This window comes from Micromonospora sp. NPDC048894 (assembly GCF_040649765.1).
In the GTDB taxonomy this organism is placed as follows: Bacteria; Actinomycetota; Actinomycetes; order Mycobacteriales; family Micromonosporaceae; genus Micromonospora; species Micromonospora antibiotica.
In genome coordinates, this window is record NZ_JBEZFY010000001.1 from 1 (window position 1) to 114,917 (window position 114,917).

Consider the following 114,917-nt stretch of genomic DNA (forward strand, 5'->3'; position numbering starts at 1 on the left):
CGAAGGCACGAAACCAGTCAGGCGAAGGGTCACACCTGCTACTGCCGACCATCAGCTCACCACTGATGAACCGACCCCGCCATGCTCACAGTCAGGCGAGCAGGACGGCCAGCCAGGCACCGGTGAGCAGGGCCGGGCCGAACGGCAGGGCGGTGTCCCGGCGTACCCGGCGGGCGGCCAGCAGCGCCAGCACCAGCAGCCCCTGGAGCAGGTGCGGCAGGAGCAGGCCGAGCCAGAGGGTAGGCCAGCCCAGCCAGCCCAGCGGCAGCCCGAGCACCGCCGCCAGCTTCACGTCACCGAAGCCGAGCCGGGAGCGGGGCAGCAGCGCCAGCACGACGTACAGCAGGAGGGAGAGGGCGGCCCCGGCGAGCGCGAGCGCCAGACGACCGGGCGTGCCGGTGACGACGGCCGCGACGGTCAACGCGGTGCCGCCGCCGAGCGCGGCCGCGCCGACCAGCGGGTCGGGCAGGCGGAGGCTGGTCAGGTCCGCCACCGCCAGCACCAGACCCACGGCGGCGACCAGCAGGAACGCCGGCAGTGCCGGCTCCGGCCACCGTGCGGCGGCCAACCCACCGAGGACCACCGCCCCCACCACCGCGATCCCCACCGGCGCTGGAACCGAGGCCACGGCCGGCGCTGGAGCCGGCGCGCAGTCGGGCGCTGGAGCCGGCGCCCCGACCGGCGCTGGAACCGAGGCCACGGCCGGCGCTGGAGTCGGGTGCATGGCCGGCGGGGTGCGGGGTGGGAAGGAGCGGGCGATCCGAGGTGCGGCGAGGCCGGCCAGGACGCCGAGCATCGCGGTTACGGTCACCGGGCCGACGGGCACGGCCCTCGACGTTACCGCCGGGACGGTACGGCGGCTGCCCCGTCACCCGCCGGCCGGCGGGCCCGCTCCGTGGTCACCACCAGCGCCACGCCGGCCACGATCACCGCACCGCCGAGCAGCACCTGACCGGTGATCGGCTCAGCCACCAGCAACGCGCCGAGCGCCACCGCCACCACCGGGTTCACGTAGGCGTAGGTGGAGACCAGCGAGATGGGCGCATGGGCCAGCAACCAGACGTACGCGGTGAAGGCGACCAACGACCCGGCCACCAGCAGGTACGCCAGGGCGAACCAGGAACGGGTCGTCACCTGCGCCGGGGAGAACCCGCGCAGTTCACCCCGGGTCACGGACAGCACGACGAGCGCCACCGCCCCGGCGACCATCTCGTAGACGGTGGCGACGAACGGGTCAGCGGGCATCCGCAACCGGTTGGACAGGAACGACCCCACCGACCAGCAGGTGGCCGCCGCGACCACGGTCAACGCACCGACCAGCGGCACCGTCCCCGTCCCGCCCCGGGGGAGCACCAGCAGCACCAGCCCGAGAAAGCCCACCGTCACCCCGGCGAACGTCCACCCCGGCGGGCGGTCCCCGGTGACCGTACGCAGCAGCACCACCAGCAGCGGGACGGTGGCCACCAGCAGCGCGGCGATGCCCGACGGCACCGCCACGCCGGCCGGGCCCGACTCGGCGAGCACCACCAGGCCGTTGCCGCCGGCCAGCAGCAGCACCCCGACCAGCGCGGCCGAGCCGAGTTGCCGCCGGTCGACCCGCAACGCACCCGCGCCCCGCCGCAGCCGCAGGACCACCGCCAGCACCAACGCGGCACCACCGAAGCGGGCGGCAGCCGAGCCGAGCGGCGGCATCGACTCCACCACGACCCGGATACCGAGGTAGGTGGAACCCCACAGCACGTAGACCAGGATGAGTGCGGTCCAGATCAGCGCTGGTCGGGCGGGTGTCGCGGCCGAGGAAGGTGAGGTCATCGCGGGACCACGCTACGGTGACCACGTCGGTGGCGTCCTTCCGGACGACCGGCATCTCGGCACGCGGGAGGGCGGGCATGGCGAACTACGGACCACCGGGCGGTTCCCCGGACCCGTGGGGTGGGCGACGCCCGGACGACCGTTGGGGCCAGCCCGCCCCGGAGCAGCCCCACCCCGCAACCGTGCCGACCCAGCCGACGGGTGGACAGCAGCCCCACCATCCGGCGTACGACCAGTTCCAGTCGGAGCCGTACGGGCCGGCAGGGCAGTTTCCGGCGGGCGGACCGGTGGCCTACCCGGGCAACCCCGGGTCGGGGCGCGGCCGGGGTCCGCTGATCGCGGTGCTGGTTGTGCTCGCCGTGCTGACCGTCAGCGGTGGCACCCTGTGGTACCTGCTGAGCGACGACGAGCCGACGAACACCGGTGCGGCGCTGCCGACGGCACCGGTGGTGCCGGACGCGGCCACTGCCGAACCGGGCGGGTCGACCACCGCCACCCCCGCACCCGCCGCCTCGGCCGACCCGCGCTTCGTCAAGGCTGGGCAGTGCGTCCGCAACGAGGGTCCGGCCGGCGGCAAGCCCAAGCTACTGATCACCGAGTGCGCCCCGAGAACGTACGAGGTCTTACGTCGTTTCGACGGGGCGACCAGTGGTGAAAGGGACGCCGAGGCGAAGTGCGGCAAGGTGGAGGGCTACACCAACTGGTACTTCTTCGACAGCGAGCTGGACACCCTCGACTTCGTCCTCTGCCTGAAGCAGCGCTGAGCCCACCCCTGGGGGAGAGATTGTCAACCTTCGGCCCACCCGACTCCGGCCGCCCCGACGAGGAACAACGTCCCTCGAACAGCGACCCGGAGCCACCCACCGCGCCCCTCGCGCACCCCGACCCCGAACCAGCGACGAAGCCCATCTTCCGCGCCGAGCCGGAGCCACCCACCGTGAGAATTCCGTCGGAGGCGGAACCACCGACGGCACCGATCCCGGGCGGATCGGACGAGCAGCCGACGGCACCCCTCACCCGCAACCAGGACGAGCAGCCGACGGCACCGATCTCCCCGGCGGCTCCACACGCCGCCGAGGAACCGGTGACCGCCGTCAACTCGCCGGCTGCCCCGCATCCGGCTGACGAGACGCCGACCGCGCCGATCTCCGCGCCTGCCCCGGGCGCTGCCGAGGAACCGGTGACCGCACCCCTCCGGGGTGACGCGGACGACCAACCGACCGCCCCGCTCTCCGCCGGGCCGACCGGACCCGATACCGGCCCGGACGAGCCGCCGACCACACCGATCCGCCCGGAGGACGTCGAGCCACCGACCACACCGATCCGCCGGGAGGACGTCGAGCCACCGACCGTGCCGGTGTCACGGGAGGCGGGCGAGCCGGCCACGGCACCCATTCCGAGTGCGGAAGAACCGCCCACCGCACCAATGGCCGCGTCCTCGCCGGAGCCGCCGACGGCACCGATCTCGGCCGCCGCGCCCGAACCGCCGACCACACGACTCTCAGCCACCACGCCCGAACCCCCGACCACACCACTCTCGACCACCACGCCCGAACCGCCGACCGCACCACTCTCGGCCACCACGCCGGAACCGCCGACCGCACCCTTCGCCGCCGAACCGCCGACCGCCCCGATCTCCACGCCACCTGAGCCGCCGACCACCCGGCTGCCGGTGTCGGGAGCCGGGCAGCCGGCCACCACGCCGATGCCCGCAGCGGGCGGCGGATACTCGCCGACCACCCAGATGCCCGCAGCGGGCGGGTACTCGCCGACCACCCAGATGCCGGCAGCGGGGGCTGACTACCCGACGCCGTCTTCCGGAACGGGCTACCCACCTCCGTCCTCGGGGGCGGGTTATCCTCCGCCGGACACCTATCTCCCGCCGACCGGCACGCCGGTGCCGTCCTCGGGGGCCGGCTACCCGCCGCCGGGGCCCTTCCCGCCCGCCGGGCCGACCGCCGCACCGGCGGCCGGCGCGTTCAGCGCACCGGCGTCACCACCACCGGCCAGCTACCCCGCCCAGTCCCCACCGCCCCCGGCACCCAGCTACCCGGGGCCGGCCGCACCGTCATCCGGCTTCCCGGGGGCAGCCGCACCATCGTCCGGCTTCCCGGGGGCAGCCGCACCATCGTCCGGCTTCCCAGGACCGGCCGCACCATCGTCCGGCTTCCCAGGACCGGCCGCACCATCGTCCGGCTTCCCAGGACCGGCCGCACCGCCGCCCGGCTTCCCGGGGCAGCCCACGCCACCGGGATATCCGGGGCAGGGTTTCCCGCCTCCGGCGGCACCGCCGGCAAAGGGTCGGGGCGGTCGGATCGCGCTCATCATCGGGCTGGTGGTGGTCCTGCTGCTGTGCCCGTGCCTCGTGGTGGGTGGCTGGTTCCTCCTGGCGTCGGGTGACAGCGACGATCCGGCTCCGGAGGCGGTCGCGTCCGCCTCGCCGACGGAGAACGGGCCGACCGGGAACGCACCGACGGAGCCGACCGTCGAGCCGACCACGGCCGAGCCGACCCCGACGCCGACCCGGGCGGAGCAGATCGTCCGGGGCGACTGCGTGGTCAACGACGGTACGGCCAGTGACGCCGACCTGCGCAAGGTGCCGTGCGGTCCGAACACCTACGAGGTGCTGCTGCGGATTCCGGCGTCCACCAACGGGGACCGGTGTAAGTCGCTGGCCCCGGAGTCGAACGCCAACTACGTGCACGACAACTCGGTGGACCTCTTCGATTACGTACTCTGCCTGCGCAAACGCAGCTGAACAGGGAAATATGGGGCTGTCTAGCATCAACGCTAGACAGCCCCATATTCGTGTCGAGAGGGTCGCCGGCACCCCCGTCGCCTCCACCACGGGACCTGCCCGGACCCGGTGGGCGACACGCCGGTAGCCCCGTCTACGCATCTCTAGTCCGCAGGCTAGACCGCCCGATACTGTGCGATGCGTGGATCCGGTCCGCAACCCGTACGCCCCGGGCGCCGGTCAGCGCCCGCCCGAGCTCGCCGGGCGGGGGCGGGAGCTGGACGTCTTCGACGTGGTGCTGGAACGGATCGCCCGGGGACGCCCCGAGCGCAGCCTGATGCTCACCGGCCTGCGCGGCGTCGGCAAGACCGTCCTGCTCAACACCCTGCGCTCCCAGGCGATCAACCAGCTCTGGGGCACCGGCAAGATCGAGGCCCGACCGGAGCAGTCGCTGCGTCGACCGATCGCCGCCGCGCTGCACATGGCGGTCCGCGAACTCGCCCCCCGGCACCGGGCACCGGAGCGGATCGACGCCTTCCTCGGCGTACTCAAGGCGTTTGCGCAGCGCAGCGCACCGACCACCGGGCGGGCCGGTGCGGCCCCCCGGTTGCGTGACCGGTGGCAGCCCGGCATCGACGTGCCGGCCAGCAGCGGCCGGGCCGACTCCGGGGACATCGAGATCGACCTGGTGGAGTTGCTCACCGACGCGGCGGCGGTCGCCGGGGACGTGGGCACCGGTATCGCCGTCTTCATCGACGAGATGCAGGATCTCGGTGCGGAGGACGTGTCGGCGCTCTGTGCGGCCTGCCACGAGTTGTCCCAGCTCGGCGCACCCTTGATCGTGGTCGGCGCGGGCCTGCCGCACCTGCCGGCGGTGCTCAGCGCCGCCAAGTCGTACTCGGAGCGGCTCTTCCGTTACCTGCGGATCGACCGGCTGGACCGGATCGCCGCCGACCAGGCACTGTGCGCGCCGGCCGGGCGGGAACAGGTGGAGTACGAGCAGAAGGCCCTCGACCTGCTCTACGAGTCGTCCGGCGGCTACCCGTACTTCGTCCAGGCGTACGGGAAGGCGACCTGGGACCATGCGCCCCGCTCCCCGATCACCGACGCGGACGTCCGGGTCGCCGCCCCGGAGGCGGAGGCGGAGCTGGCGGTCGGTTTCTTCGGTTCCCGGTTCGAGCGGGCCACCCCTGCCGAACGCGAGTACATGCGGGCGATGGCGACCCTGTCCCAGGTGGCGGGCGAGGCTGACGGCGGTGGTCGGGACGACATGGACGCCGCCGTGCCGACCGCCGAGATCGCCCGTGCGCTGGGCCGCAAGCCGGCGAGCCTCTCCCCGGCCCGGGACGCGCTGATCAAGAAGGGTCTGATCTATTCGGGGGAACGCGGCACGGTCGCCTTCACCGTCCCGCACTTCGGCCGCTACCTGCGTACCCAGCCGGCCTGATCGGCACCGGCCACGGGGCGACCGGACCCGCCGGACGGCCGGCACCGGCCACGGGGTCAGACCCGGGACCAGGGGGGTGGGAAGACCACCTCGCCGCGCGGGGGTGGTGGCGCGTCGCTGGTCTCCGGCGGCAGCACCAGCGCCTGCCACGGCTCTCCCAGCCCCGACCAGGGGCTGACCAGCCCCATCCGGTCGGCCCGGGTGAAGCCGAACCGCCGGTAGTACGCCGGGTCGCCGAGGACCACCACCAGCCGCTCGCCCAGCTCGGTGGCGGCCTCCAGCGCGGCCTGCACCACCGCCGTGCCGTGCCCGACCCGTTGCCGGTGCGGGGCCACCGCCACCGGCCCGAGTACCAGCGCCGGGGCGCGTTCCCGGTCGGCCTCGACCCGGACCCGGGTGAGCAGCGCGTACCCGACCACCTCGCCGCCGTACTCGGCGACCATCGCCAGTTCCGGCAGCCACGCCGCACTGCCGCGCAGCTCGTCGACGAGCGCGACCTCACCGGGGGTGGTGCGGTCGGGGCGGGCGAAGGCGGCAGCCAGCACCCGACGGATCGGGCCGGCGTCGGCCGGGCCCTCGGGACGCAACCGCAGGGTCGTCACCGGCGCGACGTTACCGGTCGTGGCAGGTCCATCAGCGACGGTCGCCCAGTTCGGCGTGGCGTGTCATCGCGCCGACCGGCACGGCGCGGTCCCGGGAGCAGCGGCGCGACCTGCTTCGGGCGACGGCACGCAGAGCGCTCCGGATCGGCCGTTGCCCGGATAGCAGGGGTCCAAACGGGGTATGACTGAGCAATGAAACCCGTGCGCTCCCTCGCCCGTGTCATGTTGAGCGGCATCTTCGTGGTCAGCGGCGCCCGCAACTTCCAACACCCCCAGCGGCTCGTGACGGCTGCCCGGCCGGTCACCGACCGGGTCGCTCCGCTGGTCCAGCGGGCCGCGCCGCAGTTCCCCACGGACCCCGAGACGCTGATCCGCGCCAACGCCGCCGTGCAGCTCGCCGCCGGCCTGATGCTGGCCACCGGGAAGTTCACCCGGCCGGCCGCACTGGTCCTGGCCGGCACCCTGGTGCCCACCACCGTCGCCGGTCACCCGTTCTGGGACAACGACGATCCGACGACGCGGAGCAACAACCAGGTGCACTTCCTGAAGAACCTCGGGCTCTTCGGTGGTCTGCTGCTCGCCGCAGCCGACACCGAGGGCAGGCCGGGCCTGCGCTGGCGGGCCGGTCACCGCATCGGCCACTCTCGACGGTCGGTCGGTCGTGCGGTGCGCACCGCCCGGCGGGAGGCCCGGATCGCCGTCCGGTCGGCCGCCGCCGCCCGCCGGCTTCCCGGCTGACCTGCATCGATTCGGCCACCACCCCCCGTAAGGCCGCGAATTACCTGAACCACCCGACACCCGTTAACGCGGTGGAAATGTCAAAAACTGGTGTGGGATCGGACACGGTCGGATAACGCGGGAGGCAGCAACGTGAGGCGCCGTTCTAGGCTCCCTACCGGACCTGGACGGGTAGGACGACCTTGGTATGGGGGTGGCCACGCCATGCCGACGACCGTCGGTAGACGGGCGGACCGCCTCGCCCCAGTCCGTCGCGCAACGCGTGGGATCGATCGTAGGACAGTCGTACGGGTCGGCATCGTGGCCGCCGTCGCCTATGCCGCATGGCTCGCCATCGGTGCTTTCGGGCGGCCGTACAACTTCTTCGACATGAAGATCTACCACGGCGCGGTGGTGTGGTGGGCGAGCGGGCACGAGTTGTACGAGTTCATCGCGCCCACCACCACGCTGGGTTTCACCTACCCGCCCTTCGCCGCGCTGGCCATGCTGCCGATGGCGATGCTGCCGATCGAGGCGGCCGGCTGGATCAACGCGGCCGGCAGCATCGCCGCGCTGGCGGTGATCCTCGCCGCGCTGCTGCGCCCGATCGTCGACCGGCTCGGCTGGCCGCTCTGGTACTCCGTGGCCATCGCCACCCCGATGGCCACCGCCCTCGAACCGGTCCGGGAGACCCTGGGGTACGGGCAGGTCAACCTGCTCCTGTTCGCGTTGATCATGGCGGACCTGGTGGGTCTGCGCTGGCGTTCCCGGCGGGGCACCCACGGACGCGGCACCGACGGCCCGTTCCTGCGGCTGCTCTACAGCGGGTCCTGGGCGGGCATGGGCATCGGCCTGGCCACCGCCGTCAAGCTCACCCCGGCGCTGTTCATCGTCTACCTGCTGGTCACCCGGCAGTGGCGGGTCGCCGCCACCGCCGTCGGCACCATCATCGGCGTCACCCTGGGCAGCTTCGCGCTGGTCGGCACCGAGTCGCGGGCCTACTTCGGCGGGGTGCTGTGGCAGACCGAGCGGGTCGGGGCCGCCGACATGACGCCCAACCAGTCGCTGGCCGGGCTGCTGGCCCGGCTCTACGACTCGATCGAGACGCCCGGTCTGCTCTGGTTGGCGTTCTCGGTGCTGATCCTGGCCGTCGGGTTGTCCCGGGCCGCCAACGCCCGCGCCGACGGCGACGAGCTGACCGCGTTCACCCTGGTCGGGCTGACCGCCAACGTGATCAGCCCGATCTCCTGGTCGCACCACCTGGTCTGGGTCATCCCGGCGATCGTCGTGCTCGCCGACGCCGCCGTACGCCGCCGTGAGGCGAGTCGGGGGCTGTCGGTGCGTACCGGCCCGCAGTCGTTCGGCGGGCCACCCGGGGTGAGTGGGCTGCGCCCGCCGATCTGGTACCCGACGCTGACCGGGTTGCGGCACGGGGCCGCGGCGCTCGGGTTGTACCTGCTCTTCGTGATCTCGCCGATCTGGCCGTACGAGCACAAGCTGCCCGAGGTGTCCCACTACCAGAACGGCCTGTTCGGCGCGCTTATGGAGAACTCGCTCGCGTTGGCGCTGATCGTGCTGGTCGCCGCCCTGCCGTGGCGGCCCGGTGCCGAGCCCGCCTTCTATCCCGACCGGTCGGCCCGTGTCACCACGGCCGGTCGCCGCTGACCCCGCCCGGCCCGCGCCACCACGGTCGGCCGACCCCGGCCGGCCCGGTGGGGCACGACGCCACGGTCAGGGGCAGTTGACCCACTCCTCGGTGCCGTCGGCGAAGACCTGCCGTTTCCAGATCGGCAGCCGCGCCTTCACCTCGTCGACCAGCCGGGCGCAGGCCGCGAAGGCCGCCGCCCGGTGTGCCGTGCTGACCGCCGCCACCAGCGCCACGTCCCCGATGTCGAGCCGACCGATGCGGTGCGACACGGCCACCGCGTAGACGTCGGGGTCGGCGGCGATCTCGGCGGCCACCGCGCGCAGCGTCTCGACGGCGCTCGGGTGGCCCTCGTACTCCAGCAGGGTGACCGGTCGGCCGTGGTCGTGGTCGCGGACCACGCCCTGGAAGGAGACGACCGCGCCGGCCCGGCGGTCGGCGACCGCCGCCTCGTGCGCGGCCAGGTCCAGCGGCTGGTCGGTGACCGCGAGCAGGGCCGTGGTGGGGTCGGCCGTCACCACGTGCGCTCCCCGGGCAGCAACGGCAGCGGTACGACGGGCACCCGGGCCCCGACCTCGCCGGAGGTGCCCGGCCGGATCACCGCGAACCCGTCCGCGCCGGCCAGCCCTCGCAGCATCGCCGAGCCGACGTGCCGGACCGGGTGGGCGGTGCCGGCGGCCCGGTCCAGCCGGACCAGGGCCAGGTGGGTGTAGTCGCCCCGGCCGGGCACCGGCCCGGCGAGGGTGGCGTACGGCAGTGCCGGCAGCACCCGGCCCTGGAGCCCGGCGAGCAGCGGCGCGACCAGCGACACCAGGGCGACGATCGCGGACTGCGGATTGCCGGGCAACCCGGCCACGAAACGGACCCGTCCGTCGTCGTCGACCAGCCGGGCCAGCAGCATCGGGAAGCCGGGCCGGACGGCGACGGTGTTGACCACGTGGTCGGCGCCGAGCGCCTCCAACGTGGGGTGCAGGTGGTCGACCGGGCCGTGCATGGTGCCGCCGGTGGTGCAGACCAGGTCGGCCACGGCCAGCGCCCCGCGCAGGGCGGCCACGTGGGCGGGCAGGGTGTCCGCCACCGGACCGACCACGTCGGAGGGCCGCACCTGGCAGCCGTAGCGGCGCAACCAGGACGGCACGGCGGGACCGAGCGCGTCGCGGACCCGGCCCGACCCGGGCGGGCCGGCGGTGAGCAGTTCGTCGCCGAAGACGAGCAGCGCGGCCCGGGGCTGACGGCGGACCCGGAGCTGGTCGTGCCCGCAGGAGGCGGCCAGCCCGATCAGCGCGGGGTCGACCGGGGTGCCGGCCGGCAGCAGCTCCTCACCGGCCACCGCCTCCTCGCCCGGCTCCCGCCACTCCGGGTTCGGGCGCGGCGTGCCGGTCACCCGCCCGTCCGGGGTACGACCCGAGTCCTCGATGCGCAGGATGGCGGTCGTGCCGGCGGGGACCATCGCGCCGGTGGCGATCTCGACGGTGGTGCCGTCGGCGGTCAACCCGGCCGGGGTGTGTCCGGCGAGTACCCGCCCCACGACGTCCCACGGGCCGGTGCCGCGCACCGCCCAGCCGTCGACGCTGGAGGTGGGGAAGGCCGGCAGGTCGGTCCGGGTGGTCAACGGTTCGGCCAGGGTGTGCCCGTCGGCGTCGGCCAGCGCCCGGTTGACGGCGGGCAGGGCGGCGGCCAGGCCGACCGCGTAGACCCGGGAGCGGGCCTCCTCCCATCCGGCCGGCGGCGGCGCGGCGACCTGGGCCGCGGTGGCGGCGGTTTCCGTGCTCACCGGGGGCCTCCGTTCGGACGGGACGCGGGGCTCCGCGTTCACCCCCGCGAGCCTATCGCCGCCGGGGCGGCCGTGCGGTCAGTGGTCGCCGCCGCGCAACTGGTCGACCGCGTGGGCGAGGATCGGGCCCAGCACGGCCAGACCGTCCTTCGCACCGCCCCGCGAGCCGGGCAGGTTGACCACCAGCATCCGGCCCAGCACCCCGGCCAACCCCCGGGACAGCGCCGAGGTGGGCACCCGGTCCCGGCTGTACGCGCGGATCGCCTCGGCGATGCCGGGGATCTCGTGGTCGAGCAGCGCCCGGGTCACCTCCGGGGTCCGGTCGGTGGGGGTGATGCCGGTGCCGCCGCTGGTCAGCACCACGTCGATCCCGTCGGTGTGGGCGGCGCGCAGTGCCTCGCCGACCGGTTCACCGTCGGGCACCACCACCGGTTCGTCGACCTGGCAGCCCAGCTCGCGCAGGCCGGTGACGAGCAGCGGGCCGCTGGTGTCGGCGTACACCCCGGCGGCGGCCCGGTTGGACGCCACGATCACCCGGGCCCGGATCACGGCCGGTCCTGGGGGCGGACCCACTCGCCGGTCTTGCCGCCGGTCTTGCGCAGCACCCGGACGGCGTCCACGGTGGCGGCCGGGTCGACCGCCTTGACCATGTCGATCAGGGCCAGCCCGGCGACGGCGACCGCGGTCAGCGCCTCCATCTCCACCCCGGTCCGGTCGGCGGTGCGGGCGGTGGCGGTGATCTCGACGGTGTCGTCGGTGAGGCGCAGGTCGACGTCGACGCCGTGCAGGGCGATCGGGTGGCAGAGCGGGATCAGGTCGGGGGTGCGTTTGGCGCCCATGATGCCGGCGAGCCGGCCGACGGCCAGCGCGTCACCCTTGGGCAGCCCGTCGCGGCGCAGCAGGTCCACCACCTCGGCGGTGGTGTGCAGCCGGCCGGCGGCCACGGCGACCCGGCCGGACACCGGCTTGGCGGAGACGTCGACCATGCGGGCCGCGCCTGCGGCGTCGACGTGGCTGAGCTGCGCGGGATCGGTCACGTCCGCGAGCCTAGCGGCCGGGTCCGACCGGGGGGTACGTCCCATTCACCCCGGGCGGTGGGGATCAAGCGGGTCGACGCCGTACGGGATGATTCGTGATCGATAGTTCACCGTCGATTTCATCGGTCGCCACTAATACGTTCTCGGGTCGGCGGGAGAGCGGGAAACGTCATCGCCCGAGAGATCGGACACCTCGTCGTCACGGACGAGAAACCCAACGTCGCGTCGCGACCGCGAATCGCCACCGGGCCACTTCGTCGGCACTGGCACCAGCGCGCCCACACGACTACGCTGCGTTCCGCAATCGGGTGATCCGTCGCACTCACCCGCCGGTCACCGCACAGTTGCTCCAACCAGCGACCCTCACCCGATGTCGCAAACCCCGCCGCTGCACCATTATCTAGCGTTAACGAGAACGGTCGGGAGCACTCAGCACTCCGTTTCCCCGTGGAAACGGAAAGTCACCAACCTGCACTCAATTCTCACCTATCGCTCATAGTTACATTTATACCTCCAAAATCGTCCTAACCGCCCTTAGGCTGTCCCCTGTCAGATCCCGACCGGAAGGTCGGACACGGCGACCAGGGGAGGCGAAAGCGATGTCCGCACACGAGTGGCTCTGAACGATTGTGGTGGCGGCGTGACCCCACGTAGCCTTGGCCTCTGCTCAGCGACACGGAGTGGTTGTCGAGGACACGATGGCACGACCGGACGAAGGCAAGACGGAGGCCGAGCGGCAGCTGACGCTGCACGTCGGCCTCGTCTGCGTGGTGGCCACCGCAGCAGCGGCCGTCGCCCTGTACCAACTGGCCCACCTGCACCTCACCGGCGGCGACCTCACCCGATCCATCGCCCTGGCCTTCATGGCCGCACTCGGCGTCCGGATCAACTGGCGAATTCGAATTCGGGCAACGGTCCACGCAATATCGTGGAGCGAGACCGCGATCGTCCTCGGCCTGGCCGTCGCCCCCGCACCCCTGGTCGTGCTGACCACCGGCACGGGCGTCGCGATCGCCCTGCTCTCCATGAAGCCCTCACCCCTCAAGACCGCCTTCGGCATCGCCAAGAGCATGCTGCTGGCGGCCGGCGGTGGCATCGCCCTGCACACCCTCGGCTGGTCACCACAGGACACCGACCTCCGACACGTCATCGGCATGATCGGGCTCGCCTACCTCGTCGCGGTCGTCCTCGACGAACTGCTCACCCTGCCGGTCATCGCGATGGCCACCGGCACCGCGCTACGCAGACTGTTCTGGGACGACCTCGGGCTCCGCCTGACCAGCGTGCTGGCCCGGTTCGTCCTCATCGCCGTCACCCTGGTCATCCTCCAGGCCGACCCCCGGCTCCTGCTGGCCGTGCCGCCCCTGGTGCTCAGCCTCCACCTGCTCTACTCCAACCAGGTCAAGTCCCGCACCGAGCAGCAGGCCTGGCAGCGCCTCGCCCGCACCACCGACGCGCTCAACGTGGTCGACCTGGACAAGGTCCTCACCACCGCCGTCACCCAGGCCACCGAGCTCTTCTCCGCCGACGAGGTCGAGATCGAGCTGCGCGACGCCGGCCGCACCGTACGGGGGGCCAGCGGCACCATCACCTACGACGGCCCCGCCGGCACCCCCAGCGACATCGAGGGCACCGTCCTGCCCGCCCGGCTCGAAGGCCACGACCGGACGGCCGACGTCGGGATGCTCCGACTCCGGTTCCGTGGCCCGGTACGCCTCAACGAACGCGAGCAGTACACCCTGCGCACCTTCGCCTCCGCCCTGTGCACCGCCGTCCGCAACGCCCAGGCGTACGCCGAACTGGCCCGGGTCGCCGCCGAACACGCCCACGCCGCCAGCCACGACGCGCTCACCGGCCTGGCCAACCGCCGGCAACTGCTCGACCGGGGCACCGAGCAGCTCGGCACCCGGCACGCCGAGGGGGTGACCGCCCTCGTCCTGATCGACCTCAACCACTTCAAGGAGGTCAACGACACCCTCGGCCACGCCGCCGGTGACCAGGTGCTGATGCAGGTCGCCGACCGGCTGCGCGCCGCCGCCCGCGACGAAGACCTGGTCGCCCGCCTCGGTGGGGACGAGTTCGCCGTGCTGATGCGCAACCTGCCCGCCCCCGCCATCGCCGCCCACCGGGCCGAGACCCTGCTCGGTGCCCTGCACGAACCGCTCGACGTGGACGGCATGCGGATCAGCGTGGAGGCCAGCGGCGGCATCGCGGCGGCCCCCGCCACCGGCGGCATGCCGGAGCTGCTGCGCCGCGCCGACGTCGCCATGTACCAGGCCAAACGTGCCGGCCAGCGGATCGCCACGTACGCCCCGACCCGGGACACCGCCGACCTGCGCCGGCTCACCCTCGGCGGTGAACTGCCCCGCGCGGTGGCCGACCACGAGTTCACCGTCAACTTCCAACCGCTCGTCGACCTCGGCACCGGCGAGGTGACCGGAGCCGAGGCCCTCGCCCGCTGGCACCACCCCCGGCACGGGGTGATCGATCCGCTGCGCTTCATCGAGGCGGTGGAACGCTCCGGCATGCTCCCCGCGTTCGCCGAGGCCATCCTCGACCAGGCACTCGTCGCCGCCGTCACCTGGCGTACGGCCGGCTTCGACCTCCCGGTCTCGGTCAACGTCTCCCCCCGCAGCCTGCTCGACGCCCGATTCCCCAGCGCGGTGCTGGCCCGCCTCCAGGCCCACGACTTCCCCCCCGACCGGTTGGTCCTGGAGCTGACCGAGACGCTCACCCTCAGCCAACTCGACGTGGTCGACCGGGTGCTGAGCCGGCTGCGCGACTCCGGCATCCGGCTCGCCCTGGACGACTTCGGCACCGGTTACTCCTCCCTCTCCCTGCTCTCCCGCATCCCGGTCCACGAGCTGAAGATCGACCGCAGCTTCGTCACCGCGATGGAGAGTTCCGCGGAGGCGGCGGCCGTCATCCGCTCCACCCTCGACCTCGGCCGCAGCCTCGACCTCGCGGTCGTCGCCGAGGGCGTGGAGAGCGAACCGCAACGCCGCGCCCTGTGGTCACTCGGCTGCGCCGCCGGCCAGGGGCACCTGTTCGCCCGCCCACTGCCGGCCGGCGCGCTCCTCGCCGCCCTCCAACGCGGCTCCGGCGGCCGGCCCGGCACCCTCGCCACCCCGCTGCACGACACCGGCGCGGTCATCCGCCTCAGCACCCCCGGCCGCCGCCAGCCCGCCCGGAACCGCGCGACCGGTCTGCCACACTTGCCGGCGTGACCGTCGCCGACCGCGCCGCCCGCCGCTGGCGGACCGTCGACACCGCAGCCGACGGACTCGCCCTCGACCTCGGCCTCTACCCCGTCTCCGCAGCCTTTGCCGCCGTCACCGCCGCCACCTCCACCCTGGCACCGCACCGGGCCTGGGGGAGCGTCGCCGCCGTCGGCTACCTCGCCGCGACCCTCCTGGTCGCCGCCCAGGTCCTGCTGCGACGCCACCGCCCCGGGCTGGCCGGCACCACCGCCCGCGCGATCGTCACCGGCCTCGCCTGGGTCGGCACCGCCCTGCTCCCGCTGCTCGTGCAGGCCGGGCAGCGGGCCGCCGGGCGGACCGACCGGGCCCAGGAGGAGGTGGTGGTCGTCGAACAGGCCGGCATCCGGCTCGCCGAGCACGGCACCCCCTACCTCGGGCCGGACGCCATCGCCGCGTTGCCCGCCGACGAACGGCTGCTCGGCTACACCCCGTACCAGCCGGGGATGGCGTTGTTCGGGCTGCCCCGGGCCGCAGCCGACGCCTGGTGGACCGACTCCCGCGTCTGGTTCGCGCTGGTCACCGCCGCCGCACTGGCGCTTGCCGTGGTCGCCCTGCGACGGTCCGCCAGACCCGGCGGAGGCTGGGCCGGCGGAGGCTGGGCCGGCGGAGGCTGGGCCGGCGGAGGCTGGGCCGGCGGAGGCTGGGCCGGGGCGGCGGCGGTGCTGCGCGGCGTGCAGGCGGCGACCGTCCTGCCGATCTGCGCGCTCACCCTGGCCACCGGCGGCGACGACCTGCCCGTACTCGCGCTCTGCCTGTTGGCCCTGGCCCTCGCCGCCGCCGGACGGCCCGGCGGGGCCGGGGTGGCGGTCGGGCTGGCCGGCGCATTGAAACTCTTCGCCTGGCCGGTCGCGCTGGTCCTGATCTTCTGGGGGACCACCCGGCGGGCCGGGCTGCGGGTCGCCGTCGGTGCGCTCGGCCTACCCGCCCTCGCCCTGCTCCCCGCCCTGCTGGTCGACCGGGACGCGCTGGTGGAGAACGTGTTCCGCTTCCCGCTGGGCCACGGCCAGGTCACCAGCCCCGCCCAGTCCCCCTTCCCCGGCCACTTGATCGCCACCGCCCTGCCCGGTGGTCGGCTCGTCGCCGCCGCGCTGCTCGTCGCCGCCGGTGCCGCCATCGCCGTCCGGCTCGTCCGCCGCCCACCGCGCAGCGCCGCCACCACCACGCTGATCTGCGGGTACGGCCTGCTCGCCGCCATCCTGCTGATGCCCACCACCCGCTTCGGCTACCTGCTCTACCCCATCGCCCTGCTGAGCTGGGCACCCGCCCTGACCACCCACCGGACCCCGGTTCCGCCGAGTCCCCGGCACGCCCCGCCCACAGGGCGTAAACCTGAGCACATGAGCAGCTACCACGATCGGGACGACGCTGGTCGGCAACTCGCCGCCCGACTCACCGCACTGGCCGGTCGACCCGACGTCGTCGTGCTGGGCCTGGTCCGCGGCGGGGTGCCGGTCGCCAGGGTGGTCGCCGACCGGCTCGGCGTACCGCTCGACGTGCTGGTGGTCCGCAAGCTCGGCCTGCCCTGGGCCCCCGAGGTGGCCTTCGGCGCGCTCGGCCCCGGTGGCGTGCGGGTCCTCAACGACCAGGTCGCCGCCCAACTCGATCCGACCGACAGCGCCGAAGTGCAACGCCGCGAGCAGGCCGAACTCGACCGCCGGGAGGCCCGCTACCGGTCCGGTCGCCCACCGCTGGACCTGACCGGACGCACCGCCCTGATCGTCGACGACGGCCTGGCCACCGGTGCGACCGCCCGCGCCGCCGTACAGGTCGCCCGGCGACTCGGTGCCCACCGGGTCGTCGTCGCCGTGCCGGTCGGCGCGCAGCAGGCGTACGAGATGCTCACCGCCGAAGCGGACGAGGTGGTCTGCGCCCGGCGGCCCGCCGACTTCGGCGCGGTCAGTGCCTACTACGACGACTTCCACGAGGTCGACGACGACGAGGTGACCGGGGCGCTGATCGCCACCGCCTGAATGCTGCGCCGACCGGGTACCGTCGAGCGATGCAGCTCACCTGTCCCAAGTGTCGCGGAGAAATGCGCCAGTACGAGCGCAGCGGAGTCGTCATCGACCAGTGCGGCGAGTGCCGGGGGATCTTCCTGGACCGTGGCGAACTCGAAAAGCTGTTCGAGGCCGAGGCGAACTGGAACCAGCAGCGCGGTGCGCCCGCGCCCGGTCAGCCGGGGCCCGTCCCCGGTCAGCAGCACGTCCAGACGCCCGGCGGATACCCACCGCCGCCTCCGCCACCGCCCGCCCCGAGCCACCAGCCGGGCTACGGTGCCGTGCCGCCGCCCCCGCCCCCGCCGGGCTACCCGCCGCAGCCCGCGTACGGCACCCACGGTGGTTACGGTCACCCGCAGCAGCACCACGGCTACCACGGCCACTACAAGCGCAAGAAGCACAAGGGTTTCCTCGACGAGATGTTCGGCTGAGCGATCCCGTCGACGACCGGGCCGGGACCTTCCGTGCCCGGCCCGGTCCCGCCGGGCGGCACTGCCGGGTGGCCACGGTAGGTGGCCCGTCAACCGCCGTGCCGGGGCACGCCGCTCGTGCGACGCTGCACGGCATGACGTTCGTCCGGCAGCACACCGCGTTGGCGCAGGTCTACGACGGGATCACCCGGGTGGTCACCGACCTCGACGACGCGGCGCTGCAACGATCCACCCGGTGTCGCGGCTGGGTCGTCGCCGACCTGCTCTTCCACCTGCTCGGCGACGCCCAACGCGCCCTGGTCACCCTGGCCAGCCCCGCCGACGGGCCGGCAGACACCGACGACGTCAGCTACTGGCGGTCCTTCCCGGCGGGTGACGACCCCGACGCCGCAGCCCGGCACGCGTGGTGGGTCCGCCGCTCGGCCGCCGCCTTCGACCGGCCCACCGGTGTGGTCCGGATCTGGGCGGACACCGCACCGGCTGCCGTCCGCGCGGCGGGTGCCGCCGACCCGCAGGGGCACGTCACCACCCAGGGGCACGTGCTGCGGGTGCCCGACTTCCTGGCCACGCTGACCACCGAGGCCGTCGTACACCACCTCGATCTGGTGCACCACCTGCCCGAGGGGCCGCCGCCCGGTCCGCTGGCCGTCGAGGTCGCGGTCACCACCATGGACGGCCTGCTCAGCGACGACGCCGTCCGGCCCGCCGACTGGGACGACCTGACCTACCTGGGCAAGGCCACCGGTCGGGAGCCGTTGACCGACCGGGACCGGGTGGCGCTGGGCGAGGCAGCCGGCTGGTTCCCGCTGCTCGGCTGATCTCGACGGGCACGGAACTGATGTGCTACCGCTGGCGGACGATCATCTGTGCGGCAATCTCCGCCTTCCGGGCCAGCGCCGGTTCGGCATTGAGGTAGAGGAGGGAGGCTATCCTCTCGGCCGGCCCACAGGTGGTTCCGACAGTGCAGATACTCTTGTGTGGACGCACCGACAGACCACTGATGCCGCTACTTTCGAGGAAAGAAACGAATGCGGTCATGACATGTCGTCTTCCGACCACTCTGAACTGAGCAAAGGTTCGACCGCTCGGGGCTGCCCTCTTGTAGATCCCCAGCGAGCCGTCACCATCGACGACACCACGCCAGAAGTCGCGCGAGACGACCAACCGCTCGTCGATGGAATCATCGTATCTGCCCAATTCGATGAGCCGGTCCGCCAAGCTCCGCGAACGCACGGAGAACTGACACGATCCTTGGGTCGGATTTGTTTGGGAGATGCTGTTACCACAGCCCAGATAATCCCGCAGCGCGACCAACTGGCCTCGGTCTCGCTCAGCCAGCCCTATCGATATCTGCGGCAGGTGACCTGGCCGGTAGCTGACACATCCGTCAGCGAACAGGAACCCGATCCAGTAGCAGGAATCAGGCGTCAGGCTGTCGAAGGCATCATGCCGCAAACCCTCCGAGACTGATGGGATATTGATTCCTCGGCGGGAGATCAGGCCGCGAACAGACGGAACCGTGACGCTGAACTCGGTGGCGATCTGCCCGAGGCTCACTCCGTTGAGAAATCGATTTATCACTTCCTCCCGCTGCGCATCCGTCAGCCTCCCGGTCCGACGCGCAGGTACGCCACAACGACGGAGCATCCCTCGGATCGCCTGCCTTGTCACCCCGTAACGCAGGGCGATACTCGTGATGCTCTCCCCGCTCTCCGCACGTACGACCACGTCTCGTCGCCGCTCACCGGCGAGTTACCTCCCGGCCCCGGTCATCCGATAGCCATATCGACGAATCGAGAGAGATGAAGCTGGGCCGCGACCGTTATACTATCGGTCGGACCATTCCTGTGCTTGGCGATTATGAAATCCGCCTCTCCGGCGCGCGGCGACTCCTTGTCGTAGTAGTCGTCGCGGTGCAACAGGATGACGACGTCAGCATCTTGTTCGATCGAGCCAGATTCGCGCAAATCGGACAATTGGGGTCGCTTGTCGGTGCGTTGCTCGGGGCCACGGTTGAGCTGGCTGACCGCGATCACCGGGCACTCGACCTCCTTGGCCAGCAGCTTGAGGCCACGGGACAGGTCCGCGACCTCCTGCTGACGGCTCTCGGTGCGCTTCGGTGAGGTCATCAGCTGGAGATAATCGACGACGATCATCTTGAGATCGTGCTTCTGCTTGAGCCGCCGCGCCTTCGCCCGGATCTCCATCAGGTTCATGCTCGGCGTGTCGTCCACGAACAGCGGCGCCTCGCTGATCTCACCCATGCAGCGGGCCAGCTTGGTCCAGTCGTCGTCGGAGAGCTGCCCGCTGCGCAGCACGTGCAGCGGGACCCGCGCCTCGGCCGAGAGCAGCCGCATGACGATCTCGACCTTGCTCATTTCCAGCGAGAAGATGGCGGCGGCCTGGTTGGCCCGGATCGCCGCGTTGCGGGCGAAGTCCATGCTGGCCGTGCTGTTGTGGGTGGGGATCATCGACCGGCCGGCCAGGTAGAGATGGTCCGGGTTGTCGACGGTCACGCACCGCACCGGCACGCTGGCCACCGGCCGCACGTCCACCACGTACCGGACACCCGGGTCGGTGCGTGGGCGGACGGCCTCGGCGGACGCCCTGGGCTCGCGGCGGAAGACGGCGTCCTGGGTGGCGAAGGCGACCGTGTACGTCGTCCCGGTCCGACCGGGTGCCGGCCGCTCGGTGACCGTGCAGCGGTACCCGAGACCCACCACGAGTTCCCGCACGTCACCGGTCAGCCGACGCGAGATCGAGGTGTACCGGAGGTCGCCGGTCGGGGTGAGGGTGCCGGCGGTGTCCATCAACCCGGCGAGCAGCGCCCGACGTTGCGCCTCGGAGCCGCGCAGGTAGTCCCGGGGGATGTGCTTGTCCGCGAGGACGCCGATCTCCCGCAGCGTCGCCAGGAAGGACCCGGCGAGATGACCCGGGTCGGCCCGGCCGTCGCCGAGCCAGCCACCCAGGCCGTACGGGGGGATGGGCACCGCCCGCTCGGGCAGTTGCAGGGGGGCGCAGGTGGCGACGGCGTGGCGGGGGCTTCCCTCCGGGCCGGTACGCAGCGTCGCCGCGATCTGCGCCGTGGTGACTACGCCGTAGCCGGCCTCGGCGGGGCCCTGAGCTGCGTCTGCCGGTATGCCGCCTGCCGGCGCGAGGGCCCACGTCCGGGTGCTGGTCTGCCACAGGTGCTCGGCGTCGGCGACGATCACGCTGCCGTCGGAGAACTCGACCTCGTAGCAGGGACGCCCGTGCATCACGGCGAACGCGGCGGTGACCGTGGTCGGCGTACCGTCGGCGGCGAGCAACCGGTCGCCGACCTCGACCTCACCCATCGTGGTCCAGCCGTCGGGGGTGGGCAGCGGCGTGTCCAGGGCGAGCGCCTTGCCGAGACCGGGCCGGCCGGCCACGATGATGAGCTGCCCCGGGTGCAGGCCGTTGAGCAGCCGGTCCAGGTCGGTGAAGCCGGTCGGCACCCCGGTCATCACGCCGCCCTGCGCGCCGACCGCCTCGATCTCGTCGAGGGTGGGCTGGAGCATGTCGGCGAGGATCGCGAAGTCCTCGCTGACCCGCCGTTCGGTGATCTCGTAGACCGCCTGCTGGGCCAGGTCGACGACGTCGTCGACGTCGCGGCTGCCCCCGGCGGCGGTGCCGTAGCCGAGCTGCACGATCCGGGTGCCCGCCTCGACCAGCCGGCGCAGCACCGCGCGTTCGCCGACGATCCGGGCGTAGTAGGAGGCGTTCGCCGCCGTCGGGACGGCCGCCATGCAGGTGTGCAGGTAGGGGGCGCCGCCGACCCGGGCGAGGTCCCCCGAGTCGGCGAGGGCCGCCGCGACGGTGATGCCGTCGGCCGGCTCACCGCGCCCGTAGATGTCGAGGATCGCGTCGAAGATGGTGGCGTGGACGGGCCGGTAGAAGTCGGTCGACTTGAGGATCTCGACGACGTCGGCGATCGCGTCCTTGGAGAGCAGCATGCCGCCGAGGACGCACTGCTCGGCGGCCACGTCCTGGGGTGGGGTCTTGTCGAACTGGCCGTCGCGGGGCGGCGGGGCGGACGACTGCCCCGCTGCCCGGGGCTCCGCCCGCATGTCGTCGGTGACCGACACGGTTCCCCCTCCACAGCGTCGAGCTGGCCCCAGCGGTACGCCGGTGGTGTGCCACCTGCCGGTCGGGTCGATCGGGGGGCCATCGCGCGACCGGTCGGTGCCCCACGATACGGACCCCGAGGTCAGACCCTCAACCGGCGCGGTGGATGAGCCTCGGGACAACCTGTGGACGCGAGTGGACAACCATGTGCGCAGCGTGTGCACAGCCTGTGGAAAACTGTGGAGGAAATCCGGGCTCCACGGCTCTGACCTGGTGTTTCTTTGTCCCCACCCTGTGGACGAATAATTTCTGGTAAGGCTCTTGGGTCGGTCTTCCCGTACTATCTCTGCGAAACGGCTACACCTGGACAGCGGATTGCACTTTCGGTTGAGAAGGGTCACGCTCCGGCCGTGAGTTACCGGGACTGGGAGCGCGGGGAGGGCAACCCGCGCGAGCGTCAGCCGATCGCCCCGTGGGACGACCTCGGCGACCCGGTCCTGTCAGCTTCACACTCCTCGACGGACCGCTACCGCACGCCGAGCCGCCGCCGGGCGGTCGAGCGTGGCCAGGAGGAGCCCGTCGACGCCTACCTGCCCCGGTGGGCGGTCGAGTCGGGGATCGCCCACGCCGACGGCCGTGGCCGGCATGCCGCCCCGGACGACGAGGACGACGACGCCCCTCCGGTCTCCGGGGTGGGTCGTCGTGCCGCCAGACGGCGGCGGGAGAGCGAACGGCGGGAAACCCGCGCCATCGCCGCCGCCCCCGAGTCCGACCACACCCGGGAGTGGACTTTCGACCGCCCGCAGGATCAGGGGTACGTCGGCAGCCGGCGGGCGGACACCGATGAGGGTGCGCCGGTCTCCGGGGCCGCCCCGACGGCTCGCCCGCGGCGGTCGCCGTCCCGCCGGCCCGAGGTGATCTGGTCCGGCGGTGACGACTCCGACCTGCCGGTGGAGGCCGTACCTGAGCAACCGCCCCGGCGACGGCGGCGCAACACCGACGATTCGTGGGCCCGGCCGTTGACCGACCCGGGAAGCCGTCCGGCGAGCGACCCGTGGAGCCGTTCCGCCGAGCCGGAGCCGGAGTACCGGCCTGCGGTGGACCCGTGGGACGCGTCCGGCGTGCACAGCTGGCAGAGTCCGGTGGCTGACGACCGCTGGGAGCGTCCCGGCGGGGCGTCGCGGTGGGAGCAGAGCGACGACACCGGCCAGTGGGACCGGTTCACCGACACCGCGCAGTGGGACCGGACGGACGTCGGCCGGTGGGGGTCGGTGACCGCAGATCGTGACGAGGTCGGCCGCCGGGACACGGGCGGTGTCGGCCGGTGGGGGTCGGTGACCGCGGATCGTGACGAGGTCGACCGCCGGGACACGGGCGGGATCGGCCGCCGGGACACCGGCGGTGACGGCCGCTGGGGCCGGGACGACGCCGACCGGTGGGACGCCGACGGTGTCGGCCGCCGGGCCCGGGACGACGCCGACCGGTGGGAACGGTCGGTGCCTCCCCGGTCCTCGCAGCCGGTGACGGGTGGCGAGGGCTGGCCGTGGGGTGAGCAGCCGGAGGGGTTCTGGTCGGGCACCCGGCTGGCCGGCGACGATCCCCGGTGGATGGACCCACCGACCTCGGCACCCCGCTCTCCGGTGGTGGGTTACACGGCACCGAGGCCCCGGCCGGTGCCCCGGCGTCGGGCCGAGCCGGCGTCGGGCCGGTCGGTGGCGACGGCCGCACTGCGGGACCGGATCGGATCGGTGGGTGCCGGTTCGTGGAGCCGCCGCCTGGAGGACGACCTGCTCGACCCGGACCCGGGTGGCCCGCTGCGCCCGCTGGTCTACACCGCCGCCTGCTACCTGGTGCCGGCGGTGCTGGTGTTTCTGTGGCTGTTGACCCTGGACGGTCAGCCACCGGCCGGCTGTGTCACGGACATCAGCGGCGGCGGGTGTGAACCGCCCCGGGCGCACGCCTTCGGTTCCCTGGTCGCGGGGGCACCCCGGTTCGGGCTGTCGCTGCTGAGCAGTCTGGTGGTGGCGGTCCTGCTGCGCCGGGTGGGGACGACCTGGCGGCCGGCGACGGTGGCGTTGGCGGCGGCGGTGGTGGGTGGTGGCCTGTCCACCGTGTTGATCAGCGCGATCACCGGTCAGCCGATCGGCTGACCTGCGCGGAGCTTCCGGCGTCGGTGGCGCCGCGCGGTGCCGCCGAGCCTGGCTTGGGGTGGTGTGCGGTCGACGGTCCCAGGGGTGAAGGGACGCCGCCGCAGAGCCCCGGGCCGTCGGTGGACATGACTTGGCCCGCACCGGGTGCCGGTGCGGGCCATGTCGGGTGATGCTGTGCGGTGAGGTCAGCCCTGGACGACGTTGAGGTCGAACTTGGCGGACACCTCGGGGTGCAGCTTGACCCGCACCGGGTAGGCGCCGGTCGACTTGATGTGACCGGGCATCTCCAGCCGACGACGGTCGAGGACCGGGCCGCCGGCCGCCTTGACGGCGTCGACGACCTCGGCCGGGGTGACCGAGCCGAAGAGCCGGCCACCGTCGCCGGCGCGGACCTTCAGGTTGACCTTCAGGCCCTCAAGCTGGTCCTTGACCTCGGTGGCGTGGCCCAGGTCGCGGATCTCCCGGGCCGAGCGGGCCCGCTTGATGACCGTGACCTGTTTCTCCGCACCCTTGGTCCAGCTGATCGCGAAGCCCTGCGGCAGCAGGTAGTTACGGCCGTAGCCGTTCTTGACCTCGACGATGTCGCCGGGGGCACCGAGACCGGAAACTTCCTGGGTCAGGATGATCTTCATGTCGGTGCCTCCTCTCAGCGGGCCGTGGCGGTGTACGGCAGGAGCGCCATCTCACGGGCGTTCTTGACCGCACGGGCGATCTGCCGCTGCTGCTGGGAGGTGACCCCGGTCACCCGCCGAGCGCGGATCTTGCCGCGGTCGGAGATGAACTTACGCAGCAGCGCGGTGTCCTTGTAATCGATATAGGTGATCCCGTCCTTGTCGAGCGGGTTCACCTTCTTCTTCGGCTTGCGAAGTGCCGCAGCCTTGGCCATTGCACGTGCTCCTGGTTTACGATCGCGGGCGCTCGGCGCCATTAGAACGGTGGCTCCTCATCAAAATTGGCGCCCGAACCACCGCGCGAGGAGGGAGCCGGAGCAGCAGAGGCCCAGGGGTCGTCGAAGTTGCCTCCGCCGCCGCCCTGATTGCCACCGCCACCGGAACCGAAGCCACCGCCGCCACCACCGGAACGCGACATCTTCTGCACCTTCGCCGTGGCGTAGCGCAGCGACGGGCCGATCTCGTCGACCTCGAGCTCGATGACGGTGCGCTTCTCACCCTCGCGGGTCTCGTACGACCGCTGACGCAGCCGACCCGAGACGATCACGCGGGCGCCCCGCTGGAGCGACTCGGCGACGTGTTCCGCCGCCTGCCGCCACACGGTGCAGGCCAGGAAGAGCGGCTCGCCGTCCTTCCATTCGTTGGTGGTCTTGTCCATGAACCGGGGCGTCGAAGCGACCCGGAACTTGGCGACCGCCGCACCCGACGGGGTGAACCGCAACTCGGGGTCATCGGTCAGATTGCCGATGACCGTGATGGTGGTGTCTCCTGCCATGACCAACTCCTCGCGCACTCATCGTTGCGTCGTACAGACTCGCAGAGCCGTACGACATCACCGACGAGGCTGATCCGGGCGAACCGGGGTTGAATGCTTAGCGCATCTCCGGCCGGATGACCTTGGTGCGCAGCACGGACTCGTTGAGCCGCAGCTGGCGGTCGAGTTCGGCCACCGCCTCCGGCGTCGCCTGAAGGTCGATGACGGCGTAGATGCCCTCGGCCTTCTTGTTGATCTCGTACGCGAGGCGCCGGCGGCCCCACACGTCGGTCTTCTCGACCGAGCCACCCGCGGTCCGGATCACGTTCAGGTACGTGTCGAGCGAGGGTGCGACGGTGCGTTCCTCGAGGCTGGAGTCGAGGATCACCATTACTTCGTAATGACGCAAGACGTGCTCACCTCCTGTGGGCTAGGCGGCCACGGTCCTTCCGTGGCAGGAGGTCGTGCGTCGTGCCCGTCCCGGAGCGGGGGAACCCGACCGGACGCGGACAACCGGACCAGAATACCCGGCCCCGACGATCATGCCCGGGCAGGTCGACCCGACGGGGTGACCCGGTCGGGCAGGAAGGGCGACAGGGGCCCACCGCGACACCCGAAGGCCGGCGGTGGACCCCTGTCCACGGGGCCGCGGGGCGTCCCGTCCGCATTCCTTGGGTGGGACCTGGGGAGGAACGACCACACCGATGAGGTTGGATCGAGGACACCCCGCGGAGCTTCATCCTGTTGTTATCTGACGGTACAACGGCAATCGTCACGTGATAGCCGAATTGCAACTATTCGTCCCACTGCCCTACCTCGGTCAACGATCGCCGCGGTCACCGGGTGACGCCACGCACCCTGCGGCGCGGCGGACCGGGGCGGCGGGACGGCGCGACTTGCCCGCGACCGTCACCAGCCGGCGTCGGGGACGGGACGTAGGCTCGCCTGCATGCGTATCGGAGCCCACGTCGACCAGGCCGACCCGCTGGCGGAGGCGGCCACCCGTACCGCCGAGGCGGTGCAGTTCTTCCTCTCCGACCCGCAGGGCTGGAAGGCCCCGAAACCCCGGGAGGACGCCGACCGGCTGCGCGCCGCCGACGTGGACCTCTGGGTGCACGCCCCGTACGTCATCAACGTGGCCACCCTCAACAACCGCATCCGCATCCCCAGCCGCAAGCTCCTGCTGGCCCACGCCACTGCGGCGGCGCAGCTCGACGCCCGGGGGCTGATCGTGCACGGCGGCCACGTCAATGCCGGTGACGACCTCGCCGTCGGCTTCGACAACTGGCGCAAGACCTTCGCCTACGCGGCCGACTCCGGTGGCTTCCCCGTGCCGGTCCTGATCGAGAACACCGCCGGCGGCGACAACGCCTGCGCCAGGCGGCTCGACGCGCTGGCCCGGCTCTGGGACGCCCTCGGTGACTACGAGGTGGGCTTCTGCCTCGACACCTGCCACGCGTACGCCGGTGGCGAGGAGCTACTCGACCTGGTCGACCGGGTGAAGGCGATCACCGGCCGGATCGACCTGGTGCACGCGAACAACTCCAAGGGCGGGTTCAACTCCGGGCAGGACCGGCACGACAACCTCGACGGCGGCACCATCGACCCGGAGCTGCTGGTGGCGGTGATCCGGGCGGCGGACGCCCCGGTCATCGTGGAGACCCCCGGCGGGGCGACCGGTCAGGGTGCCGACATCGCCTTCCTCCGTGGGCAGCTCGGCACGGGGGCCTGAGCGCCGATGACCACCAACGCGACGGGCGGCAGCCCACCCCCACGGCAGACCGGCGGCACGGACCCCACCCCCGGGTCGCCGCAGGACCGGCCGGCACCCGACGCGCGGGACAGCTCGGAGCCGGGCAGGAACGACCCGCCCCCGCCCCCGGCCACCGGACCCGACCCGCAGCCAGCCGGGTCGGGCGGTGAGCCGGGCGGACCCGACTTGCAGGCCGACGGAGCCGGCGTGGAGCCCGCCGAGGGCGGCCCGGTAGCCGACGAGAGCCGGGCCGAGGGTGGGAGGGCCGGCGGCGGGAAGGCCGGGGCCGACCCCGGGCCGACCGGGGCGAAGGCCCAGCCGGCCGGGACGACCACGGAGAAGGCCGCAGCGCCGACCACGGTGGCGACCGACCGGGCCGGCACACCGACCGCAGTGGCAGCCGACCAGGGCACGACGATCGCGGTGGCAGCCGACCAGGGCACGACGATCGCGGTGGCAGCCGACCAGGCCGGCACGACGATCGACCCGGCTGCGAAGCCCAGGACCTGGAAAGACCGGCTCAGGAGAAGCAGGGCCGAGAAAGACGAAGCCGGGAAGAGCCGGGGTGACGGGCCGGCCGGGGGCGAAGCGGAGCAGCAGGAGCCGGCGGCCGAGGCCGATCCGTGGACCTCGTTCGCGCCCGCGCCCGAACCGGTGCCCGGCCGCCCCGTCCGGGCAGCCCACGCCACCGGCCGGTTCCTGGTGCACGAGTGGACGCTCGCCGTCCTCGGCTCGCTCACGCTGGCCGTGGGGATGACCTGGCCGACCCTGCGCTACCCGCTCTACACGCTCCCCCAGGACTACTGGGACCCGAGCCTCCAGGCCTGGCAGATGGCCTGGTCCGGGCATGCCCTGCGGACCGACCCGGGGCAGCTGTTCCAGTCCAACACGTTCTTCCCGGAGCCGTGGAGCTTCGCCTTCTCCGACATGCTGCTCGGGTACGCCCCGGTCGGTCTACTCGGCACCGGCCCGGACGCCGCCGTGCTCCGCTACAACATCATGTTCGTGCTGGCGCACGCGATGGCCACCTTCGGGGCGTACGTGCTGGCCCGGCAGTTGGGCGCGGGACGGATCGGGTCGGCCGTCGCCGGGGTCAGCTACACGTACGCGCCGTGGCTGCTCGCCCAGGCCGGTCACCTGCACATCGTCTCCAACGGCGGTATCCCGTTGGCGCTGGCCATGCTGGCCCGGGGACACGGCTGGTCGCTGCGGCACGGCTACCGCCCCGAACGCCGCCGGGTCGGCTGGGCGTACGCCGGGTGGGCGGTCGCGGCCTGGCAGCTCAGCCTGGGCTTCGGCATCGGCCTGGTCTTCGCGTACGTCCTCGCGGTCATCCTGCTGGTCTCGGCGGTGGTGTGGTTCTGGCGGCGGCGGCAGGGGCGGCGGCCCTTCGGGCGGCGGCTGTTCGTGGCCGACCTGGTCGGCGGGCTCCTCTTCGCCGCCGTCGGCGCGCTGCTGGCGGTGCCGTACTTCAAGGTCGCCGAGCTGCACCCCAACGCGGAACGGACGATCGGCGACATCGGTGTCTACTCACCACCGGCGAGCGGCTTCTTCACCGCGCCCGGCGAGTCGTGGATCTGGGGTGGGTTGCACGAGGGGGCGCGGGCGGCGCTGCCCTGGCATCCGGAGATGACCCTGCTGCCGGGCTTCGTGCTGTACGCGCTGGCGGCCGGCGGGCTGTTCCTCTCGGTGTGGCGGCTGCGGCACCGGCTGTTCATGCTGGCCGGGGTGCTGGTCACCATGGTGCTGGCGATGGGCACCCGGTTCTTCGACGGCACCTTCACCTATGCGCCGCTCTTCGACCACCTGCCGGGCTTCAACGGTCTGCGTACGCCCGGTCGGATGATGCTCTGGACGACGCTGCTGCTCGGCCTGCTGGCCGCCGGTGCGGTGAGCGCCTTCGCCCAGCGGGTCCGCGAGCTGAGCACCGAGCGGGTGCCCTCCCGGCCGTCACCGTGGCTGCGCGTGGCCACCCTGCTGCCGCTGCTGCTGGTGGTCGTGGAGGGGTTGAACACCACACCGCACCCGGTGGTGCCGGAGCAGCCGGCGGCGATGCGCACGGTGGACGGTCCGCTGCTGGTGCTGCCCAGCAGCCAGAACCAGGACCAGCCGGTGATGCTCTGGTCGACCAGCCGCTTCCAGCAGGTGGTCAACGGCGGCAGCGGCTTCACCCCGAAGCAGCTCGACGACGTCCGTCGGGTGACGGCGGCCTTCCCCGACCAGACCAGCGTCGACTACCTGCGCACCCTCGGCGTACGCAACGTGGTGGTGCTGCGGGACCAGATCGTCGGTACGCCGTGGGAGGTGACGGTGGATGCGCCGGTCGAGCAGTTGGGCATCACCCGTCAGCAGGTCGGCAACGCCGTCGTGTTCCGTCTCTGAGCACCTGCTCCCGTCGGCACGGCACAGCGGAGGCTTCTAATCAGTGAGCTTCACGATTCGGCGGTCGGACCCGTCGGGGATCCCGGGGCAGGCGGTATCGGTCATCGTCACCTGAGGGTCCTTCTCGGCGACGCCAGCCAACCGCACACAGAGCCGGACGTGAACCTCGGCGGCGACGAATCCACCGCCGTTGGCGGTCCCGTCGTAGTAGACGTCCACTTCCAGCCGCTCATCAGGGGAGGACCGGCTGGCGAAGACCGTGCCGAAACGTTCTGTGGTGCCCACCGACCCGGCCAGAGCGGCCAGCTGGCCTGCCGGGTCACGCTCGGCAGTGTGCGGGTCGGCGAGGACTGCGACAGCGGTACGCCGGGCCAGTTCGGCGCGGGACCGCACCGAGTCGGTCGCCGTGTCGACCGCCCGCGCCTCGGAGTCGAGACCACAGCTGGTGAGGCAGAGCAGGGCGGTGCCGGCGAGGAGGAGCATCCTCCCCACCGGCACCGCTCGGAAAGCTCTGATCACAGGCCCATGAAATCGACGACGACGTGATTCATCACCGAAGCATAGCGGTTAGAGCCGCCTAGGTTGGGATGGAATGATTGCTGCGAAATGCCGTACTTGTTCCAGCTTTCCGGCAGCTCGTCCAGTAACTCCCCATTCTCGCCCGGAGTCAGGGTGTAAACCACCCTGTGGATTTCCTCCGTCTGAGCACAGACACCATGACCGGAGAACGCAAAGGTGGGATCACCGAAATAAGTGGGGATGCCCTCCGAGCTGGCTTCAGTCGTGGCGAGGCCCATTACCGAAGCCAGCAGCATGGCCGTGTTATTCAACCACTTCCGCTCCCCGTCGCTGATCTCGGGCATGCAGAGTGGCCCGGTGTCCTCGAACAGCTTCGGATAGCCCATTAGCATGATCTGCGCACTTGGCGCCTTCTTGTGGATCTCTCGTAATACTGTTTTGATGGACTGCTTCACTGGCCCCTCGATGTCTGCCTTGACCTGCGCAGCAAGCGGCTTGGTGTCACCGGGATAGGTGTCGGTGTCGCAGTTAAAGCTGTTCAGGAAACAGAACTGGAGCACATTGGCGAAGCGGGCATCATTACCGCCGATCGACAGTGTCACCAACGTGGTGTTCTCGTCCAGAAAACCTCGGTCGAGCTGCGACATCTCACCTGAATGGTATTCGGCCGCCTCGCCCCACGCATTCGTCGGCAACGGCTGCCCGGCTGGGACGGTGTAGCCGGGAAGCAGCTGCTCCGTCTGAGCACCGGAACAGGCGAGGAACTGATAATCCAGGTTCGGATCCCAACCGTCCGAACGGGAGCCGATGCTTGACGTACTGTCGGAGAATTTCGCCAACCGGGACCAGGCGGACCGGGACCGGTGGCAGACGTCCTGATAGCGAACCTCGTCGTTGACGATCTGCTTGTAGTCGGTCTCCCGGTAATAGTCGGACCCGTTCGAGCTTGAGACCCCCTCACCCGACGAGTACGAATCACCCAGAGAAACGACCTGGTGGCGGGGCTTGGCTGTCAACTTCTGGATCGCGATGGCATCCCACGCCACATCCTCGTCCCCGGTTCCGTCATACGCGTCGTTGGTCAGCCGCACCTTCGGCGTTCCGGTGAACTTGAACACCCCGAGCGACACCCATTGATTGCTCTGCACCCGTTGCAGGACGACCCGCTTCTTACCAGCCCCGAATCCCTGCCCGAGGTCGATCTCGTAGGTGGCTTGCCGGGTGTGCGCGCCGTGATCCGGAATATGCACCATCACCCGCGCCCAACCGGTGACCGCCTGGTTGAGGGTCCAGGTGCCAGCGACCTTCATCTTGCCGCCCAGATCACCTGGAGCCCAGGTATGGGCGAACCAGAAGTGTCCACCGAAGCCACCACCGATCTGATGGAAGTCGACCTTGGAGGGCAGATTTCCCACGGAGTCGGTAGCGAAGCTCAGCCCGAAGGTGCCGGAATTGGTCCAACTGTTCGTACAACCCGCACGGACGGGTGGAGTACCCCCGGGCACATCGTCGATCACCAGGCTGCCCGTCGGCAGGCCGGTCAGATCACACTTCGGCAGATAGGTTGTCGCGTCGTCCTGGTATGCGTAGCCGGGATCGAAGCGCAGCACCTCATTGCCGAGCTGACTGCTCCCCTTCCAGTTGACCGATTTGTGGAACCAGCACACCAGGTCGTACTTGCCTGCCGCGTTGCGATGCGCACACGGCCCGGCCGGCTCACCCACCACGTCCGGATCGTCCGGGGTGTGCAGCTCCCCAGGATGACAGTCGTTGGACGCGTCACAGAACAAGTTCACCGGCGGCTTGACCTTCTCCCGGTCCTCGACGGTGCTCCACCAGGCAGCCCGGAAGCCGGCCACGAAGGTATCCGGCCCCTCCAGCAGGTTCGGCGGATGCCCGGCGAATCCCAGCACCTTCTCCTGATAGGGCCAGAACTGCGGCTTGGCCGCGTCGGCGTAGCTGTCTTCAAGGAACGGTCGGCGGTCCGGCCGGTACCGCGGGTTCGCCGGATTGTTGCCCCAGCCGAGACCCCATGGCTCGCCGGTGCCGAGGTTGGGATGCAGGCCCGAGTTGTACGCCCAGAGGGCGTAGAACCAGTTCTCCAAGCCGGCGGGGTTCCCGTCGTTGATGATCAACGAGGCGCTCCGGGTCTGGTTCCACTTGTCCTGAAGCACACGCAGGCCCGCCGCTACATTCGCGGCGAAGTCGAGCGCCACCGCCCGCTGGGAGTCGTACGGCAGCAGCACCTCGCCGGGTTTGGGGTGCCCGGCCAAGCGCATGCCGTCGGTGAGCTGGGTGACGCCGTAGCCACAGTCCGCCTTGTCCCAGTGCACGTCCCAGTCGTCGGCAGTCCCGGCATTGTAGATTTCCAGGCCGTAGTAGTTGCCGATCAGTGGATTACCGGTGACCCCGGGCAGGGCGTTTCGCGAGGCCTGCCACATGTTCGACTCCTGAGCCGCGATGCCGAGCATCACCTGGGCCGGGACCCGTCCACCGCCGAGCAGGGTGTGCGGGGGGAAGAGGCCCTGCGGGGTGTATGCGGGCATCCCGAGGTGGACCACCTCGGGTTGGTTGATCTTTAGTCGTTGGTCTTGGTGGCCGGTGGGACGCGGCCGAGGTCGCGGTCTTTGAGTCGGTAGCTGTCGCCCTTCATCGAGATGACCTCGGCGTGGTGGACGAGGCGGTCGATCATGGCTGCGGCGACGACGTCATCGCCGAAGACTTCGCCCCAGCGGCCGAAGGGCTTGTTGCTGGTGACGATCAGCGAGGCTCGTTCGTAGCGGTTGGAGACGAGTTGGAAGAACAGGTTCGCGGCTTCGGCTTCGAAGGGGATGTAGCCGACTTCGTCGACGATCATCAGTGGGATCCGGCCGAGTTTGACCAGTTCGTCTTGCAGGCGCCCGGCGTGGTGGGCGTCGGCGAGGCCGGACACCCATTGGGCGGCGGTGGCGAACGCGACGCGGTGGCCGGCCTGGCAGGCCCGGATCCCAAGGCCGATGGACAGGTGGGTTTTGCCGGTGCCGGGCGGGCCCAAGAACACGACGTTCTCTTTCGACGCCACGAAGTCCAGGGTGCCGAGGTGAGCGATGGTCTCCCGCTTCAACGATCGTTGGTGCTCGTAGTCGAACTCCTCGAGACTCTTGCGGGCCGGGAAGCGGGCAGCTCGGATCCGGCCGTCACCGCCGTGGGCTTCCCGGGCGGCGACTTCGCGTTGCAGGCAGGCGGCGAGGAACTCCTCATGCGTCCACGACTCCGCCCGGGCCCGCTCGGCGAGGCGTTGCACCGACGCGGCGAGGGAGGGTGCTTTCAGTGCGCGGCTGAGGAACGCGATCTCGGAGGAGATGTTGCGGTTGCTGGTTTTGGTGGCCATCACGCAGCCACCTCGTTCAGGCCGAACATTTGGTCGTAGTCGCTGAGTCGCCGCTGCTCGACCTCGGCGGCGGCTGCCGGTGCCGGCGCTTGTCGGGCGGCAGTGCGCAGATCGGCGGCGGCCTGGCGGTGAGCGGGGTCGGTAGTGCTCTGATGCTTGGCCCAGCAGCGGTCGTGTCGGGCGACCTGGCGGCTGTCGCAGAACACCTGCACCCGATCGGCGTCAGCGGTGATGTCGACACGACGCCCGACGACCGAGGGATGCACCGAGTAGTCGTTGCTGTCCAGACGCACGTAGTGATCTCGGGGCAGCCGCGTGGTCTGTCGCCAGCCAACCACCGGTGCCACTGGCGGCAGCGACAGCATCGCGTCCCGGTCGGCGTCCCACCGCTCGGCCGGGCGGCAGCCCAACGCCCGGTGTTGGCGGTTGTTCGCCCGCACCAGCCACTCGGCGAGCTGGGTGTTGAAGTCCTGCGGTGAGCCGAACCGGCGCCCGGGCAGGAACGACGTCTCGAGGTAGCCGTTGGCCCGCTCGACCAAACCCTTGGCTTCCGGGTCCGCCGGCCGGCACTGGATCACCTTGATGCCGAGGGTGCCGCGGAAGGCGTTCATCGTCTCGGTCAGCTGCGGCCTACCGGCCCGCCACTGCCCGACCGCGGACTCGTTGTCCCACACCAACGCCTTGGGCGTCCGGTCCCAGCCGGAGATCAACGTCCAGTGCCCCGCCATCAGGTCCGGTGACTACCGCGACGGGATCATCAACGCCGACAGCCACCGCGAATACCCCGACACCATCACCAGCACCGGCGGCCTGCCGACCTGCCCAAAGCCCAACGCCACGTCCGCCGGCGGAAACCACAGGTCACACTGCGCCAGTTCACCCGGCAGATAGTCAGTGCGCTGGGCCGGATCGGGACGCCGGAACAACGGCCGCAACTGCTGCACCCGATCGCAGAACACCGTCTTGCCCCGGGTCCACCCAACCCGTTCCATGATCACCGTCGAGGGCATGTCCGGGAACTCCGCTAACAATGCCCTGATCTGCGGCTCGACGGCATCCACGATCGAGCCCTTCGCCGCCCGCCGATACCGCGGCGGCCCATCACTGGCCAGGGCCTTCTTCACGGTGTTGCGAGACATCCTCAACCGCCGTGCGATGGCCTGGATCGCCATGCCCTCCGACCGACGCAGCCGCCGGATCTCCGCCCAGTCCTCCACGTTCAGCACCTCCCGATGCTTCAGGAGGTGGTCCCGATTCAGCCGGAACCACGTGGTCAGTTTTCAGGCGGAGCCGACACTCGGACGCCGGAATGCAGATCGTTGGTCGTAAGCGCGGCATCATCGGGCGAAGGAATCACAGCGGATGCGGAGGCGGCGGAACCAGTGCAACAGTGCGGTGGCCTACTCGACGACTCATCGTCGTGCGCCGAGGCCGCAGCCGTGGCCGACGCGGCGTCGGGCGATGGCAGGTGGGAGATCCAGGCCGCCATCCACAAAGCCCTCCTCACGCTCGCCTGCGAGAAGCGTCTCTCAGGTAGGACACCGCTCCACTACCGATCCTGCACGACAGCCCGGAGTTCGGTTCTTCCCCGGAGCTTGGCCAGCCAGGGAGCGTCGGGGGCACCGTCGAACACGCCGCCGTCCGGGTCGTCGAGGTAGGTCTGGCGCACCGCGTCCCGCTCCGGGTGCAGGATGTCCTTGACGATCAGGACGCAGAGCACCACCACCGTGCCGAGCCGCAGCGACGAGGCGAGCACGAAGACGCCCTCGGGGAAGACCGGCCGACTGGTGGCCGAGCCGAGCAGTTCGCCGTAGAAGGCGACGAAGTAGCACACCTCGGCGAACTGCCAGGCGAGGAAGGCCCCCCAGCGGGGTCGGGCGAGCACCGCCAGCGGCAGCAGCCAGAGCACGAACTGCTGCGACCAGACCTTGCTGAAGATCAGGAAGGCAGCCACCACGAGGAAGGCGAGCTGGGCCAGCCGGGGCCGGCGGGGTGCCCGCAGGGTCAGCACGGCCACGCCGATGCAGGCCAACCCGAACAGGGCGTACGACAGGTTGTTGAGGGTGGGGATGTTGCCGTTCAGCCACTGGAACGGGCCCTGGTCGCCGGGGGCGCCGGTGTTCACCTTGCCGTCGAGGTACCGCCCGATGTACCACAGCGTGCCCCAGTCGATGGGCCGTGTGGTGTTCAGGTCGAAGAACCGCCCCCAGTTGTCCGGGTAGCGGATCGCCGTCGGCAGGTTCACCGCGACCAGCGCGACCAGGCCGGTGGCGACGGCGGTGAACGCGGCCCGCAGCCGATTCGCGCGCAGGCCGAGGATCAGGATCGGGCCGAGCAGGAACAGCGGCCACATCTTCGCCGCACCGCCCAGTCCGAGCAGGATGCCGGCCAGTACGGGTTGTCGTTTCGCCCAGGCGGCCAGCCCGAGAGCGGCCAGCCCGATGGCGAGGAAGTCCCAGTTGACGGTGGCGGTGAGGAACAGCGCCGGGGCCAGCGCGAAGAGTGCCGCGTCCCAGGGTCGTCGGCGGCGCAGGGCGAGGATCACCGCGGCGGTGGCGACAGCGAGCGCGCTGAGGGCCAACGCATTGGCGTTGTAGAACCACCGGCCCTGGTTGATCGTCGGGTCGTCGACCCCGACGGCGTGCACCGGCAGGCCGAGGGCGCCCATCATGTAGCCGGTGAGCACCGGGTATTCCACCGGGTGGTCCCGGTAGGGGACCTTGCCCTCGTGCAGGCCCTCGGCGTAATAGAGGGCCAACACGTCGGTGTAGCACATCCGGGTGTACTGGATGTTGTTCTGCCAGGCGCCGTTCTGGCAGGGCGCCTTCTGCACCCAGTGCAGGGCGAGGGTCAGGCAGGCCAGGGCCAGCACGATCCGGGCCGCCGTCCAGAACCGGCTCTCCCGGCCGGCGGGCCGGTCGACGGCGACGGCGTGGTCGCCGAGCGGCCCGCCGATCGCCTCGGAGACGCCCCGGACGAAGCCGTCCGATCGGGACGGGTGGTCGCTGCTCCCGGCGTCGTCGATGCCGGTCGTCGGCTGGGTGCTCATGAGAATGCATCCTGCCCTATGAATGGCTCCCGGACGAGCAGCATGTTCCGCCGGCGGCCCGCTTAACCCCGCGCGGACCGCCCCGGTGGGGGCCTGCCGAAAGACGCCGCTGCCGGCGATCCGCAGGTCTGCGGGTCGCCGGCAGCGGCATAGACGCTCGTCGGTGTGCTGGTCAGCTCAGTCCCGGGTACGCGGGGTGGGCAGCAGTCCGCCGCCGTTCCCGCCGTTCTGGCCGGGGAGGTTCTGGTTGGGTGGGGTCGGCGGATCGCCGCCCTGGTTCCCTCCCTGGTTCCCTCCCTGGTTCCCGCCTTGGTTCCCGCCCTGGTTGTTGCCGCCCGGGTTGTTGCCGTTCTGGTTACCACCGCCGAGGAGGCACTGCAGGTCGGTCGGTGCGCAGTTCTGGCCGTTCGGGTTCGGCGGCGGCGGCGGGGGCGGGGGCGGGGTGCCGTTGCCGGACTCCGGGTCGCCGACCTTCGCCGCCGGTGGGAAGTCCAGCTTCTCCTCGCCCTTGAGGGCGCCGTTCATGACCCGTTCCCAGATCTCGCCGGGCATGGAGGAACCGGTCATGTTGGCGCCGTTGTTCAGCTTGATCGCTTCCCGCTTGCCCTTGTTGCCCACCCAGACGGCGGTGGCGAGCTGCGGGGTGTAGCCGACGGTCCAGGCGTCACCGTTCTGGGTGGTGCCCTCCTTGAGCTCCCAGGTGCCGGTCTTGGCGGTCGACTTCCGGCCATCGGCCAAGGTGTGGTTGATCCGGCCCGGGTAGGCCTCCAACACGTCGGTCACGTCGGCGACCACGTCCGGGTTGATCCGCTTCTGCGGCTTGAGCTGCTCGCCGCCGAGCTTCTCCCACTTGCCGGTCTCCTTGTTCTGCTTCTCGGCGGAGATCAGGAAGTGGGCCTTGTTGTAGATGCCCTTGTTGGCGAAGGTGGCGATGCCGTTGGCGTGGTCGAGCACGGTGATCGGGTACTGACCGTAGGCGACCACGTGGTAGAAGGGGTCGGGCGCAAGGTCGGCGGCCTTCTCCTTGGTCAGGTCGTGCCCCTTGGGCGGGCTCACGTTCGTCTGCCACATCATGCTGACGCCGGCCTTGGCCGCCATGTCAACGATCTTGTCAGGCCCGATATCGAGGCTGACGTGGTAGAACGGCACGTTCAACGACTGCAGCGTGGACTCCCGCAGCGTGCAGGAGTCCCCGCACTTGGGGTTGTCGGTGCCGGCGTTGCTGACCCGGAACTCCACGCCCTCCGGGGTGAACGCCCGGCCCTTCCAGCGCGAGTCGACGGACTTGCCCGCCTCCAGCGCCGCCGCCAGCGTGTAGATCTTGAAACTGGAGCCGGGCGAGTGCCCGCCGGTGATGTTGCCGTTGGTGTCGGTGTTCGTGCCGGCGTAGTCGGTGCCGGTGCCGTCGTCCCCGCCGTAGTAGCCGAGCACCCGGCCGTTACGCGGGTCGATGGAGACCACAGCGGCCATCAGGTTCTTGCGCGCGCCGTCCAACTCGGAGCCCTTGGTGCCGCGCTGGGCGGCGCTGGTGACGGCCTTCTGCACCTTGTTGTCGATGGTGGTCCGGATCCGGTAACCACCCTCGCGGAGCATCGCCGAGCAGCGCGGCTTGCGCTCGGTCACCTCGGCGTCGTTGTCGGTGCAGAGCTTCTTCTCCCGCATCTCCGCCGAGACGTAGTTGATGACGTTGCCGATCGGGGTGTTGACGCCGAACTTGACGCCCGACCGGGACTCCTTGGGGGTCTGCAGCGTCTTCGTCGGGTACTCCGTCGGATGCGCCGGCCGGCCGGGGGCATCGACCCAGCGCATCTCGATCATGTTCTTGATGACGTAGTCCCAGCGGTCCTTGGCCTCGGCGGGGTTGAGCGCCGGGTCGAAACCCTTGTGGGTGGCGCTCGGTTCCGGCTGCTTGATCAGGGCGGCGAGCACGGCGGCCTCGGCCACGTCGATCTTCGAGACCGACTTGCCGAAGTAGGTCTGCGCCGCCGCCTCGATGCCGTACGCGTTGCGGCCGAAGTAGATGGTGTTGAGGTAGTGCTCCATGATCTGTTCCTTGGTGAACTGATCGTTGAGCTTGGAGGCGACGATCGCCTCCTTCACCTTTCGCGCGTACGAGTCGTCCTGGAGGTTCTCGTAGGCGTTGCGGGCGTACTGCTGGGTGATCGTCGAGGCGCCCTGCTTGTCGCCGTTGGAGAGGTTGTTCCAGGCGGCGCGGGCGATGCCCTTGTAGTCGACACCGGCGTGCTCGTAGAAGTTCTTGTCCTCCGCCGCCGCCACCGCGTCGCGCATGTGCTGCGGGATCTGGTTGATCGAGACGAAGGTACGGTTCTGCTCGCCCACCTTGGCGATGACCGTCTTGTTGTCGCTGGCGTAGATGGTCGTGGCGAGCGGCAGCTTGATCTGGTTGGGCAGCACCACGGTGGTGGAGTAGTAGGTGAAGCCGACCACGCCGAGGCCGGCGAGCATGATGAAGACCGCGAAGCCGGCGATCAGCAGGTTGATCCGCTTGCGCCGCTTGGCCTTCGCCATCGCGTCCGGGTCACCCGGGCCGCGTCCACGCCCACCGCCGGCACCACCGCCGTAGCCGCGACCCGGCCCGTTCGGGCCGCCCGGCCCACCCGGCCCGCCGCCGCCGACCGGCGCGACGCCGGCCCGCGCCACCGAGGCGCGACCCGCGGAGCCGACCGAGGCCGCGCCGACGCTGGCCCGGCCGGCGGAAGCCGTCCCGACGCTGGCCCGCCCGGCCGGTCCGTCCGCCGGGGAGACCGGCACCGAGGCCCGACCCCCGCCACCCCATCCCGGCGAGGCCGGGGAGACCGGCACGGAGGCCCGACCCGGCCCGGCCGGGGAGACCGGCACCGAGGCCCGGCCCGGGGTAGCCCGGCCGACCGGGGCCGCACCACCTGTCGCGCGCGGCGGGGGCACCGCCGCCGAAGCCCGCCCGGTGGGCGCGGCACCGCCGACCGAGGCCCGGCCGGCCGGGGCGGCACCCCGGTCGTCACCGCCCCATCGGGGGTACGCGTCGTCCGCCCCCGGTCCGGGGCCGCCGTTCGAACCCGGTACCTGGGCCCGCGCGCGCGGGGAACTGGGATCGCCGTACGAGTTCATTCCTCACACCCTGCCGGTCGCGGTGGGACGCGGGGGCGCCACCACCGGGTTGCCGTGAGCTGACACACGCGCCATGAGGCCGGCGATGAGCCGGGTGCGCGCTGCAAATTCCACATCATTCGGGCCAATCGGGCCGATGGGCCGCCGGTCGCGGTGTCTGTGTCGTACGACACCCGAGTCGACCGGATCAGCCAGGTTCACCGTTGCGCCTCTCGCCTTCGCTCCTGCCGGGCGGCGGCGGCGGACTCCGCAGCGCCCTGTTCCGGACCGCCGTCGGCCAGCCCGTCCCCGCCGAGCAGGAACTGCTCGACGAGGTGGTTCCAGTCACAGCCGAGGCACACCTCCACCACGAAGACCTGAAACTCACGCAGCGTCATCGCCAGCGCGGGCAACTCGGCCAGCGTGCGCGCCTGGCCGGCGGACTGCCTGAGTTCGTCCCCGTAAATGTAGTGGACGTGGGTGAGGTTCTCGCTCCGACAGATCGGGCACCGCTGTTCGGTCGGTTCCCCGTGGAACCGGGCCGCGTTCTTCAGGTAGGGCGAGGCGTCGCACACGTCGTACGTGCCGATCCGCCCGGCGAGCACGTCACGCAGCACTGCTCGCTTCTGCAGCGAGTAGTCGACCACCTGACGAGACGTGCGCATGCGGCAAAGGGTACGCGTTCCGATCGGGTGGGGCGACCACCGTCACGATCCGTGCACGGGCTGGCGCAGAACGGGGGTTTGCCCTGACAGCGGGGGAGGTACTAACGTGCGATGTATCGGTCCGATACATCGAGGCGGTTAATCAGCCGCTCCGAGGGTAAGGAAAGGGTGGCCCGTGCTCGAGCTCGCCATCCTCGGCCTCCTGCAGGAGGCCCCGATGCACGGCTACGAACTCCGCAAGGAGCTCACCGCCAAGCTCGGCGCCATCCGGGCGGCGATCAGCTACGGCTCGCTCTACCCGACCCTGCGCAGGTTGCAGGCGGCGGGTTGGATCACCGAGGCCGCCGACGCACCGGCCACCGCCGAGGAGGTTCCCGCACTGACCAGCCGACGAGGTCGGGTGGTCTACAAGATCACTGCGGAGGGCAAGGAACGCTTCGCCCAACTGATCGCGCAGGCCGGGCCCGAGACGTACGACGACACGGGCTTCGGTGTGCACTTCGCGTTCTTCGCCCGCACCGACCAGGCGACCCGGCTGCGCATCCTGGAGGGTCGCCGCCGCACGATCGAGGAGCGTCGCGAAGGACTTCGGGACGTGCTGGGCCGGGCGGCCGAGCGTCTCGACGCGTACACCCTGGAACTGCAACGCCACGGCCTCGACGCCTGCGAGCGCGAGGTCCGCTGGCTGGAGGAGCTCATCGCCAACGAGCGCTCCGGCCGTGCCCCGACAGTCCCGCGACCCGGGACGGCCGGCGGTCCACGAGACAACAACAGCCCGCCTCCGCCTGGAGAGTCCAGGAATGAGCGGCCGTCATGAAGAAGGAGGCAGACGCTATGGGCTCCGTCCGCGTCGCCATCGTCGGTGTGGGTAACTGCGCCTCGTCCCTCGTGCAGGGCGTGGAGTACTACCGCAACGCCGACCCGAACGACCGCGTCCCGGGTCTCATGCACGTCACCTTCGGCGACTACCACGTATCGGACGTGGACTTTGTCGCGGCGTTCGACGTGGACGCCAAGAAGGTCGGCATGGACCTCGCGGAGGCGATCGTCGCCAGCGAGAACAACACCATCAAGCTCTGCGACGTGCCGCCCACCGGCGTCAGCGTCCAGCGCGGCCCGACCTTCGACGGCCTGGGCCAGTACTACCGCGAGATCATCGAGGAGTCCGACGCCGCGCCGGTCGACGTGACCAAGGCGCTGCGCGACGCCCAGGTCGACGTGGTCGTCTGCTACCTGCCGGTCGGCTCCGAGCAGGCCGCCAAGTTCTACGCCCAGGCCGCGATCGACGCCGGCTGCGCCTTCGTCAACGCGCTGCCGGTCTTCATCGCCTCCGACCCGGAGTGGGCGCAGAAGTTCACCGACGCCGGCCTGCCGATCGTCGGTGACGACATCAAGAGCCAGGTCGGCGCCACCATCGTGCACCGCGCGCTGGCGAAGCTGTTCGAGGACCGGGGCGTCGAGCTGCTGCGCACCTACCAGCTCAACTTCGGCGGCAACATGGACTTCATGAACATGCTGGAGCGCACCCGGCTGGTCTCGAAGAAGATCTCGAAGACCCAGTCGGTCACGTCCCAGATCCCGCACGAGATGGTCAAGAGCGACGTGCACATCGGCCCGTCGGACCACGTGCCGTGGCTGGACGACCGCAAGTGGGCGTACATCCGCCTGGAGGGCCGTTCCTTCGGTGACACCCCGCTCAACGCCGAGCTGAAGCTCGAGGTGTGGGACTCGCCGAACTCCGCCGGTGTCATCATCGACGCCGTCCGGGCCGCCAAGATCGCCCTGGACCGCAAGGTCGGTGGCCCGATCCTCTCGGCCTCCTCCTACTTCATGAAGTCCCCGCCGGAGCAGTACGCCGACCACGACGCGCACGCCGCCGTCGAGTCCTTCATCAAGGGCGACATCGAGCGCTGACGCGCCGACCACCGCACCGTCGAGGGCCGGGTCCGTGCGGACCCGGCCCTCACGCGTTCGGTCCACCATTTCCAGGTACGGCGACAGCCGCCGGCAGAAAGGTCCGCCCGGCAAGGTCGCGCCGGTTCCAGGATCGACCCGAAGGGCTGTCCGTGTTCAACAGGCCCGGTAGACCTTGTCCGCCCTGTTCTGCTTCGGATAGACATCGCTGATGGATCTCTTCGAGACGCTCACCGTGAAAAGCGGAGTTCCGTTGCTCTCGTAGAACGTCACCGAACCGCTTTTCAGGTTGTAGTAGACCGCTTCCGTGCGGTTCTGCCAGCCCCAGGTGGCCAGGTTCTGCCAGCCGCAGTCGGACAGCTTCCCGTAGGGGGTGCCGAATCGCACGTCGTCGTAGAAGCAGAACCACCCGTCCGGGCAACTGGGGGCGGCGAGCACACCTGGCGAGGTTCCCGATGCCGCAGCCGCAGGGGTCGCGGCCGAGAAGCTGCCGAATATGATCAGTAAATTGATCATCACGCCGGCCAACAGGCGGCGAACGGCACGGATCATGGTGGCTTCCCTCCCTCGGTCGAGCGACAGCAGGGCAGGCCAGGAGCAATCGATGAACGCTCTGAGATCGAGCGGCGACGCTCAGTGACGCCCGTTGGCTCAGGGTAGAGTCGCGCCACGAATGATCGCCAGACCGGAAGGGAATTCTGATCGGCCGTAGGACGGCTGCGATCATCGATTTCCGCTAAACTGTTTGCCGCCCCGGATCGGGCGGATCAGTTCCGTCGCCGGCGATCAAGGGCATGACCATGTGGGATCGACCCGTGGGCAGCAGATCATCGGCACCATCCGTGCCGGAAACCGTCACCGTCGGCGTCATTCTTCACATGGCGCATTCCCGGTTCGCCTTTTCGGGCCGCGTTTCTGACACCTCGGCTCGACGGTACTGCCGCCCGGGGGGGGTTCGCAGAAGACCCACCCTCCCCGGGCGGTTGCTCAGTCGCGCCCCTTCCTCAGCTCGCAGTCCACGAACGTGGTTCCGGATTCGACCACCGGCACCGGCGACTCGGGACGTACGGTCTGCTCGTGGAACAGAAGCGCACCGCGAGCAGGGTCGATGACGAGCGTGTCCCGGGTGCCCACAGCATTCTTCGCGGCTTCGCCGTCGATGCTGAACGCCAGTCCCTGCCGACCTGTCGCGTCTATCAACCAGTCACGGAACACCAGACCAGGCAGACCGGCCAGCACCCGCAGGAGCGCCGCTCGTTGTGCGGAGCCGAGGCAGTGCTCCTTGTTGAGGTTGGCTATCCCCCGGAGCACGGCCAGCGACTCGGCCGTTGATCCCGGCTCGGCTCCCTGATCGACCAGGAGCTGCCGGCTGAGTTCCCGGGGGTCCGTCGACGGGTTCGGGACCCGCAACCGGGTCAGCGCGGAGGCAGTGCACTGCGTCGGCTCAGGCTCCCTCCGGTGGTCCGCGTGGATCAGCGTGCTGGACTCGCAGTCCTGCCCGTCAATGACGGTCCTCCGGAACTCCCGTTCCTCGTAGGCGTCCACCTCGGACGAGGTGGTCGTCCGGGAGACGACCAGCCTGGTGAGCACCGCATCCTCCCGGGCGATCGCCGACTGCGGTGTGACCACAATCCGCTGGTCCAGCACGAAGACCTCGTACCGACCGTCCGGCGCCTCCTCCACCACCGGACCACCGGCCCGCTCGTTGTCCGGCGCGACCCGGTCGCGCCTGCGGTCGGCCGTCGCCATGCCCAGGAGAACCAGGGAAACGGCGGTCAGTGCCACCGCCGCCAGCATGTGCCACCGCCGCCGGGATGGTCGCACGATCGAGGGCCCAGGAGTCCCCTCGGCCGCCGCACCCGAGGCGATCACTGCGTCTGCCGCCCGGGTCGATGCGACGAGCGGATCAGGCAACGGGTCCCGCGGTTCCGTCTGCTGTTCGCCGAGGCGATCGGCCAGCGCACACCAGGCGCGGACCTGGCTCTCGTGTGCACCGAGGCAGAGGACGAGGTAACCCAGCGCATCCGGACCGGGGTCGACCTCACCGGCCAGGATGGCGTCAACCTGTGCTCTTCTCGGCACCGGACCCGACAACGCGCCCTTCAGTCGCTCCCCACTCACCGCGTCGAGCCGCCGTTCGAGTTCCTCGTCGGTCAGCCGCTGCTCCGCCCTGAGCCGACGCAGCGCGACGAGCAGGCCTGACGACGAGGCGATGCGGCCGTCCGGCTCGAACCGCTCGGCGGCCTCAACTGCCTCCTCGCGAAGTCGTCGCCAGTCGCGCGCGACCTCGTCGGTGACGCCGATACCGACGAGGAAGGCGTCCAACACACGCGACGTGGGGATCCTCCGACCACTGAGGTTCTCCGACAACGTACTCGTGCTCACGTCGCCCTTGCGCGCCACGCGTTTCATGGGCGGCTCACCAGCGGCCAGGTACGCGTCACGCAGCTTCTGAGCGAGTTGGGCGGCCGGGCCGAAGCCCACCACCGGGTTCAGCGGCCGGCCCGTCCTCTTGGTTGTCCCGTGTTCGGTCGGCGGTGCCGCCGGGCTCTGCACTCTCGTTCTGACCTTCCTGCGCGTGTAGGACGACCGTCACCGGCCTTCGGGAGTCTGTCCGTCGGATCGACCCGCCAGTTCTGCGACGTCCCGGCCTCCGGGTCCGGTCTCCGGGCCCAGAATGTCGAACAGCCGGCGCAGCGTCCGCCGGTGGCTGCGGCCCCAGGTCTGCGACGTCCAGCGGGCCATCTGGACCGCGACGATCCCGAGGATCGCCGGCATGGCGACCGCCACCCGCCAGGACCCGCCATCGCGCATCACCAGCGCCGAGTAGATCATCAGCATGGCCAGCAGAACGGCCACCAGGGCACCCCCGTCGGCCCCACGCCGCCGCGGACGGCCGCCATCCAGCTGGTGTTGAGAAGACATGTCGGAACTCCTTGCCGGCACGACGGTGTCACGTCGCGCGTTGTTCGTTGGAAGATTCGGCGCAGGGAGTCGGATCTAACGGAACACCGTCGTCGAACTCCCGCCCGCACCTCCGATCTTGCTCCCCCCACTCACCGAATCTCAATGCCGGACTGAGTCATCACGCAGCTCAGATAATTGCTTGCGGGAACAACATGATGATTGTTCGGAAGGCTGCGGAGGTGGGTTCCTGCTATTCGGGCAGGCCCCCCGAAAAACTCGCCAGATATCTGTGAGCTGGGAATTCATCAACCACCGAGGGGCATGTGCCCGGCTGGCCGACCACCATCCGAGCCAGGGCCCAGGGTTGTCCGACGGAGATTGCCCAGGCGCCCCACGCCCGGCACACACTCGCGGCCCCGCAACTCGTCCCGCTGCCGCTGCCCACCCAGAAAAACCGAAAAACACCGGCGTCCACGCCCACCCGGTCCTGCCGCACTGATCGGCGATCTGATCGTCACGACCAGGCGCGGCGCAGCGCCACCCCCGCCTCCAACTCCAGCAGGGTCACCTTGCGGGGCAGGCCGCCGCCGAAGCCGACCAGTTTGCCGCCCGCGCCGACGATCCGGTGGCAGGGCACGATCACCGGGACCGGGTTGCGGTTGCAGGCCACCCCGACCGCCCGTGCCGCGCCCGGGTCGCCGACCAGCCGGGCCACCTCGCCGTAGGTGAGCGTCTCCCCGTACGGGATGCGGGTCATCTCCCGCCAGACGGCGCGCTCGAACTCGGACCCGCGCGGCACCGTCACCGGCACGGTGAACCCGGTCAGCTCACCGGCGAAGTACGCCCGCAATTCGGCGACCGCCCGGCCGGCCAGCCCGTTGGCGGGTTCGTCGTCGGCCGAGGCGACCCGGCCGAAGTGCGTGCCACAGACCGCCGTGTCGTCGGTGGCCACGGAGAATTCCCCGATCGGCGAGTGGAGCACGGTCCAGCGCATACCGCCATTCTTCCCGCCCCGACCGACACCGGGAGCGGGGGCCGGGCCCGGAGAGGGCGCGGGATCGGCCCACCACGTCGGACCAGCCGGACGTGCCGTCCGTCGTCTCCGGCCACCCCACGGAGCCGACGGCGACGAAACACCTGCGGACGGGGCAAGGTCTCCCCGCCGCCGAGCGTCTTCGGTACGGAGGTGAGCGGTGACCGAAGGCACCGACGGGGAGTTCACCGCGTTCGTCAACGAACGGGGGGACGCGCTGCTGCGCGTCGCGTACGCGCTGGCGGGCAGCCAGCACGCCGCTGAGGACCTGCTGCAGAACGCGCTGGCCAAGGCGTACGCCCGGTGGCCCCGGATCCGGGGTGACGCCGAGCCGTACGTGCGCCGCATTCTCTACCACGACCAGGTCTCCGGCTGGCGACGGCTGGCCCGGCGACGTGAGGTCCCGGTGGCGGTGCTGCCGGAACGGCCCGGCGAGCGCAACAGCAGCCACGACAGCGAGCTACGGATGCTGCTGCGCGACGCGCTCCGGACGCTGCCGCCCCGGCAACGGGCGGTGTTGACGCTGCGCTATCTGGAGGACCTCAGTGTCGAGCAGACCGCCGCGATCCTCGGCTGCCGGGCCGGCACGGTGGCCAGCCAGGCGTCCCGCGCGCTGGCCCGGCTGCGGGAGCTGGGCCGTCCTTCGACGATCTCATCGGCAGTCCGGAGGTGAAGCGATGAGCCGACGGGCGGAGGATGCGCTGCGGGCCGCCGTGCACGATCTCGCCGACGAGGCGCGGCCGTCGCCCCGGCTGGCCCTGGCGGCGCTGGCCCGGGGCCGTCGGCTGCGCACCCGACGCCGAGTCGCGGTGGTCGGCGCGGCGGTGGTGGTGGCGGTGGCCCTGGTGGTACCGCTCGTGCTGATCCGGCCGGAGCACCCGGTCCAACCGGTGCGGCCCACGCCGAGCCCCACCCCCGGTACGACGCTGCTGCCCACCCCCGGTGCCGACTGGCCGGCCCGGCCGTTGGCGCTGCCCGGTGGCTGGGTGGTCACCGGCGGCGTGACCGGCGGCACCGGGTACGTGCTGGACCGCACCCGGTCCCGCTACGTCCGTGCCGGCGGATACGCCGAGGTGTGGCCGGCCCCCACGGGCACGGTCACCGCCGTGCGGGACGAGCAGCGCCCCGGCCAGCTCGGTCTCGCCGACGCGGCCACCGGGAAGCTGCGCTGGCAGCGGATCCGGGGTGCGCTGGACGTCCAGTGGTCGCCGGACGGCCGCCGGTTGGCGGTGACCGTCCTGCGGGGCGGGGTGCACCGTCTCGGCGTGCTGGGGGTCGGTGGACGGTACCGGGAGTACCGGATCGACCCGGTCAGGTACCTCTGCACCGACCACTGCGCCTTCACCTGGACCCGCGACGGCCGGGAGGTGGCGTTGCCGTTGACCGGCAGCTTCGCACCCCGGTCCGAGCAGCTCCGCCATCCGCGCTGGGGGGTGCAGTTCTTCTCCGCCGACGACGGGCGCCCGACCCGGTTCGTCAAGATCCCCGGCGACCCGGCCGGCCCGTGGTCCTGGTCGCCCGACGGGAACCGGGTGGTGGTCCAGGGGCAGCGGGAGCCGCTGCTGGTCGACGCGGTCACCGGCACGGTGCTCGGCCCGCTGCCGGTGGCCGAGGTCGCCTGGGTCGGCGACGACCGGCTGCTCTACCGGCGGCCGGGTGGCTACCGGGACGTCGTACTCGCCGACCCCGTCGGCCACGAGCTGCAACGGTTGCCGCTGCCGAGGGAGTTGGCCGAACGGACGGTGTCCGTCGCCCCCAAATGATCACGCGGAACGTTGCGTCGGGTCGCTACCGTGCAGGTCGTGGCCACGGGGACGCTCATCTTTCTGATCATCGGTGGGGCGGGCGTCGGTGTGCTGGCGCTCGCCCTGCTCGGCGGCGAAATCCTGCATTTCGGTCATCCCGACGTCGACGGTCCGGTCTCCGTCGAGGCCGTCGCCGGTTTCCTCGGCGCGTTCGGCTTCGGCGCGGCCATCGTCAACGAGCTGCTCGGTGGGCGTACCCCGGGGATGATCGCGGCGGCGGTCGGTGGCGGCGCGCTCGCCGCAGTGCCCACCGCGTGGCTGGCGGGTCGGCTGAGCCGGGCGGCGCGCGACATGCGCACCGACGCCACCCCCACCCGGGACGACCTGGTCGGCGCGCTCGGCCTGGTGGTCACCCCGATCCCGACCGGCGGCTACGGCGAGGTGCGGGTACGCGTCGCCGGCCAACCCGTGAAACTCAACGCCCGCGCCGACCGGCCCATCCCGCTCGGTGCGCAGATCTTCGTGGTGCAGACGCTGAGCGAGACCAGCGTGCACGTCGAGACCTACTGACCCCTCTTCTCGCAGAGACGGAACCCCCATGCCTCTCCTCATCGCCATCGGCGGCGCGGTCGTCCTCGCCCTCGTCCTCGTGTTGTTCGTGCTCTCCCGGATCAAGGTCGCCGGCCCGAACGAGGCGTTCATCGTCACCGGCCGCAAGGGTCGGACCACGCAGACCGCCGACGGCGGCCGGTCCACCGACAACTCCGGCCAGAAGGTCGTCCTCGGCGCGTCGGTCTTCGTCCTGCCTGTGGTGCAGAAGCTCCAGTCGCTCGACCTGTCCAGCCGTCGCATCGACGTCGGCATCCGGGGCGCGGTCAGCAAGCAGGGCATCCGGGCCGACCTGCACGGTGTCGCCATCGTCAAGGTCGGTGGCACCGAGGACGCGATCCGCGCCGCCGCCCAGCGGTTCCTGCACCAGCAGGACGAGATCGACAACTTCACCCGGGAGGTGCTGGCCGGCGCGCTGCGCTCGATCGTCGGCCGGCTCACCGTCGAGGAGGTCATCCGGGACCGGGCGGCGTTCGCCAACGCCGTCGCCGAGGAGGCCGAGCACTCGATGACCAACCAGGGGCTGGTGCTGGACACCTTCCAGCTCCAGGACATCCTGGCCGAGGGGTCGTACCTGCAGGACCTCGGTCGGCCGGAGGCGGCCCGGGTGCTCAAGGACGCGGCCATCGCCGAGGCCCGCGCCCGACAGCAGGCCGAGCAGGAGCGGCTGCTGGCCGAGGAGGCGATCGCCGAGGCGAACCGGAACCTGTCGCTGAAGCAGGCCGGTATCCAGGCCGAGATCGACGCGGCGAAGGCGAAGTCGGCGGCGGCCGGGCCGCTCGCCCAGGCCGAGCGGGACCAGGCGATCCTCTCCGAGCAGCAGAAGGTGGCCGAGCGCAACGCCGAGCTGAAGCAGCGTCAGCTCGACACCGAGGTGCGCAAGCCGGCCGACGCGGCCCGGTACAAGGTGGAGCAGGAGGCCGAGGCGGCCCGTAACGCGGCGGTGCTGAACGCCGACGCGCAGCGGCAGGCCACCATCGCCGCCGCCCAGGCCGCCGCCGAGCAGGCCCGGCTCACCGGTGAGGGCGAGCGGGCCCGCCGGGCGGCGCTGGCCGAGGCCAACGCGATCGAAGGCGCCAAGGAGGGTGAGGCCGAGCAGCGGCGGCGGTCCGCCATCGCCGAGGCGGTCGAGCGGGAGGGCCAGGCCGAGGCCACCGCCATCCTGGCCCGGGGTCAGGCCGAGGCCGACGCGATGGCCCGTAAGGCCGAGGCGTTCGCCGCGTACGGTGAGGCCGCCGTGCTCGACCTGCTGGTCAAGATGTTGCCGCAGGTGGTCGAGGCGGCCAGCGCCCCGATCGGCGCGATCGACAAGCTGACGGTGATCTCCACCGACGGGGCGTCCTCGTTGACCAAGTCGGTGGCCGGCAACGTGGCCCAAGGCCTCCAGCTCGGCTCCGACCTCACCGGCATCGACCTGTCGGCCCTGCTCGCCAAGCTCGGCGCGGCGTCGGCCGGGTCCCCGGCCAACGGCAAGCCGCCGGTCGAGGGCAGCGCGGTCGAGACCCGCTGACCGTACGACGGAAGGGGCCGTCCGGTGTGCCGGGCGGCCCCTTCCGTCGGTCAGCTCAGCGCAGGCCCTGCTCGTGGGCCCAGCGCAGCAGTTCCGCCTCGGCCTCGTCACGGTCGAGCGGGCCGCGTTCCAGGCGCAGCTCCTTGAGGTGCTGCCAGGCCCGGCCGACCAGCGGACCGGGTGGCACGCCGAGCAGCTCCATGATCGCGTTGCCGTCGAGGTCGGGCCGGACCCGGGCCAGGTCCTCCTCGGCGGCGATCCGGGTGATCCGCTCCTCCAACGCGTCGTAGTCGGCGGCCAACTGGGCGGCCTTGCGCCGGTTACGGGTGGTGCAGTCCGAGCGGGTCAGCTTGTGCAGCCGGTCCACCAGGTCACCGGCGTCGGTGACGTACCGGCGCACGGCCGAGTCGGTCCACTCGCCCCGGCCGTACCCGTAGAACCGCAGGTGCAGGCCGACCAGCTTGGTGACCTGGGAGGTGACGTCCTTCGGGTAGCGCAGGGCCTTCATCCGCGCCTTGGTCAACCGGGCACCGACCACCTCGTGGTGGTGGAAGCTGACCCGGCCGTCCCCACCGACCGCCTTGGTGGCCGGCTTGCCCACGTCGTGCATGAGCGCGGCCATCCGGAGCACGAAGTCACAGCCGTCCGTCTCGTAGGACACCGCGTTGCTCACCACGGTCAACGTGTGCTCGTAGACGTCCTTGTGCTGGGCGTGCTCGTCGATGGTCAGCTTGAGGCCGGTCAGCTCGGGCAGGAACCGGTCGGCCAGCCCGGTGTCGACCAGCAGCCGCAGCCCGGTGATCGGGTCGGTGCCGCAGAGCAGCTTGGTGAACTCGTCGCGGATCCGCTCGGCGGTGATCCGGTCCAGGTCGGCGGCCATCGAGGTCATCGCCGTCCGCACGTCGGGGTGGACGGCGAAGCAGAGCTGGGCGGCGAACCGGGCGGCCCGCAGCATCCGCAGCGGGTCGTCGCCGAACGACTCGGCCGGCGTGCCCGGGGTACGGATGATCTTCGCGGCCAGGTCGTCCAGCCCGCCGTACGGGTCGGTGAACCGGTGGTCGGGGAGGCTGACCGCCATCGCGTTGACGGTGAAGTCGCGCCGCCGCAGGTCGTCGGTGAGGTTGGTGCCGTACTCCACCACCGGGTTGCGGCTGACCTGGTCGTACGCCTCGGCGCGGAAGGTGGTGACCTCCAGCCGGAGGCCGTCGCGCTGGCAGCCGATGGTGCCGAAATCCCGACCGGTCTCCCAGATCGACTCGGCCCAGCCCTTGATGATCCGTAACGTCTGGTCGGGGTGGGCGTCGGTGCAGAAGTCCAGGTCGTCGCCGAGCCGCCCGAGCAGGGCGTCGCGCACCGAACCACCCACCAGGTGCAGCTCGTGCCCGGCACGGGCGAACCGGCGGCCCAGCTCGTCGGCGACCGGTGAGACGCGGAGCAGCTCGGCGACGGCGTTGCGCTGCGCGGTGGTCAGCTCACGGCGTTCGGCGGCGTGGGGTGTGGAGGCTTCGGACATGGGATCGCCAGCCTATCGGGCGGGGACGGGAACCGATCCGCCGGGCGCGGGTGTCGGGTCCGGGTTGACTATGGTCATGGCGTGCGGACCGGTACCGGCTCCGACGGATCCCCGGGAGGCTGGAGATGAGCGGCGGGCTCTACCGCAGCGCGAACGCCGCGCAGGGTGACGACGGGCTCCGGCCGTACGACGGGGCGACCTTCATCTCCGCCGAGCCGCTGAACCAGCCGGGGGTGGAGGCGACCGCGCCGCCGCAGGAGGTGGTCGCCGAGACCAGCGCCGCGGCGAACAGCGCGGTGATGGCGGTCGGCAGCCTGGTCAGCCGGGGCACCGGCTTCATCCGCAACCTGATGATCGGCGCCGCGCTGGGCAGCGCCGTCGGCGACGCGTTCACCACCGCCCAGTTCCTACCCAACCAGGTGTACGAGTTCCTGCTCGGCGGCGTGCTGACCAGCGTGCTGATCCCGGTGCTGGTACGCCGGCGCAAGGCCGACCCGGACCGGGGCGAGGCGTACGCCCAGCGACTGCTGACCCTCGCGGTGCTGGCCCTCGCGGTCACGGTCGTGCTGGCCCTGCTGCTGGCCTCGACCCTGACCACGCTCTACGCCGGCGGCAAGAACGCGGCGTACACGAGCCTGGTCACCAACCTGTCGTACCTGATGCTGCCGATGCTGTTCTTCACCGGCGTCAGCGCGTTGATCGCGGCGGTGCTGAACACCCGGGGGCACTTCGCCGCGCCGATGTGGGCGCCGATCCTCAACAACCTGGTCGTCATCGGCACCTTCGGCCTCTACATCGTGGTGTACGGCGCGCAGGCGCTGGGCCCGGAGGACATCGGCTGGGACCGGATCCTGCTGGTCGGCGGGGGCACCCTGCTCGGGGTGGCGGTGCAGGCGGCCGGGCTGCTGCCGGCGCTGCGCAAGGTGGGTTTCCGGTGGAAGCTGCGGTTCGACTTCCGGGAGTTGGGCCTGCGTGAGCTGGCCCGGCTCGGTGGCTGGATGTTCTGCTACGTCGCGGTCAACCAGCTCGGCCTGTTCGTGGTGGTCAACCTGCTCACCCGGGCCGCCGGTGGCGATGACAGCAACGCCGGCCTGCTGATCTACAACAACGTCTTCCTGTTGCTGATGATGGCGCACGGCATCATCGCCGTCTCGATCATCACGGCGCTGATGCCCCGGATGAGCGCCGCCGCCGCCGAGGGCCGGTTCGCCGACGTCACCGCCGATCTGTCCCGGGGCACCCGGATGGTGACGGCGGTGCTCGCCCCGATCGCGGTCTGTTACGCGGTGCTGGCCGGCCCGGTCTCCGTGGTGGTCTTCCGGTACGGCGCGTTCACCGGTGACAACGCGCTTGCCACCTCGCTGGTGCTGCTGGTCGCCGCGCTGGGCCTGGTGCCGTTCGCGATCAGCCAGCTGTTCACCTTCGCCTTCTACGCGTTGCCGGACACCCGCACCCCGGCGCTGGTCAACATCCCGGTGGTGATTCTGCGGGTGGCCGTGCAGATCGGGGTCTTCGTCACCTTCTCGGCCACCTTCGCGGCGGCCGGCATGATGCTCGGCAACGCCGTCTCGTACGTGGCGGCGGCGGTGCTCTCGGCGATGCTGCTGCGGCCCCGGGTGGGCCGGATCGGGCTGGGCCGGATCATGCGGACCGTCGGCAAGGTGCTGGTGGCGGCGCTCGGTGCGGCGCTGGTCGGCCTGCTGGTGGTCAACCTGCTCCCCGGTGACCCGGGCAACCTGAGCTGGACGGCGGCGGCGGTGCGGCTGGTCCTCGGCGGGGTGGTGATCGGCGGGACGTACCTGGGCCTGGCGATGGTGCTGCGGATCGGTGAGATCACCGAGGTGGTCGGGATGGTGCGCCGCCGGCTCGGCCGCTGATCCGCTGCCCGTACCGGGGCCGGGCGGACAGGGGACACGCAGGGTGAACGAGGATCACCAGCCTGGGGACACGCCTGTGGATAACTTGGTTAGTCCCCGCTCAGTCACCGTAAGGGCCTGTGGACAACCAACCGTACGGCTGAGCATGTGCGGCCGTTCGGGGGGAACCTGACGTACTGCCACCGGGTTGTCACCGGTGGGCCGGCCCGGGGGTCGGTGGCTTGCGGCCAGCGTCTAGATTGGCCAGTACATGTGCCAGCAACGCGGGCGAGAGTGGCGGTAACCGGACTAATCCCCTCATATGCGACGGCCCGTTGAGCGCGGCGGGAAGATGACATGTCGGGATGGCGGGCGGTCCGGGTAAGGTCGCTGTCGACGGACACGGCAGGTGGCCGACTCCCGCGTCGACGCCGCCGGCCGCTCCATCGACGGCGGATCGGGAAGCCACATGCCCAGCAGTTCGGGTCCATCGATCGACACGATCACCGAGGGAGGACGGGTGACCCAGGTCGGCGAGGGTCAGGAGGCGGAGGAAACCGCTCCTCCGGTCATGACCTTCGGTGCTCCCACAGCCGGTGAGATCCTCGCCGAGCGGTACGAGCTGGTCGAGCACATCAACAACGACAGCGCCGGGCGCCTGGTCTGGCGGGGCGTCGACGTCATCCTGCGCCGTCCCGTGGCCGTGGTGCTCCGCTACCCGGGAGGCGACTCCGCCACCGAGATGCTCCAGGCCGCCGTGGCGGCCAGCCGGGTCATCCACCCCAACCTGGTCGGCGTCTACGACGCCATCGACGAGGACGTCCGGGCCTACGTCGTCCGGGAGTGGGTCGACGGTCGGTCCCTGCGTGAGCTGGTCGCCGACGGCCCGTTGGATCCGGCCCGAGCCACCGCCATCGGCAACGCGGTCGCCAGCGCCATGGCCGCCGTGCACGCCACCGGAATGGTCCACGGCAACGTGCACCCCGGCACCGTGATGATCAGCGACGACGGCCGGGTGGTGCTGGCCGACGCCCGCACCGACGGCGACGACAGCCAGGAAGCCGACATCCGCGCGGTGGGCGGCATCCTCTACTTCGCCCTCACCGGGCACTGGCCGCACGCCGAGGCGCCGCTACGCGGTGCGACCGCCGGCCACGGCCGCGCCGCCATCCCGGACGCCGTCCGCGACGCCAGCGGCGCCATCGCCGCACCCCGGCAGGTCCGGGCCGGCGTGCCGGCGTACCTCGACGACCTGACCATGGACCTGCTCGACGCCGAGATCGCCCCGCCGTCGTCGGACGTGCTCTCGGCCGAGCTGGGCCGGCTCGACATCCCCGCCGAGGACCACTTCCTCGACCAGACCGGCACCATCCGGTTCACCGCCGACGGCGTCGAGGACCGCTCGCCGCTCGCCGCCGCAGGGGGTCGGAAGGTTGCCATCGGCATCGCCGGTCTGCTGGCGGTCGCCCTGATCGGCCTACTCATCGGCATCAACACGCTGGGTGGCGACGACGACCCGCAGACCGAGCCGGTGGCCCGCCCCTCCGCCAGCACCCCGGCCGGCGACGCCACCCCGGCCCCCGCCGTGCGCAAGCTGAACATCCAGGACATCCGGATCATCGACCCGGACAGCCGGCAACGCAACGAGCTGGGCGACGCCGAAAAGATGCTGGACGGCGACGAGGACAAGGGTTGGGAGACCGACACCTACTACTCGGCCAACTTCAGCAACTACAAGAAGGGCATGGGGGTCTGGATCGACCTCGGCGCCCTGCACACCGTCAAGTCGCTCACGGCCACCCTGTCGGACTCCGGCGTCTCCGCGGCGCTGTTCACCGGCACCGGCGACTTCCCGTCCAGCTCGCAGGGCGACAAGGACCTGGTCAAGGGGTTCAAGACGCGGATCGGGCAGCCGTTCGAGCAGCACGACGGCACCAAGATGGCCTTCGACGGCTTCGACCCCGAGCAGAAATACCAGTACCTGCTCTTCTGGATCACCGAGCTGCCCTCCACCGAGCGGGGCTTCAAGCTGGGCGTCCAGGAGATCGCGGTCCAGGGATCGTGACCTGCCGGCCGCGACCCCGTCACCGCCTCCGCCTCCGCCGGGCGTGGTGATGGTCGGTCGCGGCGGGCACCCACCCGACCCGGCGACCGGCGGGCCGGCAGCGACCGGGGCACCGCAGCCCGAGGCCACCGACCTGGACCTGCTGCGTGCCCACGTCGCCGGTGACCGGGACGCCTTCACCGAACTCTTCCACCGGCACCGCGACCGGCTCTGGGCGGTGGCCCTGCGGACCACGGGTGACCGGGAGGAGGCGGCCGACGCCCTCCAGGACGCACTGCTGTCCGCCCACCGCGCCGCCGGCCGGTTCCGGGGCGACTCCGCCGTCACCACCTGGCTGCACCGGATCGTGGTCAACGCCTGCCTGGACCGGCTCCGCCGCCGGCAGGCCCACCCCACCGTCCCACTGCCCGACGGCAACCACACCGACGACGCCCGGGGCACCGGCGGCGTCGAGCCGGCGGCACCCGCCATCGACCACGACACCGCCCTGGTGGTACGCCAGGCGCTGGCCGGGTTGCCGGTCGAGCAGCGGGCCGCGCTGATCCTGGTGGACGTGCAGGGCTACCCGGTGGCCGAAGTCGCCCTGATCCTCGGGGTGGCCGAGGGCACGGTCAAGAGTCGCTGCGCCCGGGGCCGGGCCCGGCTCGCCCGGGTGCTCGGGCACCTGCGCGCAGGTGGGGACGAACCGTCGCCCCACCCGGCCGCCAGCTCAGCGACCACGCGGGGCGGGCACCTCCGGACGGGTCAGGACGTTTCCGACGTCACACCGGGGAACCGGCAGCCGACCGACGGCGTCCGATCGGGGTCGGGGCAGGCCCGGCGGGGCGCCATCCAGGAGGAGACGTGACGGGCCGGGAGTTCAGGGAGGTCGACCACGACCTGCTCGCCGACTATCTGGGCGGGGCACTGGACGGCACCCCGGAGCAGACCGTCGTCGCCCGACTCGTCGCCGAGGACCCGGCCTGGTCCGACGCGCACGACGTGCTGGCCCCCGCCCTGACCCGGGTGCACGACGAGCTGACGGGTTGGGGTGCCGCCGTACCGGAGATGCCCCTGGCCGTGGTGGAGCGGCTCACCGCCGTGCTCGCCGGTGCCGGCCCGGCCACCCCACCCACCGACGACACCGCCACACCCGACCGGGCCGACCCGCAGGTCGGCCCGGTGCCCACGCAACCGGGCGGGTCGCGTACCCCCGGCGGTCGGGCCGGGGCCGGACGCACCGATGCGTCGGGTCCCGGTCGGCGACGGCGCTGGGCGCGGCTCGCCGGGCCGGTCAGCCTCGCCGCGGTGTCGTTGGCCGCAGTGGGGTTCGGCGTGGCCCACCTGCTCGACGGCGCGGCCTCCCGGGACTCCCCCGCCACGACGATGGCCGGGCCGGCGCAGGACGGCGCGGAAAACGCGGGCCGGGGTTTCCGGTTCACCGGTGAGACCCAACGCAGCGGCATCGACTGGTCCCCGACGACGCTGCGCGGCACCACGGCCGCCCCACTGCCCCGCCCCGTCACCCCGCCGGGTCTCCAGTCCGCGGAGGGGCCCGACGTCACCACCCAGATCGACCCCACCACGCCGGAGAGCAAGCGACTCACCGAACCCGGTGGGCTCGACCGGCTGACCGGGCGGGCGGCGCTCGACGCCTGTCTCGCCGACATCGCCGCCGAGCACAACCGTGGGCCGGTCGCCGTCGAGGTGGTCGACTACGCCACCTTCAACGGCCTGCCTGCGGTGGTGGTCCGCTTCACCGATCCCAGCGGTGCACGGTGGGCGTGGGCGAGCGGTGCGGAGTGCGGTGTGCCGGGGTCCGGCGCGGACACCCGCTACCAGGCGCAGGTAGGGTGAGGACCCGGTCACCCCTCGTCCCGCATCGCGTGACGTGACCCACCGGACGACCGGTCCGGGAATCCCCGGTTCGTACGATGACGTTCTGCAAGTCAGCCGCCGACGTCGTTGAACCGTCGGCGCTCGGATCGACGTCGGTGCGCCGCCGATGTCGTACACACACATCGGGAGACGGCAGTGGACGAGGTCCGCAACCTGATCATCATCGGCTCCGGGCCGGCCGGCTACACGGCGGCGGTCTACGCCGCGCGCGCCAACCTGAAGCCACTCGTGATCGAGGGTGTGCAGTCCGGTGGTGCGTTGATGACCACGACCGAGGTGGAGAACTTCCCCGGTTTCGCCGACGGCATCCTCGGCCCCGAGCTGATGGACAACATGCGCAAGCAGGCCGAACGGTTCGGTGCGGAGTTCCTGACCGACGACGTCACCCGGGTCGAGCTGAAGGACACCGGCGACACCGGTTCCGACGCGGTGAGCACCGTGTGGGTCGGGCAGACCGCCTACCGGGCCAAGGCCGTCATCCTCTCCACCGGCTCGGCCTGGCGTCCGTTGGGCGTCCCGGGCGAGCAGGAATACCTGGGGCACGGCGTGTCGTCCTGCGCCACCTGTGACGGGTTCTTCTTCCGCAACCAGCACATCGTGGTGGTCGGCGGCGGTGACTCCGCGATGGAGGAGGCCAGCTTCCTCACCCGGTTCGCCGAGTCGGTCACCATCATCCACCGGCGCGACTCGTTCCGGGCCAGCAAGATCATGGCCGACCGCGCGCTGGGCAACGACAAGATCAGGGTGGAGTGGAACAGCACCGTCGAGGAGGTGCTCGGCGACGACGGCAAGGTGACCGGCGTCCGGGTCCGCAACGTGCACACCGGCGACGTCAAGGTGCTCGACGTGACCGGCGTCTTCGTGGCGATCGGCCACGACCCGCGCAGCGAACTCTTCCGCGACCAGGTCGAGGTGGACGACGAGGGTTACGTGAAGGTGCAGGCCCCGAGCACCCGCACCAGCGTGCCGGGTGTCTTCGCCGCCGGTGACGTGGTCGACCACACCTACCGGCAGGCGATCACCGCCGCCGGCACCGGCTGCGCCGCCGCCCTCGACGCCGAGCGGTTCATCGCCACCCTGAGCTGAACGACAGCAACACCAACAATCTGAGGAGGAGGGTCATAGTGGGAGCAACGAAGGTCGTCACCGACGCCAGCTTCACCGCCGACGTGCTGAAGTCCGACAAGCCGGTCCTGGTGGACTTCTGGGCCGAGTGGTGCGGCCCGTGCCGCAAGGTCTCGCCGCTACTGGAGGAGATCGCGGGCGAGATGGCCGGTCAGGTCACCATCGTCAAGCTCAACATCGACGAGAACCCGGAGACGGCCCGCGCCTACCGGATCATGTCGGTGCCGACCCTCACCATCTTCAAGAACGGCGAGCCGGTGCAGTCGATCGCGGGGGCCAAGCCGAAGGGCGAACTGGTCCGGCTGATCGAGTCGGCGCTGTAACACCTGCGCACCACCGGAACCCCGTACCCCCACCGGGTGCGGGGTTCCGGTCGTCCCGGCGCCACCTGACCTGCGCGAACCGCCGGCCGAACCAGACCGGTCACGGTACGCTCCGTAAGCGCTGGTCCTCCGGACGCACAGCGTGGCCGTCTGCGAAGGTGCCCGGCAGCCAACCTCTGAGGGGGTCCTGCGTGCGTCCGATCCGATCCGGTGACCGTGGACCGGCAGTGACCGAGATCCGTGCCGTCCTGACCGGCCTGGACCTCCTCGCCGCCACACCCGGTGACGAGTTCGACGTCGCCACCGAACGTGCCGTCCGGGCCTTCCAGCAGTCCCGTGGGCTCAGCGCCGACGGCCGGGTCGGCGCGGAGACCTGGCGGGCCCTGGACGCGGCCCGCTGGCGACTCGGGGCCCGCACCCTCTACCACGCGGTGCCCGAACCCCTCACCGGCGATGACGTCCGCTCCCTGCAGGAACGACTGCTGGAGATGGGGTACGACGTCGGGGGCGCCGACGCCGTCTACGGCGTACGCACCTCCAGGGCGGTGGCCCAGTTCCAACGTGAGGTCGGGTTGAAGCCCGACGGCTCCTGCGGCCCGTACACGATGGGTGCGCTGCGGCGGCTCGGCCGCAAGGTGGTCGGCGGACGCCCCCAGTGGCTGCGGGAGTCCGACGCCATCCGGCAGTCCGGCCCGACGCTGGTCGGGCGGACCGTGGTCATCGACCCGGGGCACGGCGGCACCGACCCGGGCGTGGTGGTGCCCGACGGTTCACTGCGCTGGACCGAGGCGGACCTGGTGCACGACCTGGCCAGCCGGCTGGAGGGGCGGCTCGCCGCAGCCGGGGTACGGGTGCAGCTGACCCGTGGCCCCTCCCCCCGCGACTGCCTGCCGGACGTCGACCGGGCGGAACTGGCCAACTCCCTCGGTGCCGACGTGTTCATCTCGCTGCACACCGACGGTCACGCCGACCCGGCCGCCGACGGGGTCGCCACCTACCACTACGGCACCGACAACGGCGTCACCTCGGCCACCGGGGAACGACTCGCCGGGCTGGTGCAGCGGGAGATCGTGGCGCGGACCGGGCTGCGGGACTGCCGTACCCACGCCAAGGCGTGGGACCTGCTGCGACTGACCAGGATGCCGGCCGTCCGGGTCGAGGTGGGCTACCTGACCTCACCGCAGGACCGGTCCCGGCTGGTCGACCCCCGGTTCCGGGACCGGGTCGTCGAGGCGATCGTGGCCGCCGTACAGCGGATGTTCTTCCCGGTCGAACGGGACGTGCCGACCGGCTCGATCGACGTCAGCGCCCTGCGGGCGGTGGTGACGGCCGGCGCGGTCCGCGACTGAACCCGGTGGTGCCGCGGGCTGGCGGGCGCAGGGCTCGCCGCTCAGCCGGCGCTGGACCGGGTCGCCGGGGCGGGGCGCACCGGCCGGAGCAGGCTCTCCGGGCTCATCGAGCCGAGCAGCTTCTCCAACGCGTACTCGACGTCGGACTTCCAGCTCAGCGCGGTGCGCAGCTCCAGGCGCAGGCGCGGGTAGCGGGGGTGCGGACGGACCGTCTTGAAGCCCACCGAGAGGAAGAAATCGGTCGGGGCGACGCAGGCCCGCACGGTGTCCTCCGGCTCGTCACCGAACTTCGCGTCACCGAACGCCTCGATCGCCTTGATGCCCCGCTTGGTCAGGTCCCGGGCGACACCCTGCACCAGCATCCGGCCCAGCCCACCGCCCGCGAACGCGGGCACCACACTGGCGGTCATCAGCAACGCGGCGTCCGCCGACACCGGCGAGGTCGGGAAGGCCATAGAGCGGGGCACGTAGGCCGGCGGCGCGTACAGCACGAAACCGGCGGGCATCCCGTCGACGTACGCCAGCTTGCCGCAGGAACCCCACTCCAGCAGCGTCTGGGAGACCCACGCTTCCTTCTCCAGCCCCGGGTCACCGTTGGCGCAGGCCCGCTCGGCGGAGACCGGGTCCAACTCCCAGTAGACGCACTGCCGGCACGGGCGAGGCAGGTCCTCCAGGGTGTCGAGGGTCAGACTGACCAGACGTCGCGACATCAGCGCATCCCCACACTCAGGCTCGGAGGCGAGACCAGCCCGCAGCGGCGGCACACCGGCTGCGTCCCCGACGAGCGATCGTACGCCGCCTGCCGACCGTACGGGAGGGGACGCGCGAATCGCCACCCGGGCCCGGGGACGGACGTCCGGGATGTGGACGGGGACCACATCGTGACCGACGACCGCCCCGCCGGGGATTACGATCGACCGACCGGCGTCCCCGCGCCGCCATGGTCGCCGGCACCGCGGGTACCCCAGCGGGCGGGAGCCCGACCGACACCCGATCGAGGTGATGTCATGACCGGCACGACGCTTGACGACTACACCGACCGGTACGCCCGGCGCGTCCGGGGCATGACCGCCTCGGAGATCCGGGCCCTCTTCGCGGTGGCCAGCCGGCCGGAGGTCGTCTCGCTCGCCGGTGGCGCACCCTACATCGCCGCGTTGCCGCTCGACGCGGTCGGCGAGATGCTCGGCAAGCTCGGCAGCGAGCTCGGCACCACCACCCTCCAGTACGGCATCGGCCAGGGCACCCTGGAGCTGCGCGAACGGATCTGCGAGGTGATGGCGGACTCCGGCATCGACGCCTCCTGCGGCGCCTCCCCCGACGACGTGGTGGTCACCGTCGGCGGTCAGCAGGCGCTCGACCTGGTGGCCCGGCTCTTCCTCGACCCGGGTGACGTGGTGCTCGCCGAAGGCCCGACCTACGTCGGCGCACTCGGGGTGTTCCAGGCCGCCCAGGCGCAGGTCGTCCACGTGCCGATGGACGACGACGGGCTGATCCCGGAGGCCCTGGAGGTGGCGATCGCCGACCAGGCCCGCGCCGGCCGGCGGGTGAAGTTCCTCTACACCATCCCCACCTACCAGAACCCGGCCGGCGTGACGCTGAGCGAGGAACGGCGGGAACGGGTGCTCGACATCTGCGAGCGCGCCGGCCTGCTTGTGGTCGAGGACGACCCGTACGGCCAGCTGGGTTTCGAGGGTGAGGCGCCCAGGCCGCTGCGGGCCCGCCGCCGCGACGGGGTGTTCTACCTGAGCACCTTCTCCAAGACCTTTGCCCCCGGGCTGCGGGTGGGTTGGATCCTGGCCCCGCACGCGGTCCGCGACAAACTGGTCATCGCCAGTGAGGCGCAGATCCTCTGCCCCAGCGCTTTCGCGCAGGCCGCCGTCACGACGTACCTGTCGACGATGCCGTGGCGCGAACAGCTCAAGGTCTACCGCGAGGTCTACCGGGAACGGCGTGACGCCCTGCTCGGCGCGCTGCACGACCTGATGCCGGAGGGCACCACCTGGACCAGGCCCACCGGTGGTCTCTTCGTCTGGGCCAGCCTGCCCGACGGGCTGGACGCCAAGGCGATGGTGCCACGTTCCATCGCCGCCCGGGTCGCCTACGTACCGGGCACCGGTTTCTATGCCGACGGCACCGGCACCGGCAACATGCGGCTCAACTTCTCCTTCCCCGCCCCGGAGCGGATCCGGGAGGGGGTACGCCGGCTGGCCCGGGTCATGGAGCAGGAGATCGCCATGCGGCAGGTCTTCGGCCCGGTCGGTCCGACCGGGAGCCGGCGGGGCGGGGCGGACGTCCCCGGCCCCGACTTGGCATGATGCCCGCATGGCTGCCATTCCCGTCGAGCGCACCGTCGTGACCGATTCCGCCGCCGCAGTTCCTGCGACCACCGGCTCCGCCGCCGACCTGCACATCCTGGTGCTGGCCGGTGGCCTGTCGTACGAGCGGGACGTCTCCCTGCGGTCCGGCCGGCGGGTCCTCGACGCGCTGCGCAGCGCCGGGGTGGAGGCGGAGCTACGGGACGCCGACGTGGCACTGCTGCCCGCGCTGGCCGCCGACCCGCCGGACGCCGTGGTGATCGCCCTGCACGGTGCGACCGGCGAGGACGGCTCGCTACGTGGGGTGCTCGACCTGTGCGACGTGCCCTACGTCGGCTGTGACGCGCGGGCCGCCCGGCTGGCCTGGGACAAACCGTCAGCCAAGGCGGTGCTGCGGGAGAACGGCATCCCCACCCCCGACTGGGTGGCCCTGCCGCACGACCGTTTCTCCGAGCTGGGCGCGGTGGCCGTGCTCGACCGCATCGTGCAACGGTTGGGGTTGCCGCTGATGGTCAAGCCCACGCAGGGCGGCTCGGGCCTGGGTGCCGCCGTGGTGCGGGATACCGCCGCCCTCCCGGCCGCGATGGTCGGTTGCTTCGCGTACGACTCGACGGCACTGGTCGAGCGGTACGTGCCCGGCATGGACGTGGCGGTGTCGGTGCTCGACCTGGGCGACGGGCCACAGGCGCTACCGCCGGTGGAGATCGTGCCCCGCAACGGCGTGTACGACTACGCCGCCCGCTACACCGCCGGCCGGACCACCTGGCACGCACCGGCCCGCCTCGACCCGGCGGTGGCCGGCGCGGTGGCCGAGGTGGCGTTGGCCGCCCACACCGCGCTCGGGCTGCGCGACCTCTCCCGGGTCGACCTGATCGTCGACGGGGACGGCCGACCCCACGTGCTGGAGGTCAACGTGTCGCCCGGCATGACGGAGACGTCGCTGCTGCCGTTGGCGATCCAGGCGGCCGGGCTGGACTTCGGTCAGGTCCTCGGCACACTGGTCGGCCGAACGGCAGCCCGCCGCCGCCCCTGATCCGCGCCCGCGCCGTCGGGCTTTCCTGCCGTCGGGTTGCCCGGACAGGGGTCGGTAGCCCTGCGGGTCGGGGTGGTCCCCGTGCGGCCGAGTCAGCGCCGGTCGGGGTCTGACGCGACAGTCACGCCGGGCCCGTAGTGGGCTTCGCCGCGCTGACGGCGCCGGTCCCGTCCGTACCGTCGACTGCCGTGCCTTCGGCCTCCGACGCGACCGTGTCGGTGTTTCCGGGCCCGGTACCGGGCCGGTCCGTTCCGCTGCCACCCGGGCCGGTGCCGGTTGCGGCGGCAGCCCGGTCGGCCGTGCCCTCCGGATCGGGACGGGCAGCCGTGTCGGCCCGTCCCGGACCGGCACCGTCAGCGGTGCCGTCGTCGTCAGCGCCGACGGTGCGGGTTTCCCTGCTTTCGGCGTCCTGGGTGCTGCGCGGATCGAGGACGAGGGCCGCGCTGTCGGGCCCGGTCCGCTCCGGGGCCGACGCGGTCGCACTCTCCACCGACGAGGTCTCGGTGTTGATTCCGGTCTCAGCTTCGGCCCCGGTCGAGCCTTCCGTCGGGACCGGGAGAGGGATCTCCTCCTCCGACTCGATCACGGAGACGGCGTCTCCCGCAGCCGCAGCCGCGGCTGCCTCGGCCGACGACTGCGCGGCGATGCTGGAGGGCGTCTGCCACTGGATCCGCGGCGGCTCGGCGAGGGGCCGGCCGCCGAACTCGGCGAGCCAGGCCGCGACATGTGCGAGGTTTTCCCGCCACTGGGATTCGGAGATGGGCGGCAGGATCGAGTCCCAGAGCGACAGGAAGGTGCCACGCAGCTGGAGTCGGCCGTACGGACGGGCCAGGAACCACATGTGCAGGTGGGCGGACCCGTCACCCCACCGGTTCACATGCACCCGGGCGACGCCGTCCAGCGAGCGGATGGCGCGTTCCAGTCGGACGGTCATCACCCCGAGTTCGGCAGCGAGCAAATTGGGCAGGTCGCCCAGGTCGAGATGCGAGCGCGACTCAAGGATCAGCACCATGGGCAGGCCGGTCGGACGGTCCATGGCCCGCACCCGCCACCGCTCACCCACCCAGATGTACGCGTCGTCGGGTGCTTTGCAGGCGATGCACTCCCGGAGCCCTTCGCCCTTACGGGGAGGCTCGACCGCCACCGGTTCGTCGAGGTGCTTGACGCGCAGCTCACCCTCGAAGGGAAACGACGGCCACTGGGTGAAGTCCGGAACTGGGGAGGCAGGGGTGTCGTGCACGACGCTGACCCTAACCGAGACCGGCACCGCTGTCCCTACCCCGAACGCCGCTGATCATGACGGGATTTCGGCCGATCGAAGCGGCTGACACCGGGGCGCGGAGGGGGCGACAGGTGGGTTGTCCACAGGCTGATGAGATCACCACCACACCCCGTCATCCACAGGCTGGGGATGGCTCTGACGCGCTGTTTCACGTGAAACGGGTAGTGCCTGTGGAAAACTTCTGTGGATAACTTTGGCGTTCGTCCACAGCACTGTTCACAGGGATGGCGTGCTCGACTCGTTCAACGATCGAAGGGCGGCTGTAGCTGTCGGCAGCTCCGGGCTTTTAGCCCGGACACCGGTCCTCTCGGCCATCCGATCGGTCCCGTGGGGGAGCGCCAGAGCACCGGCCGTGCTCCTGTCGCCAACTCCTCCTCATCCCCTGAGGGCACTCTCCACCTCCTGGACGCCCCATGGAGAGGCCCACTCGATCACAAGGGATACGGGAGACCCATGCCCTCGTCGACGCCATGGCGCTGCTCGCTCCCGACCACCGACCACCGCGATCGCCCGCTGAGATCACCATTCGCTGCTACCTGCGCCGCCGGAGCCGACTCCATGGCTACGCACGCGAGTCCGGCTTCGTGTGGAACGGCGAACCCCGCCCCGGGCACCTGGTGCGATCGCCGGTGGAGCGGCAGGCCGGTTTCACGTGAAACCGGCGCAGTGCCGACTGCTGAGTGGGCAGCTCCGACGCCTCCCCGCCGGTACCGCCCGCCGCCGCCATCGGACGGAAGGTTCGGCGGGGTGGAAGTTGGATCGCAACCGCACGGGCATGTTCCACGTGAAACCTGATCGAGGTCGTTGTTCCACGTGGAACAACGTCGTTTCGGTAGTGGCGTCCCGGAGGCCGACAGCAGCATCTCCCGCCGAGGGCGGACGGCCCGGGGGCTGGGGCCCGGAGGGCCTGGGGCGGAGGGCCTGAGGCGGAGGGCCGAGGGTCGGGGGCTGGAGTGCGGGAGGGGCCAAGGGGCCAAGGGGCCGGAAGGCGGAGGGGCCGGAAGGCCGGCGGGCGGGGGTCGCGCGACCCGTCCATGGCCGGAGGCGACCATGGTCGATGCCCGACCCGCAGCCGTGCCCGTCACGCCCGAAAATCCCACGGCACGGACCGCCCCCAGGACGACAGTCGGCCTCGCTCCCCAGCGCGCGGCCGTGGCTCCGCTTCGCGCAGCGGGCCGAGGCCCTCAGATCGACTGAGCCGTCACGTGAGCATCTCGGGTACCACCAGGACGGGGCGTCACCTTTCCAGTCGTCTCCGGCGTCCTGAGCGATCCGGTCCACCCATCACGGCAGCCGCCGGGCGGATCAGCAGACCGCTCCGCGGACGGCGGCTACTCCGCGAAGCCTCGGATGCCAGGTGGTCCGCGACCGCCGGCGCGCGGTCGGTTCCCGCCGGCGCGCGCGGTCGGGCGTGCGGTTCCCGGCCGACCGGTCGCCTTGGTGGACGGTTCCCGGCCGACCGGTCGCCTTGGTGGGCAGTTCCCGGCCGACCGGTCGACTGGTGGGCGGTTCCGCACGCGGTCGGCGGGTGGGACGCGACTGGCCTGCGGTCCACTCTGCGCTCCTGCGTTTCACGTGAAACGGGGGCGACGCTCGGCTCGATGGCGGCACCCGAGGAAATGTCGACCCGCAGGGGAGAAACCCGCCGACCCCGAGCAGAACGGCCGCCGGGCGGGAAGCCACGCCTCGGAGTCGGGTGGTGAAAGGGCGAGGGCCCGGCGTGGACGTGCTCTGCTGAGTGCAGCAGGTCCACCGCCCATACTGGCGGCAGGGCAGCACCACCAGAACGGCCGCGTACCCGTCTCGGGTACGCGGCCGGGGAACGGCGGGAAACGGATCAGTCCTCGGGCTCGGATTGGCCTTCCTCGCCGACCCCGATGATGCCGACGATCCGCTCCAGGTCGTCCACCGTGGCGAACTCGATCGTGATCTTTCCCTTGCTCCGACCGATGTCCACCTTCACCCGGGTGTCGAACCGGTCGGAGAGCCGGTCGGCCAGATCGGTCAACGCCGGGGCGTGCGCCTTGGACCGGCGCTTGGCTGCCGGGGTCTTCGCGGGGCCGTCGCTGAGCGTCAGTGCCACGATTTCCTCGGTAGCCCGGACCGAGAGCCCTTCGGCGACGATCCGCAGGGCCAACTGCTCCTGCGCCTCGGCCTCGTCGAGGCTGAGCAGCGCGCGGGCGTGGCCGGCCGACAACACACCGGCCGCCACCCGGCGCTGCACCTGCGGGGGAAGATTCAGCAGCCGGATCGTGTTCGAGATCTGTGGCCGGCTCCGCCCGATCCGCCGGGCCAACTCCTCGTGGGTCGCGCCGAACTCCTCCAGCAACTGCTGGTAGGCCGCAGCCTCTTCCAACGGGTTGAGGTTGGCCCGGTGGATGTTCTCCAGGAGCGCGTCCCGGAGCATGGCGTCGTCCTTCGTCTCCCGGACGATCGCGGGAATGCTCTCCCGACCGACCGCCTGGGCGGCACGCCAGCGCCGTTCACCCATGACGAGTTCGTACTTCTCGCTGTCCAGCTGCCGGACCACGATGGGCTGGAGGAAGCCGACCTCCTGGATGGAGGTCTTGAGTTCTTCCAGCGCCTCCTCGTCGAAGACGTGCCGGGGTTGCTTGGGGTTCGGCACGATCGCGTCGACGGAGATTTCGGCGAAGCGCGCACCGGGCACCGGGCTGAGTTGCGGCTCGTCGGGTGGCGGTGCGAGGGCCACCGGCGCGGGCATCGTCACGTCCAAGGCCACCGGATCGGTGGACGTCTCGGTCGCCGGCCGCGCCGGGTCGACCTCCACGGGCAGGGTCGCCGTGGTCGTGCTCTCCTGCACCGGCCCGGTCGGGATCAGCGCACCGAGCCCTCTACCCAGACCGCCCCGGGGACGGTTCTTCATACGACGCCTCCCAGCGACTCGTCCGCACTACGCATTCCGGCTCACCGGCTCCTTGGCACCGCGCTCGGCGATTTCCTGGGCAGCCTCGAAGTAACTCGTGGCTCCCCGCGATCCGGGATCGTAGGTCATCACGGACTGCCCATAGCTCGGGGCCTCCGACACCCGCACGTTGCGGGGGATGACGGCCTGGAGGACCTTGTCGCCGAAGTGGTTCCGGACGTCCTGCTCCACCGCGTCGGCCAGCCGGGTACGGCGGTCGTACATGGTGAGCAGGATCGTGGAGACCTCCAGCTTCGGGTTGAGGTGCTGGCGAACTAGGTTGATGTTGTTTATCAACTGGTTCAGCCCCTCCAGCGCGTAGTACTCGCACTGGATCGGGATCAGCACCTCCTGCGCGGCCACCAGGGCGTTGACCGTCAGCAGCCCGAGGGAGGGTGGGCAGTCGATGAAGACGTAGTCGAAGTGCCCCGGGTACGCCTCGATGGCCCGGTTGAGCCGGGACTCCCGGGCGACCACGGAGACCAGTTCGATCTCGGCGCCGGCCAGGTCGATGGTCGCCGGCACGCACCACAGGTTGGGGATGCCCTCGACCTCCTGGGCCACCTCCGCCAGCGGCACGCTGTCGATCAGGCAGTCATAGACGTCCGGCACCCCGGTGTGGTGCGGGACGTTCAACCCGGTGGAAGCGTTGCCCTGCGGGTCGAGGTCGACCACCAGCACCCGGTTGCCGTGCAGGGCCAGCGCCACCGCCAGGTTCACCGTGGTCGTGGTCTTGCCCACGCCGCCCTTCTGATTGGCAACGCACATCACCCGGGTCCGCTCAGGACGGGGCATGGTCACCTCGCCACTCGGATTAAGGATCTGCACGGCGCGCATCGCCTCCATAGCCAACGGTGGGTCATCCTCTTCGCGCGTCGGGGTTTCACGTGAAACGTACGCGGCGTCCGCCGAACCCACGGCGACGGGCCCGGGGACGAGCCCAGGAATGTCGAGGGCAGGCGTCGCGTCGGGCACCGCGTCGGGGTGGGGTTGGGTGGGCACCGATGGTGTATTGCCGTGCAGCGGAGCCGTGAACCGCGACGACGCCCCCGCGTTACGTCGTGCCGAGGGTGCTGCCCGGCCATCGGGAGCACGGGTGGGACCGCCGTCGGAGCCGGATCGGGCGGTAGGCGGAGGAACGTACGACTCGGGAGCCGGGCGTGCCGCACCCACCACCGGAGGCTCACGCCGCGATCCGGGAGTGCGCTCCGGCGGATGGATCGCCGGCTGCCCACCGGCAGTCCGGTCCTGATGGTCGGTTTCACGTGAAACAGGGCCCGCGTCCGAGCCCGATCCGTCGGGACGGTTCACCCGTGGATCGTCGTACCTGCCGTCGTCATGCACCTGTCATCCCTACCCGCTCCGGATGGTCGGTCCGCACCCCGTCTCGCTTGCCGTACGCGCTCGCACCGCGGAGCGTACGGCCCGGCGGGGGCGATCGGGACCCGGTGCGCCCGACATCCACCCGCCCCACACTATCGACGCGCGGTCAGCCTACGGGGGACGGGCGCGGCGGGTCCATCTTCGTTCTCCGGCGGCACCGCGTCCGCCGCGGATCGGTGCCACCGCACCGGGCACCCGGGGGCAGCGGGCACCGATCCGCGGCGACAGACAGGACTCAGCGGGCGCGCTTGCGGCCACCGCGAGCGCGCTTCGAGGCCACCTTGGCCCCCGGTGGTCGGACGACCCGCTCCCGCACGATCTCCACCACGGTGGTCGGCGGATCGAGGAGGCCGGTGCCGCACAGCTGCACCGTCGGCTCGCCGCCGCCCAGCTTCGCCACGGCCTCGGCATGCTCGGCGATCTCGTCCAGCGCGGACGACCCCTTGAGGGCGAGTAGCCGGCCGCCGCGAACCACCAGCGGCAGGCTCCAGGTGGCGAGGCGGTCCAACGGTGCCACCGCGCGGGCGGTCACCACGTCGGCGGTGAACGGGCCGACGCCGGACGCCCCGGTGGCTGCCTCGTCGGCCCGGCCCCGGAACACCCGGACCATCCTGGCCAGCCCGAGCCGCTCCACCGTCTCGACGAGGAACGAGGTACGCCGGGCCAGCGGCTCGACCAGGACGACGTTCAGGTCGGGACGGGCGATCGCCAGCACCAGCCCGGGCAGCCCGGCTCCGGAGCCGACGTCGATCACGCTGGCACCCTCGGGGATGCGCTCGGCGACGGCGGCGCAGTTGAGCAGGTGCCGGTCCCAGATCCGGGGTGCCTCCCGGGGGCCGATCAGACCACGCACCACACCGTCGGTGGCGAGCAGCTCGGCGTACCCGGCGGCCAGGTCGAGCCGGTCACCGAAGAGCGCCGTCGCGGCGGCGGCCAGCTCGGCCGGGAGGGTGGCGTCCTGGGCAGACGGGGCGGACGGGGCGGAAGGCTCGGACGGCGGCCCGGGCGGCGTGCCACCCGGGCCGGGACCGGCATCCGTCGTGAGGTCGTCGGGCGTCACCAGTTCAGTCCGCCGGCCGGACGACGATGCGCCGGGTCGGCTCGACACCCTCGGACTCGCTCTCCACCCCGCTCATCGCGTTGACCACGTCGTGCACGCACTTGCGCTCGAAGGCCGACATCGGCTCAAGCCGCACCGGCTCGCCGTGCTCCTTGACCTTTTCCACCGCGTTCTTGGCGACGGCGGCGAGTTCCTTGCGCCGGGTGGCCCGGTAGCCGCCCACGTCGAGCAGGAGCCGACTCGGCGAGCCGGTCTGGCGGAACACAGCCAGTCGGGCCAGCTCCTGGAGTGCCTCCAGGGTGGCGCCGCGTTGGCCGACCAGGTTCTGCAACCGGCCACCGACCACCTCGACGACCGGACGACCACCGGAGACCAGCTCGTCGATGTCGCCGTCGTAGTCGAGGATGTCGAGCAGCCCCTCGATGTAGTCGGCGGCGATCTCGCTCTGGGCGAACAGCTCGCCCTCGCCGGCTGACTTCTTCTCCTTGCCGCCGTCGGCGGGCTCACCCTCACCGGTAGCGGCGGTCGGGACGGTCTCCTCGTCGAGCGAGGCGTCCGCGCTGGGGATGCTGGTGTCGGTCACGGTGTCATCTCCGTACTAGCTCGGCCGGACCGTCGGGTCCGCTGGTCTCCCGGGCGACCGGCGGAAAGAGGCCGGTTCGGTCACGGGCACGTCTGGTACGGGCGGTCTCGCCCGCAACCGCGCAAGGCGCGGCGGTCCCGGTCCGGCGCCGACCGTGAGGCGGCTGCGCGGTGCCGGAGAGCCGCCGTCGGTCGTCCCGACGGCGGCCCGGTGGCTCAGCCCTGGCGCTTGGCCGGGCCCTTCTTGGGGTTGGCCGGCTTGGCACCCGGCTTCGGCCCGGCGACCTTCGGCGCGGCCGGCTTGGCGGGCGCCTGCGCGACCGGCTTGTTCCGGTTGAGGAAACCGCCGGTCTTGGCCGGCTGCACCGGACCGGAGCTGGTCGCCTTGTTGCCGGTGACCCCCTTGTTGGTCACCAGCGGCGGGAACTTGCGGAGCACCCACTGCTGCTGGCCGAGGGTGAACAGGTTGTTGGTGACCCAGTAGATGATCACGCCGATCGGGAAGATCGAGCCGGAGACGAGCAGGGAGAGCGGGATGCCGTAGAGCATCAGCCGCTGGATCATCCGCTGCTGCGGGTCCTCCGCCCAGCCGGTCTTGAGGATCATCTGACGGCTGGTCAGGTAGGTGGTGCCCATCATGACCAGGACCAGGATGCCGGCGATCACCTTCACGGTGGTGCCGTTGGCACCGAGCCGGGCCAGCTCGTCGGCGGTGGAGCCGAACTTGCCGGCGATCGGGGCGGTGAAGATCGTGGCGCTGGAGGCGCTGTCGAACTGCTCGGCGGTCCAGCCGTAGAGGCTCTTGGCCTCCTTGGCCGGGTCGAGCCGGCGCAGCACGTGGAAGAGACCCAGGAAGACCGGGATCTGGAGGAACATCGGAAGGCAGCCCATCAGCGGGTTGGCCTTTTCCTTCCGATAGAGCTCCATCATCTCCTTCTGGAGCGTCTCCCGGTCACCCTTGTGCTTCTCCTGGAGCTCCTTGACCTTCGGCTGGAGCGCCTGCATCGCCCGCTGGGACTTGATCTGCTTGACGAAGACCGGGAAGAGGATCACCCGGACGGTGACCACCAGGAAGACGATGGCGAGAATCCACGACCAGTTCGTGCCGAGCACCGTGCGGACCGGCACCCCGATGGCGTCCCACGCCGAGTGCCAGGTCAGCAGGATCCACGAGATCGCGTAGTAGATCCAGTCGAGACTCAATTCTCAGACTCCAGTCACGTCGGCGCGTCGGCGGCGGCCCGGCTCCGGAACCGGGTCGTGTCCACCAGGGTGGAAAGGGTGGCAGCGCGACAGCCGCCGGACCGTCAGGCCGGCCCCCCGGAGCGCGCCGTGACGGGTCACCGCCTCCAGGGCGTAGGCACTGCACGACGGGTAGAACCGGCAGCGGGCCGGCAACGCCGGGCTTATCCAACGACGGTACGCGATGATGGGACCACTGAGCATCCGGGCACCCATGCTCCGGCGTGCCGACACGGCGGGTCCGTTGCTCACCGCGACCGCCGCGCCCGAGGCGTCCGGGCGGCGGCGATCGCCGCGTCCAGGTCGCTGCCGAGCCGGGCGTACGGCGTGCCGGCGGCGGGGGGGAGGGCGCGTACCACCAGGGTGCTGCCGGCCGGTAGCGCGTCCAGCCGCTCACGGACCAGGTGCCGCAGCCGGCGGCGAACCTTGTTGCGGACCACGGCGGGCCCGACGGCTTTGGACACGACGAAGCCGGCGCGGCTCGATCCGGAGATCAGCTCCGGGTCGGTGCTCCGCGCCGGCTCCGGCGAGGTTGTCCCGAGGGGTGTGGTCGCGGCGGATGTGGAGGCCACCGGCAGTGTCAGGTGGACGACGACGGCACCACGCCCGACGCGTCGACCACCACGGACGGCTGCGGCGAAGTCGCTGCTACGCCGCAGGCGCTGTGCGGCCGTCAGCACGACTGTCCACGTCCCCGGACCGGTCGGCCTCAGGCCGACAGGCGGTTACGGCCCTTGGCACGGCGGGTCGACAGAATGGCGCGGCCGGCACGGGTGCGCATGCGCAGCCGGAAGCCGTGGGTCTTCGCGCGCCGGCGGTTGTTCGGCTGGTAGGTGCGCTTGCTCACGTCAGGCTCTCCGTTTTCGTACGTCCCCGGCGCGGGTTCGCCCGGGGTCGTTTGGTGGACCAGACCACCTCGGTGGTGGCCTCCGATCGGTGCTGCCCGGCGGCGCGGAACCTCGGCGATGCGGGGCGACGACCACGGACAGCGAGCACCCATCACCCTAGCAGAGGGCGACAGAGCAGCCCCTCCAGCCTACGCAGGGGGGCAATGACCGTCAAACCACCCGGACCGGCGATCCGCTGGTCCGGTGTCCTGTCGAGCGGGTGTCCCGCCCGGGGTGGGAGCGGCGGTCGGGGTGGCGGCGGTTGATGGCGGCCCGTCGTCGCTGTTACCGTGCGCGTTTGCGGTCAGCTTCGGTTCCGGGTTGTGGTCGGAGGGCAAGACCGGACCCGGCAGTGAATCGTTCGGCACGGTGAACCCGCTTCAAACGCCCTCCCCGACAGGGGGGCAGGTCCGACCCGCGCCCGGCGGGCGGCCACAATCGGTCGGTACACACAGGCTGTGGATAACTTGTGGATGCCGGCCGGTCAGCCGTCCGGTGGGTGAGCGGTACCACCCGCGAACGCGGTGGCGGGCCCGGCACAACCGCTGGACCACAGCGGCGGTCGGGAGCAGAGGCGAGGGGGTGGCACGACGGTGGCCGGAACGATCGACCTTGCCGCGGTGTGGACCGCGGCGACGGACGAACTCGCCGACGAGATCATCTCCGCCCAGCAGCGGGCCTACCTCAGGCTGACCCGGTTGCGGGCGATCGTCGAGGACACCGCGCTGCTCTCCGTGCCGGACGCCTTCACCCGGGACGTCATCGAGTCGCGGCTGCGACCGGCCATCACCGAGGCGCTCACCCGACGGCTGGGCCGGCCGATACAGGTCGCGGTGACCGTGCGGATCGCCGAGGACGCCGCCGGACGGCCCGCCGGCACCGTCTACCGCAGCGGACCGGAGGCCGCCGTCGTGGCGGAGCCCGGTCCGGCCGTGGACGACTATCCGGGGTTCCGGCCGTCGGCCTACGACGAACCCGAACCGTCGTACCCCCGGGAGGCCGGGCCACCGCCGGAGCAGCCCGGGGTCCGGTCGCCCGCCGGGCAACCGGAGCCGGACGGCCACCGCCCGGCCCGGGTTCCGGCCAGCCGCGACGGTGGTCAGGACACGCTGTTCGGCGTCGGCTTCGCCGAACCGGCGCGGATGGACCGCCCCGCCCCCGAGCGGCGCGGTTTCGAGGAACGTCACCGCGCCGAGCCCGACACCGACCCGCGCGGCTACGAGCCCGCCTACCGGGACCAGGGGCGGCCGCCGCGTGACCAGCAGGGTCCGCGCGGCCCGGCCCGCGACGGCGTCACCGACAGCGGGCCCGGTCGGGCCGGCACCGACCACCGACCCGGTGGCGGTGACCGACGCCCCGGCGGTACGGAGGGCAGCGGCAACCGGCTCAACCCGAAGTACATGTTCGAGACGTTCGTCATCGGCTCGTCCAACCGGTTCGCCCACGCGGCGAGCGTCGCGGTGGCCGAGTCACCGGCCAAGGCGTACAACCCGCTGTTCATCTACGGCAGCTCGGGGCTGGGCAAGACGCACCTGCTGCACGCGATCGGGCACTACGCCCAGACGCTCGGCAACGCCCGCTCGGTCCGGTACGTCTCGACCGAGGAGTTCACCAACGACTTCATCAACTCCCTGCGGGACGACAAGACCAGTGCGTTCCAGCGCCGCTACCGCGACGTCGACATCCTGCTGATCGACGACATCCAGTTCCTGGAGAACCGTGAGCGGACCCAGGAGGAGTTCTTCCACACCTTCAACACCCTGCACAACGCCAACAAGCAGATCGTGATCACCTCCGACCGTTCGCCGAAGCAGCTGGCGACGTTGGAGGACCGGCTGCGGACCCGGTTCGAGTGGGGGCTGCTCGCCGACATCCAGCCGCCCGACCTGGAGACCCGGATCGCGATCCTGCAGAAGAAGGCCGCCCAGGAGCGGCTGTACGCCCCGCCGGACGTGCTGGAGTTCATCGCCTCCCGGGTGTCGAACTCGATCCGGGAACTGGAGGGGGCGCTGATCCGGGTCACCGCGTTCGCCAGCCTCACCCGGTCCACCGTCGAGCTGTCGTTGGCCGAGGAGGTGCTGCGGGACTTCATCCCCGACGGCGCCGGCCCGGAGATCACCGCCGACCAGATCATGGTTTCCACCTCGGAGTACTTCGGGGTGAGCCTGGAGGACCTGCGCGGGCATTCACGCTCCCGGGTGCTGGTCAACGCCCGTCAGGTGGCCATGTACCTGTGTCGGGAGCTGACCGACCTCTCACTGCCCCGGATCGGGCAGGCGTTCGGCGGCCGGGACCACACCACCGTCATGCACGCCGACCGGAAGATCCGCCAGCAGATGGCGGAGCGGCGCTCGCTCTACAACCAGATCGCCGAGCTGACCAACCGGATCAAGCAGAACACCTGAGACGTACGCCACTTTCCACCCGTCGTCGACGCCCGGCCGAGCATCTCGGCCGGGCGTCTTCGTGTCGGCGCACGGCCCCGGTGGTCCCGTCCGCCCCGGGTCGCCGGGGCGCGTCCTGTGGATGAGTCGTCACCTTCGTCCACAGGACGGCCCGGTTGTCCACACCCCCTGTTCCACAACCGGTGGATAACCACGCTCCGTCCCGAGCCGGTTACCCACAGACTGTGGATAAACCCTGGGGACGGTGCTGTGGACGGCTGGGGACAACCGGGTCGTCCTCCACAGCCGACGGTGGGCCTGTGGGCAACCTGTTGAAGGTTCTGGGGACGGGCCGGCTCCGGGCCGACGCCGTCGTCCACAGCACTGGGGGTAAACCCGGTGGATAACCGGTGGACAACCGGTGGACGACGGTGGACAACGGTGGGGACATCCGGTGCCTGTGGACGACCGACCGGGTTTTCCCCCCGGTTCTCCACAGCGAACCCACCGGTGGATAACGGGTCTGACCTGCGACGACGCGAGTTACCCACAGTTTGCACAGGTGCGATGAAGACGATGAGTTATCTCTTCTAAAGAATCAAAAACCAATCATCACCGTTGGACTTCCTGTGGATCGGGCCGCAGCACTGCCGTCGGCAGTCGCCCCGGCACCGGAAGCACGGGGTCGGGCGCACAGCCGATGCCCACGCGCCCTAAGGTGCGATGGGTACCCGCACGGTCGGGCGGGGCGGTGGGCAGCGGTCGGCATGAGAGAGTTGTCGCTGACGTCGACGCGGAGGCATTGATGAAGTTCCGAGTGGAGCGCGACGCGCTCGCCGAAGCGGTGGCGTGGACCGCGAAGAGCCTGCCCAGCCGGCCGTCCGTACCGGTGCTCGCCGGGGTGATGCTGCGGGTCACCGACGGCAACCTCCAGGTCTCCGGCTTCGACTACGAGGTCTCCAGCCAGGTGACCGTCGAGGTGCAGGGGGACGCCGACGGCGCCGCCCTGGTCTCCGGCCGGCTGCTCGCCGAGATCACCAAGGCGCTCCCGGCCAAGCCGGTCGACATCGCCGCCGTCGGTGCCCACCTGGAGCTGGTCTGTGGCAGCGCCCGGTTCACCCTGCCGACCATGCCGGTGGAGGACTACCCCGCCCTGCCGGAGATGCCGGAGAGCGCGGGCACCGTCGAGGCCGCCGCGTTCGCCGCCGCCGTCGCCCAGGTGGCCATCGCGGCCGGCCGGGACGAGACGCTGCCGATGATGACCGGCGTCCGGCTGGAACTGTCCGGTGGCACCCTGGCGATGCTCGCCACCGACCGCTACCGGCTCGCCCTGCGCGAGATGGAGTGGAACCCGGACGACCCGGAGATCAGCATCAACGCCCTGGTGCCCGCCCGCACCCTGAACGACACCGCGAAGGCGCTCGGCCCCCTCGGCGGCCCGGTGACCATGGCGCTGTCCCAGGGCGCCGCCGGCGAGGGCATGATCGGCTTCTCCGGCGGCACCCGCCGGACCACCAGCCGGCTGCTCGACGGGGCCAACTACCCGCCGGTCCGCTCGCTCTTCCCGGCCACCAGCAACGCCGAGGCACGGGTCCCGGTCAGCACCCTGATCGAGGTGGTCAAGCGGGTCGCCCTGGTCGCCGAGCGGACCACCCCGGTGCTGCTCAGCTTCAGCAGCGACGGCCTGGTGGTCGAGGCCGGCGGCACCGAGGAGGCGCGGGCCAGTGAGGCGATGGAGGCCACCTTCACCGGCGAGCCGTTGACCATCGGCTTCAACCCGCAGTACCTGATCGACGGCCTGGCCAACCTGGGGGCCCAGTACGCCCTGCTGCGGTTCGTCGACGCGTTCAAGCCGGCGGTGATTTCGCCCGCAGGCGAGGATGGCGAGGTCATCCCTGGGTACCGGTACCTCATCATGCCGATCCGCGTGTCCCGCTGACCGCGCACCGGCACCACCCAGACGCACGGAGGTAGGGGCAGATGCAGCTCGGCCTGGTAGGACTCGGCCGGATGGGCGGCAACATGCGCGAGCGGTTGCGCGCCGCCGGTCAGGAGGTCGTCGGCTACGACCGCAACGCCGACCGCAGTGACGTCGCGAGCCTCGCCGAGCTGGCCGACAAGCTGGAGTCGCCCCGCGCGGTCTGGGTGATGGTCCCCGCCGCCGTCACCGACGCCACGATCGACGCGCTCGCCGAGGTGCTGGGCGACGGCGACATCATCATCGACGGCGGCAACACGCGGTTCAGCGACGACGCCCCCCGGGCCGAACGGCTGGCCGCCCGCGGCATCGGCTACGTCGACGTCGGCGTCTCCGGCGGTGTCTGGGGCAACGTGAACGGCTACGCCCTGATGGTCGGCGGCGCGCAGGAGCACGTCGACCACCTGATGCCGATCTTCGAGGCGTTGAAGCCGGCCGGCGACCACGGCTTCGTGCACGCCGGTCCGGTCGGTGCCGGCCACTACGCCAAGATGGTGCACAACGGCATCGAGTACGGCCTGATGCACGCCTACGCCGAGGGTTTCGAGCTGCTGTCCGCCGCCGAGATGGTGACGAACGTGCCGGGCATCATCAAGTCGTGGCGGGAGGGGACCGTCGTGCAGTCCTGGCTGCTCGACCTGCTGGACCGGGCGTTGGACGAGGACCCGGACCTGGCCACCCTGACCGGCTACACCGACGACACCGGTGAGGGTCGCTGGACGGTCGACGAGGCGATCCGGTTGGCCGTCCCGCTGAACGTCATCACCGCCGCCCTGTTCGCCCGTTTCTCCTCCCGGCAGGACGACTCGCCCGCGATGAAGGCGGTCGCCGCGCTGCGCCAGCAGTTCGGCGGGCACGCCGTGCACAAGCGCTGAGCGGCATCCACAGGCTGTGTACGTCCGCCGGCTCGAACTGGTCGACTTCCGCTCGTACGAGCGGGTCGGCGTCGACCTGGAGCCGGGGCCGAACGTCCTGACCGGGGCGAACGGCGTCGGCAAGACCAACCTGGCGGAGGCGTTGGGCTACGTGGCGACCCTGGACTCGCACCGGGTCGCCACCGACGCCCCGCTGGTCCGGCTGGGCGCCACCTCGGCGGTGATCCGCTGCGCGGTGGTGCACGACGGCCGGGAACTCCTGATCGAGCTGGAGATCGTCCCCGGTAAGGCCAACCGGGCCCGGCTGGGGCGCTCCCCGGCCCGGCGGGCCCGGGACGTGATCGGCGCGTTGCGGCTGGTGCTGTTCGCCCCGGAGGACCTGGAACTCGTCCGGGGTGACCCGGCGGAACGCCGCCGCTACCTCGACGACCTGCTGGTGCTCCGGCAGCCCCGGTACGCGGGGGTGCGCGCCGACTACGAGCGGGTGGTCAAGCAGCGCAACGCCCTGCTCCGCACGGCGTACCTGGCCCGTAAGACGGGCGGGTCGCGCGGCGGTGACCTGTCGACCCTGGCGGTCTGGGACGCCCACCTGGCGCAGCACGGGGCCGAGTTGCTCGCCGGCCGGCTGGAACTGGTCGCCGCGCTCACCCCGCACGTGGCGAAGGCGTACGACGCGGTGGCGGCGGGGGCGGGGGCGGCGGGGATCGCGTACCGGCCGTCGGTGGAGCTGACCGGGGTGGGCACCGACCGGCAGGTGCTGGCCGAGGCGTTGACCGCCGCGCTGGCGGAGTCCCGGTCGGCCGAGATCGAACGGGGCACCACCCTGGTCGGGCCGCACCGCGACGACCTGGTGCTCACTCTCGGCCCGCTGCCCGCCAAGGGGTACGCCAGCCACGGCGAGTCCTGGTCGTACGCGCTGGCCCTGCGGCTGGCCGGGTACGACCTGCTGCGCGCCGACGGGATCGAACCGGTGCTGGTGCTCGACGACGTCTTCGCCGAGCTGGACGCGGGTCGCCGGGAACGGCTGGCCGAACTGGTCGGTGGGGCCGGTCAGCTGCTGGTGACCTGTGCGGTGGACGACGACGTCCCGGTGGCCCTGCGCGGCGCCCGGTACGCGGTGGGCGACGGGACGGTCCGCCGTGTCGACTGAGCCGGAGCAACCCGCCGGGCCCCGGAAGGCGACCGGCGGCCAGGGGCGCACCGCCCCGGGCGGGGCACGCGGTGCGCGTACCGCCGGGGGGACCGGTGGGGGTGCGGACGGCGCGCGGGCCCGCTCGGCCGGAACCGGCGCGGACGCCGGTGCCGGTGGGGGTGCGGACGCCGCCTCCCGGGGCGGCACCGGGGCCGGTGGTGGTGGACGGGCCGGTGGTGGTGCGGGCACCGCTGGACCGTCGGGTACCGGCTCGTCCGACGCCGGGGCGGGCGGTGGTGCCGGGGTGGCGGAGGCGGGTGCGGCGCAGGCGACCGGGCCGGAGCTGGCGCGGGCGGTGCTGGACGCGGCGAAGGCCCGGCGGGAGTCGGCGGCCCGTAACCGTCGCCCGGGGGTCACCGGTGCTGCCGACGGGGCCGGCCGGCGGCTGCGCGGCTATTCGGGGCCGGGGCCGGACCCGCGTGACCCGCAACCGCTTGGTGCGGTGCTGGAGCGGCTGATGAAGGCGCGCGGCTGGCAGCAACCGGCCGCCGAGGCGACCGTCTTCGGTGCCTGGGAGAAGGTCGTCGGGGCGGAGATCGCCCAGCACAGCCGCCCGGTCAAGCTGGAGGACGGCGAGTTGACCGTGGAGGCCCGGTCGACGGCGTGGGCCACCCAGCTGCGCTTGCTGGCCGGGTCGCTGCTCAAGCGGATCGCCGGGGAGGTCGGCCACAACGTGGTGCGCAAGCTGCACATCCACGGGCCGGCGGCACCGTCCTGGTCACGGGGGCCGCGTCGGGTACGCGGTCGGGGGCCGCGCGACACCTACGGCTGAGGCTCACCCCTCACCGCTCGGGGCTCACTGCTCACCGCTCGGCGCGACGGGCCTCCCGCTCGGCGCGTTTGCGTTCCCGCTGCTCGCGGCTCCACTGCTTGCGTCGTTCCAGGTCGGCTTTCCAGGCGTCGCGGGCCTGGCGGGAGCCGCCCTGCACCGCGCCGGCCACCTCCGGCGGGCCGGCCAGGTTCTTGAAGGCCCAGGCGAGGAGTCGACCGCCCTCGCCCGGGGCCTTCGTCACCGGCTTGTCCTCGCTCATCGGCACCGACCCCCCTGCTGACGATTGGTGTGCAAACCATTGGTACACCAATCGTTGGTAGCATCGCAACGGCGACGAGGAGGTGCACGTGGTGGACGGCCCACCCGACGGGGATCCGCTGGCGTTGGAGGAGCAGGTCTGCTTCGCGCTCTCCGTCGCCGCGCGCGGCGTCGTCGCGGTCTACCGGCCGCTCCTGGAACCGATGGGGCTGACCCACCCGCAATATCTGGTCATGCTGGCGCTCTGGCAGCACGCGCCGCTGTCGGTACGCGAGCTGAGCCGGCTGCTCCAGCTCGACCCCGGCACCCTGTCGCCACTGCTCAAGCGCCTGGAGGCGGCCGGCTACCTCCGCCGTGAGCGGGACCCCGCCGACGAACGCAGCCTCGCGGTCTCGCTCACCGGGAGCGGGCGGGCGCTGCGGGCCCGTGCCGAGCAGATCCCCCCGGCCGTCGTCGCCCGGCTCGGGTTGCCGCTGGCCGAACTACGCGACCTGCACGGCGCGCTGACCCGGGTGATCGCCGCCGCCAACGGCGCGGTGACGGCCGGGCCACCACCTGCCGGGCCGGCGACGCCGGACAGCTAGCCGCCGCGCACCGCCCGGCCAGCCGGGGTCAGCCGCCACCGTGCGGGTGCGGTCAGGGCTGCGGGCCGGGCCGGCGACCGGGCTCGGCGTCGGCGTAGACCGCGAAGCCCCGGTCGGCGCAGCGCCGGTAGAAGGCGGCCAGGACGCCCAGCTCGGCACAGGTGAAGTCCCACTGCGGCGGGTCACCGTTCTCGTCGCGCAGCCGGTCGAGCCGGCTGCCCAGCCAGCGCAGCTGCTGCTCGGCGAGACGCCCGTCACCGAGCAGCGCGCGGAGCACGTCGCTGACCGACTCGAAGGTCACCGTCTCGCCGTGCGGCCGGTGCTGGACGACGAACTTCTCCACCCCGCCGGCGATCCAGGAGCAACCGTCCGGATCGATCACCGGGTCCTCGTCCTCGGCGGCGGCGTCGGTGGCGTAGAGCACATTCTCCAGCCCGAGGATCAGGTCGACCAGCTCGGTGTAGGCGGTGGCCCGGACCGTGCCGGTCTTGGCGATGTGCTCGGCGAGCGCGGCGGTCGGCGCGGAGATCCGGGGGATGTCCACGACCTCGCCGAAGTCGACGAACTCGGCCGGCGCGACCGGGTCGTAGAAGCGGCCGGTCCGCGGCCAGTGCACCGCGACATTGTCCAGCCCCATCTGGTGTCACCTTTCGAGAGCACGGGTCGGGTCGATCGGGTCCATCGTCCCGGTTGCGGGTGGAAAAGATCAAGACGGGCAACTTTGCCGCGCGCCGCAAAGCTACGGTACGGCCACCGTCGGACGCGACCCCCCGCCCGCCCGGCAGGGCGGCCGATTCCGTGGCGGCGGCCACGGAGGTGGGGCCGGGGCGTGTAGGGGGAGTCGCGGACAGCGAGATTCGGCCGGCTACGAGGGTCTCAGCCGCCTTCCAGGGGTGCCGAGTGGCGGTTCTGTCGTGTGCGCACAGTAAGATTGACGGTGAGACGACGACCTGACGCGGTGCGACGGACAGGGGCCCTCACCGGCCCTTGATCAACGTCCCGGGTCGGGTCTGGCCGATCGCGATCCGCGGGCAACCGCGGCGACCGGCGCGCACGATCCGCGACCGCCCTGCGGGGCCGCTGCCCGTGTGCGCCGACGTCGTGTCCTGTCCGCCGAACCCGCGCACCCGCGCCCCGGCGCGGGCGGTGCGAGAAAGTGGCCGAGGGTGGCAGCGCAGGACAAGCAGGAGTACGGCGCAGAGTCGATCACCGTCCTCGAAGGGCTGGAGGCGGTCCGCAAGCGGCCCGGCATGTACATCGGGTCCACCGGCGAGCGTGGCCTGCACCACCTGGTGTGGGAGGTCGTGGACAACGCGGTCGACGAGGCGCTCGCCGGTCACTGCGACACCATCGACGTGGTGCTGCTCGCCGACGGCGGGGTCCGGGTCACCGACAACGGCCGTGGCTTCCCGGTCGACCTGCACCCCAAGCTCAAGAAGCCGGGTGTCGAGGTCGCGCTGACCGTGCTGCACGCGGGCGGCAAGTTCGACGGCAAGGCGTACGCGGTCTCCGGCGGTCTGCACGGCGTCGGCGTCTCCGTGGTGAACGCCCTCTCCACCCGGATGGCCGTCGAGATCCACAAGTCCGGCTTCGTCTGGCGGCAGAAATACCACAACTCCAAGCCCGACGCGCTGGAGAAGGGCGAGACCACCGACCGCACCGGCTCGGCGGTCTCCTTCTGGCCGGACCCGGACGTCTTCGAGACGACCGACTTCGACTTCCAGACCATCTACCGCCGGCTCCAGGAGATGGCCTTCCTCAACCGGGCCCTCTCCATCCACCTGCTCGACGAGCGGGTCGCCGAGGGCGAGGAGGGCAAGCCCCGCGAGGTCACCTTCTACTACGAGGGCGGCATCGCGGACTTCGTCCGGCACCTCAACGCCTCCAAGAACCCGATGCACAAGACGGTGGTCGAGTTCGCCGCCGAAGAAGAAGGCATGTCGGTCGAGATCGCCATGCAGTGGAACGAGTCGTACGGCGAGTCGGTCTACACCTTCGCCAACACGATCAACACGCACGAGGGTGGCACCCACGAGGAGGGCTTCCGGGCCGCGCTGACCAGCGTGGTCAACCGCTACGGCGCGGACAAGAAGCTGCTCAAGGGCGACGAGAAGCTCTCCGGCGAGGACATCCGCGAGGGCCTTGCCGCGATCATCTCGGTCAAGCTGGCCAACCCGCAGTTCGAGGGCCAGACCAAGACCAAGCTGGGCAACACCCCGGTCAAGAGCTTCGTGCAGCGGGTCTGCAACGACCGGCTGGTCGACTGGTTCGACCGGAACCCGGCGGAGGCCAAGACGATCATCCAGAAGGCGTCCCAGGCGGCCCGGGCCCGGATCGCCGCCCAGCAGGCGCGCAAGCTGGCCCGGCGCAAGTCGCTGCTGGAGTCGGGCTCGATGCCGGGCAAGCTGGCCGACTGCCAGTCCACCGACCCGCGCGAGTCCGAGGTGTTCATCGTCGAGGGCGACTCGGCCGGCGGCTCGGCCAAGCAGGGGCGCGACCCGCGTACCCAGGCGATCCTGCCGATCCGCGGCAAGATCCTCAACGTGGAGAAGGCCCGGATCGACCGGGTGCTCAAGAACAACGAGGTCCAGGCGCTGATCACCGCGCTGGGCACCGGCATCCACGACGACTTCGACATGGAGAAGCTGCGGTACCACAAGGTGGTGCTGATGGCCGACGCCGACGTCGACGGCCAGCACATCCAGACCCTCCTGCTCACCCTGCTGTTCCGCTTCATGCGTCCGCTGGTCGAGCTGGGTCACGTCTACCTGGCCGCCCCGCCGCTCTACAAGATCAAGTGGAACAAGAAGGGCGACGACGCCCAGTACGCGTACTCCGACCGGGAACGTGACGGGCTGATCGCGCTGCGCCAGCAGAAGAAGCCCAACGCCAAGCCGGACGACATCCAGCGGTTCAAGGGTCTCGGCGAGATGAACTATCCCGAGCTGTGGGAGACCACGATGAACCCGGCCACCCGGACCCTGCGTCAGGTCACCCTCGACGACGCCGCCACCGCCGACGAGCTGTTCAGCGTGCTGATGGGTGAGGACGTCGAGGCCCGCCGCTCGTTCATCCAGCGCAACGCCAAGGACGTGCGGTTCCTCGACATCTGACGGGCCGGCCGACCGGTGCCGCACCGGTCGGCCGCCGTCCACCGGGTTATCCACAGCCTGGCCGGTTTCCACAGCGTTATCCACAGCACGAACACGACTCTGAGTCTGATAAGGGTTAACAGTGACCGATACTCCCGAGTCCACCCCGAACGAGCCGGAGACCCCCGAGACACCACTCGCGGCGGTCGTCCAGCACGACCGGATCGAGCCGGTCGGGCTCGAGGTCGAGATGCAGCGCTCGTACCTCGACTACGCGATGAGCGTGATCGTCGGGCGGGCACTGCCGGACGTCCGGGACGGGCTCAAGCCGGTCCACCGCAAGATCCTCTACGCCATGTACGACTCGGGTTACCGGCCGGACCGGGGCTACGTGAAGTGCTCCCGGGTCGTCGGCGACGTGATGGGGCAGTTCCACCCGCACGGCGACTCGGCCATCTATGACGCGCTGGTCCGGATGGCCCAGCCCTGGTCGCTGCGCTATCCGCTGGTCGACGGCAACGGCAACTTCGGCTCGCCCGGAAACGATCCGGCTGCCGCGATGCGCTACACCGAATGCAAGCTGGACCCGCTGGCGATGGAGATGCTGCGGGACATCGACGAGGACACCGTCGACCTCCAGGACAACTACGACGGCCGGGCCAAGGAGCCCACCATCCTGCCGGCACGCATCCCCAACCTGCTGGTCAACGGCTCCGAGGGCATCGCGGTCGGGATGGCCACCAAGATCCCGCCGCACAACCTGCGCGAGATCGGCGCGGCGGTGCAGTGGTGCCTGGAGAACCCGGAGGCCGACGAGGCGACCACGCTCGAAGCGCTGCTGGAGATCGTCAAGGGTCCGGACTTCCCCACCCACGGGTTGATCGTCGGTCAGTCCGCCATCCAGGACGCGTACCGGACCGGTCGCGGGTCCATCCGGATGCGCGCGGTGGTGGAGGTCGAGGAGGACAAGCGGGGCCGGCCGGCGCTCGTCGTCAGCGAGCTGCCCTACCAGGTCAACCCGGACAACCTCGCCGAGCGGATCGCCGAGCTGATCAAGGAGGGCAAGCTCGCCGGCATCGCCGACATCCGGGACGAGTCCTCCGGGCGTACCGGCATGCGGATCGTGCTGGTGCTCAAGCGCGACGCGGTCGCCAAGGTGGTGCTGAACAACCTCTACAAGCACACCCAGCTCCAGGAGACCTTCGGCGCCAACATGCTGGCCCTGGTCGACGGGGTGCCGCGCACGCTCAACCTGGCCCAGTTCCTCCGCTACTACGTCGAGCACCAGATCGAGGTGATCCGGCGGCGGACCGCGTTCCGGCTGCGCAAGGCCGAGGAGCGGGCGCACATCCTGCGCGGTCTGTCCAAGGCGCTGGACGCGCTGGACGAGGTGATCGCCCTGATCCGGCGCTCGCCCACCGTCGACGACGCCCGGCAGGGCCTGATCCGGCTGCTGGAGATCGACGAGATCCAGGCGACCGCGATCCTGGACATGCAGCTGCGCCGGCTGGCCGCCCTGGAACGGCAGCGGATCCTGGACGACCTGGCCAAGCTGGAAATCGAGATCGCCGACCTCAAGGACATCCTCGCCAAGCCGGAGCGGCAGCGGAAGATCGTCTCCGAGGAGCTGAGCGAGATCGTCGCGAAGTGGGGCGACGAGCGGCGTACGAAGATCATCCCGTTCGACGGCGAGGTCTCGATGGAGGACCTGATCGCCCGTGAGGACGTGGTGGTGACCATCACCCGCACCGGGTACGCCAAGCGAACCAAGGTCGACCTTTACCGCTCCCAGCGGCGCGGCGGCAAGGGCGTGAGCGGCGCGACCCTGCGGCAGGACGACATTGTCAGCCACTTCTTCGTATGCTCCACGCACGACTGGATTTTGTTCTTCACCAACAAGGGCCGCGTGTACCGGGCCAAGGCGTACGAGTTGCCCGAGGCCAGTAGGGTGGCCAAGGGCCAACACGTGGCCAACCTGCTCGCCTTCCAGCCGGACGAGCAGATCGCGCAGATCATCGAAATCCCGAACTACCAGGTGGCCCCCTACCTGGTACTGGCCACGAGAAACGGCCTGGTGAAGAAGACCCGACTCGAGGAGTTCGACTCCAACCGGTCCGGCGGCGTCATCGCGATCAACCTGCGCGATGAGGACGAGCTGGTCGGTGCCGTCCTCGCGGCGCCGGAGCAGGACCTGCTGCTCGTTTCCAAGAAGGCTCAGGCGATCCGGTTCAACGCCTCCGACGAGGCGTTGCGCCCGATGGGCCGGGCCACCTCGGGTGTGATCGGCATGCGCTTCACCGACGACGACGTCCTGCTGGCCATGGAGGTCGTCCGGGAGGGCCTGGACGTCCTGGTGGCCACGAACGGGGGATACGCGAAACGTACCCCCATCGAGGAATACCCCGTCCAGGGTCGGGGAGGTAAGGGCGTGTTGACTGCGAAGATCACCGAGCGCCGCGGTGGTCTGGTCGGCGCGGTCGTGATCGACCCGGACGACGAGCTGTTCGCGATCACCAGCAACGGCGGCGTCATCCGGACTCCGGTGAAGCCTGTACGCCGTACCCGTGACCGGAACACAATGGGGGTCAAGCTGATGGACCTCCCGGACGGCGTGACTATCGTGGCGATTGCTCGCAATGCCGACGAGCCTGACGAACAGGACTAGTTGAATGACGGAGACACAGGCGAAGTCGGGGAACAAGGGGACCTCGGCCACCCCGGTCGACGAGGAGGCCGCCAAGAGCGGCACAACCCCTGCCGGCCGCGCCGCGGTGGGCCGGGCGACCGTCCCCGCCGACGCGCCTGCCCCGAAGTTCACCCGGGCACCCGGCATGGCACCGCCGCCGGACAAGCCGGGTGAGGACTCGGGGACGACCGAGCAACCCCAGCCGACGGGCACCGACGCGCCGTCCTCCGCCACCCAGCCGGTGGCCACCACGGCCAGGTCGAGCAACACGACACAGCCGATCTCACTGGGGGCAGCCGCCTCCCCGTCCACGACCGGCACCCAGCCGAAGATCGGCGGCGGGTTCCGGCCGTCCCCGGACACCGGGCGTACCGGCGCGGGCGGGGGCGCGGGTAACACCCGGCCGGCCAACGGCGGTGGGCTGCCACCGGGCCTCGGTGGCCCGGCGGCCGTCGGAGCCGCCCGGGTGGGTGACGCGGTACGCGCCGCGCGTACCTCGGTCAGTTCCGCTGCCTCCCGGGGGCCGCGCCGCGCCCGGCTGAACCTCAAGCGGATCGACCCGTGGTCCGTGATGAAGTTCGCCTTCGCGGTCTCCGTCGTCCTGTTCATCGTGGTGGTCGTGGCGACCTCGGTGCTCTATCTCGCGCTGGACGCGATGGGTGTCTTCCAGAGCGTCAACGACAGCTTGACCGACCTGGTCAGCGCGAGCGGTGGGCAGGGCGCCGACGGTGGCTTCCAGATCACCGCCAAGGGCGTCATCCTCACCTCCGCCCTGATCGGGCTGGTCAACGTGGTGCTGTTCACCGCGCTGGCCACCCTCGGCGCGTTCGTCTACAACGTCTGTGCCGACCTGGTCGGCGGGATCGAGTTGACGCTCGCCGAACGCGACTGATTCGACCCGACGCCGGGGTGCCGCCTACCGCGGTCACCCCGGCGTCGTGCTTTCCCACCCACCCGCCCACCACCAGCCGTCCCCGCCCTCGCTCCTGGGGATGCGGCGGTGTGGGAGCCGCTCCGCTACCGCTGTGGCGGGGTTGGAGTGGAGCTCCGATCGCCCGACCGGGGTAAACGGCTCGCCCCGATCAGGGGTGGCCGGTACGGTCGGGAAGGCGCGGGAGCGTCGGCCACCCCGATTTGGGAGCGGACGATGCGATGGGTTAACCTTGCTCGTCGCTACGCGGGGCTATAGCTCAGTCGGTTAGAGCGCAGAGCTGATAACTCTGAGGTCGCTGGTTCGATTCCAGCTAGCCCCACCGCACACAGTTCCGGCGAGCAGTCGAGTCGAGCGCGAGGGGTCGCCCCATGTTCAAGAAGCTGCTGTTCCTGGTCGGCATCATCGGTGTCGCCGCCGTGGTGGCCAAGAAGGTCAAGGCTTCCAACGACGAGCGCGCCCTCTGGCACGAGGCGACCACCTCGCCCGACCTGCGCTGACCGGCCCGGCTCCGGCCAGCACCCGGCGGCCCGGCCCGCCCGGGGGCCCTAGCTCAACTGGCAGAGCACTGCCTTTGCAAGGCAGGGGTTAGGGGTTCGAGTCCCCTGGGCTCCACCAGCACCACCCTTGACCGAGCTTCTCGTCCCGTGAAGATCAACGGGCACCTGGTGGGCACAGATCAGGATTGATCTTGAGTCGTTCTGGAACCTGCCACCCGGTTTCCGGCGGCGCCGACCACGCCCTTCGGACGTTTTCGCTTCGTTACCGGTGCACCGCTGCCCGACCGGCGGCCGAGCCGCCAGTCCACGGCGGAGACGACCGTGGTGGGCCGGTCCGCGTGCTCAGTAACCGGCGAGCCGCGGCATCAGCGCGATCGCCACGAAGCGGATCGTGCGGCCCAGCAGGCACGTCGCCGCGAACGCGACCGGACGCAGGGGCGTGCGTCCCAGGTAGACGCTGGTGGCCAGTAACGGCGGAAACCCGGTGACCGCGCTGACCAACAGCATGCCGGTGGCCTGGCGGGGACGCTCCATCACCTCGACGAGTCGTGCGCCGGCCGCCTTCGGGCGCGCGAGCATCGTCCCCCACCGGCCCGGCGGTCTCGGTGTGCCGGGCGTGTGCCTGGTGAGTCGGCGTCGCAGCCAGGGTGAGTGGATCGCGCCGCGCGTACCGAGAAAGATCAGTAATTTTCCGGTGGTCTGACCGGCTGCGGCGGCGACGCCGAGCGCCACGGGCGGCGTGCCGGTCGTGGCCACCGCCGCCATCAGATAGGGCTCGGCCGGGGTGAACGGCAGGAACGCCGACAGCAGCCCGACGGCCGCAGCCGCCAGAACGGCGATCATGGCTGGGTGGACGGTGGGCTGACCGGCAGATTGGCGGCGGACACCAGCGAGACGACCTTCACCACGGCGACGCCGAGGGCGAAGGTGACGGCGACGGCGGCCGGCGCGAAGATCGCCAGCAGCACCACCGCGGCGGTGTTCAGCGCCTTCGCCGGCGGAGACCAGTTCCACCGGTAGATGCGCCGGTCGACGCAGCCGAAGTAGTTCGGGCTCAGCAGGGGCCAGCGCAGGAACATCAGGCTCAGCAGCTGATCGACGACCATGAACTGGACGAGGAACACCGCGATCGGCAGCGCGGTGTCGGGCCGCAGCACGACGAGTGCCGCAGCGCAGGCCGACGTGCAGGCCCGGTCGGCGACTATGTCGAAGACCGCGCCGGCGCGGGTCTCCTGCCCCAGGGTGCGGGCGGCGACACCGTCGAGGATGTCACCGATCCAGTAGACCAGGTAGGCGGCGACGAGCAGGTGGGCGTCGCGGTGGGTCAGCGCCGCCACCGCGAGCCCGAAGGAGCCGGCCGTGCGTACGGCGGTGACGGCGTTGGGGACGTTGACCAGAGTGACCGGCGGTGCGAGCCCGAGCGCCGTCATTCGGCGTCTTTGAGGATGCGTTGCAGGTCGACGGTCCGGCGGTGCAGATCGGCCAGTTGCGTGCTCATCTCGGCGAGCAGCCGAGACGTTTCGGCGGCCTGCTCGGCGTACTGCCGCTGCAGTTCGCTCGACACCTCGGTCCGCTTGCGGACGCCCGCATACCAGACGACGGAGATGAGCACGGCGGCGACGACGATCAGGAAGACCGAGGCGGCGTCCATCTAACTGGTTCCCTTCGGTGGGGAGTCGCCGTCTCCGGCGTTGCTCAGGGTCGCGGCGGCAGCCGCCACCACGTCGGGCGTGAGCTGGAGCGAGAACGGGGTGACCTCGTAGTACTTGAGCGCCTTGCCGTCATCGGACAACTCCAGGTGGGCGGTGACCAGGCCGGCCCGCTCCAATTTCTTGAGGTGCACCTGGAGCAGCGCACGGCTGATGCCCAGGTCGCGGGCGAGCTGTGAGACGTAGGAACGGCCGCCGGTCAACGCGGCGAGCACGCGGAGTCGGTGCGGACTGGCCAACGTGGCGAGAATCTCGACCAGCCGATCGCCGGTCAAGTTTCCCATAGTTCATCTTGGCTCATGCCAACTATTATTTGCATGAGCCAAGGCGGGCTGTCAACCCCGGGGTGGGCTGCCGGGAGCGGTGGCTGCGGATCACTCCGACGTCTGCCACCCTGAGCTGTGCTGATTTACAAGATCCTGCTGCCCGCCGAGTGGGCCGGATTCGAGGCCGCCGGCCGCTTCGACGGCTCGCCGCTCGACCACAGCAGCGGTTTCATCCACTGCTCCTCGCGTGAGCAGGTGGCCGCGACCGCGCTGCGGTTCTTCGCGCAGGAGCCGACGCTCGTGGTCGCCGCTCTCGACACCCGACTGCTCGGTGCGGCGGTGCGCTGGGAGGACGCCCCCGACGGTGGGCCCTTCCCGCACGTCTACGCGGCACTGCCGATCGACGCCGTGGTCACCGTCCACCAGGTGGCGGGGGCGTCGTCGGTGGACGACGCGATACCGCAGGCCTAGCTTGGTGATCGGGCCACCGGAGCGTGGCTCCGGGCAGGGTCGGCAGCCAACCCGGTCGACCACCGTCGCACCCTGCGCCGCAACACTGCCCGACGGGCCGAGGTGGACCGACGGCGACCCGGTGGTGAAGCTCCTGCCACCGTTCGATGGCGACACCAGCCGATGGCGACGGCTGACCCCGCCAGAACGGGTGGTGCTCCCGGCCACCCGGCACCTCCACGATGCGGGCGGACGTCCTCAGTCGACGGAGCCCCGGGCCTGACGCAACAGCGCGAGCAGACCGTGGCCGTCCTCGATCCGGGCGTCAGGGACGACGGCGGGGTGCGGGGGTTCCCGGTCGGTGCGCGGGGAACGCATCAGGATCGCCGCTCCCGCGCCGGCCCGGCGGGCACCCTCGACGTCCCGGCCGAGAGTGTCGCCGACGAACCAGCAGCGGTCGATCGGCACCCCGACGGCGTCTGCCGCCAGCAGCGCCAGTCGCGGGTTGGGCTTCCGGGGGCCAGCCTCGTCGCTGTAGAACTGGGCGGCGAACGAACCGGCGAGCCCGACAGCGGCGAGGAAGTCCCGGTGCGCGGCACCGCAGAGGGTGTTGCTCACCACGGCCAGCGGAAGGCCCGCCGCGGTGGCCGCCCGGAGCGCCTCGGGGATCCCCGGGCGCACCGCCCAGTCCGCCCGCCACGTCCAGGCGTACGACAGGGGGGTCGCCTCACGGTCGACGGCGTCGCGGGCCGGTCCGGGCCACGAGCCGGTGACGAACTCCGCCCAGACCCGGGAGTGGGACAGCTCCACCGGGTCGGCTGTCCGGCCCGCGCCGTCACGCCAGGCCGAGTAGCGTCGTGCGCCTTCGGTCAGGTCGGCGGCAATCTGCTGGTCCGCCACCGCGCCACCGACGAGCTGGGACAGCCGCCGGACAAGTCCCGGTGGGGCGGGTGGCTGCGGAGGCGCGTCGGCCAGGACGCCACCGAAGTCCAGCAGGAGGGCGCGCGGCGAGCGGAGCATGCCCGCAATTCTCCCCCGACGAGACCGAAGGCGCGGAACGGACCGATCGGCACCCGACCTCTAGCGGCGCGGCAACGGGGGCAGTCGTGACCGACCACGCGATCGCCGAGCTACGCGCCGCCGACATCGGCTGGGCGTAGAAGGAGACGACCTGCTGTCCGCCGGCGCGGAGCTGCGCGGTGACCCCACCCTGGCGCTCGCCTGCCGTCGCGGACGTCACCCGGGACGACCCTCGCGGGGACGACCGCCACCCGCACCGGGCCAGGCCGGGGCGGCAGGCTAGCGTCGGGGTGTGACCACTGGCGCTCCCCGTGTCCTGCCCGCCGCGCACGGCATCGCCGAGGCCGCCGAGGTGCTGCGGGCCGGCGGCCTGGTGGCCTTCCCCACCGAAACGGTCTACGGGCTCGGCGCGAACGCGCTGGACGCCCGGGCCGCGGCGCGGATCTTCGAAGCGAAGGCCCGGCCCAGCTTCGATCCACTGATCACCCACCTGGCTGACGCCACCGACCTGCCGGCGCTCGTCGGCGCGCTGCCCCCCACCGTCGCGGCGCTGGCCGAGCGGTTCTGGCCGGGACCGCTCACCCTGATCGTGGACCGGCCGGCCGTGATCCCGCCGATCGTCACCTCCGGTCTCGACACGATGGCCGTACGGGTGCCCGACGAGGCGTCCGCCCGTGCGTTGATCCGGGCCGCCGGAGTGCCCGTGGCCGCGCCGAGCGCCAACCGGTTCGGGCAGCTCAGCCCCACCCGCGCCGAACACGTCGTCCGAGGGCTCGGTGCGGCGGTCGACGTGGTGCTCGACGGCGGCCCCACCCGGTGCGGAATCGAGTCGACCATCGTGGACGCGCGCGGCCCCCACCCGGTGGTGCTGCGGCTCGGGGCGCTCGCCGTCGAGGAACTCGTCGCGACGGTCGGCCCGGTGACCGTCCGGCAGGGCAGCTCCGGGCAGCCGGTCGCCCCGGGTACATTGGCCGCGCACTACGCGCCGCGTACCCCGTTGCGGGTGGTGGCGGGCGCGGTGCCGGCACCGGCCGACGGGGTTCGACGGGGCTTCCTGGCCTTCCGGGAGGGCCCGGCGGCCGGCTACGCGGCGGTGGAGGTGCTGTCACCCACCGGTGACGTGACCGAGGCGGCCGCCCGGCTCTTCGACGCGCTGCACCGGCTGGACGCGGCCGGGGTGACCGAGATCCTCGCCGAACCGGCCCCCGACGAGGGGGTCGGCCGGGCGATCAACGACCGGTTGGGCCGCGCCGCCGCCACCTGGTCCCCACCCGCACCCTGACCCCGGGCACATCCCCACGGCCAGCCGCGCACAACAAGCATGTAGTGGTCATTCGGCTGGCGGCGAGCCGCGCAACAACAAGGAAGTAGTGGTCATTCGGCCGCAGGATGCCACTACATCATGGTTCGAGCACGATCTTGCGGCGGCGGGCGGTGGCGGCGGGCGGCGGGCAGCGGTGGCGGCGGGCGGCGGTGGTGGCGGGCGGTGGCGGCGGCGGGCTCAGCGGGTGGGCGGGCCCGGCAGGCGCTCCACCAGGCGGGTCAGCGCGCCGTTGGCGAAGGTCGCGCCGAGCGCCGAACCGGCGGCGATGCCCCAGCCCACCGGGCCGAGCGGGGTGCAGCCGAAGAACTGGCTCACCCCGGGGGTCTGCACCAGGGCCGCGAGTACCCCGACCGAGGCGGCGGTCGACGCGAGCACCGTAGGGCTGGTGCCCCCGGCGAGGACGGTCTGCCCCAGTTGGGTGCCGACCAGCGAGACCAGGGCCACCGTGCCGGCCCGCCGTTCCCGGCCGGTCCACCGGGCCACCGTCCAGCCGGCGGTCGCCCCGAGGGTGGTTGCGGCGGCGCGGAGCCCGATCTCGCGGGTCATGGTGCCGCCGAGGGAGGCGTCCGGTCCTTCGCGGAGCAACCCGTCGGCGTGGTCGGCGTCGGGGGGCCGGACCGCGATGGCCAGTGCGGGTGCCAGGTCGGTGAGCAGGTTGACCAGGAGCAACTGCCGGCCGTTGAGCGCCGACCGGCCGGTGACGGCGGCGCTGAGTACGCTGAACGCGATCTCGCCGAGGTTGCCGCCGACCAGGATGCTCAGCGCGTGGCGTACCGACGACCACATGGCCCGCCCCTCGACCAGGGTGGCGATGATGGTCTCCAACCGGTCGTCGGTGACCACCAGGTCGGCGGCGGCACGGGCGGCCGGGGTGCCCCGTTGGCCGAGGGCGATGCCCACGTCGGCCAGCCGGATCGCCGGGGCGTCGTTGGCGCCGTCACCGGTCATCGCCACGGTACGCCCGCACTTCTGCAACGCCTGGATGATCCGCACCTTGTGCGCCGGGGTGCACCGGGCCACCACGTCGGTACGGCCCAGCCGCTCACCCAGCGCCGCGTCGTCCAACTCGTCCAGCTCGGTGGCGGTGACCACCCGTTGGCCGTCGGTTTCCGGGCTGATGGCCGACGCGATCGCCTCGGCGGTGGCCGGATGGTCCCCGGTGATCATGATGGTGTGCACGCCGGCCTGCCGGATCCGGCGGACCGCCGGGGCGGCGCTCTCGCGTACCCCGTCGGCGAGGGCGAGGAAACCGACGAAGACCAGCCCGCGCACCTCGTCGTCGGTGACCGCCTCGGCACCGGCCCGGCACTCCGCCACGGCGAGGATCCGGTGACCCGCCCCGGCCCGGTCGGCGAGCGCGGTGTGCAGCCGGTCCCGGCGTGCGGCGTCCAGCGGCTCGTCCCGCCCGCCCGGCAGCCGCCACGCACCACAGCGGGGCAGCACCGTCTCCGGGGCACCCTTCACGCTGAGCAGCAGCCCATCGGTGGTCCGGCCGACGGTGGCGTGGTAACCCCGGGACGGCTCGAACGGCAACCCGCCGACCGCCGCCCAGCCGGACGCGCCGGTCTGCTCGGTCACCCCGGCCTGCCGTGCGCCGTACCGGACCGCCCGGTCGGTGTGCTGCGGCAACACCTGCGGATCGTCCGCGTACGGGGTGGCGCGTAGCCCGGCGGCGAGGACCCGGCGCAACCCGTCGTCGAGGCCGGGCAGATCGGCGAACCGGCCGTCGTCGCCGACCCCGGCGAGCAGCAGCCTGCCCTCGGTGAGGGTGCCGGTCTTGTCGAAGCAGAGCACGTCCACCCGGCCCAGCGCCTCGATGGTGCGCGGGTTGCGGACCAGCGCGCCGTGCTCGGCCAGTCGTCGCGCGGCGGCCAGCTGCGCCGCGCTGACCAGGAACGGCAGCCCCTCCGGCACCGACGCCACGGCCAGGTTCGCGGCGGTCGCCGCCGTCTGCCGCAGCGGTACGCCCCGCAGCAGCCCCGCCCCGGCCACCGCGATCGCCGACGCGGCGGCCAACGGGATCGCCGAGCGGGTGATGGTGCCGAGCCGGGCCTCCACACCGCTCTCCGGCGGGGACTGCCGGGCCAGCGCGAGACTCCGCCCGGACTCGGTCCGCGCACCGGTCGCCACCACCACGGCGGTGCCGTGTCCGGCGGCGATGGTGGTGCCCTCGTAGAGCATCGAGGCCCGGTCGGCCAGGGCGGTGGCGACCACCGGAGCGGCCCCCTTGGTCACCGGCAACGACTCGCCGGTCAGTGACGACTCGTCGGCCTCCAACCCGTCGGCGGTGAGCACCCGGCAGTCGGCCGGCACCGCGTCCCCCGGGCCGAGGGTCACCACGTCACCGGGGACCAGTTCCTCGGCGGCGGCCACCCGTTCGGCCCCGTCCCGCAGCACCCGTGCGGTGACCGCCGAGCGGGACAGCAGCTCGGCGAGCGCCCGGTCGGTGTTGCGTTGGTGCACCGCCCCGACCAGCGCCGATCCGCCGACCACGCCGCCGACCAGGGCCGCGTCGACCAGTGAGCCGAACGCGGCGGAGAGGACCGCGCCGGCGGCCAGCACCGGCGTGAGCGGGTTGGCCAGCTCGTCGACGAAGGCCCGGAACAGGCTGACGGGGCTGGCCGCCGCGTCCGGGTCGGCGCGGTGCCGGTGCTGCGCCTCGGCGTCGGTCAGCCCGTCCGGGGTGGTGTCGAGTTGGCGCAGCACGGCCGACACCGGCATCAGGTGCCAGGCGGTGGTGGCCGACTCCGGGGCCCCGGCCGGGTCGGGTAGCCGGCGGGCCCGCCACACGCCGTTGGCGAAGGCCAGCGCCGCCGCGCCGTTGACGGCGGCGAGGCTGCGGCCGGGCAGCTGCGGCACCGCGGCGGTGAACGCCCCCAACGCGCCGAGCCCGGTGCCGGCCATGGCGAGGCGGATGTTCTGCCCGGTCATCCGCCGGGCCACCCCGGCCGCCTCGATCAGCAGCACCGGAATCCGCAGGTCGGTGCCGACGAGCAGGTGGGCGCCCCACGGCGGCAGGTCCTCGGCAGCGGCCACCCCGAGCCCGCAGTCGGCTGCGGCAAGCGCCGTCCGGTCGCCGGAGACCAGCATCACCACCGCGCCGTCGCGTTGCAGGGCACGTACGGACTCGACGAGCCGGTCCCCACCGGGCAGCACCGCGTCGGCGAAGCCGTACCGCTGCGGGTCGTCGCCGGCGACCACCAGCCGCAGGCCGGCGTGCCGGGCGGCGGTGGGTAGCGCATCGACGCCGGGAGCCGGTTCGGGTGCGACCCGGACGACGGCGGTGAGGCTGCCGTGGTGGACGAGGCCGAGCAGCGGGCCGCCCGCCGTGCGCAGCCGTGCGCTGTCGGGGGTGTCCCCCGGGTCGACGGCGTCGAGGTCGGCCAGGGGGCCGAGCCGCCAACCGTCCGCCTCGTGGACGGCGTCGGGCTGCTCGGGGTCGAACAGGGCGAACGCCCGACCGGCCACCTCCCCGGTGTCGGTGCCGGGCAGCGGAGCCAGGTCGGCGAGGACACCACGGTCCGATCCGAGCACGGCCGCGTCCAGCACCACCGTGTCGATCCGGTCGAGTTCCCGCAGCACACTGCGGTCCATCGCGATCACGCCACGCCGGGCCAGCACCCGGCCGAGCTGGGCGGCGTACCCTTCGCGGCCACTGCCGGGGGCCTTGGGTAGCGCGGCGAGCCCCAGCGCGGCGGCCCGCTTCGGCCCGGCGACGGGCCACGCGGCGGCCCCGGCGGCGACACCGGTGGCGAGCATCGTCGAGATGTACCGTTCGACGGGGCCGTCGGGGCGGGGGCAGGGCCGCCGGACCCCGGGTGAGCGGGCCACGGCACGCTCCGGGTCGCCGGTCAGCCCCGGCTCGGCCCGGGTCCAGGCGGCGAGTTGGGCGCGCGCCTCACCCCACTGCACGATCCGCTGCGCGCCGTCGAGGACGATGCCGGCCCAACCACCGGTCAGGCCCTGCACGACCGCCTCGGCGAGCGGGAAGAGCACCTCGGCGCGTGGGTCGGCACGCAACCCCCGGCCGGCGAGGTCGTGCAGCCTGGGGTGCAGGTCGACGGCGGTGAGCAGGCCGGCCACCTCCCCCGGCACCGGGGTGAACGGCAGGATCCGGGTGGCGGCGGAGATGGTCAGGCCCAGCGCGTCGGAGGCGAGCGCACCGAGGGTCCGGGGGGTACGCGGCCCGTCCTCCGGCGGATGCGGGGGCGGGATCTCCGGGTCCGGCTCGTGCGGGCAGATCCGTTCGACCCGGGCCACCGTGTCGATCAGGTCGCGCAGTTTCGGTTTCGGTTCCCCGACGGCCACCACCACCCGGCCGGACGGGGCGTTCACCCGGGCCCAGGCCACCCCGGGGAGCCGTTGCAGCGCCGCCTCGACCTGCCGGGCCAGCCGGTCGCCGCCGTCCTGGCAGACGCCGTGCACCTCGATGTGGTGCCGGCCGTCGCGGGACCACACCCGGCGGCGGGTCAGCCCGGCCACCCGGGCCAGCCGTCCGACGGTACGGGACGCGCCGCCGAGCAGCGGGGGCACCGGCACCGACGGGAGGACCCGGCCGGCGACCCGGCCCAGCGTGGTCATCGAGGCGTACGGCCGATGCGTCGGCCCCGCCCACTGCCGCCGTACGCCATCGTGCCTCCCGCGTTCGTCAGGCGGCCTGGCTTCCCGGTAGGGCGTCCGTTATGCCCTCGGGGCGGGGGAAGTTCCCGCCGGTGGCGGGGCATGGACGGCGGTGCCGGTGGAATCCGGCTGACGACCCGACGAGTCGGCAGGAGGCCGGGATGAGCACGATCACGCGTCACCTCAGTGGCAGTCACGAGATGGTCCGCGCATACACCCGACGGGTGGAGGTGCCGATGCTGGGCGAGGTGGCGGTGCCCCCGCCCGACAAGATCGCCTACTACGCCGGGTTGGGGGTGCTCGCCGCGCTCCAGGTCATCGAGTGGCCGCTCGCCCTGGTGATCACCGCCGGTCACCTGCTCGCCGACCAGCACCTGTCGGGACTGGCCAAGGGGCTCGGGGAGGCCCTGGAGTCGGCGTGACGAGACCTGGCTCACCCTTGACCTGAACCAGGGTGCAGGTCGCAGGCTGGGTCCATGCCTGACGTACCGCCCCGGGCCGGGGTCCTTCGGTGACCGCCACCCTCGCCCCGGCGGCCCGCCTCTACGATCCCCGGCTGCGGGCCATGACGGTGGGCAGCGTCGCCCTGGTGTCCCTGCTCGCCTTCGAGGCGTTGGCGGTGGGCACCGCGATGCCCACGGTGGCCCGCGCGCTGGACGGGCTGGGCCTCTACGCGCTCGCCTTCGGCGGTTCGTTCGCCGCCGGGGTGCTGGCCATGGTGCTCTCCGGCATCTGGTGCGACGTCCGGGGACCACGCGCCCCGATGTGGGGCGGGGTGGGACTGTTCGTCGTCGGGTTACTCGTCGCCGGGAGCGCCGACGCGATGGGCACCCTGGTGGTCGGTCGGGCGGTGCAGGGCTTCGGGTCCGGGCTGCTCTCCGTCGCGCTGTACGTGGTGGTCGGGCAGGCGTACCCGGAGCAGCTGCGGCGGCGGGTCTTCGCGGCGTTCGCGGCGGCGTGGGTCATCCCTTCGCTGGTCGGGCCGGCGGTGGCCGGGTTGATCGTGGAACACCTGGGCTGGCGGTGGGTCTTCCTCGCGGTGCCGGTGGTGGCGTTGCCGGCGGTGCTGCTGGTCGAGTCGGGACTGCGCACGCTCGCCCGGCCGACGCCGGCCGGGCCACCGGCGGGCGCGGCGGCCCGGATCGGCTGGGCGGCCGGGGCGGGGGTGAGCGCCGCGCTGCTGCACCACGGGGGGCAGCAGCGCGGCGTGCCCGCCGTGATCCTGGTGGTGGTGGCCCTCACCGGCCTGGGGGTCTGCGCGCCCCGGCTGCTCCCGGCGGGGTTCCTGCGGGCCGCCCGGGGCCTGCCCACGGTGGTGGGGCTGCGCGGGTTGGCGGCGGCGGCGTTCGCCGGTGCGGAGGTGGTCATCCCGCTGATGCTGTCCCGGCAGCGGGGTTTCTCGCCGACCGCCGCCGGCCTGGTGCTGACCGTCGGCGCGCTGTCCTGGTCGGTGGGTTCCTGGCTCCAGGGGCGGCTGCCGCCGCCGCGCTCCTCGGCGACCCTGCCCCGGCTCGGCCTGGCCTGCGTGGCGGCGGGCACGGCCACGGTCACCCTGGCCGTGTGGCCGGCCGTGCCGGTGGCGGTCGGGGTGGCCGGGTGGGCGGTGGCGGGCCTGGGGATGGGTCTGGCGTACCCGTCGCTGTCGGTGTTGACCCTGGCCCTGTCGGCCCCCGACGAGCAGGGGCGCAACAGTTCGTCGTTGCAACTGGCCGACTCGCTGTTCACCGCCACGGTGCTGGCGTTGACCGGTGCGGTGCTCGCCGCCGGGACGACGCCCGGCCCGGCCGGCTACGCGGGGACGCTCGCCGTGGCGGTGGGCTGTGCCCTGCTCGGCGCGGTGCTCGCCGGCCGGGTGGTGCCGGGCCGGGTGCGGGCCGCCTGATCCCTCGAATCCCGCCTGGTCGACCGGGGTGACCGGGAGGATGGTGGGCGATGAACTTCCTGACGATCCTGCCGATGGCCGTGGTGATGGTGGCCGGTACGCAGTTGGTGGCGGCGGTCTTCCTCGCCTCCGGCGACCGGCCCCGCCGGGCGTCGCTGGGGTTCCTGGCCGGCGCGGCGATCGTGGTGGTTGCCGGGACGACCCTCGCCTGGCTGGTCTTCCGGGTCGTCAAGGGCGCAGCCGGCGGTGGTGGGGGTGGCCGCCGCCAGGTCGAGACGGTCATCGACTGGGTGGTGCTGGGGCTGCTGGTGGTGTTGGCGGTGGTGGTGTTCGTCCGGCGGCACTCCTCCGGCGAGCCGACGTGGATGGGTCACCTCCAGCACGCCGGATTCGGTTACGCGCTCCGGCTGGGCCTCCTGCTCTTCGTGGTGATGCCCTCCGACGACCTGACGATGGTGACGGTGGGGGCGACCGCCGCCCGGCACGGCCTGCCGTGGTGGCACCTGGTGCCGTTCATGCTGCTGACCCTGCTGTTGCTCGCCCTGCCGCTGCTGGCGTTGCTGCTGCTCGGTGCCCGGGCGGACCGGGTGCTGCCCCGGATGCGCGACTGGGCGGCCCAGCACTCGTGGATCATCAGCGAGGCGGTGGTGGTGTTCTTCCTCGCGTTGACCGTGGTCGACCTGCTCACCTGAGGGCCGGGACGCGCCGGGCCGGTCGGGGCGGTGTCACGTTCCGGGTGGTCGGTCCGTCAGCTGGTCGGCCGTCGGGTGCTCTTCCCGTCGGGTCGGTTCGTCGGTGGTCGTGGAGGGGGACGGGATGCGGGTGCTGGTGACGGGTGCCGGCGGGACGTTGGGGCGGGCGGTGCTGCCCCGGTTGCGTAGCGACGGCTTCACGGTACGGGCGACGAGCCGGCGGCCCCGGCACGATCCGACGACGGACTGGGTGGTCGCCGACCTGGCCACCGGGGCCGGGTTGGCCGAGGCGGTCGCCGGGGTGGACGCGGTGCTGCACCTGGCGTCCCGGCCGGGTGGCGGCGCCCCGACCCACCGGGTGGACGTGCTGGGCACCCGCCGGTTGGCCCTGGCCGCCGGTCACGCGGGCGTGGCCCATCTGCTGTACGTCTCGATCGTCGGCGTGGATCGGGTGCCGATCCCGTACTACCGGCAGAAGCTGGCGGCGGAGCAGGTGGTGGCGGCCGGGCCGGTGCCGTGGACGGTGCTGCGGGCCACCCAGTTCCCGGTGTTCCTGGACCGGCTGTTGCGGGCGGCGAGCCGGCTCGGGCCGGTGCTGGGGGATCCGGCGGTGCTGGCCCAGCCGGTCGACCAGCACGAGGTGGCCGCCCGGCTCGCGGAGCTGCTCGCCACCGGCCCGCTCGCCGGTGTGCAGGAGTACGGCGGCCCACAGGTCCTCCGCTTCGACGACGCGGTACGGGCCTGGCGGGTGGCCCGGGGGTCCCGTCGTCCGCTGCTGCCGGTGCGCCTGCCGGGGCGGCTGGGTCGGGAGTTGCGGGCGGGTGGGCTGACCACGAGCGCCGTCCCGACCGGCCGTCGGACCTGGGCCGATCACCTGGCCGACACGTACGGGCGACCCGACCGAAGATGAGCCGGACACGGGTTCACGTCCTGCCTACCGTGACGCCATGCTGGTCTTCGTCGTCACGGTGCTGCTCTACGTCTTCGGTCTGGTCTTCCTGTACGGGGTGATCCGCCTCGCCGTGCGGCACGGCATGGAGGATCTGGAGGCCCGCCGGCCACAGGCGCTGCGGGCCGGTCGGTCGGCGACGGCCGACGACCGGGCGTTCCTGCGGGAGAACTCCTTCCTGGGCGGCAACTGACCCGTCGCGCCCTCCCGCCGGCTGCCGCGCGTCGTCGTCTCCCGCGCACTGTGGGCGTGGCCCGATGCGTGGCCTGGTGGGGCGGCCTGTGGGGTGGGGTGCGAGGATCGCTGCCGTGATGGGAACGTTGCAGACCGAGCCCGCCCGGACCCGACCCGACCTGCTGGCCACGCCGGTGGCCGCCGCCCTGGCGCAGTGGTCGGCGGACGCGCCCGTCGACGTCGACGACATCCTGGTCGCACCGATCGACGCCACGCTGGCCGACACGGCTGCCTTCTGCGCCGCGTACGAGGTGGGGCTGGACGTGTCGGCGAACTGTGTGGTGATCGCCGGCAAGCGGGAGGGCGAGATCCGGTACGCGGCCTGCGTGGTGCTCGCCACCACCCGGGCCGACGTCAACGGGGTGGTCCGTCGGACGTTGGACGTCCGCAAGGCGAGCTTCGCTCCGATGGCCGACGCGGTGGAGGCGACCGGGATGGAGTACGGCGGGATCACCCCGATCGGGCTGCCGGAGTCCTGGCCGATCCTGGTCGACGCCCGGGTGATCGCCGCCCCGCACGTGATCATCGGCTCCGGCGTACGGCACAGCAAGATCGCCCTACCCGGGCCGGCGCTCGGCGCACTGCCGGGCGCGCGGGTGGTGGAGGGCCTGGCCCGCCCGGCCTAGCCAATTATCGGCTTCGATGTTGTTGCACGTGAAACATCGCGTCGGTCGATGCCGTCCCCGCCGGGCCGCCGGGGTGGCGTTGCTGCGGCCGGACTGGTCGGCACCCTCGCCGGGCGGTCGGATGTCAGGCGGCCGACTCCCGCTGGGTGACCTCGGTCAGGGCGGCGAGCAGGGTCTCCGGCTCCTGCGCCCCGGTGACGGCGTACTTGCCGGCGAGCACGAAGGTCGGCACACTGCTCACCCCGAGCTGGTGGGCGGCGGCCAGGTCGGCGGCCACCTCGCGGCGACCCACGTTCGAGGCCAGGTGTTCGCGCGTCTCGGTCCCGTCCAGCCCGACCGAGACGGCCAGCGCGGCCAGCGCCTCGGGCGAGCCGACGTCGACCCCGTCGGTGAAGTGCGCCCCGTAGAGCGCCTCGACCACGTCACCCGCCCGGCCGTGCCCGTCGGCGAAGCGGACCAACCGGTGCGCGTCGAAGGTGTTGGCGCTCACCGCCCGGTCGAAGTTCAGCGTCAGCCCCACCCCGGCGGCCACCTGGGTCACCTGGCCGGCCATCTGCTCGGCCCGCTCCCGGCCGCCGAACTTCGCGGCCAGCGCGTCCAGCAGCGGCTGCGGCGCGGTCACCGGCGTCGGGTCGAGCTGGAACGGCCGGTACCGGACGGTCACCTCGCCGTCGTACGACGCCAGGGCCTGTTCGAAGCGGCGCTTGCCGATGTAGCACCAGGGGCAGACCACGTCGGCGTAGATCTCGATCTCCATGACCGGAGACAACCCGCAGCTCAGCCGGCTTGTTCCCGAACCTGCCGCTTGAGTCGGGCCAGGATCGCGGTGCCGCCGCGCACCCGCAACGGGCTGATCACCTGGGCCAGGCCCATCCGCTGGTAGAGGTCGTCCGGCACGTCCAGCACCTGCGTGGCGCTCGCCCCGGCCAGCCCCTCGGCGAGGATGCCGGCGAAGGCCCGGGTGGTGGGCGCCTCCGGTGGGCAGTCGAACAGGGTGGTGACCGTGCGGTCCGGGTTGACCTCGGCGCGTAGGAAGAACGCGGTCTGACACTCGGGGACCTGCTCCAGGTCGTCGCGGTCCACCCCGGCCGGCAGCGGCGGGATCACGTCGGCGTACTCCAGCAGCATCTCCAGCACCACGTCGCGGGGGGCGTCGGCGAACTCCCCGACGATCTCGGCCAGCCTCGTCGGCATCTCGGACATCCCGCCAGGCTACCGCCGCACCCGGCGCGGGTCTGCCACCAGACTCCCGCACCGACCGTCTGCGGGCCGGAGGAAGCCGGGACGAGGCGGGCGACCACACCGCTCGTGGGTCGCCCGCGCCGGGCGGGTCAGTTGTTCGGTGCGCCCTCGCTGATGTCGGCCAGCGCCGAGCTGGGGTCGAGCTGCATCGCCAAGTCGCCCAGGGAGACGATGCCGACGAGCTTGCGCTCGTTGTCGCAGACGAGGATCCGGCGGATGTTGCGCTCACGCATCAACGCCACCGCCTCACCGGCCGTGGCGTGCTGTTCGATCATCACCACCTCCCGGGTGATGATCGAACCGATCGAGGTGCTGGCCGGGTCGCTGCACTCGGCGACCGCCCGTACCACGATGTCCCGGTCGGTCAGCAGGCCCGCCAGCGTAGAGCCGTCGGTGACCACCACGTCCCCGATGTCGGCCTCCTTCATCACCCTGGCCGCCTCGTCCAGGGTGGTCTCCGCCGACAGATAGACCACCTGCTTCGTCATCACGTCACTGACCCGGTACATGAGAGCCCTCCGCACAACAAACACCCTTGGACGATCCAACTTCGATACCCCGTGGCGCGTCCGTTACACCCCGTTGCCGCGAACCCGACGCAGAAGCTGGTCGACCAGCCCGTCCCAGGCGACCTCCTCGTGCGCGCCGGTCGCCCCGCCGTTTCGCGGTGATCAAGAGGTTTGCGTCAGGATTCCGGGGCGGGGTGACGCAAACCTCTTGATCACCGGGGCGGGGGTGGGGTGGGGGCGGGGGCGGGGTGGGGGCGGGGTAATTGGGTGGACTTGGTGTTTCGGGGCGGTGAGCATCGGGGGCATGCGGCAGGAGGAGATCTGGGATTGCGAGGCCGCCCGGCGGTATGACACGCCGGGTGAGGGGATGTTCGCCCCGGAGGTGCTGGGGTCGACGGTGGACCGGTTGGCCGCGCTCGCCGGTGACGGGGCGGCGCTGGAGTTCGCGATCGGGACCGGTCGGGTCGCCGTACCGCTCGCCGCCCGGGGGGTGACGGTCACCGGCATCGAGCTGTCCGCCCCGATGATCGCGCAGCTCCGCACCAAGGTGGACGCGCAGGCCATCCCGGTGGTCGCCGGCGACATGGCGACCACCGTCGCCCCCGGCGAGTTCTCCCTCGTCTACCTCGTCTACAACACGATCGCCAACCTGCTCACCCAGGCCGAGCAGGTGGCCTGCTTCCGCAACGCCGCCCGGCACCTCGCTCCCGGTGGCCGGTTCGTCGTCGAACTGTGGGTGCCCGAACTGCGCAAACTCCCACCCGGGCAGCAGGCCGTCGTCTGGCACTCCGAACCCGGCTACGTCGGCCTGGACACCTACGACGTGCTGGCGCAGCACGTGGTGTCCCACCATTTCCGGTTCGGCGACGGCCGGCAGGCGGAACTGTTCCGTACCCCGCACCGCTACGTCTGGCCCGCGGAGCTGGACCTGATGGGGCAGCTCGCCGGGTTCACCCTGGAGAGCCGGCACGCCGACTGGACCGGCGGCGAGTTCACCGCCGAGTCCCGCTCCCACGTCTCCGTCTACCGTCTGCCCTAGCCGAGCCTGCGTCTGCATCTGGTCCGCACCCCGTCGGGTCTGCCGATCACCTGGACCCTGACCACGCCGAAGGTCGCCGAGCGGCAGGTTCCGACCGCGGTCCTGGATCACGATCCGGGCCTGGTCGCTGACCGTCCGGGCCTGAGGGGTGGCTGCCCGGGTCGCGCAACGCCGGCCTTCGGCGGTGGGTACCGTGTCTCGACGTCGCCGCGCCCGCACCGACCGTGGCCGCGCTGCCCGCATCGGGCCGGGTCAGCGGTGTCGGGGGCAGGCCGGGTCAGCGGGTGCCGACGCCGTTGCCGGTGGCGGCGACGAACGACCGCCAGGCCCGGCGGTCGAAGGTGAGGACGGGACCGGTCGGGTCCTTACTGTCGCGCACCCCGACGACGCCGGGCAGGTCGTCGGCGACCTCGACGCACTCACCGTTGCCGCTGCGGGTGGACTTGCGCCAGGTGGCACCGGTCAGCTCCATGACGTCATCACTTCCTTCATCAGCAGTGCCGACTGGTTGTGGGGCAGGGCCTCGCTGCGGACGCTCTCCCACCGTGCAATCAGGATAGTCAGCTCACCGTCCTTGTCGATCGTGGTGCCACTGAGCTGGTTCTCCAGATGGCCCACCCAACCGCTGTCGTTGCCGAGCGCCAGCGTGAACGGGCCGGCGAGACCCACGTGGGTGCTGACCTCGGCGGGTATCACGTGGATGCTGACGTTCGGCTGGTCGACGCACTCCAGCAGGTGGGCGATCTGCTGCACCATCAGGCCCCGGAAGCTCTCGTCCGCGCGCCGGAGCACCGCCTCCTCGACCACCGCGATCAGCTTCGGCGGCTGCGGACGACTGAGCACGCCCTGTCGGTCCAGCCGGACCGCGAGCCGCCGCTCCACCTCGTCGTCGCTGAGCATGTCGTCGGCCCGGATCACCGCACGGGCGTAGTTCTCCGTCTGCAACAGACCTGGGACGAGCGTCGGGTGGTAACACCAGAGCTGCTGTGCCTGGCGTTCGGCCTCCAGCCAGGGCCGGAACCAGTTCGGCTGCGAGTAGCGCTCGGCCAGCCTGAGCAGTGAGGTGAGCAGCCCGCCGGTCGTCAGGACCTCGTCCGCCCGCCTGAGGAACAGCCGGTCGAACGGCCGTTGGCCCAGCTCGATGGCGGAGATCTGCGAGCCGGAGAAGTGGACCAGCTTGCCGAACTCCTCCTGGCTCAGCTCCGCGTGCAGCCGCAGCCTGCGCAGTTGTGCCCGGATCAGGTCGGCGGTCGGTTCACTTTCCACACGTCCTCCACGGTTGTCCCGGCCGCCTCCCCGGTCCGACCGGGCGGCCCTCCCCGTCGACCCGACCTCGCCCAGGCCGGCGTCGATGCCTTCCGAGAGTAGTGGTGTCATCACCAGAATGTCACCAGTGGGTCGCCTTCCGTCCGGCCCGCTGCGGGGCCGCCCGTGACCCCCCGTGCAGGGGCGGCCCCATCCCCACCACCATCAGGAGGTCGAGACCGGTGAACTCCCGCCCCTTTCCGGTGCCCCGCCTCGGCCCGTACGCCGACCGGCCCCGCTCCCACCCGCCGGGCGGCCGGCCGCACCTGCCGCTGCGACCGCTGTGGGTGTGCCGGGCCTGCGGCGGCCCGTGGCCGTGCGCCGAGGCCCGGCTGCTGCTCCGCATCGAGTACGACGCACAGCCCGTAGACCTGGCCGTCTATCTGTCCGGGCTCTATCACGAGGCGAGCCACGACCTGTTCCGGCTGAACCCGCAGGACGGGCCGACACCGCGTGACCTGTTCGAGCGCTTCGTCGCCTGGGCCCCCTACCGCCGGCGACCGGCCACCCCGCCCCCGCCGGGCTGAGCGGTCCGGGGTGGACCGGGTGGCGGCCTGGGCGGGCTGCGGTCGATGACCTGCGCCACGTTGGGGCGGTGGGCGGCGGCAGGCGAAGGCCGGCCGGTGACAGACTGGTCGCCGCAGTCAACGAAAGCATGAGGGGGCGGCGTGCGCTGGCGGAGCTTCGTGGCGGTCGGGGACAGCTTCACCGAGGGCATGGACGACGCCTACCCGGACGGCACCTACCGGGGCTGGGCGGACCTGGTGGCGACCCGACTGGCCGCCGAGGCCGGGCCGGACTTCGGCTACGCGAACCTGGCCATCCGGGGCCGGCTCTTCCCGAGTGTCGTCGCCGAGCAGGTGCCCGCCGCGCTCGCCATGAAACCCGACCTGGTCAGCTTCGCGGCCGGCGGCAACGACGTGCTGCGCCGCACCTTCGACCCGGACGCGTTGGCGACCCGGTTCGACACGGTGGTGGGCCGGCTGCGGTCAGGTGGCGCCGACGTGATCCTCTTCCGGTTCGCCGACGTGCTGGCCCGGCTGCCCGGCCAGCGCCTCGTCTCACCCCGGATCGCGCTGGTCAACCGGCTCATCGGCGAGATCGCCGAGCGGCACGGCGCGATCCTGATCGACCTGTTCGCCGACGACACGTTCCGGCTCAACCCGACCCTCTGGAGCCCCGACCGGCTGCACCTGTCCGCCGCCGGGCACCGGCGGGTCGCCGGCCAGGTGCTGACCACGCTCGGGGTGGGCTGCGACGAGGAGTGGCTGATGGTGCCGGAACGCCCGGCCGCGACCCCATGGCTCGCCGCCCGCGCCGCCGACCTGAGCTGGGTCGGCCGGCACCTGGCCCCGTGGGTCACCCGTCGGCTCACCGGCCGGTCCTCCGGCGACACGGTCACCGCGAAGCGCCCGGTCCTCGGCCCGCTGGCCGACTGATCGTGCGCACCCTGCACACCGCCCCCCTGCTGCGCCTCACCCACGACGACGAGCCACCACCGGGCCGCCCGGTGCCGGGTGACGACGATGCGCCGTCGGACCGGGCGACATCGGGCGACGACCCGCCGTCGGGCCGGTCGGTGCCCGTCTCCGGCGGGCCGCCTGACCAGCCGGTGCCGGGTGACGGTGGGTTGCTGTCGGGCTGGGCGGTGCTGGTCGACGGTGCCCGGATCGAGGCGATCGGGCCGGTGGAGGAGCTGACGCAGGCGTACCCGATGGTGCGGATGCGGCGGTGGCCCGGGACCCTCGGGCCGGCGCTGGTGCACGACGGGCCGCTGCCACCGGCGGCCAGCCCGCGCGAGCGGGTGCACGCGCTGCTGCAATCGGGCGTCGGCGCGCTGCTCGCCGCGCACCTCACCGACCCGGCGGTACGCGCGGCGGCGGCCCGCAACGACGTCGCCGTCCTCGACGCGGTACGACCCCCCGCTCTCGCTGTCGGCGGCCGGGCCGATCTGGCCGTCTTCGCCGACGACGGCCGCTGCCTCGCCACCGTCGTCGCCGGCCGCCTGGTCCACCGCCGCGCCTGACCCCGCCGACGTCCTTCCGGGCCCAACGGGCGGTCGACGCCCCGGTTTCCGGCGTAACTTGGGGCTCATGTCTGTGCCGAGTGATCCGCATCCCCGCCTCCAGTCGTATGCCGACCCGCAGCGGCTGGTCACCACCGAATGGTTGGCCGAGCACCTCGGCGACGAGGGTCTCGTCGTGGTCGAATCCGACGAGGACGTGCTGCTCTATGACACCGGTCACCTCCCTGGTGCCGTCAAGGTCGACTGGCACACCGAGCTGAACGACCAGGTCACCCGGGACTACCTGGACGCGGAGAGCTTCGCCGAGCTGTGCGCGGCCAAGGGCATCGGCCGGGGCGACACGATCGTCTTCTACGGCGACAACTTCAACTGGTGGGCCGCGTACGCGCTGTGGGTGTTCACCCTGTTCGGTCATGCCGACGTCCGGCTGCTCGACGGTGGCCGGCAGAAGTGGATCGCCGAGGGGCGCGAGCTGACCCGGGACAAGGTGGCCCGGCCGCGTGCCGACTATCCGGTGCCGCAGCGCAACGACGCGCCGGTCCGGGCGTACCGGGAGCAGGTGATGGCGCACGTGGCGGCGGGCCGGCCGCTGGTCGACGTCCGTTCGCCGGGCGAGTACACCGGCGAGATGCTGCACATGCCGGACTACCCGCAGGAGGGTGCGCTGCGCGGCGGGCACATCCCGGGTGCGGTGAGCAAGCCGTGGAAGTCCGCCGCGAACGACGACGGCACCTTCAAGTCGGCCGACGAGCTGCGGGCCATCTACACCGACCAGCTCGGGTTGAGCCCGGCCGACGACGTGGTGGCGTACTGCCGGATCGGTGAACGGTCCAGCCACACCTGGTTCGTCCTGCACCACCTGTTGGGCTTCCCGCAGGTGCGCAACTACGACGGCTCGTGGACCGAGTGGGGCAACCTGGTCCGGGCCCCCGTGGTCCGGGGCGACCAGCCCGGCGGCCTGGCCGGCTGACCAGCCCACCCGCCGGCTTCGGTCGCGCCGGCTTCGGCCGCAACGGGGTGGATGGTGCGGTATTCCGGTCCCGGGACACCGCGACATCCGCCCCGTTGCGTCACGCCCGTCGGCGGGCCGGGGGTCAGGTGGGGGCGCGGAGGTAGCGGTGGACGGTGGGGGCCAGCCAGGTGACCAGGTCGGCCGACGGCATGTCGACGACCGGGGGCAGGCGCAGCACGTACCGGGTCAGCGCCAGGCCGAGCATCTGGCTGGCGACCAGACCGGCCCGCCGGGGCGCCTGCGCCGGATCGGGTACGACGGCGGCCACCGCCGCGCCGAGCTGGTCGGTGAAGACCGCCCGCATCCGGTCGGCCGCACCCTGGTTGGTGGCGGCGGTACGCAGCAGCGCGACCAGCGTCCCGTCGCCCTCCCAGCGGTCGAGGAAGTGCCGGACCAGCACCTCACCGAGCTGGTCGGTGGGCTGGTCGGTGAGGTCCGGCAGCCGCAGGTCGAACTCGGCAGCCGCCGCGAACAACCCCTCCTTGCTGCCGTAGTAGCGCATCACCATGGACGGGTCGATCCTGGCGTCGGCGGCGATGGCCCGGATGGTGGCCCGCTCGTACCCGTCGGCGGCGAACCGCTGCCGGGCTGCGGTCAGGATCGCGGCCCGGGTGGCGTCCGATCGGCGGGCGGTCATGTCCCCGACTCTATGCCAACAGGCGTTGACCTCCGGGGCTCACCCGGCCTACCTTTTGCCAACAAGTGTTGGCAAACGTTCGTTGGCAACGGAGGTGGGAGATGCTGCCCGCGCAGACCGACGTCCTGGTGGTGGGAGCCGGCCCGACCGGACTGACCGTCGCGGCCACCCTCGCCCGACAGGGCGTCGAGGTGACCGTGGTCGACCGGGCGTCCGCGCCGCCGGTAACCTCCCGGGCCGCCGTCGTGCACGCGTACACGCTGGAGGTGTTGGACCGGATCGGCGTCACCGTGCCGCTGGTGGCCCGAGGGCTGCGGGCGGCGCGCTTCACCGTGCGGGACCGCGACCGGGTGCTGCTCACCCTCGGCTTCGGGGACCTGCCGTCGAGGTACCCGTACGCGCTGCTGGTCTCCCAGTCGGTGACCGAGGCGGTGCTCACCGACCGGCTGGCCGCCCTCGGCGGGCAGGTGCTCCGGCCGTACCAGCTCACCGGCCTGGACCACGACGGTGAGGGGGTGGTCGCCGGCTTCGCCGACGGGACGAGCGTGCGGGCCCGCTGGGTGGTCGGCGCGGACGGCATGCACAGCACCGTGCGTGAACTGGCCGGCATCGGCTTCGGTGGGCCGGCCGACGTGGGCGAGTCGTTCCTGCTCGCCGATGTCCGGGTGAGCAGCGTGCTCCCCCGCGACGAGGTCGCGCTCTTCCTCGCCCGGCCGGGTCCGCTGGTCTGGGCACCCTTGCCGGACGGCGTGGTCCGGCTGGTCGCCGCCGTCGCCGACGCGCCCCGCGACCCGGACGCCGCCCGGCTCCAGGCGCTGCTCGACGAACGCGGCCCGACCCGGCGGCCGGACCGGCTGACCGACGTGCTCTGGAGTTCCCGGTTCCGCGTCCACCACCGGATCGCCGACCACTACCGGCGCGGCCGGGTGCTGCTCGCCGGCGACGCCGCGCACGTGCACAGCCCGGCCGGCGGGCAGGGGATGAACCTCGGCATCTGCGACGCGGTGGCCCTCGGTGCCGCCCTCGGCGACGTCCTCGCCGGCCACCCCGACACCCTGCTCGACGACTACGCCGCCACCCGTCGGCCGCTCGCCGAGGAGGTCGTCGGCTTCGCCGCCCGGCTGACCCGGCTGGCCACCCTGCCGCCCGCCGGCCGGCCGCTGCGGGACCTGGCGTTGCGCGCGGTGTCGGGGATGCCGCCGGTGCGCCGCCGGATCGCGCTGCGGCTCGCCGGCCTCCAGCAGCGCGCGACGACCCTGCATCAGGGGGACGGGCGGCACGCCGGTCGGCGGTAGTTCGGCGGTAGACCCGACACGCGGTCGTCGGGCAGGGGAACCTGCTAGGGGAGCCCCGGTTACCTGGTGAGGAGAGGGCGTGCGTAGACCGCGACCCCGCCTGCTGGCGCTGTGCGCCCTGGCCGCCGTGCCACCGGCGATCGAGGCGGTGCTGCTGGTCCACTTCGGCTTCGTCGCTGCCGAAGGGCTGTCCTCCCAGGTCACCGCCGTCTGGCCGTACGACACCTACCACGACCTGCGCTGGCTGTACGTCTACCACGACTCGTGGGCCGAGTTCCTGGTCGGGCTGCTGCTGCTGGTCGGGTTCCGCGGACTGCTCACCACCGGGCTGGTCGCGCTCGCCTGGCCCCCCGAGGTGGACCGGCCCGGCCTGCGCTGGCTGCTCGGGCGCAACCTCGGGCTGTCCGCGGTGGTCACCGTGCTGGTCGCCCCGTGGGCGCTGATCTCGGTGGCGGCCTCGGTGGTCGCGCTCTCCTGGGTGCTGCTCGCCTCGCTGCTGCCGATGTTCCTGCTGGCACCGTTCCTGCAACGGGCCGCCGTGGTCGGGCCGTGGTGGCGCGGCCTGCCGTCGATCTCGCTGGTGGGCTGGTCACTGCTGAACTTCGTGGTGATCACCGTGGCCAGCGCGCTGTGCTGGAGCGTCCCCGGCTGGTGGACGGTGCCGGTCGCCCTGCTCGCCGGGGCGGCCAACGGGCTGCTCTGGGAACGCACCGTGCACGTCGCCGTGCTGGCCCCCCGGGTGCGCTGGGCCCGGGTGCCGGTCACTCCGATCGCCGTCGCGCTGGCCCTCGCCGTCCCGCTGGCGATCCCGTTGCTGGTGCAGGTCGTCCCGGCCGGGGTGACGGTCGAGCAGGTGGTGCTCGGGCAGCGGCTCCCGGCCGACGTACGGCACGCGGTGATCGTCCTCGCCGGCCACGGCTCCGCCTACGACGGGACCCCGCCCGTCGATGCGAACGTGGAACGGTTCTCCTACCGGGGGCTGGGCGGTGACGGCCGCCCGCTGCCGTACCGGCCGGTGGACACCAACCGGTCGCTGGAGAGCGGTGCCATCCTGCTGGAGACGCAGGTGGACCGGTTGCACCGGCGTACCGGCCGCCCGGTGGCCCTGATCGGGGAGAGCGAGGGGGCGTTGCTGGGCCGCACCTATCTCGCGCAGCGCCCGCACGCGGCGGTGGACACGCTGGTCATGTTCAGCCCGTTGATCAACGCCGGTCGTGCGTACTACCCGCCCGCCGGGGCGGCCCACGGGTGGGGAGTGGCCACCGGCTCGCAGTTGCGTGCCCTGCTCGGGGCGGTAGCGCTGTTAGGGGTCGCCGAGGCCGGCCCGGACGATCCGTTCATCAGGTCCCTGTTGGACAACGCGCCCTTCTACCGTAACCAGCTGATGTGCCCGGTGCCGGGCGTGCGGATGCTGGCCTTCCTGCCGACCACCACGGCCACCGAGGCACCTCCGGGCGACTACACCGGTATCCCGGTGTTCCAGATGCCCGGGGTGCACGGCGGACTGCTGGGCCGGTCACTGGTCCAGGACCGTCTGATCCACTTCCTCGCCGGGGTGCCGGAGAGCCGGATGCGTGGGGAGTACCCGCTGCTCCAGCAGCTCGGTGCGGGCTGGCAGGCGCCCCCGCTGGCGATCCGGATCAACCCGGCCTGGAACGACGTCCGGCAGCCGGACCCGTCCTTCACCGGGAAGGTCTGTCAGCCGTCCTGACCCGCGCGTCGTCCCGGTTGCCGCGCCGGTGCCGGACGACCAGCCGGAGGGCGGCCAGGACCAGCCCCACCACGATCAACGCCTCGATCGGGTGGTACGGCGCGAACAGCACGTGGACGACGACGACCGCCGCGCCGACCACCAGGGCCGCCGTCCGCCACCGGCGTCGACCGAACGCGGTGGCCAGACCGGTGGCCACCAGCAGCACCCCGCTCGCCACGTGCAGCCAGGCCCAGTTGGTGAGGTCGTAGAAGACCAGTCCGTCGGCGTGTAGCGAGACGTAGACGTCGCCACTGTCGACGTCGCCGATCCCGGACAGCACGTCGAAGAGGCCCGCGCCGACCAGCAGGCCACCGGCGAGCAGCAGCGACCGGTCCGGCTGTCGTGTCGTCACCGCGCCCTCCCTCCCCTCCCAGGCTAGGGCCGGCGGGGCACGCCGTCCGGCGATCACCGGCGCTGCCCGTCGACCGGCCACTGTCCGCCTGGTGAACCCGCGGGTAACCGAGGGGCCCCGGTGTCCGGCCTGAGGTCTACGCTTGCCAGGTGACTGTGGGGCAGCAGGCTAGGGGCAGCGCAGGCAGCGCGGGCCGGCGCCGGTCGAGGCGCGACGAGATCCTGGAGATCGCGGTCGGGCTCTTCGCCGCCCGTGGCTACCACGGGGTCTCCATGGACGACATCGGTGCGGCGGCCGGGGTGACCGGCCCGGCCCTCTACCACCACTTCGCCGGCAAGGAGGCGATGCTGGCCGCCGCGCTGATCCCGGTCAGCGAGGGGCTGCTCGACGGCGGCCGGGACCGGGCCGCCGGCCGTCCCGGCGACCCGCGCGGTGCGCTGGAGTCGCTGATCGACTTCCACGTCGACTTCGCGCTGGCCAACCCGGCCGTGATCGCCCTGCACCTGCACGAGCTGGACCGCCTCCCGGACGAGCCGCGCCGCCGCATCCGCAAGCTCCAACGGTTGTACGTGGAGGAGTGGGTGACCGTGCTGACCGCACTGCACCCCGGGCTGCCCGACGGTGAGGCGCGGGTGCTGGCACACGCCGCGTTCGGCCTGATGAACTCCACCCCGTTCCTCGGCGGTGAGGTGGACCGGCGGCGTCGGGCGGCGCTGCTGCGGGCCGCCGCGCTGGCCGCCCTGCTGGCCGAGACCGACTCCTGACCGGAGCACCCCTCTCCTGCCCGGGCCACCCCCGACACTCCTGCCCGGGTCGTGGCCGACGGCCCGATCGTGGTTTCCTGGCATCCGTCCGCACCCCTGGACGTCGAGCAACCGTCCCCACCCTGGACGCTGGAGGAAACATGATCGAGTCGCTGTTGGTCGCCAACCGGGGCGAGATCGCCCGCCGGATCATCCGTACCGCGAAGCGGCTCGGCATCCGTGCGATCGCGGTGCACTCGGAGGCCGACGCGGACCTGCCGTTCGTGGTCGAGGCCGACGAGGCGGTGTGCGTGGGACCGGCGAACCCGGCCCAGAGCTACCGCAACGTGGAGGCGATCCTCGCCGCCGCCGATTCCACCGGCGCGCAGGCGGTCCACCCCGGTTACGGCTTCCTGTCGGAGAACGCCGACTTCGCCCGTACCGTGCAGGCCCGTGGGTTGATCTGGGTCGGGCCCGGCGCGGACGCGATCACCGCGATGGGTGACAAGATCAACGCGCGGAACCTGATGGCGGCGGCCGGGGTGCCGGTCGCGCCCGGCACCACCGAACCGGCCGCCGACCTGGCAGCGGCGGTCGCCGCCGGCACGGAGATCGGCTACCCGGTGATGGTCAAGGCCGCCGCCGGTGGTGGCGGGATGGGCATGCAGGTGGCCGCCGACGAGGCCGAGCTGCGCACCGGGTACGACAAGGTCCGCGCGTTCGCCGAGCGGATGTTCGGCGACGGCTCGGTGCTGATCGAACGCTACTTTCCCCGGGTGCGTCACGTCGAGGTGCAGATCCTCGGCCTGGCCGACGGCCGGGTGGTGGCACTCGGCGAGCGGGAATGCTCGGTGCAGCGGCGCAACCAGAAGCTGGTCGAGGAGTCCCCCTCCCCGGCGGTGTCACCGGAGCTGCGGGCCCGGTTCCTGGCCGCCGCCGTGCGGGCCGGCGAGGCGGTCGGCTACCGCAACGCGGGCACCGTCGAGTGCCTGCTCGACCCCGCCACGCAGGAGTTCTTCTTCCTGGAGATGAACACCCGGCTCCAGGTGGAGCACCCGGTGACCGAGCTGGTCTACGGCCTCGACCTGGTCGAGGAACAGCTGCGGGTGGCGGCCGGCCTGCCGCCGACCTTCGACCCGGACGCGCTGGCCCCGCGCGGGCACGCGATCGAGCTGCGGATCAACGCGGAGGACCCGTTGCGTTTCCTGCCCGGCCCCGGCGTCATCGGCACCTGGGTGGAGCCGACCGGTGCGGGGGTACGCGTCGACTCCGGCTACGTCGCCGGCAACACGGTCACCCCGTTCTACGACAGCCTGCTGGCCAAGCTCGTCGTCAGCGGGGCGGACCGGGCCGAGGCGATCGAGCGGGCCCGGACGGCGGTGGCCGACTTCGCGCTGGCCGGCCCGAAGAACAACCTGCCCTTCTTCACCGAGCTGTTGACCAACGAGGAGTTCGTCTCCGGCGACTACGACACGGGCATCGTCGGCCGGATGCGCTGACC

At 71.8% G+C, this 114,917-nt stretch carries 103 protein-coding genes, 2 tRNA genes and 2 pseudogenes; 57 read left to right on the top strand and 50 right to left on the bottom strand.

Annotation, left to right across the window (positions count from 1 at the left end):
• Positions 1–91: 91 nt before the first annotated feature.
• Both AB0C22_RS00005 and AB0C22_RS00010 read right to left on the bottom strand, forming a co-directional pair.
• The gene (locus tag AB0C22_RS00005; protein ID WP_357532649.1) at positions 92–628 is read right to left on the bottom strand and encodes a prepilin peptidase; all 537 of its coding nucleotides are present in this window, start codon (positions 626–628) and stop codon (positions 92–94) included.
• A gap of 209 nt (positions 629–837) precedes the next feature.
• Positions 838–1,812 (bottom strand): EamA family transporter, encoded by a 975-nt coding sequence (locus tag AB0C22_RS00010; RefSeq protein ID WP_208565132.1) that lies wholly within the window; start codon positions 1,810–1,812, stop codon positions 838–840.
• 287 nt (positions 1,813–2,099) lie between these two features.
• On the opposite strand from AB0C22_RS00010, the gene AB0C22_RS00015 reads away from it, so the two are divergent.
• The 3 genes from AB0C22_RS00015 to AB0C22_RS00025 all read left to right on the top strand — a co-directional run bounded on the left by AB0C22_RS00015 (position 2,100) and on the right by AB0C22_RS00025 (position 5,996).
• Positions 2,100–2,576, top strand: coding sequence for a hypothetical protein (locus AB0C22_RS00015; RefSeq protein ID WP_219470480.1), 477 nt, complete (start codon positions 2,100–2,102; stop codon positions 2,574–2,576).
• A gap of 1,571 nt (positions 2,577–4,147) precedes the next feature.
• On the top strand, positions 4,148–4,570 hold the full coding sequence (locus AB0C22_RS00020; protein ID WP_308290954.1) for a hypothetical protein: 423 nt from the start codon (positions 4,148–4,150) through the stop codon (positions 4,568–4,570).
• A gap of 181 nt (positions 4,571–4,751) precedes the next feature.
• Positions 4,752–5,996, top strand: coding sequence for an ATP-binding protein (locus AB0C22_RS00025; RefSeq protein ID WP_219465342.1), 1,245 nt, complete (start codon positions 4,752–4,754; stop codon positions 5,994–5,996).
• Between the two features lie 56 nt (positions 5,997–6,052).
• Here the strand turns inward: AB0C22_RS00025 and AB0C22_RS00030 are convergent, their stop codons facing one another.
• Positions 6,053–6,598, bottom strand: coding sequence for an N-acetyltransferase (locus AB0C22_RS00030; RefSeq protein ID WP_208565135.1), 546 nt, complete (start codon positions 6,596–6,598; stop codon positions 6,053–6,055).
• Positions 6,599–6,790: 192 nt separating this feature from the next.
• Between AB0C22_RS00030 and AB0C22_RS00035 the strand changes: the two genes are divergently transcribed.
• Positions 6,791–7,336, top strand: coding sequence for a DoxX family protein (locus AB0C22_RS00035; protein ID WP_357532652.1), 546 nt, complete (start codon positions 6,791–6,793; stop codon positions 7,334–7,336).
• Positions 7,337–7,540: 204 nt separating this feature from the next.
• Positions 7,541–8,980 carry a glycosyltransferase 87 family protein gene (locus tag AB0C22_RS00040; protein WP_357532654.1) on the top strand — a complete coding sequence of 480 codons (1,440 nt, stop codon included), beginning with the start codon at positions 7,541–7,543 and terminating at the stop codon, positions 8,978–8,980.
• A 66-nt stretch (positions 8,981–9,046) separates the two neighbouring features.
• Here AB0C22_RS00040 and AB0C22_RS00045 read toward each other — a convergent pair whose 3' ends face one another.
• The 4 genes from AB0C22_RS00045 to moaC all read right to left on the bottom strand — a co-directional run bounded on the left by AB0C22_RS00045 (position 9,047) and on the right by moaC (position 11,771).
• Entirely contained in the window at positions 9,047–9,478 is a 432-nt protein-coding gene (locus AB0C22_RS00045; RefSeq protein ID WP_208565793.1) for a molybdenum cofactor biosynthesis protein MoaE, read from the bottom strand.
• The gene (locus tag AB0C22_RS00050) at positions 9,475–10,734 is read right to left on the bottom strand and encodes a molybdopterin molybdotransferase MoeA (RefSeq protein ID WP_208565138.1); all 1,260 of its coding nucleotides are present in this window, start codon (positions 10,732–10,734) and stop codon (positions 9,475–9,477) included. Before AB0C22_RS00050 ends, AB0C22_RS00045 begins: the two co-directional genes overlap by 4 nt.
• 78 nt (positions 10,735–10,812) lie before the next feature.
• Positions 10,813–11,283, bottom strand: a complete 471-nt coding sequence (locus AB0C22_RS00055) for a MogA/MoaB family molybdenum cofactor biosynthesis protein (protein WP_219465348.1) — start codon at positions 11,281–11,283, stop codon at positions 10,813–10,815.
• Positions 11,280–11,771, bottom strand: a complete 492-nt coding sequence (gene moaC / locus AB0C22_RS00060) for a cyclic pyranopterin monophosphate synthase MoaC (protein ID WP_208565140.1) — start codon at positions 11,769–11,771, stop codon at positions 11,280–11,282. Before moaC ends, AB0C22_RS00055 begins: the two co-directional genes overlap by 4 nt.
• A 698-nt stretch (positions 11,772–12,469) precedes the next feature.
• On the opposite strand from moaC, the gene AB0C22_RS00065 reads away from it, so the two are divergent.
• The 5 genes and pseudogenes from AB0C22_RS00065 (at position 12,470) to AB0C22_RS00085 (ending at position 18,277) form a co-directional block, all read left to right on the top strand.
• Positions 12,470–14,998 (top strand): bifunctional diguanylate cyclase/phosphodiesterase, encoded by a 2,529-nt coding sequence (locus tag AB0C22_RS00065; protein WP_219465350.1) that lies wholly within the window; start codon positions 12,470–12,472, stop codon positions 14,996–14,998.
• Positions 14,995–16,299 (top strand): annotated as a pseudogene (locus AB0C22_RS00070) (glycosyltransferase 87 family protein); the annotation flags it as partial. The gene AB0C22_RS00065 and the pseudogene AB0C22_RS00070, both read left to right, overlap by 4 nt.
• A 69-nt stretch (positions 16,300–16,368) precedes the next feature.
• Positions 16,369–17,001 (top strand): phosphoribosyltransferase family protein, encoded by a 633-nt coding sequence (locus tag AB0C22_RS00075; RefSeq protein ID WP_357533316.1) that lies wholly within the window; start codon positions 16,369–16,371, stop codon positions 16,999–17,001.
• 29 nt (positions 17,002–17,030) lie between these two features.
• Complete coding sequence (locus tag AB0C22_RS00080) at positions 17,031–17,459, top strand: zf-TFIIB domain-containing protein (protein ID WP_219465352.1); 429 nt, start codon at positions 17,031–17,033, stop codon at positions 17,457–17,459.
• 134 nt (positions 17,460–17,593) lie between these two features.
• Positions 17,594–18,277 carry a maleylpyruvate isomerase N-terminal domain-containing protein gene (locus AB0C22_RS00085; protein ID WP_219465354.1) on the top strand — a complete coding sequence of 228 codons (684 nt, stop codon included), beginning with the start codon at positions 17,594–17,596 and terminating at the stop codon, positions 18,275–18,277.
• 25 nt (positions 18,278–18,302) lie between these two features.
• Here the strand turns inward: AB0C22_RS00085 and AB0C22_RS00090 are convergent, their stop codons facing one another.
• Together AB0C22_RS00090 and dnaB are read right to left on the bottom strand one after the other, a co-directional pair.
• Positions 18,303–19,016, bottom strand: a complete 714-nt coding sequence (locus AB0C22_RS00090; protein WP_357532657.1) for a hypothetical protein — start codon at positions 19,014–19,016, stop codon at positions 18,303–18,305.
• 212 nt (positions 19,017–19,228) lie between these two features.
• Positions 19,229–21,547 carry a replicative DNA helicase gene (dnaB, locus tag AB0C22_RS00095; protein WP_357533318.1) on the bottom strand — a complete coding sequence of 773 codons (2,319 nt, stop codon included), beginning with the start codon at positions 21,545–21,547 and terminating at the stop codon, positions 19,229–19,231.
• A gap of 408 nt (positions 21,548–21,955) precedes the next feature.
• Here dnaB and AB0C22_RS00100 point away from each other — a divergent pair, with 408 nt between their 5' ends.
• Positions 21,956–23,695: a hypothetical protein gene (locus AB0C22_RS00100; protein WP_357532659.1), complete on the top strand. Its 1,740-nt coding sequence runs from the start codon at positions 21,956–21,958 to the stop codon at positions 23,693–23,695.
• Positions 23,696–23,880: 185 nt separating this feature from the next.
• Here the strand turns inward: AB0C22_RS00100 and rplI are convergent, their stop codons facing one another.
• The 4 genes from rplI to rpsF all read right to left on the bottom strand — a co-directional run bounded on the left by rplI (position 23,881) and on the right by rpsF (position 25,529).
• Positions 23,881–24,327: a 50S ribosomal protein L9 gene (gene rplI / locus AB0C22_RS00105; protein WP_208565147.1), complete on the bottom strand. Its 447-nt coding sequence runs from the start codon at positions 24,325–24,327 to the stop codon at positions 23,881–23,883.
• 14 nt (positions 24,328–24,341) lie between these two features.
• The gene (gene rpsR, locus AB0C22_RS00110) at positions 24,342–24,581 is read right to left on the bottom strand and encodes a 30S ribosomal protein S18 (RefSeq protein ID WP_007073789.1); all 240 of its coding nucleotides are present in this window, start codon (positions 24,579–24,581) and stop codon (positions 24,342–24,344) included.
• Between the two features lie 41 nt (positions 24,582–24,622).
• Complete coding sequence (locus AB0C22_RS00115) at positions 24,623–25,159, bottom strand: single-stranded DNA-binding protein (RefSeq protein WP_208565148.1); 537 nt, start codon at positions 25,157–25,159, stop codon at positions 24,623–24,625.
• Positions 25,160–25,238: 79 nt separating this feature from the next.
• Entirely contained in the window at positions 25,239–25,529 is a 291-nt protein-coding gene (gene rpsF / locus AB0C22_RS00120; RefSeq protein WP_067301247.1) for a 30S ribosomal protein S6, read from the bottom strand.
• 540 nt (positions 25,530–26,069) lie between these two features.
• On the opposite strand from rpsF, the gene AB0C22_RS00125 reads away from it, so the two are divergent.
• Together AB0C22_RS00125 and AB0C22_RS00130 are read left to right on the top strand one after the other, a co-directional pair.
• A complete protein-coding gene (locus AB0C22_RS00125) occupies positions 26,070–26,852 on the top strand; it encodes a deoxyribonuclease IV (RefSeq protein ID WP_208565149.1) in 783 nt (260 codons plus the stop codon).
• Positions 26,853–27,080: 228 nt separating this feature from the next.
• Entirely contained in the window at positions 27,081–29,255 is a 2,175-nt protein-coding gene (locus AB0C22_RS00130) for a hypothetical protein (RefSeq protein ID WP_357532661.1), read from the top strand.
• A 36-nt stretch (positions 29,256–29,291) separates the two neighbouring features.
• On the opposite strand, the gene AB0C22_RS00135 is transcribed toward AB0C22_RS00130, so the two are convergent.
• The 7 genes and pseudogenes from AB0C22_RS00135 to AB0C22_RS00165 form a co-directional block, all read right to left on the bottom strand.
• Positions 29,292–29,738, bottom strand: a complete 447-nt coding sequence (locus AB0C22_RS00135; protein ID WP_219465362.1) for a hypothetical protein — start codon at positions 29,736–29,738, stop codon at positions 29,292–29,294.
• Positions 29,739–29,770: 32 nt separating this feature from the next.
• On the bottom strand, positions 29,771–32,320 hold the full coding sequence (locus AB0C22_RS00140) for a hypothetical protein (RefSeq protein ID WP_357532663.1): 2,550 nt from the start codon (positions 32,318–32,320) through the stop codon (positions 29,771–29,773).
• 32 nt (positions 32,321–32,352) lie between these two features.
• Positions 32,353–33,144: an IS21-like element helper ATPase IstB gene (gene istB, locus AB0C22_RS00145; RefSeq protein WP_357533320.1), complete on the bottom strand. Its 792-nt coding sequence runs from the start codon at positions 33,142–33,144 to the stop codon at positions 32,353–32,355.
• Positions 33,144–34,370: pseudogene (gene istA / locus AB0C22_RS00150) on the bottom strand (IS21 family transposase). Before istA ends, istB begins: the two are co-directional and overlap by 1 nt.
• A gap of 323 nt (positions 34,371–34,693) precedes the next feature.
• The gene (locus AB0C22_RS00155) at positions 34,694–36,193 is read right to left on the bottom strand and encodes a glycosyltransferase 87 family protein (protein ID WP_219465365.1); all 1,500 of its coding nucleotides are present in this window, start codon (positions 36,191–36,193) and stop codon (positions 34,694–34,696) included.
• Between the two features lie 177 nt (positions 36,194–36,370).
• Complete coding sequence (locus AB0C22_RS00160; protein WP_357532665.1) at positions 36,371–39,301, bottom strand: transglycosylase domain-containing protein; 2,931 nt, start codon at positions 39,299–39,301, stop codon at positions 36,371–36,373.
• A 197-nt stretch (positions 39,302–39,498) separates the two neighbouring features.
• Positions 39,499–39,945 (bottom strand): DUF5318 domain-containing protein, encoded by a 447-nt coding sequence (locus tag AB0C22_RS00165; RefSeq protein WP_219465368.1) that lies wholly within the window; start codon positions 39,943–39,945, stop codon positions 39,499–39,501.
• A gap of 175 nt (positions 39,946–40,120) precedes the next feature.
• Between AB0C22_RS00165 and AB0C22_RS00170 the strand changes: the two genes are divergently transcribed.
• Together AB0C22_RS00170 and AB0C22_RS00175 are read left to right on the top strand one after the other, a co-directional pair.
• Positions 40,121–40,762, top strand: a complete 642-nt coding sequence (locus AB0C22_RS00170; protein ID WP_208565153.1) for a PadR family transcriptional regulator — start codon at positions 40,121–40,123, stop codon at positions 40,760–40,762.
• A gap of 17 nt (positions 40,763–40,779) precedes the next feature.
• The gene (locus AB0C22_RS00175; protein WP_208565154.1) at positions 40,780–41,859 is read left to right on the top strand and encodes an inositol-3-phosphate synthase; all 1,080 of its coding nucleotides are present in this window, start codon (positions 40,780–40,782) and stop codon (positions 41,857–41,859) included.
• A 156-nt stretch (positions 41,860–42,015) separates the two neighbouring features.
• Here AB0C22_RS00175 and AB0C22_RS00180 read toward each other — a convergent pair whose 3' ends face one another.
• The 4 genes from AB0C22_RS00180 to AB0C22_RS00195 form a co-directional block, all read right to left on the bottom strand.
• On the bottom strand, positions 42,016–42,411 hold the full coding sequence (locus tag AB0C22_RS00180) for a peptidase inhibitor family I36 protein (protein ID WP_219465371.1): 396 nt from the start codon (positions 42,409–42,411) through the stop codon (positions 42,016–42,018).
• Positions 42,412–42,846: 435 nt separating this feature from the next.
• Complete coding sequence (locus tag AB0C22_RS00185; RefSeq protein WP_219465372.1) at positions 42,847–44,415, bottom strand: hypothetical protein; 1,569 nt, start codon at positions 44,413–44,415, stop codon at positions 42,847–42,849.
• 36 nt (positions 44,416–44,451) lie between these two features.
• Positions 44,452–44,718, bottom strand: coding sequence for a hypothetical protein (locus AB0C22_RS00190; RefSeq protein WP_219465375.1), 267 nt, complete (start codon positions 44,716–44,718; stop codon positions 44,452–44,454).
• Positions 44,719–45,280: 562 nt separating this feature from the next.
• Entirely contained in the window at positions 45,281–45,760 is a 480-nt protein-coding gene (locus AB0C22_RS00195; RefSeq protein ID WP_219465377.1) for a methylated-DNA--[protein]-cysteine S-methyltransferase, read from the bottom strand.
• Positions 45,761–45,959: 199 nt separating this feature from the next.
• Here AB0C22_RS00195 and AB0C22_RS00200 point away from each other — a divergent pair, with 199 nt between their 5' ends.
• Genes AB0C22_RS00200 through AB0C22_RS00215 form a run of 4 tightly spaced genes read left to right on the top strand, consistent with a single transcriptional unit; the run spans position 45,960 to position 49,663 of the window.
• A complete protein-coding gene (locus tag AB0C22_RS00200) occupies positions 45,960–46,472 on the top strand; it encodes a SigE family RNA polymerase sigma factor (RefSeq protein ID WP_219465379.1) in 513 nt (170 codons plus the stop codon).
• A 4-nt stretch (positions 46,473–46,476) separates the two neighbouring features.
• Entirely contained in the window at positions 46,477–47,562 is a 1,086-nt protein-coding gene (locus tag AB0C22_RS00205) for a hypothetical protein (RefSeq protein WP_357532670.1), read from the top strand.
• Between the two features lie 30 nt (positions 47,563–47,592).
• Positions 47,593–48,114 (top strand): hypothetical protein, encoded by a 522-nt coding sequence (locus AB0C22_RS00210; protein WP_308290956.1) that lies wholly within the window; start codon positions 47,593–47,595, stop codon positions 48,112–48,114.
• Positions 48,115–48,142: 28 nt separating this feature from the next.
• Positions 48,143–49,663 (top strand): flotillin family protein, encoded by a 1,521-nt coding sequence (locus AB0C22_RS00215; RefSeq protein ID WP_208565160.1) that lies wholly within the window; start codon positions 48,143–48,145, stop codon positions 49,661–49,663.
• Positions 49,664–49,718: 55 nt separating this feature from the next.
• On the opposite strand, the gene AB0C22_RS00220 is transcribed toward AB0C22_RS00215, so the two are convergent.
• Positions 49,719–51,176, bottom strand: coding sequence for a CCA tRNA nucleotidyltransferase (locus AB0C22_RS00220; RefSeq protein ID WP_357532672.1), 1,458 nt, complete (start codon positions 51,174–51,176; stop codon positions 49,719–49,721).
• 125 nt (positions 51,177–51,301) lie between these two features.
• On the opposite strand from AB0C22_RS00220, the gene murJ reads away from it, so the two are divergent.
• From murJ to AB0C22_RS00255, 7 genes are all read left to right on the top strand, one after another.
• Positions 51,302–53,053, top strand: a complete 1,752-nt coding sequence (gene murJ / locus AB0C22_RS00225) for a murein biosynthesis integral membrane protein MurJ (RefSeq protein WP_357532674.1) — start codon at positions 51,302–51,304, stop codon at positions 53,051–53,053.
• Positions 53,054–53,501: 448 nt separating this feature from the next.
• Entirely contained in the window at positions 53,502–55,097 is a 1,596-nt protein-coding gene (locus tag AB0C22_RS00230; RefSeq protein ID WP_219470485.1) for a protein kinase family protein, read from the top strand.
• Between the two features lie 49 nt (positions 55,098–55,146).
• The gene (sigM, locus tag AB0C22_RS00235; RefSeq protein WP_357532676.1) at positions 55,147–55,944 is read left to right on the top strand and encodes an RNA polymerase sigma factor SigM; all 798 of its coding nucleotides are present in this window, start codon (positions 55,147–55,149) and stop codon (positions 55,942–55,944) included.
• Positions 55,941–56,933, top strand: a complete 993-nt coding sequence (locus tag AB0C22_RS00240) for a hypothetical protein (RefSeq protein ID WP_357532678.1) — start codon at positions 55,941–55,943, stop codon at positions 56,931–56,933. The genes sigM and AB0C22_RS00240 overlap by 4 nt, the downstream gene beginning before the upstream one ends.
• A gap of 177 nt (positions 56,934–57,110) precedes the next feature.
• Positions 57,111–58,061, top strand: a complete 951-nt coding sequence (gene trxB, locus AB0C22_RS00245) for a thioredoxin-disulfide reductase (protein ID WP_357532680.1) — start codon at positions 57,111–57,113, stop codon at positions 58,059–58,061.
• Between the two features lie 38 nt (positions 58,062–58,099).
• Positions 58,100–58,423 (top strand): thioredoxin, encoded by a 324-nt coding sequence (gene trxA, locus AB0C22_RS00250; RefSeq protein WP_067310719.1) that lies wholly within the window; start codon positions 58,100–58,102, stop codon positions 58,421–58,423.
• Between the two features lie 191 nt (positions 58,424–58,614).
• Positions 58,615–59,772 (top strand): N-acetylmuramoyl-L-alanine amidase, encoded by a 1,158-nt coding sequence (locus AB0C22_RS00255; RefSeq protein ID WP_357532682.1) that lies wholly within the window; start codon positions 58,615–58,617, stop codon positions 59,770–59,772.
• Positions 59,773–59,813: 41 nt separating this feature from the next.
• On the opposite strand, the gene AB0C22_RS00260 is transcribed toward AB0C22_RS00255, so the two are convergent.
• Positions 59,814–60,482, bottom strand: a complete 669-nt coding sequence (locus tag AB0C22_RS00260) for a GNAT family N-acetyltransferase (protein WP_208565167.1) — start codon at positions 60,480–60,482, stop codon at positions 59,814–59,816.
• 297 nt (positions 60,483–60,779) lie between these two features.
• Between AB0C22_RS00260 and AB0C22_RS00265 the strand changes: the two genes are divergently transcribed.
• Positions 60,780–62,087: a PLP-dependent aminotransferase family protein gene (locus AB0C22_RS00265; RefSeq protein WP_219465386.1), complete on the top strand. Its 1,308-nt coding sequence runs from the start codon at positions 60,780–60,782 to the stop codon at positions 62,085–62,087.
• A gap of 37 nt (positions 62,088–62,124) precedes the next feature.
• Positions 62,125–63,120 (top strand): D-alanine--D-alanine ligase, encoded by a 996-nt coding sequence (locus AB0C22_RS00270; RefSeq protein WP_219470487.1) that lies wholly within the window; start codon positions 62,125–62,127, stop codon positions 63,118–63,120.
• Between the two features lie 121 nt (positions 63,121–63,241).
• On the opposite strand, the gene AB0C22_RS00275 is transcribed toward AB0C22_RS00270, so the two are convergent.
• The 9 genes from AB0C22_RS00275 to rpmH all read right to left on the bottom strand — a co-directional run bounded on the left by AB0C22_RS00275 (position 63,242) and on the right by rpmH (position 72,439).
• Positions 63,242–64,132, bottom strand: coding sequence for a hypothetical protein (locus AB0C22_RS00275; RefSeq protein WP_357533322.1), 891 nt, complete (start codon positions 64,130–64,132; stop codon positions 63,242–63,244).
• 2,107 nt (positions 64,133–66,239) lie between these two features.
• Entirely contained in the window at positions 66,240–67,286 is a 1,047-nt protein-coding gene (locus AB0C22_RS00280) for a ParB/RepB/Spo0J family partition protein (protein ID WP_219465387.1), read from the bottom strand.
• Between the two features lie 27 nt (positions 67,287–67,313).
• A complete protein-coding gene (locus AB0C22_RS00285; RefSeq protein ID WP_357532685.1) occupies positions 67,314–68,669 on the bottom strand; it encodes an AAA family ATPase in 1,356 nt (451 codons plus the stop codon).
• Positions 68,670–68,943: 274 nt separating this feature from the next.
• Entirely contained in the window at positions 68,944–69,645 is a 702-nt protein-coding gene (gene rsmG, locus AB0C22_RS00290; protein WP_255598812.1) for a 16S rRNA (guanine(527)-N(7))-methyltransferase RsmG, read from the bottom strand.
• 127 nt (positions 69,646–69,772) lie between these two features.
• Complete coding sequence (locus AB0C22_RS00295) at positions 69,773–70,351, bottom strand: R3H domain-containing nucleic acid-binding protein (RefSeq protein WP_208565172.1); 579 nt, start codon at positions 70,349–70,351, stop codon at positions 69,773–69,775.
• Positions 70,352–70,566: 215 nt separating this feature from the next.
• On the bottom strand, positions 70,567–71,553 hold the full coding sequence (gene yidC / locus AB0C22_RS00300; protein ID WP_219465389.1) for a membrane protein insertase YidC: 987 nt from the start codon (positions 71,551–71,553) through the stop codon (positions 70,567–70,569).
• Positions 71,554–71,556: 3 nt separating this feature from the next.
• Positions 71,557–71,796: a membrane protein insertion efficiency factor YidD gene (yidD, locus tag AB0C22_RS00305; RefSeq protein ID WP_204925644.1), complete on the bottom strand. Its 240-nt coding sequence runs from the start codon at positions 71,794–71,796 to the stop codon at positions 71,557–71,559.
• 44 nt (positions 71,797–71,840) lie between these two features.
• A complete protein-coding gene (gene rnpA, locus AB0C22_RS00310; protein WP_219465390.1) occupies positions 71,841–72,272 on the bottom strand; it encodes a ribonuclease P protein component in 432 nt (143 codons plus the stop codon).
• Positions 72,273–72,301: 29 nt separating this feature from the next.
• A complete protein-coding gene (gene rpmH, locus AB0C22_RS00315) occupies positions 72,302–72,439 on the bottom strand; it encodes a 50S ribosomal protein L34 (RefSeq protein WP_208565176.1) in 138 nt (45 codons plus the stop codon).
• 633 nt (positions 72,440–73,072) lie between these two features.
• On the opposite strand from rpmH, the gene dnaA reads away from it, so the two are divergent.
• The 5 genes from dnaA (at position 73,073) to AB0C22_RS00340 (ending at position 79,680) form a co-directional block, all read left to right on the top strand.
• Positions 73,073–74,884, top strand: coding sequence for a chromosomal replication initiator protein DnaA (gene dnaA, locus AB0C22_RS00320; protein WP_357532688.1), 1,812 nt, complete (start codon positions 73,073–73,075; stop codon positions 74,882–74,884).
• Positions 74,885–75,668: 784 nt separating this feature from the next.
• Positions 75,669–76,802, top strand: coding sequence for a DNA polymerase III subunit beta (gene dnaN / locus AB0C22_RS00325; protein ID WP_208565178.1), 1,134 nt, complete (start codon positions 75,669–75,671; stop codon positions 76,800–76,802).
• Positions 76,803–76,843: 41 nt separating this feature from the next.
• The gene (gnd, locus tag AB0C22_RS00330; RefSeq protein WP_357532690.1) at positions 76,844–77,716 is read left to right on the top strand and encodes a phosphogluconate dehydrogenase (NAD(+)-dependent, decarboxylating); all 873 of its coding nucleotides are present in this window, start codon (positions 76,844–76,846) and stop codon (positions 77,714–77,716) included.
• Positions 77,717–77,732: 16 nt separating this feature from the next.
• Positions 77,733–78,866 (top strand): DNA replication/repair protein RecF, encoded by a 1,134-nt coding sequence (recF, locus tag AB0C22_RS00335; RefSeq protein WP_219465394.1) that lies wholly within the window; start codon positions 77,733–77,735, stop codon positions 78,864–78,866.
• A gap of 286 nt (positions 78,867–79,152) precedes the next feature.
• Positions 79,153–79,680: a DciA family protein gene (locus AB0C22_RS00340; RefSeq protein WP_219465396.1), complete on the top strand. Its 528-nt coding sequence runs from the start codon at positions 79,153–79,155 to the stop codon at positions 79,678–79,680.
• A gap of 31 nt (positions 79,681–79,711) precedes the next feature.
• On the opposite strand, the gene AB0C22_RS00345 is transcribed toward AB0C22_RS00340, so the two are convergent.
• Complete coding sequence (locus AB0C22_RS00345; protein WP_208565181.1) at positions 79,712–79,939, bottom strand: hypothetical protein; 228 nt, start codon at positions 79,937–79,939, stop codon at positions 79,712–79,714.
• An 88-nt stretch (positions 79,940–80,027) separates the two neighbouring features.
• Between AB0C22_RS00345 and AB0C22_RS00350 the strand changes: the two genes are divergently transcribed.
• The gene (locus tag AB0C22_RS00350) at positions 80,028–80,522 is read left to right on the top strand and encodes a MarR family transcriptional regulator (RefSeq protein WP_208565182.1); all 495 of its coding nucleotides are present in this window, start codon (positions 80,028–80,030) and stop codon (positions 80,520–80,522) included.
• Between the two features lie 52 nt (positions 80,523–80,574).
• Here the strand turns inward: AB0C22_RS00350 and AB0C22_RS00355 are convergent, their stop codons facing one another.
• Positions 80,575–81,159, bottom strand: a complete 585-nt coding sequence (locus AB0C22_RS00355) for a hypothetical protein (RefSeq protein ID WP_219465400.1) — start codon at positions 81,157–81,159, stop codon at positions 80,575–80,577.
• A gap of 529 nt (positions 81,160–81,688) precedes the next feature.
• On the opposite strand from AB0C22_RS00355, the gene gyrB reads away from it, so the two are divergent.
• From gyrB to AB0C22_RS00385, 6 genes are all read left to right on the top strand, one after another.
• Positions 81,689–83,635 carry a DNA topoisomerase (ATP-hydrolyzing) subunit B gene (gene gyrB, locus AB0C22_RS00360; RefSeq protein ID WP_219465402.1) on the top strand — a complete coding sequence of 649 codons (1,947 nt, stop codon included), beginning with the start codon at positions 81,689–81,691 and terminating at the stop codon, positions 83,633–83,635.
• Between the two features lie 121 nt (positions 83,636–83,756).
• Positions 83,757–86,279 carry a DNA gyrase subunit A gene (gene gyrA, locus AB0C22_RS00365; protein WP_219465403.1) on the top strand — a complete coding sequence of 841 codons (2,523 nt, stop codon included), beginning with the start codon at positions 83,757–83,759 and terminating at the stop codon, positions 86,277–86,279.
• Between the two features lie 4 nt (positions 86,280–86,283).
• On the top strand, positions 86,284–87,192 hold the full coding sequence (locus AB0C22_RS00370) for a DUF3566 domain-containing protein (RefSeq protein ID WP_208565186.1): 909 nt from the start codon (positions 86,284–86,286) through the stop codon (positions 87,190–87,192).
• Positions 87,193–87,479: 287 nt separating this feature from the next.
• Positions 87,480–87,553 (top strand) — tRNA-Ile (locus AB0C22_RS00375).
• A 49-nt stretch (positions 87,554–87,602) separates the two neighbouring features.
• Entirely contained in the window at positions 87,603–87,731 is a 129-nt protein-coding gene (locus AB0C22_RS00380; protein ID WP_218108253.1) for a DLW-39 family protein, read from the top strand.
• A gap of 42 nt (positions 87,732–87,773) precedes the next feature.
• A tRNA-Ala gene (locus tag AB0C22_RS00385) sits at positions 87,774–87,849 on the top strand.
• 224 nt (positions 87,850–88,073) lie between these two features.
• Here the strand turns inward: AB0C22_RS00385 and AB0C22_RS00390 are convergent.
• From AB0C22_RS00390 to AB0C22_RS00405, 4 genes are read right to left on the bottom strand one after another with little or no spacing between them, the layout of a single operon-like run.
• Positions 88,074–88,574: a hypothetical protein gene (locus AB0C22_RS00390; protein WP_357532694.1), complete on the bottom strand. Its 501-nt coding sequence runs from the start codon at positions 88,572–88,574 to the stop codon at positions 88,074–88,076.
• Positions 88,571–89,161, bottom strand: coding sequence for a CDP-alcohol phosphatidyltransferase family protein (locus AB0C22_RS00395; protein WP_357532696.1), 591 nt, complete (start codon positions 89,159–89,161; stop codon positions 88,571–88,573). The genes AB0C22_RS00390 and AB0C22_RS00395 overlap by 4 nt, the downstream gene beginning before the upstream one ends.
• Positions 89,158–89,382 (bottom strand): hypothetical protein, encoded by a 225-nt coding sequence (locus tag AB0C22_RS00400; RefSeq protein ID WP_219465406.1) that lies wholly within the window; start codon positions 89,380–89,382, stop codon positions 89,158–89,160. Before AB0C22_RS00400 ends, AB0C22_RS00395 begins: the two co-directional genes overlap by 4 nt.
• Positions 89,383–89,724, bottom strand: a complete 342-nt coding sequence (locus AB0C22_RS00405; protein ID WP_219465407.1) for a helix-turn-helix domain-containing protein — start codon at positions 89,722–89,724, stop codon at positions 89,383–89,385.
• A 117-nt stretch (positions 89,725–89,841) separates the two neighbouring features.
• Between AB0C22_RS00405 and AB0C22_RS00410 the strand changes: the two genes are divergently transcribed.
• Positions 89,842–90,177, top strand: a complete 336-nt coding sequence (locus AB0C22_RS00410; RefSeq protein WP_219465408.1) for a DUF952 domain-containing protein — start codon at positions 89,842–89,844, stop codon at positions 90,175–90,177.
• Between the two features lie 237 nt (positions 90,178–90,414).
• On the opposite strand, the gene AB0C22_RS00415 is transcribed toward AB0C22_RS00410, so the two are convergent.
• Positions 90,415–91,176 carry an HAD family hydrolase gene (locus AB0C22_RS00415; protein ID WP_357532698.1) on the bottom strand — a complete coding sequence of 254 codons (762 nt, stop codon included), beginning with the start codon at positions 91,174–91,176 and terminating at the stop codon, positions 90,415–90,417.
• A 316-nt stretch (positions 91,177–91,492) separates the two neighbouring features.
• Here AB0C22_RS00415 and AB0C22_RS00420 point away from each other — a divergent pair, with 316 nt between their 5' ends.
• Positions 91,493–92,458, top strand: a complete 966-nt coding sequence (locus AB0C22_RS00420; RefSeq protein WP_357533325.1) for an L-threonylcarbamoyladenylate synthase — start codon at positions 91,493–91,495, stop codon at positions 92,456–92,458.
• Positions 92,459–92,677: 219 nt separating this feature from the next.
• Here AB0C22_RS00420 and AB0C22_RS00425 read toward each other — a convergent pair whose 3' ends face one another.
• Complete coding sequence (locus tag AB0C22_RS00425) at positions 92,678–97,081, bottom strand: HAD-IC family P-type ATPase (RefSeq protein ID WP_357532700.1); 4,404 nt, start codon at positions 97,079–97,081, stop codon at positions 92,678–92,680.
• Between the two features lie 200 nt (positions 97,082–97,281).
• Between AB0C22_RS00425 and AB0C22_RS00430 the strand changes: the two genes are divergently transcribed.
• From AB0C22_RS00430 to AB0C22_RS00455, 6 genes are all read left to right on the top strand, one after another.
• A complete protein-coding gene (locus AB0C22_RS00430) occupies positions 97,282–97,542 on the top strand; it encodes a hypothetical protein (RefSeq protein WP_091249246.1) in 261 nt (86 codons plus the stop codon).
• Between the two features lie 89 nt (positions 97,543–97,631).
• Positions 97,632–99,002 (top strand): MFS transporter, encoded by a 1,371-nt coding sequence (locus AB0C22_RS00435; protein WP_357532702.1) that lies wholly within the window; start codon positions 97,632–97,634, stop codon positions 99,000–99,002.
• 50 nt (positions 99,003–99,052) lie between these two features.
• A complete protein-coding gene (locus tag AB0C22_RS00440; protein ID WP_357532704.1) occupies positions 99,053–99,694 on the top strand; it encodes a GAP family protein in 642 nt (213 codons plus the stop codon).
• 103 nt (positions 99,695–99,797) lie between these two features.
• Positions 99,798–100,604 (top strand): NAD(P)H-binding protein, encoded by an 807-nt coding sequence (locus AB0C22_RS00445; protein WP_357532706.1) that lies wholly within the window; start codon positions 99,798–99,800, stop codon positions 100,602–100,604.
• A 37-nt stretch (positions 100,605–100,641) separates the two neighbouring features.
• Positions 100,642–100,836 carry a hypothetical protein gene (locus AB0C22_RS00450; protein WP_208565192.1) on the top strand — a complete coding sequence of 65 codons (195 nt, stop codon included), beginning with the start codon at positions 100,642–100,644 and terminating at the stop codon, positions 100,834–100,836.
• Between the two features lie 118 nt (positions 100,837–100,954).
• Complete coding sequence (locus AB0C22_RS00455) at positions 100,955–101,503, top strand: YbaK/EbsC family protein (RefSeq protein WP_357016615.1); 549 nt, start codon at positions 100,955–100,957, stop codon at positions 101,501–101,503.
• Positions 101,504–101,627: 124 nt separating this feature from the next.
• Here the strand turns inward: AB0C22_RS00455 and AB0C22_RS00460 are convergent, their stop codons facing one another.
• The 3 genes from AB0C22_RS00460 to AB0C22_RS00470 all read right to left on the bottom strand — a co-directional run bounded on the left by AB0C22_RS00460 (position 101,628) and on the right by AB0C22_RS00470 (position 103,254).
• Entirely contained in the window at positions 101,628–102,260 is a 633-nt protein-coding gene (locus AB0C22_RS00460) for a DsbA family oxidoreductase (protein WP_357532708.1), read from the bottom strand.
• Between the two features lie 20 nt (positions 102,261–102,280).
• The gene (locus AB0C22_RS00465; protein ID WP_219465416.1) at positions 102,281–102,706 is read right to left on the bottom strand and encodes a SufE family protein; all 426 of its coding nucleotides are present in this window, start codon (positions 102,704–102,706) and stop codon (positions 102,281–102,283) included.
• A gap of 128 nt (positions 102,707–102,834) precedes the next feature.
• Positions 102,835–103,254: a CBS domain-containing protein gene (locus AB0C22_RS00470; protein WP_204958392.1), complete on the bottom strand. Its 420-nt coding sequence runs from the start codon at positions 103,252–103,254 to the stop codon at positions 102,835–102,837.
• Between the two features lie 304 nt (positions 103,255–103,558).
• On the opposite strand from AB0C22_RS00470, the gene AB0C22_RS00475 reads away from it, so the two are divergent.
• Complete coding sequence (locus AB0C22_RS00475; RefSeq protein WP_357532710.1) at positions 103,559–104,293, top strand: class I SAM-dependent methyltransferase; 735 nt, start codon at positions 103,559–103,561, stop codon at positions 104,291–104,293.
• A 277-nt stretch (positions 104,294–104,570) separates the two neighbouring features.
• On the opposite strand, the gene AB0C22_RS00480 is transcribed toward AB0C22_RS00475, so the two are convergent.
• Complete coding sequence (locus tag AB0C22_RS00480; protein WP_219465418.1) at positions 104,571–104,765, bottom strand: DUF397 domain-containing protein; 195 nt, start codon at positions 104,763–104,765, stop codon at positions 104,571–104,573.
• Positions 104,756–105,559 carry a helix-turn-helix transcriptional regulator gene (locus tag AB0C22_RS00485; protein WP_219465419.1) on the bottom strand — a complete coding sequence of 268 codons (804 nt, stop codon included), beginning with the start codon at positions 105,557–105,559 and terminating at the stop codon, positions 104,756–104,758. Before AB0C22_RS00485 ends, AB0C22_RS00480 begins: the two co-directional genes overlap by 10 nt.
• 221 nt (positions 105,560–105,780) lie before the next feature.
• Between AB0C22_RS00485 and AB0C22_RS00490 the strand changes: the two genes are divergently transcribed.
• From AB0C22_RS00490 to AB0C22_RS00505, 4 genes are all read left to right on the top strand, one after another.
• Positions 105,781–106,125 (top strand): hypothetical protein, encoded by a 345-nt coding sequence (locus AB0C22_RS00490; protein ID WP_208565200.1) that lies wholly within the window; start codon positions 105,781–105,783, stop codon positions 106,123–106,125.
• A 141-nt stretch (positions 106,126–106,266) separates the two neighbouring features.
• Positions 106,267–107,037 (top strand): SGNH/GDSL hydrolase family protein, encoded by a 771-nt coding sequence (locus tag AB0C22_RS00495; protein ID WP_219465420.1) that lies wholly within the window; start codon positions 106,267–106,269, stop codon positions 107,035–107,037.
• 2 nt (positions 107,038–107,039) lie between these two features.
• Positions 107,040–107,624 carry a hypothetical protein gene (locus AB0C22_RS00500; protein WP_255597795.1) on the top strand — a complete coding sequence of 195 codons (585 nt, stop codon included), beginning with the start codon at positions 107,040–107,042 and terminating at the stop codon, positions 107,622–107,624.
• Positions 107,625–107,691: 67 nt separating this feature from the next.
• Entirely contained in the window at positions 107,692–108,594 is a 903-nt protein-coding gene (locus AB0C22_RS00505; RefSeq protein WP_219465422.1) for a sulfurtransferase, read from the top strand.
• Positions 108,595–108,718: 124 nt separating this feature from the next.
• Here AB0C22_RS00505 and AB0C22_RS00510 read toward each other — a convergent pair whose 3' ends face one another.
• Positions 108,719–109,273, bottom strand: a complete 555-nt coding sequence (locus AB0C22_RS00510; RefSeq protein WP_219465423.1) for a TetR family transcriptional regulator — start codon at positions 109,271–109,273, stop codon at positions 108,719–108,721.
• Between the two features lie 101 nt (positions 109,274–109,374).
• On the opposite strand from AB0C22_RS00510, the gene AB0C22_RS00515 reads away from it, so the two are divergent.
• A complete protein-coding gene (locus tag AB0C22_RS00515; protein ID WP_357532714.1) occupies positions 109,375–110,568 on the top strand; it encodes an FAD-dependent oxidoreductase in 1,194 nt (397 codons plus the stop codon).
• Between the two features lie 79 nt (positions 110,569–110,647).
• Entirely contained in the window at positions 110,648–112,279 is a 1,632-nt protein-coding gene (locus tag AB0C22_RS00520; protein WP_357532716.1) for a hypothetical protein, read from the top strand.
• Here AB0C22_RS00520 and AB0C22_RS00525 read toward each other — a convergent pair.
• The gene (locus AB0C22_RS00525) at positions 112,251–112,673 is read right to left on the bottom strand and encodes a hypothetical protein (RefSeq protein ID WP_357532718.1); all 423 of its coding nucleotides are present in this window, start codon (positions 112,671–112,673) and stop codon (positions 112,251–112,253) included. The genes AB0C22_RS00520 and AB0C22_RS00525 overlap by 29 nt on opposite strands.
• A gap of 149 nt (positions 112,674–112,822) precedes the next feature.
• Here AB0C22_RS00525 and AB0C22_RS00530 point away from each other — a divergent pair, with 149 nt between their 5' ends.
• Both AB0C22_RS00530 and AB0C22_RS00535 read left to right on the top strand, forming a co-directional pair.
• Positions 112,823–113,437, top strand: coding sequence for a TetR/AcrR family transcriptional regulator (locus AB0C22_RS00530; RefSeq protein ID WP_208565207.1), 615 nt, complete (start codon positions 112,823–112,825; stop codon positions 113,435–113,437).
• A gap of 140 nt (positions 113,438–113,577) precedes the next feature.
• The gene (locus AB0C22_RS00535) at positions 113,578–114,915 is read left to right on the top strand and encodes a biotin carboxylase N-terminal domain-containing protein (protein ID WP_357532720.1); all 1,338 of its coding nucleotides are present in this window, start codon (positions 113,578–113,580) and stop codon (positions 114,913–114,915) included.
• Positions 114,916–114,917 lie beyond the last annotated feature (2 nt).

Bases quoted from the DNA above. Each gene is read 5' to 3' on its own strand.
- AB0C22_RS00010 (WP_208565132.1), bottom strand. From the start codon at position 1,812: ATGACCTCACCTTCCTCGGCCGCGACACCCGCCCGACCAGCGCTGATC.
- AB0C22_RS00035 (WP_357532652.1), top strand. From the start codon at position 6,791: ATGAAACCCGTGCGCTCCCTCGCCCGTGTCATGTTGAGCGGCATCTTC.
- AB0C22_RS00040 (WP_357532654.1), top strand. From the start codon at position 7,541: ATGCCGACGACCGTCGGTAGACGGGCGGACCGCCTCGCCCCAGTCCGT.
- AB0C22_RS00065 (WP_219465350.1), top strand. From the start codon at position 12,470: ATGGCACGACCGGACGAAGGCAAGACGGAGGCCGAGCGGCAGCTGACG.
- AB0C22_RS00075 (WP_357533316.1), top strand. From the start codon at position 16,369: ATGAGCAGCTACCACGATCGGGACGACGCTGGTCGGCAACTCGCCGCC.
- AB0C22_RS00080 (WP_219465352.1), top strand. From the start codon at position 17,031: ATGCAGCTCACCTGTCCCAAGTGTCGCGGAGAAATGCGCCAGTACGAG.
- AB0C22_RS00085 (WP_219465354.1), top strand. From the start codon at position 17,594: ATGACGTTCGTCCGGCAGCACACCGCGTTGGCGCAGGTCTACGACGGG.
- dnaB (WP_357533318.1), bottom strand. From the start codon at position 21,547: ATGCGGGCGGAGCCCCGGGCAGCGGGGCAGTCGTCCGCCCCGCCGCCC.
- rplI (WP_208565147.1), bottom strand. From the start codon at position 24,327: ATGAAGATCATCCTGACCCAGGAAGTTTCCGGTCTCGGTGCCCCCGGC.
- rpsR (WP_007073789.1), bottom strand. From the start codon at position 24,581: ATGGCCAAGGCTGCGGCACTTCGCAAGCCGAAGAAGAAGGTGAACCCG.
- AB0C22_RS00125 (WP_208565149.1), top strand. From the start codon at position 26,070: ATGCGTATCGGAGCCCACGTCGACCAGGCCGACCCGCTGGCGGAGGCG.
- AB0C22_RS00135 (WP_219465362.1), bottom strand. From the start codon at position 29,738: ATGCTCCTCCTCGCCGGCACCGCCCTGCTCTGCCTCACCAGCTGTGGT.
- AB0C22_RS00140 (WP_357532663.1), bottom strand. From the start codon at position 32,320: ATGCCCGCATACACCCCGCAGGGCCTCTTCCCCCCGCACACCCTGCTC.
- istB (WP_357533320.1), bottom strand. From the start codon at position 33,144: ATGGCCACCAAAACCAGCAACCGCAACATCTCCTCCGAGATCGCGTTC.
- AB0C22_RS00155 (WP_219465365.1), bottom strand. From the start codon at position 36,193: ATGAGCACCCAGCCGACGACCGGCATCGACGACGCCGGGAGCAGCGAC.
- AB0C22_RS00160 (WP_357532665.1), bottom strand. From the start codon at position 39,301: ATGAACTCGTACGGCGATCCCAGTTCCCCGCGCGCGCGGGCCCAGGTA.
- AB0C22_RS00165 (WP_219465368.1), bottom strand. From the start codon at position 39,945: ATGCGCACGTCTCGTCAGGTGGTCGACTACTCGCTGCAGAAGCGAGCA.
- AB0C22_RS00175 (WP_208565154.1), top strand. From the start codon at position 40,780: ATGGGCTCCGTCCGCGTCGCCATCGTCGGTGTGGGTAACTGCGCCTCG.
- AB0C22_RS00180 (WP_219465371.1), bottom strand. From the start codon at position 42,411: ATGATCCGTGCCGTTCGCCGCCTGTTGGCCGGCGTGATGATCAATTTA.
- AB0C22_RS00195 (WP_219465377.1), bottom strand. From the start codon at position 45,760: ATGCGCTGGACCGTGCTCCACTCGCCGATCGGGGAATTCTCCGTGGCC.
- AB0C22_RS00205 (WP_357532670.1), top strand. From the start codon at position 46,477: ATGAGCCGACGGGCGGAGGATGCGCTGCGGGCCGCCGTGCACGATCTC.
- AB0C22_RS00215 (WP_208565160.1), top strand. From the start codon at position 48,143: ATGCCTCTCCTCATCGCCATCGGCGGCGCGGTCGTCCTCGCCCTCGTC.
- AB0C22_RS00220 (WP_357532672.1), bottom strand. From the start codon at position 51,176: ATGTCCGAAGCCTCCACACCCCACGCCGCCGAACGCCGTGAGCTGACC.
- murJ (WP_357532674.1), top strand. From the start codon at position 51,302: ATGAGCGGCGGGCTCTACCGCAGCGCGAACGCCGCGCAGGGTGACGAC.
- AB0C22_RS00230 (WP_219470485.1), top strand. From the start codon at position 53,502: ATGCCCAGCAGTTCGGGTCCATCGATCGACACGATCACCGAGGGAGGA.
- sigM (WP_357532676.1), top strand. From the start codon at position 55,147: ATGGTCGGTCGCGGCGGGCACCCACCCGACCCGGCGACCGGCGGGCCG.
- AB0C22_RS00260 (WP_208565167.1), bottom strand. From the start codon at position 60,482: ATGTCGCGACGTCTGGTCAGTCTGACCCTCGACACCCTGGAGGACCTG.
- AB0C22_RS00265 (WP_219465386.1), top strand. From the start codon at position 60,780: ATGACCGGCACGACGCTTGACGACTACACCGACCGGTACGCCCGGCGC.
- AB0C22_RS00275 (WP_357533322.1), bottom strand. From the start codon at position 64,132: ATGGTGCTGATCCTTGAGTCGCGCTCGCATCTCGACCTGGGCGACCTG.
- AB0C22_RS00280 (WP_219465387.1), bottom strand. From the start codon at position 67,286: ATGAAGAACCGTCCCCGGGGCGGTCTGGGTAGAGGGCTCGGTGCGCTG.
- yidD (WP_204925644.1), bottom strand. From the start codon at position 71,796: ATGCTCAGTGGTCCCATCATCGCGTACCGTCGTTGGATAAGCCCGGCG.
- dnaN (WP_208565178.1), top strand. From the start codon at position 75,669: ATGAAGTTCCGAGTGGAGCGCGACGCGCTCGCCGAAGCGGTGGCGTGG.
- gnd (WP_357532690.1), top strand. From the start codon at position 76,844: ATGCAGCTCGGCCTGGTAGGACTCGGCCGGATGGGCGGCAACATGCGC.
- AB0C22_RS00345 (WP_208565181.1), bottom strand. From the start codon at position 79,939: ATGAGCGAGGACAAGCCGGTGACGAAGGCCCCGGGCGAGGGCGGTCGA.
- AB0C22_RS00355 (WP_219465400.1), bottom strand. From the start codon at position 81,159: ATGGGGCTGGACAATGTCGCGGTGCACTGGCCGCGGACCGGCCGCTTC.
- AB0C22_RS00370 (WP_208565186.1), top strand. From the start codon at position 86,284: ATGACGGAGACACAGGCGAAGTCGGGGAACAAGGGGACCTCGGCCACC.
- AB0C22_RS00380 (WP_218108253.1), top strand. From the start codon at position 87,603: ATGTTCAAGAAGCTGCTGTTCCTGGTCGGCATCATCGGTGTCGCCGCC.
- AB0C22_RS00390 (WP_357532694.1), bottom strand. From the start codon at position 88,574: ATGATCGCCGTTCTGGCGGCTGCGGCCGTCGGGCTGCTGTCGGCGTTC.
- AB0C22_RS00395 (WP_357532696.1), bottom strand. From the start codon at position 89,161: ATGACGGCGCTCGGGCTCGCACCGCCGGTCACTCTGGTCAACGTCCCC.
- AB0C22_RS00400 (WP_219465406.1), bottom strand. From the start codon at position 89,382: ATGGACGCCGCCTCGGTCTTCCTGATCGTCGTCGCCGCCGTGCTCATC.
- AB0C22_RS00405 (WP_219465407.1), bottom strand. From the start codon at position 89,724: ATGGGAAACTTGACCGGCGATCGGCTGGTCGAGATTCTCGCCACGTTG.
- AB0C22_RS00415 (WP_357532698.1), bottom strand. From the start codon at position 91,176: ATGCTCCGCTCGCCGCGCGCCCTCCTGCTGGACTTCGGTGGCGTCCTG.
- AB0C22_RS00425 (WP_357532700.1), bottom strand. From the start codon at position 97,081: ATGACCACGCTGGGCCGGGTCGCCGGCCGGGTCCTCCCGTCGGTGCCG.
- AB0C22_RS00430 (WP_091249246.1), top strand. From the start codon at position 97,282: ATGAGCACGATCACGCGTCACCTCAGTGGCAGTCACGAGATGGTCCGC.
- AB0C22_RS00440 (WP_357532704.1), top strand. From the start codon at position 99,053: ATGAACTTCCTGACGATCCTGCCGATGGCCGTGGTGATGGTGGCCGGT.
- AB0C22_RS00450 (WP_208565192.1), top strand. From the start codon at position 100,642: ATGCTGGTCTTCGTCGTCACGGTGCTGCTCTACGTCTTCGGTCTGGTC.
- AB0C22_RS00455 (WP_357016615.1), top strand. From the start codon at position 100,955: ATGGGAACGTTGCAGACCGAGCCCGCCCGGACCCGACCCGACCTGCTG.
- AB0C22_RS00460 (WP_357532708.1), bottom strand. From the start codon at position 102,260: ATGGAGATCGAGATCTACGCCGACGTGGTCTGCCCCTGGTGCTACATC.
- AB0C22_RS00465 (WP_219465416.1), bottom strand. From the start codon at position 102,706: ATGTCCGAGATGCCGACGAGGCTGGCCGAGATCGTCGGGGAGTTCGCC.
- AB0C22_RS00470 (WP_204958392.1), bottom strand. From the start codon at position 103,254: ATGTACCGGGTCAGTGACGTGATGACGAAGCAGGTGGTCTATCTGTCG.
- AB0C22_RS00475 (WP_357532710.1), top strand. From the start codon at position 103,559: ATGCGGCAGGAGGAGATCTGGGATTGCGAGGCCGCCCGGCGGTATGAC.
- AB0C22_RS00480 (WP_219465418.1), bottom strand. From the start codon at position 104,765: ATGGAGCTGACCGGTGCCACCTGGCGCAAGTCCACCCGCAGCGGCAAC.
- AB0C22_RS00505 (WP_219465422.1), top strand. From the start codon at position 107,692: ATGTCTGTGCCGAGTGATCCGCATCCCCGCCTCCAGTCGTATGCCGAC.
- AB0C22_RS00510 (WP_219465423.1), bottom strand. From the start codon at position 109,273: ATGACCGCCCGCCGATCGGACGCCACCCGGGCCGCGATCCTGACCGCA.
- AB0C22_RS00515 (WP_357532714.1), top strand. From the start codon at position 109,375: ATGCTGCCCGCGCAGACCGACGTCCTGGTGGTGGGAGCCGGCCCGACC.
- AB0C22_RS00535 (WP_357532720.1), top strand. From the start codon at position 113,578: ATGATCGAGTCGCTGTTGGTCGCCAACCGGGGCGAGATCGCCCGCCGG.